Source organism: Tunturiibacter gelidiferens (genome assembly GCF_014201335.1).
Classification (GTDB): Bacteria; Acidobacteriota; Terriglobia; order Terriglobales; family Acidobacteriaceae; genus Edaphobacter; species Edaphobacter lichenicola_E.
Genome location: NZ_JACHEB010000007.1, coordinates 1 through 115,343 on the forward strand (window position 1 = coordinate 1; position 115,343 = coordinate 115,343).

The 115,343-nt window shown below is 57.9% G+C and carries 105 protein-coding genes (1 of these 105 running past the window's edge); 50 read left to right on the plus strand and 55 right to left on the minus strand.

All coding sequences use genetic code 11. The features are described 5' to 3' along the window. Positions 1-226 precede the first annotated feature (226 nt). The 4 genes from HDF14_RS14825 to pheA form a co-directional block, all read right to left on the minus strand. Entirely contained in the window at positions 227-769 is a 543-nt protein-coding gene (locus tag HDF14_RS14825) for a DUF488 family protein (RefSeq protein ID WP_183978089.1), read from the minus strand. Positions 770-796: 27 nt separating this feature from the next. Continuing rightward, the gene (locus HDF14_RS14830) at positions 797-1,003 is read right to left on the minus strand and encodes a hypothetical protein (protein WP_183978092.1); all 207 of its coding nucleotides are present in this window, start codon (positions 1,001-1,003) and stop codon (positions 797-799) included. Between the two features lie 16 nt (positions 1,004-1,019). Continuing rightward, a complete protein-coding gene (lon, locus tag HDF14_RS14835; RefSeq protein WP_183978094.1) occupies positions 1,020-3,470 on the minus strand; it encodes an endopeptidase La in 2,451 nt (816 codons plus the stop codon). A gap of 373 nt (positions 3,471-3,843) precedes the next feature. Beyond that, positions 3,844-4,683, minus strand: coding sequence for a prephenate dehydratase (pheA, locus tag HDF14_RS14840; protein WP_313899592.1), 840 nt, complete (start codon positions 4,681-4,683; stop codon positions 3,844-3,846). A gap of 150 nt (positions 4,684-4,833) precedes the next feature. Here pheA and HDF14_RS14845 point away from each other — a divergent pair, with 150 nt between their 5' ends. Then, positions 4,834-4,983, plus strand: coding sequence for a lmo0937 family membrane protein (locus HDF14_RS14845; RefSeq protein ID WP_183978096.1), 150 nt, complete (start codon positions 4,834-4,836; stop codon positions 4,981-4,983). Positions 4,984-5,037: 54 nt separating this feature from the next. Next, positions 5,038-5,373 (plus strand): CsbD family protein, encoded by a 336-nt coding sequence (locus HDF14_RS14850; RefSeq protein ID WP_183978098.1) that lies wholly within the window; start codon positions 5,038-5,040, stop codon positions 5,371-5,373. Between the two features lie 47 nt (positions 5,374-5,420). On the opposite strand, the gene HDF14_RS14855 is transcribed toward HDF14_RS14850, so the two are convergent. The 5 genes from HDF14_RS14855 to HDF14_RS14875 all read right to left on the minus strand — a co-directional run bounded on the left by HDF14_RS14855 (position 5,421) and on the right by HDF14_RS14875 (position 15,677). After that, on the minus strand, positions 5,421-6,287 hold the full coding sequence (locus HDF14_RS14855; protein WP_183978100.1) for a UbiA-like polyprenyltransferase: 867 nt from the start codon (positions 6,285-6,287) through the stop codon (positions 5,421-5,423). 67 nt (positions 6,288-6,354) lie between these two features. Then, positions 6,355-7,161 (minus strand): BON domain-containing protein, encoded by an 807-nt coding sequence (locus HDF14_RS14860; RefSeq protein ID WP_260698300.1) that lies wholly within the window; start codon positions 7,159-7,161, stop codon positions 6,355-6,357. Positions 7,162-7,245: 84 nt separating this feature from the next. Further along, a complete protein-coding gene (locus tag HDF14_RS14865) occupies positions 7,246-11,643 on the minus strand; it encodes a translocation/assembly module TamB domain-containing protein (protein WP_183978109.1) in 4,398 nt (1,465 codons plus the stop codon). After that, positions 11,640-12,443, minus strand: coding sequence for a SurA N-terminal domain-containing protein (locus tag HDF14_RS14870; RefSeq protein ID WP_183978111.1), 804 nt, complete (start codon positions 12,441-12,443; stop codon positions 11,640-11,642). The genes HDF14_RS14865 and HDF14_RS14870 overlap by 4 nt, the downstream gene beginning before the upstream one ends. After that, a complete protein-coding gene (locus HDF14_RS14875) occupies positions 12,444-15,677 on the minus strand; it encodes an outer membrane protein assembly factor (RefSeq protein ID WP_260698301.1) in 3,234 nt (1,077 codons plus the stop codon). A 248-nt stretch (positions 15,678-15,925) separates the two neighbouring features. On the opposite strand from HDF14_RS14875, the gene HDF14_RS14880 reads away from it, so the two are divergent. From HDF14_RS14880 to HDF14_RS14890, 3 genes are all read left to right on the plus strand, one after another. Continuing rightward, complete coding sequence (locus HDF14_RS14880) at positions 15,926-17,104, plus strand: ThiF family adenylyltransferase (protein WP_406707230.1); 1,179 nt, start codon at positions 15,926-15,928, stop codon at positions 17,102-17,104. Between the two features lie 150 nt (positions 17,105-17,254). After that, complete coding sequence (locus HDF14_RS14885) at positions 17,255-17,920, plus strand: RNA polymerase sigma factor (RefSeq protein ID WP_183978115.1); 666 nt, start codon at positions 17,255-17,257, stop codon at positions 17,918-17,920. Beyond that, the gene (locus HDF14_RS14890) at positions 17,917-18,231 is read left to right on the plus strand and encodes a hypothetical protein (protein WP_183978117.1); all 315 of its coding nucleotides are present in this window, start codon (positions 17,917-17,919) and stop codon (positions 18,229-18,231) included. The genes HDF14_RS14885 and HDF14_RS14890 overlap by 4 nt, the downstream gene beginning before the upstream one ends. Positions 18,232-18,300: 69 nt before the next feature. Here HDF14_RS14890 and HDF14_RS14895 read toward each other — a convergent pair whose 3' ends face one another. Then, complete coding sequence (locus tag HDF14_RS14895) at positions 18,301-19,311, minus strand: VWA domain-containing protein (RefSeq protein ID WP_183978119.1); 1,011 nt, start codon at positions 19,309-19,311, stop codon at positions 18,301-18,303. Positions 19,312-19,434: 123 nt separating this feature from the next. Next, entirely contained in the window at positions 19,435-19,911 is a 477-nt protein-coding gene (locus HDF14_RS14900; RefSeq protein WP_183978121.1) for a carboxymuconolactone decarboxylase family protein, read from the minus strand. 217 nt (positions 19,912-20,128) lie between these two features. Here HDF14_RS14900 and HDF14_RS14905 point away from each other — a divergent pair, with 217 nt between their 5' ends. From HDF14_RS14905 to HDF14_RS14920, 4 genes are all read left to right on the plus strand, one after another. Further along, on the plus strand, positions 20,129-21,454 hold the full coding sequence (locus tag HDF14_RS14905) for an APC family permease (protein ID WP_183978123.1): 1,326 nt from the start codon (positions 20,129-20,131) through the stop codon (positions 21,452-21,454). A 14-nt stretch (positions 21,455-21,468) separates the two neighbouring features. Further along, positions 21,469-22,038 (plus strand): carboxymuconolactone decarboxylase family protein, encoded by a 570-nt coding sequence (locus HDF14_RS14910; protein ID WP_183978125.1) that lies wholly within the window; start codon positions 21,469-21,471, stop codon positions 22,036-22,038. Positions 22,039-22,056: 18 nt separating this feature from the next. Beyond that, positions 22,057-22,605: a carboxymuconolactone decarboxylase family protein gene (locus HDF14_RS14915; RefSeq protein WP_183978127.1), complete on the plus strand. Its 549-nt coding sequence runs from the start codon at positions 22,057-22,059 to the stop codon at positions 22,603-22,605. 205 nt (positions 22,606-22,810) lie between these two features. After that, positions 22,811-25,246, plus strand: coding sequence for an ADOP family duplicated permease (locus HDF14_RS14920; RefSeq protein ID WP_183978129.1), 2,436 nt, complete (start codon positions 22,811-22,813; stop codon positions 25,244-25,246). Between the two features lie 132 nt (positions 25,247-25,378). On the opposite strand, the gene HDF14_RS14925 is transcribed toward HDF14_RS14920, so the two are convergent. The 4 genes from HDF14_RS14925 to HDF14_RS14940 form a co-directional block, all read right to left on the minus strand. Beyond that, a complete protein-coding gene (locus HDF14_RS14925) occupies positions 25,379-25,606 on the minus strand; it encodes a hypothetical protein (RefSeq protein ID WP_183978131.1) in 228 nt (75 codons plus the stop codon). 11 nt (positions 25,607-25,617) lie between these two features. Continuing rightward, positions 25,618-25,902 (minus strand): hypothetical protein, encoded by a 285-nt coding sequence (locus HDF14_RS14930; RefSeq protein WP_183978133.1) that lies wholly within the window; start codon positions 25,900-25,902, stop codon positions 25,618-25,620. A gap of 316 nt (positions 25,903-26,218) precedes the next feature. Further along, on the minus strand, positions 26,219-26,866 hold the full coding sequence (locus tag HDF14_RS14935; RefSeq protein WP_313899593.1) for a CatA-like O-acetyltransferase: 648 nt from the start codon (positions 26,864-26,866) through the stop codon (positions 26,219-26,221). Between the two features lie 159 nt (positions 26,867-27,025). Then, on the minus strand, positions 27,026-28,288 hold the full coding sequence (locus HDF14_RS14940; RefSeq protein WP_183978137.1) for an MFS transporter: 1,263 nt from the start codon (positions 28,286-28,288) through the stop codon (positions 27,026-27,028). Between the two features lie 565 nt (positions 28,289-28,853). Here HDF14_RS14940 and HDF14_RS14945 point away from each other — a divergent pair. The 4 genes from HDF14_RS14945 to HDF14_RS14960 all read left to right on the plus strand — a co-directional run bounded on the left by HDF14_RS14945 (position 28,854) and on the right by HDF14_RS14960 (position 32,264). Beyond that, positions 28,854-29,459, plus strand: coding sequence for a shikimate kinase (locus tag HDF14_RS14945; protein WP_183978139.1), 606 nt, complete (start codon positions 28,854-28,856; stop codon positions 29,457-29,459). Positions 29,460-29,583: 124 nt separating this feature from the next. Next, entirely contained in the window at positions 29,584-30,567 is a 984-nt protein-coding gene (locus tag HDF14_RS14950) for an AI-2E family transporter (protein WP_313899602.1), read from the plus strand. 202 nt (positions 30,568-30,769) lie between these two features. Beyond that, positions 30,770-31,315: a hypothetical protein gene (locus HDF14_RS14955; RefSeq protein WP_183978141.1), complete on the plus strand. Its 546-nt coding sequence runs from the start codon at positions 30,770-30,772 to the stop codon at positions 31,313-31,315. Positions 31,316-31,457: 142 nt separating this feature from the next. Beyond that, positions 31,458-32,264 (plus strand): RsmE family RNA methyltransferase, encoded by an 807-nt coding sequence (locus HDF14_RS14960; RefSeq protein WP_183978143.1) that lies wholly within the window; start codon positions 31,458-31,460, stop codon positions 32,262-32,264. Positions 32,265-32,294: 30 nt separating this feature from the next. Here HDF14_RS14960 and HDF14_RS14965 read toward each other — a convergent pair whose 3' ends face one another. The 6 genes from HDF14_RS14965 to HDF14_RS14990 form a co-directional block, all read right to left on the minus strand. Further along, positions 32,295-33,470, minus strand: coding sequence for a permease (locus HDF14_RS14965; RefSeq protein ID WP_260698302.1), 1,176 nt, complete (start codon positions 33,468-33,470; stop codon positions 32,295-32,297). 132 nt (positions 33,471-33,602) lie between these two features. Continuing rightward, positions 33,603-34,739: a molecular chaperone DnaJ gene (dnaJ, locus tag HDF14_RS14970; protein ID WP_406707231.1), complete on the minus strand. Its 1,137-nt coding sequence runs from the start codon at positions 34,737-34,739 to the stop codon at positions 33,603-33,605. Positions 34,740-35,034: 295 nt separating this feature from the next. Beyond that, entirely contained in the window at positions 35,035-35,604 is a 570-nt protein-coding gene (locus HDF14_RS14975) for a nucleotide exchange factor GrpE (RefSeq protein WP_183978147.1), read from the minus strand. 331 nt (positions 35,605-35,935) lie between these two features. Next, positions 35,936-37,012 carry a heat-inducible transcriptional repressor HrcA gene (gene hrcA / locus HDF14_RS14980; protein WP_183978149.1) on the minus strand — a complete coding sequence of 359 codons (1,077 nt, stop codon included), beginning with the start codon at positions 37,010-37,012 and terminating at the stop codon, positions 35,936-35,938. A 158-nt stretch (positions 37,013-37,170) separates the two neighbouring features. Continuing rightward, the gene (locus tag HDF14_RS14985) at positions 37,171-38,004 is read right to left on the minus strand and encodes an Mrp/NBP35 family ATP-binding protein (RefSeq protein ID WP_183978151.1); all 834 of its coding nucleotides are present in this window, start codon (positions 38,002-38,004) and stop codon (positions 37,171-37,173) included. Positions 38,005-38,082: 78 nt separating this feature from the next. Further along, positions 38,083-38,604 (minus strand): acyl-CoA thioesterase, encoded by a 522-nt coding sequence (locus tag HDF14_RS14990; protein WP_179581726.1) that lies wholly within the window; start codon positions 38,602-38,604, stop codon positions 38,083-38,085. A gap of 123 nt (positions 38,605-38,727) precedes the next feature. Between HDF14_RS14990 and HDF14_RS14995 the strand changes: the two genes are divergently transcribed. The 4 genes from HDF14_RS14995 (at position 38,728) to HDF14_RS15010 (ending at position 42,414) form a co-directional block, all read left to right on the plus strand. Continuing rightward, positions 38,728-39,039, plus strand: coding sequence for a tetratricopeptide repeat protein (locus tag HDF14_RS14995; RefSeq protein WP_183978153.1), 312 nt, complete (start codon positions 38,728-38,730; stop codon positions 39,037-39,039). Positions 39,040-39,141: 102 nt separating this feature from the next. Next, complete coding sequence (locus HDF14_RS15000; RefSeq protein ID WP_183978155.1) at positions 39,142-40,677, plus strand: sigma 54-interacting transcriptional regulator; 1,536 nt, start codon at positions 39,142-39,144, stop codon at positions 40,675-40,677. A 63-nt stretch (positions 40,678-40,740) separates the two neighbouring features. Next, the gene (locus tag HDF14_RS15005; protein ID WP_183978157.1) at positions 40,741-41,160 is read left to right on the plus strand and encodes a hypothetical protein; all 420 of its coding nucleotides are present in this window, start codon (positions 40,741-40,743) and stop codon (positions 41,158-41,160) included. A gap of 9 nt (positions 41,161-41,169) precedes the next feature. After that, positions 41,170-42,414 carry a vWA domain-containing protein gene (locus HDF14_RS15010; RefSeq protein ID WP_183978159.1) on the plus strand — a complete coding sequence of 415 codons (1,245 nt, stop codon included), beginning with the start codon at positions 41,170-41,172 and terminating at the stop codon, positions 42,412-42,414. 27 nt (positions 42,415-42,441) lie between these two features. Here the strand turns inward: HDF14_RS15010 and HDF14_RS15015 are convergent, their stop codons facing one another. Then, a complete protein-coding gene (locus tag HDF14_RS15015; protein WP_183978161.1) occupies positions 42,442-44,055 on the minus strand; it encodes an AsmA-like C-terminal region-containing protein in 1,614 nt (537 codons plus the stop codon). Between the two features lie 242 nt (positions 44,056-44,297). On the opposite strand from HDF14_RS15015, the gene HDF14_RS15020 reads away from it, so the two are divergent. Next, positions 44,298-45,332, plus strand: a complete 1,035-nt coding sequence (locus HDF14_RS15020; RefSeq protein WP_183978163.1) for an alpha/beta hydrolase family protein — start codon at positions 44,298-44,300, stop codon at positions 45,330-45,332. 15 nt (positions 45,333-45,347) lie between these two features. Here HDF14_RS15020 and HDF14_RS15025 read toward each other — a convergent pair whose 3' ends face one another. The 8 genes from HDF14_RS15025 to HDF14_RS15060 all read right to left on the minus strand — a co-directional run bounded on the left by HDF14_RS15025 (position 45,348) and on the right by HDF14_RS15060 (position 54,240). Then, positions 45,348-46,739, minus strand: a complete 1,392-nt coding sequence (locus HDF14_RS15025; RefSeq protein WP_183978165.1) for an amidohydrolase family protein — start codon at positions 46,737-46,739, stop codon at positions 45,348-45,350. 81 nt (positions 46,740-46,820) lie between these two features. After that, the gene (locus HDF14_RS15030; protein ID WP_183978167.1) at positions 46,821-47,372 is read right to left on the minus strand and encodes an NUDIX domain-containing protein; all 552 of its coding nucleotides are present in this window, start codon (positions 47,370-47,372) and stop codon (positions 46,821-46,823) included. A gap of 29 nt (positions 47,373-47,401) precedes the next feature. Further along, positions 47,402-49,582 (minus strand): CocE/NonD family hydrolase, encoded by a 2,181-nt coding sequence (locus HDF14_RS15035; protein ID WP_260698303.1) that lies wholly within the window; start codon positions 49,580-49,582, stop codon positions 47,402-47,404. A gap of 117 nt (positions 49,583-49,699) precedes the next feature. Next, positions 49,700-49,924 carry a CDGSH iron-sulfur domain-containing protein gene (locus HDF14_RS15040; RefSeq protein ID WP_183978169.1) on the minus strand — a complete coding sequence of 75 codons (225 nt, stop codon included), beginning with the start codon at positions 49,922-49,924 and terminating at the stop codon, positions 49,700-49,702. Between the two features lie 123 nt (positions 49,925-50,047). After that, positions 50,048-51,190, minus strand: a complete 1,143-nt coding sequence (locus HDF14_RS15045; protein WP_260698318.1) for an acyltransferase family protein — start codon at positions 51,188-51,190, stop codon at positions 50,048-50,050. A 92-nt stretch (positions 51,191-51,282) separates the two neighbouring features. Continuing rightward, positions 51,283-51,543: a UBP-type zinc finger domain-containing protein gene (locus HDF14_RS15050; RefSeq protein WP_183978171.1), complete on the minus strand. Its 261-nt coding sequence runs from the start codon at positions 51,541-51,543 to the stop codon at positions 51,283-51,285. Between the two features lie 136 nt (positions 51,544-51,679). Then, positions 51,680-53,293, minus strand: a complete 1,614-nt coding sequence (locus HDF14_RS15055) for a sigma-54-dependent transcriptional regulator (protein ID WP_313899603.1) — start codon at positions 53,291-53,293, stop codon at positions 51,680-51,682. Further along, complete coding sequence (locus tag HDF14_RS15060) at positions 53,287-54,240, minus strand: sensor histidine kinase (RefSeq protein ID WP_183978173.1); 954 nt, start codon at positions 54,238-54,240, stop codon at positions 53,287-53,289. The genes HDF14_RS15055 and HDF14_RS15060 overlap by 7 nt, the downstream gene beginning before the upstream one ends. 319 nt (positions 54,241-54,559) lie before the next feature. Between HDF14_RS15060 and rph the strand changes: the two genes are divergently transcribed. Then, entirely contained in the window at positions 54,560-55,318 is a 759-nt protein-coding gene (rph, locus tag HDF14_RS15065; protein ID WP_183978175.1) for a ribonuclease PH, read from the plus strand. 8 nt (positions 55,319-55,326) lie between these two features. Here rph and HDF14_RS15070 read toward each other — a convergent pair whose 3' ends face one another. Beyond that, positions 55,327-56,403 carry a hypothetical protein gene (locus tag HDF14_RS15070; protein WP_183978177.1) on the minus strand — a complete coding sequence of 359 codons (1,077 nt, stop codon included), beginning with the start codon at positions 56,401-56,403 and terminating at the stop codon, positions 55,327-55,329. A gap of 212 nt (positions 56,404-56,615) precedes the next feature. Here HDF14_RS15070 and HDF14_RS15075 point away from each other — a divergent pair, with 212 nt between their 5' ends. From HDF14_RS15075 to HDF14_RS15090, 4 genes are all read left to right on the plus strand, one after another. Beyond that, on the plus strand, positions 56,616-57,947 hold the full coding sequence (locus tag HDF14_RS15075; RefSeq protein ID WP_260698304.1) for a sugar MFS transporter: 1,332 nt from the start codon (positions 56,616-56,618) through the stop codon (positions 57,945-57,947). A gap of 153 nt (positions 57,948-58,100) precedes the next feature. After that, positions 58,101-59,045 (plus strand): aldo/keto reductase, encoded by a 945-nt coding sequence (locus HDF14_RS15080; RefSeq protein WP_183978179.1) that lies wholly within the window; start codon positions 58,101-58,103, stop codon positions 59,043-59,045. A 23-nt stretch (positions 59,046-59,068) separates the two neighbouring features. Further along, positions 59,069-59,452, plus strand: a complete 384-nt coding sequence (locus tag HDF14_RS15085) for a nuclear transport factor 2 family protein (RefSeq protein ID WP_183978181.1) — start codon at positions 59,069-59,071, stop codon at positions 59,450-59,452. 142 nt (positions 59,453-59,594) lie between these two features. Next, positions 59,595-60,539, plus strand: coding sequence for an aldo/keto reductase (locus tag HDF14_RS15090; protein WP_183978183.1), 945 nt, complete (start codon positions 59,595-59,597; stop codon positions 60,537-60,539). A gap of 126 nt (positions 60,540-60,665) precedes the next feature. Here HDF14_RS15090 and HDF14_RS15095 read toward each other — a convergent pair whose 3' ends face one another. Both HDF14_RS15095 and HDF14_RS15100 read right to left on the minus strand, forming a co-directional pair. Then, positions 60,666-61,232, minus strand: a complete 567-nt coding sequence (locus tag HDF14_RS15095; RefSeq protein WP_183978185.1) for a cytochrome b — start codon at positions 61,230-61,232, stop codon at positions 60,666-60,668. Then, complete coding sequence (locus tag HDF14_RS15100) at positions 61,229-62,287, minus strand: catalase family peroxidase (protein ID WP_183978187.1); 1,059 nt, start codon at positions 62,285-62,287, stop codon at positions 61,229-61,231. The genes HDF14_RS15095 and HDF14_RS15100 overlap by 4 nt, the downstream gene beginning before the upstream one ends. Positions 62,288-63,248: 961 nt before the next feature. On the opposite strand from HDF14_RS15100, the gene HDF14_RS15105 reads away from it, so the two are divergent. Both HDF14_RS15105 and HDF14_RS15110 read left to right on the plus strand, forming a co-directional pair. Next, positions 63,249-64,238, plus strand: coding sequence for a tagatose 1,6-diphosphate aldolase (locus HDF14_RS15105; protein ID WP_183978635.1), 990 nt, complete (start codon positions 63,249-63,251; stop codon positions 64,236-64,238). A 181-nt stretch (positions 64,239-64,419) separates the two neighbouring features. Further along, positions 64,420-64,899 (plus strand): DUF1440 domain-containing protein, encoded by a 480-nt coding sequence (locus HDF14_RS15110; RefSeq protein WP_183978189.1) that lies wholly within the window; start codon positions 64,420-64,422, stop codon positions 64,897-64,899. Between the two features lie 56 nt (positions 64,900-64,955). Here HDF14_RS15110 and HDF14_RS15115 read toward each other — a convergent pair whose 3' ends face one another. Together HDF14_RS15115 and HDF14_RS15120 are read right to left on the minus strand one after the other, a co-directional pair. Further along, positions 64,956-65,681 carry a hypothetical protein gene (locus HDF14_RS15115; RefSeq protein WP_183978191.1) on the minus strand — a complete coding sequence of 242 codons (726 nt, stop codon included), beginning with the start codon at positions 65,679-65,681 and terminating at the stop codon, positions 64,956-64,958. A gap of 76 nt (positions 65,682-65,757) precedes the next feature. Then, on the minus strand, positions 65,758-66,897 hold the full coding sequence (locus HDF14_RS15120) for a purine nucleoside permease (RefSeq protein WP_260698305.1): 1,140 nt from the start codon (positions 66,895-66,897) through the stop codon (positions 65,758-65,760). A gap of 42 nt (positions 66,898-66,939) precedes the next feature. Here HDF14_RS15120 and HDF14_RS15125 point away from each other — a divergent pair, with 42 nt between their 5' ends. Then, positions 66,940-67,185 (plus strand): hypothetical protein, encoded by a 246-nt coding sequence (locus HDF14_RS15125; protein WP_183978193.1) that lies wholly within the window; start codon positions 66,940-66,942, stop codon positions 67,183-67,185. 6 nt (positions 67,186-67,191) lie between these two features. On the opposite strand, the gene HDF14_RS15130 is transcribed toward HDF14_RS15125, so the two are convergent. From HDF14_RS15130 to HDF14_RS15150, 5 genes are all read right to left on the minus strand, one after another. Next, complete coding sequence (locus HDF14_RS15130; protein ID WP_183978195.1) at positions 67,192-67,875, minus strand: 7-carboxy-7-deazaguanine synthase QueE; 684 nt, start codon at positions 67,873-67,875, stop codon at positions 67,192-67,194. A 26-nt stretch (positions 67,876-67,901) separates the two neighbouring features. Continuing rightward, on the minus strand, positions 67,902-68,282 hold the full coding sequence (queD, locus tag HDF14_RS15135) for a 6-carboxytetrahydropterin synthase QueD (RefSeq protein WP_183978197.1): 381 nt from the start codon (positions 68,280-68,282) through the stop codon (positions 67,902-67,904). Positions 68,283-68,394: 112 nt separating this feature from the next. Beyond that, complete coding sequence (locus tag HDF14_RS15140) at positions 68,395-68,640, minus strand: hypothetical protein (RefSeq protein WP_183978199.1); 246 nt, start codon at positions 68,638-68,640, stop codon at positions 68,395-68,397. Positions 68,641-68,727: 87 nt separating this feature from the next. Beyond that, complete coding sequence (locus HDF14_RS15145; RefSeq protein WP_313899594.1) at positions 68,728-70,536, minus strand: glycoside hydrolase family 13 protein; 1,809 nt, start codon at positions 70,534-70,536, stop codon at positions 68,728-68,730. A 42-nt stretch (positions 70,537-70,578) separates the two neighbouring features. Beyond that, positions 70,579-72,627 (minus strand): ATP-dependent DNA helicase, encoded by a 2,049-nt coding sequence (locus HDF14_RS15150; protein WP_183978201.1) that lies wholly within the window; start codon positions 72,625-72,627, stop codon positions 70,579-70,581. A gap of 105 nt (positions 72,628-72,732) precedes the next feature. On the opposite strand from HDF14_RS15150, the gene der reads away from it, so the two are divergent. Then, positions 72,733-74,649, plus strand: coding sequence for a ribosome biogenesis GTPase Der (der, locus tag HDF14_RS15155; protein WP_183978203.1), 1,917 nt, complete (start codon positions 72,733-72,735; stop codon positions 74,647-74,649). Positions 74,650-74,811: 162 nt separating this feature from the next. Here der and HDF14_RS15160 read toward each other — a convergent pair whose 3' ends face one another. The 4 genes from HDF14_RS15160 to trmFO form a co-directional block, all read right to left on the minus strand. After that, complete coding sequence (locus tag HDF14_RS15160) at positions 74,812-75,009, minus strand: hypothetical protein (protein ID WP_183978205.1); 198 nt, start codon at positions 75,007-75,009, stop codon at positions 74,812-74,814. A gap of 250 nt (positions 75,010-75,259) precedes the next feature. Next, positions 75,260-76,888, minus strand: coding sequence for a chloride channel protein (locus tag HDF14_RS15165; protein ID WP_183978207.1), 1,629 nt, complete (start codon positions 76,886-76,888; stop codon positions 75,260-75,262). After that, positions 76,885-77,364: a MarR family winged helix-turn-helix transcriptional regulator gene (locus HDF14_RS15170; RefSeq protein ID WP_183978210.1), complete on the minus strand. Its 480-nt coding sequence runs from the start codon at positions 77,362-77,364 to the stop codon at positions 76,885-76,887. Before HDF14_RS15170 ends, HDF14_RS15165 begins: the two co-directional genes overlap by 4 nt. Positions 77,365-77,433: 69 nt before the next feature. Further along, positions 77,434-78,795 (minus strand): methylenetetrahydrofolate--tRNA-(uracil(54)-C(5))-methyltransferase (FADH(2)-oxidizing) TrmFO, encoded by a 1,362-nt coding sequence (trmFO, locus tag HDF14_RS15175; RefSeq protein ID WP_183978212.1) that lies wholly within the window; start codon positions 78,793-78,795, stop codon positions 77,434-77,436. A gap of 338 nt (positions 78,796-79,133) precedes the next feature. Between trmFO and HDF14_RS15180 the strand changes: the two genes are divergently transcribed. Then, the gene (locus HDF14_RS15180) at positions 79,134-79,712 is read left to right on the plus strand and encodes a hypothetical protein (RefSeq protein WP_183978214.1); all 579 of its coding nucleotides are present in this window, start codon (positions 79,134-79,136) and stop codon (positions 79,710-79,712) included. Between the two features lie 25 nt (positions 79,713-79,737). Here the strand turns inward: HDF14_RS15180 and HDF14_RS15185 are convergent, their stop codons facing one another. Beyond that, complete coding sequence (locus HDF14_RS15185; protein ID WP_183978216.1) at positions 79,738-80,262, minus strand: GNAT family N-acetyltransferase; 525 nt, start codon at positions 80,260-80,262, stop codon at positions 79,738-79,740. A gap of 16 nt (positions 80,263-80,278) precedes the next feature. Further along, positions 80,279-80,977, minus strand: a complete 699-nt coding sequence (locus HDF14_RS15190) for a hypothetical protein (RefSeq protein WP_183978218.1) — start codon at positions 80,975-80,977, stop codon at positions 80,279-80,281. Positions 80,978-81,038: 61 nt separating this feature from the next. Here HDF14_RS15190 and HDF14_RS15195 point away from each other — a divergent pair, with 61 nt between their 5' ends. The 10 genes from HDF14_RS15195 to moaC all read left to right on the plus strand — a co-directional run bounded on the left by HDF14_RS15195 (position 81,039) and on the right by moaC (position 90,225). Next, complete coding sequence (locus tag HDF14_RS15195; protein WP_313899595.1) at positions 81,039-82,334, plus strand: 3-deoxy-D-manno-octulosonic acid transferase; 1,296 nt, start codon at positions 81,039-81,041, stop codon at positions 82,332-82,334. Beyond that, entirely contained in the window at positions 82,331-83,359 is a 1,029-nt protein-coding gene (lpxK, locus tag HDF14_RS15200; protein ID WP_183978220.1) for a tetraacyldisaccharide 4'-kinase, read from the plus strand. Before HDF14_RS15195 ends, lpxK begins: the two co-directional genes overlap by 4 nt. 39 nt (positions 83,360-83,398) lie before the next feature. Further along, on the plus strand, positions 83,399-84,550 hold the full coding sequence (locus HDF14_RS15205; RefSeq protein ID WP_183978222.1) for a glycosyltransferase family 9 protein: 1,152 nt from the start codon (positions 83,399-83,401) through the stop codon (positions 84,548-84,550). Then, a complete protein-coding gene (locus tag HDF14_RS15210; RefSeq protein WP_183978224.1) occupies positions 84,547-85,140 on the plus strand; it encodes a methyltransferase family protein in 594 nt (197 codons plus the stop codon). Before HDF14_RS15205 ends, HDF14_RS15210 begins: the two co-directional genes overlap by 4 nt. A gap of 58 nt (positions 85,141-85,198) precedes the next feature. Next, on the plus strand, positions 85,199-86,020 hold the full coding sequence (locus HDF14_RS15215) for a DUF3108 domain-containing protein (protein WP_406707225.1): 822 nt from the start codon (positions 85,199-85,201) through the stop codon (positions 86,018-86,020). A gap of 18 nt (positions 86,021-86,038) precedes the next feature. Continuing rightward, complete coding sequence (locus HDF14_RS15220; RefSeq protein ID WP_183978226.1) at positions 86,039-86,344, plus strand: DUF2007 domain-containing protein; 306 nt, start codon at positions 86,039-86,041, stop codon at positions 86,342-86,344. Then, positions 86,331-87,026: a 7-cyano-7-deazaguanine synthase QueC gene (gene queC, locus HDF14_RS15225; protein WP_183978228.1), complete on the plus strand. Its 696-nt coding sequence runs from the start codon at positions 86,331-86,333 to the stop codon at positions 87,024-87,026. The genes HDF14_RS15220 and queC overlap by 14 nt, the downstream gene beginning before the upstream one ends. 102 nt (positions 87,027-87,128) lie before the next feature. Beyond that, positions 87,129-88,322: a tetratricopeptide repeat protein gene (locus HDF14_RS15230; protein WP_183978230.1), complete on the plus strand. Its 1,194-nt coding sequence runs from the start codon at positions 87,129-87,131 to the stop codon at positions 88,320-88,322. A gap of 81 nt (positions 88,323-88,403) precedes the next feature. Then, a complete protein-coding gene (gene glp / locus HDF14_RS15235) occupies positions 88,404-89,639 on the plus strand; it encodes a gephyrin-like molybdotransferase Glp (protein WP_183978232.1) in 1,236 nt (411 codons plus the stop codon). Positions 89,640-89,748: 109 nt separating this feature from the next. Next, positions 89,749-90,225, plus strand: coding sequence for a cyclic pyranopterin monophosphate synthase MoaC (gene moaC, locus HDF14_RS15240; protein WP_183978645.1), 477 nt, complete (start codon positions 89,749-89,751; stop codon positions 90,223-90,225). Position 90,226: 1 nt separating this feature from the next. Here the strand turns inward: moaC and egtD are convergent, their stop codons facing one another. Continuing rightward, positions 90,227-91,261, minus strand: coding sequence for an L-histidine N(alpha)-methyltransferase (gene egtD / locus HDF14_RS15245; protein WP_183978234.1), 1,035 nt, complete (start codon positions 91,259-91,261; stop codon positions 90,227-90,229). 208 nt (positions 91,262-91,469) lie between these two features. Further along, the gene (locus tag HDF14_RS15250) at positions 91,470-93,032 is read right to left on the minus strand and encodes a hypothetical protein (protein ID WP_260698306.1); all 1,563 of its coding nucleotides are present in this window, start codon (positions 93,030-93,032) and stop codon (positions 91,470-91,472) included. A 334-nt stretch (positions 93,033-93,366) separates the two neighbouring features. On the opposite strand from HDF14_RS15250, the gene HDF14_RS15255 reads away from it, so the two are divergent. Continuing rightward, positions 93,367-96,207 carry a M16 family metallopeptidase gene (locus HDF14_RS15255; RefSeq protein ID WP_183978238.1) on the plus strand — a complete coding sequence of 947 codons (2,841 nt, stop codon included), beginning with the start codon at positions 93,367-93,369 and terminating at the stop codon, positions 96,205-96,207. Positions 96,208-96,344: 137 nt separating this feature from the next. On the opposite strand, the gene sucD is transcribed toward HDF14_RS15255, so the two are convergent. The 3 genes from sucD to HDF14_RS15270 form a co-directional block, all read right to left on the minus strand. After that, positions 96,345-97,220: a succinate--CoA ligase subunit alpha gene (gene sucD / locus HDF14_RS15260; RefSeq protein WP_183978240.1), complete on the minus strand. Its 876-nt coding sequence runs from the start codon at positions 97,218-97,220 to the stop codon at positions 96,345-96,347. Further along, entirely contained in the window at positions 97,220-98,398 is a 1,179-nt protein-coding gene (gene sucC / locus HDF14_RS15265; protein ID WP_183978242.1) for an ADP-forming succinate--CoA ligase subunit beta, read from the minus strand. The genes sucD and sucC overlap by 1 nt, the downstream gene beginning before the upstream one ends. A 121-nt stretch (positions 98,399-98,519) precedes the next feature. Continuing rightward, the gene (locus HDF14_RS15270; protein WP_260698320.1) at positions 98,520-99,458 is read right to left on the minus strand and encodes a VWA domain-containing protein; all 939 of its coding nucleotides are present in this window, start codon (positions 99,456-99,458) and stop codon (positions 98,520-98,522) included. A gap of 111 nt (positions 99,459-99,569) precedes the next feature. Here HDF14_RS15270 and trpD point away from each other — a divergent pair, with 111 nt between their 5' ends. The 3 genes from trpD (at position 99,570) to HDF14_RS15285 (ending at position 101,413) form a co-directional block, all read left to right on the plus strand. Beyond that, a complete protein-coding gene (trpD, locus tag HDF14_RS15275) occupies positions 99,570-100,619 on the plus strand; it encodes an anthranilate phosphoribosyltransferase (RefSeq protein WP_183978246.1) in 1,050 nt (349 codons plus the stop codon). A gap of 18 nt (positions 100,620-100,637) precedes the next feature. Then, positions 100,638-100,979, plus strand: a complete 342-nt coding sequence (locus tag HDF14_RS15280) for an L-rhamnose mutarotase (RefSeq protein WP_183978248.1) — start codon at positions 100,638-100,640, stop codon at positions 100,977-100,979. A gap of 74 nt (positions 100,980-101,053) precedes the next feature. Beyond that, positions 101,054-101,413 (plus strand): YbjQ family protein, encoded by a 360-nt coding sequence (locus tag HDF14_RS15285; protein ID WP_183978250.1) that lies wholly within the window; start codon positions 101,054-101,056, stop codon positions 101,411-101,413. A 17-nt stretch (positions 101,414-101,430) separates the two neighbouring features. On the opposite strand, the gene HDF14_RS15290 is transcribed toward HDF14_RS15285, so the two are convergent. Further along, positions 101,431-102,522: a class I SAM-dependent methyltransferase gene (locus tag HDF14_RS15290; protein ID WP_183978252.1), complete on the minus strand. Its 1,092-nt coding sequence runs from the start codon at positions 102,520-102,522 to the stop codon at positions 101,431-101,433. A gap of 239 nt (positions 102,523-102,761) precedes the next feature. On the opposite strand from HDF14_RS15290, the gene HDF14_RS15295 reads away from it, so the two are divergent. Continuing rightward, the gene (locus HDF14_RS15295) at positions 102,762-103,154 is read left to right on the plus strand and encodes a VOC family protein (protein ID WP_183978254.1); all 393 of its coding nucleotides are present in this window, start codon (positions 102,762-102,764) and stop codon (positions 103,152-103,154) included. A 23-nt stretch (positions 103,155-103,177) separates the two neighbouring features. Beyond that, complete coding sequence (locus tag HDF14_RS15300) at positions 103,178-103,636, plus strand: VOC family protein (RefSeq protein WP_183978256.1); 459 nt, start codon at positions 103,178-103,180, stop codon at positions 103,634-103,636. A gap of 59 nt (positions 103,637-103,695) precedes the next feature. On the opposite strand, the gene HDF14_RS15305 is transcribed toward HDF14_RS15300, so the two are convergent. Next, positions 103,696-105,576 carry a S53 family peptidase gene (locus HDF14_RS15305; protein WP_183978258.1) on the minus strand — a complete coding sequence of 627 codons (1,881 nt, stop codon included), beginning with the start codon at positions 105,574-105,576 and terminating at the stop codon, positions 103,696-103,698. Between the two features lie 291 nt (positions 105,577-105,867). Next, the gene (locus HDF14_RS15310; protein WP_183978260.1) at positions 105,868-107,955 is read right to left on the minus strand and encodes a S53 family peptidase; all 2,088 of its coding nucleotides are present in this window, start codon (positions 107,953-107,955) and stop codon (positions 105,868-105,870) included. 394 nt (positions 107,956-108,349) lie between these two features. On the opposite strand from HDF14_RS15310, the gene HDF14_RS15315 reads away from it, so the two are divergent. Then, entirely contained in the window at positions 108,350-108,982 is a 633-nt protein-coding gene (locus tag HDF14_RS15315; RefSeq protein ID WP_406707226.1) for a thymidine kinase, read from the plus strand. 81 nt (positions 108,983-109,063) lie between these two features. Here the strand turns inward: HDF14_RS15315 and HDF14_RS15320 are convergent, their stop codons facing one another. Further along, positions 109,064-110,632, minus strand: a complete 1,569-nt coding sequence (locus HDF14_RS15320) for a S10 family peptidase (protein ID WP_221304712.1) — start codon at positions 110,630-110,632, stop codon at positions 109,064-109,066. A gap of 92 nt (positions 110,633-110,724) precedes the next feature. Between HDF14_RS15320 and HDF14_RS15325 the strand changes: the two genes are divergently transcribed. The 5 genes from HDF14_RS15325 to HDF14_RS15345 all read left to right on the plus strand — a co-directional run. Beyond that, positions 110,725-111,255: a superoxide dismutase family protein gene (locus HDF14_RS15325; RefSeq protein WP_183978262.1), complete on the plus strand. Its 531-nt coding sequence runs from the start codon at positions 110,725-110,727 to the stop codon at positions 111,253-111,255. A 263-nt stretch (positions 111,256-111,518) separates the two neighbouring features. Then, positions 111,519-112,139, plus strand: a complete 621-nt coding sequence (locus HDF14_RS15330; RefSeq protein ID WP_260698307.1) for an RNA polymerase sigma factor — start codon at positions 111,519-111,521, stop codon at positions 112,137-112,139. 1 nt (position 112,140) lies between these two features. Further along, complete coding sequence (locus HDF14_RS15335) at positions 112,141-113,148, plus strand: anti-sigma factor family protein (RefSeq protein ID WP_183978266.1); 1,008 nt, start codon at positions 112,141-112,143, stop codon at positions 113,146-113,148. Further along, complete coding sequence (locus HDF14_RS15340) at positions 113,145-114,410, plus strand: B-box zinc finger protein (protein WP_183978268.1); 1,266 nt, start codon at positions 113,145-113,147, stop codon at positions 114,408-114,410. The genes HDF14_RS15335 and HDF14_RS15340 overlap by 4 nt, the downstream gene beginning before the upstream one ends. Positions 114,411-114,413: 3 nt before the next feature. Further along, positions 114,414-115,343 carry the 5' portion of a DUF4097 family beta strand repeat-containing protein gene (locus HDF14_RS15345; RefSeq protein WP_183978270.1) on the plus strand. The gene runs 906 nt beyond the window's last position, so 930 of the gene's 1,836 nt are visible here — the first part of the coding sequence; its start codon is at positions 114,414-114,416; the stop codon falls past the right edge of the window.

Sequence of the window (115,343 nt, forward strand, 5' to 3'; positions counted from 1 at the left end):
AGGACCAGATTCGCGAAAGGCGAAAATAGTATGACTTGCCCAACTACATGCCCTTGACACGGACCGGCCTTCTCATGGAAGGCCAATGCACTCATCGAAAACTGCTTAAGCGCCCCTCCAGGATTAGTCCTTTGAAACGCCCTTCTCATCCTTCGGACGATAGGTTGGCATCTCGGACCGTGGAAACTGAGCCCCTTTTCGCACCCACCGGCACAAGGTCCAAAACTCAATCGAACAGTCTTCCCTCCTGAACGCCCGGATACCAAACCCTTTCGCCCTCCACCCGCGCGAACTCCGTTATCCCGTGCGGCCTCCGCGAACTCCCACCCTCCATCGTCACGAAGATGTCCTCCACCGGGCCCCCGCGAGCCAGCACGGCATCGCCAATCAACGACCGATGGCACCTCCAGGGCACAGCCTCCGCACACATCACCACCGTCTGATCTAACTCCGGCAGCCCCATCAACCAATCGATCTCCGCAACAAACTCCGGCGTCTGCATATAGTCCGCATATCCCCGAAAGCTCTCATTCCGCCACCCCGTATTCACGCTGTCCTTCCGCGCTGCTCTCTTCCCACCCAGCCCCACCCGCCAAACCCCGCGAATCCCAACCTCCTCCAGCGAAGCAAACAACCTCTCCTGCCCAAACTGCGGATACCTCTTCGACCCCGGATACCTCCTCACATCCACCAACGTGTGACACCCGTTCTCCCGCAGTGCCCGCAGAAACGCCTCCAGCTCCAGCGTCGAGTGTCCAATCGTCATCATCCCTTCACCACCGAAAAATAAAGTTCATCAACGTGTCACATTTTTAGACGCCAAAAACATCCACTGCAAAAACACCACATCAGCCACGCAAATCACCACAACACCACCACAAAAACACCACACCAAAACACGCATTCGGCGCAAAACCCCTGCAAAAACGCCACTCCACCACAAAACAAAAAAACTTGCACCAAAACAAAAAAAGAGCGGTCCGGCAACCGCCGAACCGCCCATTTTTTCTCAATCCGAATTACACGGAAGCGTGAATAACCTCTTCGCGAACCACTTCATCCCGGACCTTCTCGACCTGCGTCTTCGGCAACGCTACCGCCAGCACGTCCTCAATACGAGTTGCGTAATGAAGCGTCACGCCCTCAATCTGATCCGGCGTTAAGTCCTCATCCACCTGCTGTTTGCAGTCCGTCGGCAGAATCACATCCCGCACACCGGCGCGCTTTGCAGCGAGAAACTTCTCCTTGATTCCGCCAACCGGCAGCACATTGCCGCTCAGCGTAATTTCGCCCGTCATCGCCGTCAGCGGATGCACCGGAGTGTCCGTCAACAAACTCACCAGCGCAGTCGCCATCGTCACGCCAGCCGAAGGACCATCCTTCGGAATCGCACCGGCAGGCACGTGAATGTGCAGGTCGGTGTCCTTCGTAAAGTCTTCATCGAGCCCTAACGACGCGGCATTCGAGCGCACCCAGGTCAACGCGGCCTGCATGCTCTCCTTCATCACATCACCAATCTGACCAGTGATCGTGAAGCCGCCTTTGCCCTTCATCCGGTTCGCTTCGATAAACAAAACATCGCCGCCCGCCGGTGTCCACGCCAGTCCAACCGCAACGCCAGCCCGTTTGGTGCGTTCTGCAATCTCCGTATCCACGCGTACTTTAATACCACCAAGAAACTCGTGAACAACCTCCGGGGTAATCACAACCTTCTCCGTCTGACCCTCCGCGATCTTGCGCGCAACCTTGCGGCACACCGTTCCGATCTGCTGTTCGAGCTTACGAACACCAGCCTCACGCGTGTAGTGCCGCGCGATCAGATGAACGCTGTCCTTCGGAAATTCGATCTGCTCTTCCGTAATGCCGTTCTCTTTAATCTGCCGCGGAATAAGGTATTTGATGGCGATATTCACCTTCTCCTCTTCCGTATAACCGGTCAGCTCAATAATCTCCATACGGTCCAGCAGCGGCCCCGGAATCGTATCCAGCTGGTTCGCCGTGCAGATGAACAACACCTTGCTCAGGTCGAATGGCTGATCGAGATAGTTATCCCGGAACGTATTGTTCTGCTCCGGATCCAGCGTCTCAAGCAACGCACTCGCAGGATCTCCCCTGAAGTCGCGTCCCAGCTTGTCGATCTCATCCAGCATGAACACGGGATCCTTCACCTCGACCCGCTTCAGATGCTGAATGATCTGCCCTGGCAGCGCGCCGATGTACGTTCTCCTGTGCCCGCGAATCTCCGCCTCATCATGCATGCCGCCCAGCGAAATACGCGAAAACTTCCGATCCAGCGCCTTCGCAATCGACCGCCCCAGCGACGTCTTACCCACGCCCGGAGGCCCAACGAAGCACAGAATCGGCCCCTTCATATCCGGCTTCAAGCGCCGCACAGAAAGGTAGTCGAGAATACGATCCTTCACTTTCTTCAGGCCGTAGTGATCCTCATCGAGAATCGCCTTCGCCTTCAGAATGTCCACCTCGCCCGAAGAGGTCTTCGACCACGGCAGCACCGCCAGCCACTCCACATAATTACGCGTGAGCGAGTAATCCGCAGCAGCAGGATTCATCCGGCTCAGACGCCCAAGCTCTTTCAGAGCGTCCTTCTTCACGTCCTCCGGCATTCCCGCCGTCTCGATCTTCTCCTTCAACTCAGCGATGTCCTTCTGCGTGTCATCCACATCGCCCAATTCCTTCTGAATCGCTTTCAACTGCTCGCGCAGATAATAGTCCCGCTGCGAAGACTGCACCGAATCCTGAACCTCGGTCTGAATCTTATTGCGCAGCTGCTGCACCTCCAGTTCCTTCGCGAGATGCTTATTAATGCGCTCCAGACGAGCCGACACATCCGGCGTCTCAAGCAGCTCCTGCTTGTCAGTCGTCGTCAAAAACGGCAGCGACGAAGCAATAAAGTCCGCGAGCCGTCCAGGCTCATCGATGTTGATTGCGATCGTCTGCAGATCGTCGCTCAAAGTGGGAGACGATGTCACAATCTGCTGAAACTGGCTCACCACATTCCGTTGCAGAGCTTCCGCCTCGGGCGTCTGCTGCGGCTCTACATCGACAATCGACTCATACTCTGCGGTCATAAACGGCGTAAGTTGCACAAATTCGCCAAGATGGACCCGCTCATTGCCTTCAGTAAACACAAACAGGCTCTGGTTCGGCATCTTGACAACCTTATGAACCGTCGCCCGTGTACCGGTAGCGAACAGATCCGCAGCCACTGGAGAATCCTGCCGCGCGTCCCGCTGCGCCACCACCAAAATGGTCTTCTCCTCGCCCAGCGACTGAATCAGCTGGATCGAGCTATCGCGTCCTACCGTCAGAGGCAGAACCGCATGGGGAAATAAAACGGTATCCCGTACTGGCAACACCGGAACAGGACGTTTTCCGACCGCTTCCGCGCCTGCCCCTTCACCGCTTTTCGTCGCCGTAGGTTGAATCACACTTACAAAGTCGCTTGGCATTGAGTGTACCTCTATCAGATTATCCACTATTCGATGCAGCAGGTCTTCATCTGGTCGCAAAGTATCGCCCTCACTCCGGAGATCGTGTCTCGTCACATTCCGTCATCGGCCATAACCCTATTCCCATCTGTGGTTAACTGGATTTAGAGAGACTTCTCCGGTCTCATCCCCAAATAAAACAAAAGGGCCTGTCCTAGTCCTGCCAATATCGGCCTAACCGGCGAGCAACGGGAGCTGAAATAGGAGACCGTCGCCGTACATCGTTCACCATCAACTCACGGTAATGGGGATGCTACGCTTCCACCTGCCGTCGCGCCACTATCGGCCAAAGCCCAAGATTCACCAAGTCTGAACCAGCTGGCTCCTGCCCCTTCTAGGCCGCCCGGTACCGCCCCAGTACCTTCACCATTCGGGAGTGCTCGCGCAGCGCACCCAAAGCGGCTTCGGCCTTCGCCGTCGAATCAAACCGCACGTCGACGTAGAAAACGTACTCCCACGGGCTCCCCGGCACCGGCCTGGACTCAATCTTCGTCAGGTCCACCCCGGCCTCCGCCAGTCGCTGCAAAGCAGTCACCAGCGTTCCCGGACGATTTTCAATGGCGAACGCCAAACTCATCTTGTTCTCGGCCATTATGCCGGCTTCGTCCAAAGTCGCGCCGTCAGCCCGCACCAGATAAAACCTGGTGTAGTTCTCGGCGTGATCCTCGACGCCAGCTACGACCACTTCGGCGCCGTACTCCGTTGCCGCCAGCATCGGAGCGATTCCCGCCACATCACGCAGACCCGCCTCCATAACGTGCTTCACACTTCCCGCAGTGTCATAAAAGGGAATTACCTCCAACTCAGGATGCGAAGCCAAAAATCGCCGGCACTGCGACAACGCGACCGGATGTGACATCACCCTTCTCACGTCCTCCGACTTCACGCCGGGCATTGCAATCACATTGTGCCGAATCCGCAGTAAGCTCTCTCTTACAATCTGCACCGGCGAATCCAGTAGCAGATCGTAGTGTTCGGCAACCGACCCATGCAAACTGTTTTCGATCGGCAGCACCGCCGCATCGACCTCCCCCGCGGCCACCTTCGCCAGCACCTGAACCGATAGGGTGCACGCGATGATCTCTAAATGCCCAAGGTTGCCCAGCATCTCGACGGTCGCCATGTGGCTATTCGAGCCCAACTCCCCCTGAATCGCCACCTTCAATCCAACCACCTCGCGTATCCGTATGTGCTCGATCCATATTTTATTCCCTTTGGCAACCCCCTCGACGAACCCGGCAACTTACCACAAGAAGGATCTGAATTCTTGAATGCCATCACGGCGAACCGGGAAGTAAATCCGGCAATCGTCTAGGAGAACGACATGCTTTGGACTATCACCATCATTCTTTTCATTCTCTGGGTCGTCGGGCTTGTGAGCAGCTATACCCTCGGCGGTTGGATTCACATCCTTCTGGTCCTTGCCATCATCGTTCTCATCTTCAACTTGATGTCAGGAAGACGAGCCCTCTAACCACGGCCGTAGGTGAACAGCCCTCCCTCTCACCACAAGCGTAAGGAGTAAACCATGAACACAGAAAAAGTAGAAGGTAAGTTCGACCAGGTAGCAGGCAAAATCAAGCAGAGCGTAGGCGAAGCAGTAGGTAATCAAAAACTCGCCAACTCCGGCGTAGCAGATCAGGTGAAAGGTGCCGCCAAGGAAACATGGGGCAATGCCAAAGATGCTGCTGCGGTAGCAAGCGATGACGCCCGCGCTCACACCGACGTTGGAACCGAAGACTACAAAGAACGCGCTGAGGATACCGCTCACAACACACGCGAAAAAATAGCGGCGACGGCCCAGCACGTCAAAGATAGCGTCAATGAAAAATTAGACAACTTCAAACGCGAACATCGCAGCTAAGCAAAGTCGAAATGCTCTCCCCAAAAGGCCCGCGACATGCGGGCCTTCTATTTGCGCATTAGGACATCTGCCGCGACAAACACAAAGAACACTACCGAAATCACGCCGTTCAGCGTAAAGAAAGCCGCATTCATTCGGCGCAGGTCCTTCGGCGAAATAATCGAGTGCTCATACAACAGCAGCCCCGTAACGAGCGCCACGCCAAACATCGCGATCCGTCCCAACCCGAACAATTCCATCAGCCAGCAGAGCATCAGCAGCATCCCCACGTGCATCAAGCGCGCAATCCAGAACGCGGCCGTAATGCCAAACGCCTGAGGCACACTGTTCAATCCAACGCTACGATCATGCTCGAAATCCTGACATGCGTAGAGCACATCAAATCCCCCGACCCACAGCAACACTGCAGCCGTCAACACGATGATTCTTATGTCCAGCGATCCCCTCACCGCGATCCAAGCTGCCGAAGGCGCGATTCCCAGCGCCAATCCCAACACAAGGTGTGACCACCGAGTAACACGCTTCATGTAGCTGTAGACCAGCACCACCAGCAGCGCAACAGGAGCAAGTTCCAAGGTCAACCGGTTCAGCATCGCAGCACCCAGTACGAAGAGCGCAATCGACACCACCACAAATCCCGCAACGAACCCATTGCTCAATGTGCCCGCAGGCAAAGCCCTCATCGCTGTACGCGGATTGGCCGAATCCAGCTGCGCATCCGCCAGCCGATTGAACGCCATCGCCGCAGACCTGGCAGCCACCATGCAAACAATAATCCAGCCCAGGACTCGCAGTGTCGGCCAGCCACCCGCTGCCAGTATTGCTCCTGTCAGCGCAAACGGCAGCGCAAACACCGAATGCTCCCACTTGATCATCTCAAGCGTTACAACCGTACTCTTCCACAACGATGCCATCTCTCCATCGTAAAAGAGTCATGCCACACCCACCTAATCGACGAGGCGCAAACGCCGGTAAACCGATCTATTTGTCCGATTTCTCCGCCTCACCACCAACCACTTCCAGATTGTTCACCACCTTGAACACACCAGGGACGCCATTCGCCCGTATATTCGCCACATCCTTATCCGATTGGCTATCCACCACTCCCGACAGAGTCACATTCCCATTCACCACCGTAATCCGAATCGGCTTCGCCGGATCGATAGCATATTTGTTCAACTGCGGAAAACCATAAATCGCCCGTGCCTCTGCCAATCGAATCCGATCATCCATCGGCGACACAGGTGCCACCTCCACGTTGTCGATCACGTCCTTCACCCCCGGATAGTTCTCGACCAGGCTAAGCGCAGAATCCTTATCCGTAGGCCCATACGCAATACCGCCCAGTGTCACAACGCCCTTGTCGACCCCGATCGTAAGCGCATTGAACGCCGTCGTGTTATATCCCACCCGGTCATACGCGAGCTTCTCCGCCAACTTATTCCGCAGAGTTACATCGTCAACCTCTGGCCCCGCAACCTCAATCAGGTTTTCGACACCCTTCACATTCTTGCGATGGTGTGCGCGATCGTCCGCATCCATCTTTGCGCTGTAAAGCTCCACCGTTCCCGTCAACGTCACGACGCCGTTCTGCACTGAACTCTTCACATCTTTGAACCGCTTGCTATCCAGCGACTTCGTTACATCCGCCTGAATCTGCGCATCGTTCGGCCCTGTGCTAACACTACTGGCCGCGCTTTGCGCCACGCCAATCGATGACCCGCCCAGCATAGCCAGACCGGCAAATCCCAGCGCACAGACGCATGCAAAATTCTTCACGCTCTTCATACCCTCCTCCGGAACTCTTAGCGCCGCGATAACGACGTGAAGCCTTATCGGTACACACATACGATGCAGCATCCGCTCAGCGCGCTAACGATACCTTTTCCGCAGCTTGTAAACAATACTGAATACGCCTGATTCATCACGCCCCACGACAATCGAGTTGTCGTGATTCAGGTCATACTGCACCTGAATCAACTGCTGCGCCGAAGTATTTACATTGGTCGCAAACGTAGCGGTAATCTGCCGCGACAGCTGCTGCTGCACAGTAATCCTCGCTGACGACCCGCCCAGCGTTCCCACAAACGCCGGATCGATCTTCACGCTACCCACACCGAACAGTTTCTCTACGCGATTGCTCACCGTAGCGTTCAACGCACCACCCAGCAGCGCACTCGTCGTCGGATCGGTCCCCTGCTGAGCCTGCCGCTCCTGATAAAGCTGAGCCTCCTCCTGCGTCCTGCCCAACGCCAACAACGCAAATACATCCGACTCGCTCAGCGGTGGCTCCGACCGATACGTTGGCTTCAGGTTCGTCGCCGTCCCATGCAGCCCGATCGTAATATCGTAGTTTTCCACCTGAGCCGTCGCGTCCAGATCAATAATCGGATCGATCCGTACCGGGTTCGTAAAATAGATCTCTCCGCGCTGTAGCTGATACTTCGTGCCCGCAAACGTCGCACTCCCTTCATTGATCTCAATACGCCCCAGCACAGAAGGCACCGCTGCTGTTCCGCGAATCTGCAGATCCACGATCCCGGCCAGTTTGGCGTATGAATTCTGAAAGTCCAGCTGCGGCGCACTCGTCACATGCACGTCGAGCCGAATCTTGTTTGCCGGCGTGTTCGGATCAGGCGGCGGAGCCACACCACCCGCGGAACCGAACGCCGCAAAATCCACGTCCGCTCCCACGCCAAACCGTGTAATCAAAATCGTTCCACTCAACAACGCGCTATCCGGCGCGCCCTGCAGCTTCAGATTCGCGTTCGCCGTCGCGCTCAACCCATACAACCGCACCCGAACGACATCGCCCGTCGCCGAAAGATCAGCGTACAAACCCTTCTTGTAGCGAATGAATCCACCGAGTTTCAGCGTGCCCCCGCCGGTCGTCGCGGTCAGGCTCTGTACCTGCAGCCGGTCGTCGTTGAACACCAGTGTGCCGTTCATATTACTCAACCCATTCGGTACACCATCGACCGCAACATTCACGTTGTCGAACTGCACCTTCCCCCCCAGTTGCGGATTCATCACGTACCCGCCGGCACTCACGGTGAACTCCACCTTGCCAGTCGAAATAATGTCCGAATCGAAGGTGTGAAGCAGCGTCATGCTCACATTTCCGGTCGCGCTCACATCCAACTTGCCCCCCTTCGGATCCGTCGACCCAAACAGCTGCCCCGTCCCCTTCGCCCGCATATCCGTATCCTGCCCGGTAATATGAACCTGATCGAGGGTCGCCAAACCATCGCGCAGCCCCACGCGCAGCGGCTCAGCCGCCTTCAGCTCTATTCCCTGCAGCTTTACATCCACCTGGCTGAACTCTGCTTCCCCACTTAGCGCCTTCGGTGTCTTCAACGGCCCACTCACTGTAGCTGTTCCATTGATCAAGGATTGCGCCTTCATCGTCCCCGGTCCAAACATCGCCAACGGCCTTCCGATATCCAGTCCCGACAGCGTCATCTTCGCCTGCATGTGGTAATCACCATCCAGTCGCGTCTGCCCCAAAGCTTCCAGTTTCGCCCCCACCAGGGTCGAATTCGCCGTGAAGTACACGATGTCTCCCTGGCTATGCGCCTCCACCGCGGCCTCGCCAATCCCCTGTCCCCGATAAGTCACGCCACGCAGCGTTACATTCGCCTTCAACCCGGGCTGCGTCAGGGTTCCATTCGCATCTGCAACCAGGTTCACCGTACCGTCCACCTCGCTCTCGGTCTTCTTCACCGTCTCGAACTTCGACAGCAAAATATCGTGCCCCTCCACATGCCCATGCAGACGATCCGTGCCCATGTCGTATCCGCCATCACCTGCAATCTGCATACCATGCAGCCGCAAGACCACATTCTTGGCTTCCAGATCTCTCCCCTGCACCGACACATCCGCCACAGCCGACTCATAGGGCTCTCCATAAGAGACACCATTCATCAACGAGAGGTGGCCCTCCCCACTCAAACTCCTCAGCGTTCCCACTGCATGGCCATTCAACGCAACCAATCCCGTCAGCGGTACCTTCTCCTGCTGCCCCGCGATCTGCAAAACGTCGACAACCTGCGCATTCGCCAGCTGCGCCTTCGCATCCAAAGACATCCCGTCATCCCACAGATAGGTCGCAACCCCGCGCGGCGACACAACCTTACGTGGCGCGATCTTACCCTCCAGATTCAACACTGCAGTCCCACGCTTGATCGTCGAACTCGCCACGATCACTCCACTGTTCGGCGAGTACTCTGCATCCGTCACCACCGAATCAATCAGCACATCCGTCGTTCCCAAGGCGAACTCCGCGTTCGTCGCCTGTAGATGCCCCTTCACATCCAGATTCGCAATCTTCCCTTGCGCCGTTCCATTGAACTGCATCGCGCCATGCAGCAGTACCGGAATCGCCGCCGTACCCCGCTTTCCATTTCCCTCCAGGTCCAGCGTAGTCAGCAACTGGTTGTACTCCGACAGATCCCGCACCGTCATATCTACTCGCAGATCAGTCAGCGGGTCACCCTCATTCACCCCCAATATTCCCGACGCCTCAAAGTTCGTCTCTGGCATCTGCAGCGTGATCCGTTGAATCCGTACCGTCTCATTCTTCCCTGAGTAATGCGCAAGCGCCAGCCCCGTCACGGGCACATCATTCAACGCTCCCCGCCGTTTCACCCCCGTCGGCGCAAACGTCAAATTCCCATCCACCTCCACCGTCTCGTCGATGTTCTTCGCCGGCCCACCCCATTCCACCTTCACCGGTCCGCTCACAGCCGTGTCGAATCCCAGATCGCCATAGTTCACAGGCGCCGTCACATCCATGATCGTTCTCAGCGGAATCTTGTTCACCGTTGCATTCAAGTAAGCATGCGCAGCCTGCACCGGAGGTACTTTCACCGGCTCAGTGATCGGCTCCTTTGCCCCTATCGTCTTGGCTGTCGTATTCGCTGTCGTCACGGCGGCCTTCGTCGTCGAGGAGCTGACCGCAACATCCTGCGGCGGCACCTCGCCCAACCAGTTCGCAATCCGCAATTCACCCGCCGCACTTCCACCGCCGGGCAGATATCCCGTAAGTGCCGTCAGCAGCAACTCGGTTGGCGTAACGTGCAGTGTCCCGCCGCCATCGATATCGTGCAATCGCACATTTTGATCCTTGTAGGCAGCCTTATGGACCTTTGCCGTTCCCGCCAGCAGATACCCCGCCACGCAATCCGGGTCAGGCGGCAATGGCCGCGGCGGAACTCGCGTCTCCTTCGGATGGCTTCGCTCCCAAAAAGGAGGATGTTTCTGCGCAACCGAAGGCGAGGTCGCACAGTTATGCCCGTTCAAATCCAGATCGATCGTGCCCGCATTCAAACCATCCACATCCGCGAGCACAGAAATCTGCTTCACTTCGATCGTGCCCTTCACCTTCGCCTGCCACTCCGGGTTGGCAAAGTGTTTGAAACTCCCAGTAGCATCCAGCTTCGAACTCTTACCGGTCGTGAAATCCAGTCGCTGCAACTCAATCGCATCTCTTCCCAACTCCACCGCTACGCTCAACGCTGACTGCGCCTCCACCTGCTTACCCATCTTCGTCCGCAGATCCTTCAAATCCACCGTCGCGCCGTAGCGATCCGTCGAAGCGATGTAGTGCACCTCCGCACTCAGATCCCGAGCTGCAAGATTGAACGGAATGGCCCGGTTATTCAGTAGCACCAATCCATTCGACAGCGTCACCTCATCCGCCTTCAGATCCAGGAGAGTGTCCATGACCGGCTTCTTACTCGTGTTCGGATGCTTTGGCACTGGCTGGTTCGTCTTTCCATCCTTATCCACGATCAAATGAAACTGCGGATGCTCCACGCCGAGATAGTTCAATTGCACATGCGACGAAATCCCACTCCCCGCTACATGCGTGAAGAAGTCGAAGATCTGCACTCGAAGCAGAATCTTGTCCGCCGCAAGATAAGGAGCCTCACCCGGACCCTCCAACCCATGAATCACCAGCCCATCGGCCTCGACCGCAAGATGCCACAGATCGAAGCTGACCTTTCCCAGCTCGACCCTTCCACCCGTGGCGTCCTCGAGAACTTTGACGACCTCTTTCCCAACTCGCCGATTGAAATCGTCCGTCTTCGAGTACCAGGCAAACAACCCAAACAACACCAGCACCACCACCAGCAGCGCCGCCACCGTCCAACCAATCCAGAGCAACATCCGCTTCGCCAGCGATCGCTTCACCTTCGTAATCTCGCCGGCAACAGCCGCCTCAAGCTCCTCCTTCTTTTCTTCAAATTTTTTCTCCAGATCGCTCATGGCGCCACCTCACCTGGAGTCATAATCTTCACGCTGCCCTGCGCCCGCAGCGACTTCAACCAATCCACCAGCAGAGCGCCCACCTGCTGCTGCAACTCCACCTCTTCGATCCTCTTTCGGATCGTATCCAGCTCCGGCGGGGTCACATTCCGTTTCGCATACTCCGGCAGCATCCTCTTCTCATAAAATTCCTTGATCTCCGCATCCGAAACCTTGATCCCATTCCGAAAGCGCACTTCGATAAACTTCAGCAGCTCCATCCGCAGCCGCCACCGCTCCCGAAACTCCTCCTCTGTAAAACCGTGAGCGCTCAGGAACTTCTTCCACCCGTCGTCGGTTTCGCAGTGATACTGCAGCTTGCAATCGGGAATATCCTTTCGCAACGTCGTTAACTGCTCGTCGAGGTCTTTATCAGAGATCTTATCTTCCGGCTCCAGTGCTGCCTGCTGCAAAATCAACGCCCGGTCCACCAGTCGCTCAAGAACTCTCTCCCTGGTGTTATCTCCCGTAACCCGGCGGTAAGGCTGAATCTCCTCAAACCGCCGCTCCTCATCGACATCACTCTCTAGAATCACATCGTCGTTCACCACCGCAACCACGCGATCCAGCACCACTCCCTGCTGCCCGGCCGAACCGCTCGCAGCATTTGGCGTCGAACTCGTGGCCCCAGTCTGCGATGTCACGGTCTGCCCGGAGGTCGCTCGCAATGAAGCCCGGACCGGCACACTCATCCACACAGGTGTCATCACAAGCGCCACCAGCAACAACCGCTCCATCGTATTTTGCGTCATCCAACGCATCTAGAAGCTCTCTCCAATGCTGAAGAAAAAGTTGAAGTGCGAAGCCTGGCCCTCATGCGGAGGGTTATTGTTGAAGTCATAAATAACCGGATACACCGGTGGATTTAGGTTATAGCTGAAGTCCACACGCACCGGTCCAACCGGCGTCTTGTAGCGCGCCCCCAAACCCACCGCATGTGAAAAATAATTGAAGTCGCATGTCCCAATGCTTCCCGACACATTCGCGCAAGTCTCCTTGTTCGGCTGATGGAATCGCGTAAAGCTCGGAAACATCTCATTCGCTTCTTGAAACACGTTGCCCATATCGTGAAAGATCACGAAGTTCACGCTATTGCCCACCAGTGGCAACGTCTGCGCCGGCAAACGCAACTCAAGCGAATTCACAAATGCTGCCGACCCACCCACCGGAAAGCCAGTCTGCAAATCCCTTGGCCCCGCCCCATTGATCGGAAACCCTCGATGGGAGTTCGCGCCGCCGGCATACAACCGCTCCGGCAACGGAATCGAATTGCAGCTCGGATTCGTCGTCAGCAGTACTCCCACGCACGCATCGCTTCCCGCGTTCGGATTTATCCCCGACGCCCGCTCATACCCAATCCTTGTCGAACGTGCAAGCACGTACTTCAGCTTGCCAAACTGGTAGTACGTCGAGTTCGTTCCATCCAGCTTCCAGAAGTCCGTCTGCGACCCAAACTTCGACGACGCCACAAACCCCTGTATCGTCGAGTACTCTCCCTTCACTGCGTCCAGCGGCCCCGGCGACCGCGTATCGTGAAACCACGTGACTCCCGGCCCACCTACGCGAACTGGCTGCGACAGCAACGGAATCAAATCTGCCGACACCTGCAGGCTGTTCGGGTCAACCTTTACGCGGCGATACAGGAAGTCGTAAATAAACGTATGCGTCCGCCGCCACTTCTCCGTGATTCGAAAATCACCCTGTAGAGTCGACGCCGCAAACGTCGTAATGTCCTGCACATTCGAGTATCCGCCCGAAAGCGCTGCACTGAAGTTCTTGCTGCCATAGAGATGCGGATTCTGCAGTGTCAAAATCGCCACTTGTTCCAGCAACCCATACGACGTGTGCAGAGTCAGCGAATCCTCAGTTCCCCGCAGATTGATCCTCGACACATCCAGCGAAACCCGTGGGCTCACGCCGGGCTTGCCCTCCGGAGACAGTTGGTTACAGGGATAGGTCAGTCCAAGCTGGATGCACGACGCCTCCGAGATTGTCCCAGGCTGCGGTGTTCCCGTCTGCGCTTCGAAGCCGAAACCATACGTCACGTTCCACCGCTTCGCCTCGGTCACCTGCAGCACCACGTTCTTCTGCGGAGCGTCTCCCGCGGGATTCTGTACCGCCGCCACCACTTCATTGAACAACGCAATGTTATATAAATTTCTTTGCGTCTGAAGAAGAGCCGTCTGGTCCAGCGGGTCCCCCGCATGCACCAGAATCTGTTGAGCCACAACACTTGGCTTGGTCTTCTCCACTCCCGACAGCAGCACTCGGTTCACAAACACCTGCTGCCCCTCGGTCACATCTAACGCCACGTCCGTTTTGTCCGTGCCCGCTGCTTCCTTCGTCTGCTTGATCTCAACCTTGACCTGGTCGAACCCATGCGCCAGGTAATACTGCAGCACCGTATCGCGATCGCCCGACAGCGTCACCAGCGAAAAAGGCTGGCCCTGCTGAGCATTCATCAATCCCCGCACATCCTGCAGCCGGCTTGCATCCACTCCCACCAGGTCCACCGTACCGAACTTCTGTTGTGGCCCTTCAACGATCGTGAAGGTCACACCAATCTCACCCGCCTTCAACGGCTTTCCGTCTTTACCGACGGTTACATCTTTTACATCCGTTGTGATTTTCGCGTCATCAAAACCATTCGCTCGGTACAACGCCTGAATCGCGCTTACGTCACCGGACACCAGCGCCGGACTATACCGCCCACTCCGCTGATACGCATTCGACTTCTGCACCCGCATCCGCTCATGCAGCAGATCATCCGTGAAGTATTTGTTGCCCTTCAGATTCACGGCCACGACCTTGTGCTTCACCCCACGTTCCACAGTGAATACCACCTGCTCGGTTGTGGTGGCATTCCCCACCACCCTCACCGCTACCTTCGCATCGAAGAAGCCTTGCTGTTGTTCGTAGTCGCGAATGTTGAAGACGCCCTCGTTCAGCAGATCATTGTCAATCGTGCCTTCCTCAAAGATCGGAACCAACAGGTGCAGGCGACCCGTCGAAATCTTCGCCCCCTCCACCGACACCTTCACCTGCGGACCCTGGTTCGCATGGAACTCATAATCAACCTTGTCCCGCACATTGTCATACGTCTGCTTCTGCAGCGAAACCGTCGCCTCCAGTCGATCTTTCTTCTGGTATAGCTTCCGCAGGCGGTCTAGCGCGTTGCTGGTCGAATCGCGCCGCACCTTGCTGTTCTCCTTCAGCTTCGACTGCTTCTGGAACTCCTCCGGCGTCAACCCGGTATCGTCGCCCACCAGCTTGACTTGTCCCACTCTGGCCTGAAGCCCAATTGAAACCGTATAGGTTACATTTATCTGGTGGCCTACTTCATCGGTCTCCGACTTCACTGAGACCGTCGGCTCGTAATACCCCTGCTGCTGCAGAATCTCCTTGATCCCTTCCGTTCCAGCCGGTATCTGTGAGTCGGTGAACGCCGTCCCGGGCGAAAGTTTTGTCGCAAACTCCAATAGCGGAGCCAGCCGGTCGCTCTTCACCCCAGTGATCGTCACTCTCCCCACGTAGTACCGCGCCACGCCAGCGAAGATCAGCGTCACATGATCCCCCTGCCGCACCCCGCGAACCGCGATATCCCGATACCGCCCACTTACAAACAATCGCCGCAGACTGGCCCGTACCTCATCCGGATCCAGCGGCTGACCAACCTTCTGTGGCAGCTCCTTCGGCAGCGTATCGGTCGCATCGAACGTCACGCCCTCGAACAGGATCTTCTCGACGATGAGCCCCTTCCACTGCCACACCGAAGTCGTCAGCCCCGCATCTTGAGACGTATCTGTTTTCTTCTCCTCAACGGGCTTCGTCTGCTGCCCCTGCGCAGGCGTCGCTCCTGTGCCGGCCAAACCTGGAGTGGCACTCTGCGAGCCAGAAGGAGTCGGAGTCTGCGGAACCTCCTGTCCCGCGGCCACACCCACCATCACCCACAATCCGAGCCACACTGCCGCCGCCGCGCCACAACCGCACCTCATCCACCGTGGTATTCGCGCACGACCTCGAAGCAGCTGACCCAAAAAACCACCCATCATTCCTTATCTAATTTGAGGAGCCCAGCAAGTCTTTCATGATGCACAGCGAGTCCGCATCCGAGCCTGCGCAATCGCGGCAACTCTCCTTCTCCCTAGGATGCCGAAAGCCTTCGGGCAGCAGCCGGGTTCCCCTGCACATCCGTCCTTCCCTATACTACGAAACAGCCGTCTTTTTAGACGGTGCGATCTTCATCATGTCAAAGCATCCCGCAACCACCTTTGAAGAACGGCCCCCGAGCATCCACATCGGCACCCCCGCCGACGCGCAATCCTCCGAAACGCCTCCGCCCAACCCTACCGGCCCCGCCATCCCCGACTCAGACCGCTACTCCCGCCAGATTCTCTTCCCGGGCATTGGAGCCACCGGCCAGCATCTGCTCGCCTCCGCCCACGTCGCCATCATCGGCGTCGGAGCCACCGGAGCCGCCACCGCCTCCCTCCTTGCCCGTGCCGGCGTCGGCACCCTCACCCTCATCGACCGCGACTTCGTCGAACCCTCCAACCTCCAGCGCCAGATCCTCTTCGACGAGGCAGACGCTCGCGAATCCCTCCCCAAGGCCGAAGCCGCCCGCCGCAAGATCGCCCTCTTCAATTCAGCCGTCTCGGTCCACGCTCACATCGCGGACCTCGTCCCAGCCAACATCCACGAGCTCCTCGCCCCCGCCCATCTCATCCTCGACGCCACCGACAACTTCGAGACCCGCTATCTCCTCAACGACTACTGCGTCCAGCAATCCAAACCCTGGATCTACGCCGCAGCCATCGGCGCCTACGCCGCCACCATGAACATCCTTCCACTACCGGAGGAGCAAGCCCACGAACCCGCACCCTACCCCCCCACTGCATGCCTCGCCTGCATCTTCCCCAAGCCGCCCACCGGCCCGGTAGAAACCTGCGACACCGCCGGCATCCTCTCCACCGCCGTCAACCTCGCAGCCTCCATCCAAACCACCGAAGCCCTCAAGCTCCTCACCAACCAGCCCAACCTCATGCGCCGCACGCTGATCTCCCACAATCTTTGGTCGAATGAGCAAAGCGAAATCACCACCGCCAAACCCAATCCCGCCTGCACCGTCTGCGGTCAGCGCATCTTCACTCACCTCGCCGGTGTCGGCCGCCCTCACATCACTCTCTGCGGCCGCAACTCCGTCCAGATCCACGAGCACCACCGCCCCGTCGACTTCACCGCTATGCGCAACCGCCTCGCACCTCACGCCGACATCCACGATCTCCGCTTCAACGAACTCCTTCTCCGCTTCAAACGCGGTCCCCACACCTTCACCCTCTTCCCCGACGGACGCGCCCTCATCCAGGGCACCACCGACATCACCCTCGCACGCTCCCTCTACGCCCGTTTCATCGGCTCCTAACCCCTGCGGCTCTTAGTGCTTGCCCTGAAACAACCCTTCCCTTCTGTCCTCCATCAAAACTACGTGCACAGAAACTCAATCTCCGTTTGCGGTAGGCTCGATGCAGGCGAAAACTCAACCGTGAATGACTACTAAGTCCGGAGTCTAGCTATGGACGTCCAAGGCCTACAAATGACCCAACAAACACCACCCACTCCTGGCGTCTTCAAGCGCAATCCACCCATCGCGGGTGAAGCCGAAGCCATCGAAGCGGCAAAGAATGGCGATGCAGAAGCATTCTCCCGCCTCTACGCCCTCCACAAACGCCGCGTCTACACCCTCTGCCTCCGCATGCTCGGCAACGTCTCCGAGGCCGAAGATATGACACAGGAGGCCTTCCTCCACCTCTTCCGCAAAATCGGCAGCTTCCGCGGAGAGTCCGCCTTCTCCACCTGGCTTCATCGGCTTACAGTAAACCTGGTCCTCATGCATCTCCGCAAAAAAGGCCTCAACCTGGTCTCGCTTGAGGAGACCATCAACCCATCCGAAGAAGACGCACCCAAGCGCGACTTCGGCAGCCGCGATCTAGCTCTTACCGGTTCAGTCGACCGCGTAGCCCTCGAGCGCGCCGTCGCTTCCTTGCCCCCCGGTTACCGCATGGTGTTTGTCCTGCACGATGTCGAGGGCTTCGAGCACAACGAGATCGCCACCATGCTCGAGTGCTCCACCGGAAACAGCAAATCGCAGCTACACAAGGCCCGCCTCAAGCTCCGTGAACTCCTCCGCCAGCCTGAACCAGCTGCCCAGCCAAACGGCCTCAAGGAGGTAGCGGTATGACAGAATTCCAATCGCTCGACTTCGACAAGATGACCCCTGCCGACTTCGAGCAATATCTCCCAGAGTTCTTCGCCAATGGCGACGGTCACGTCAGCACCGACCCACGCCTCCAAACTTTCCTCAAAAACAATCCTGACTGCGCCGCCCTCGTCCGCGACCTCGAAGCCATCGCCGACCAGGCCCGCAGCCTCTTCGAACCTAGCGAAGACCAGGACCCCAGCGATGCCGTCTGGAGCAACATTCAGAACAAGCTGAAACAGGGCGTCAGCGTCAGTGGCGAAGACGACTCCCCAGTTCCCCAAACCGTTTAGGCCGCTTTAAACCGTATCTGCCCATCCAGTCTCAAATGGATGGGCAGATCTCTTTAATACCCTCGGAAACTATCGAAAGTAGCCAGTCCTCGTACGCACAACAACGTCCTGTTTATCCGGAAGACCTCCATAAACATCCGGTTTAAGCCGAAGCTCAAGTTTGCAAAACGTCCCGTCCGGCTTCACGTTCGTAGGTTTGTACCCAAGCGTGTATCGCCCGCGAAGCTGATCAATCAACTCAGCCAGCCGATCGGCAACCTCCTTCTTGCTCGTGTTCAAAACAGGTCCTCCAGTCAGATCCGCATATTTGCGGATGTCCCCCATATGCGCGACAAAGAAAAAAGCAACCATCACAGCATCCGTCTCCGCAGTTCGGTCGATCAGCGCCGAAACCACCACCCCTGACCGTAGAAGGCTCGCCGTCGCCTCTTCCTTTGTATGCAAATATGTCGGGGCTTCCTTCCCCATGATCTTCCGCGTATGCGAATTTTCCTGGTTCGCGGTTCCGTCCGTGAGCCACACCAGCACCTTCCTGCCCCCCGGAGCAGTCGATTTCATCGCCTCGTCTACGGCTTCATACATGCTCTCGTGAATAAACGTCCCCTCGCTGCTCTTCATACTCGAAGCTTTCCCAATAGCATCAGCAGCAAGCGAACGGTCCGTAGTAAAACCTTGCAGCAGCTTCGCATGCGAAGAGAAGACCATCACCGCCACCTCATCCTGCGGTTTCAGATGGTTTAGCACCTCACGCGCTCCCCCAGCCAGTGATGCAAGCGCCGGACGCACCGTCTCCGTCAGATCAAACAGAAAGACCACCGACAGAGGCAGTTGATCGTGACTGAAGTAAGTGATCTGCTGCGGAACCCCATCTTCCGACAACAAAAAATCATCCGGCTTCAACGCCCCAATCAGATTCCCCGTCTTCTTGTTTTCAACCTCAGCATCGAGAACCACGAACTTTGTCGAAACATGAATCGTGGACCCGGCATCGACCTGCGCCGGCGTCGAATCCTGTCCATAGACAGAGCAGCAAAATCCCATCGCCACACAAAGCAAAGCCGAGCGCACAAGTAAACTCATGCCCCCAAATACGTCCACTGACCGATCGAAGTTCCCAGGCACAATTAAAACTCAGTCAACAAATCACTCCAGCCTGCGAGGACGACAACCACACCCGTTGCGACCTCGCATCTCAAGGCTTCTTCACTTATTCTCTGCCTTGCGCACCACCGGCTGGTACTCACCCGGCACCATGCGGAACGAGATCGCAATCCGGTTCCATCCATTGATCGCGATCACAGCCAGCGTCAGGTTCACCAGCTCCTCCTCCGAAAAGTGCTGCTTCGCATGCTCATACACCGCATCCGGAACATGGTCCACACTCACCAGAGTCAGAGCCTCAGCCCACGCCAGAGCCGCCTGTTCCCGATCCGTAAAGAACGGCGTCTCCCGCCACGCATTCAAAGCATAGAGCCGCTGTTCGCTCTCGCCCTTCGCACGCGCATCTTTCGAGTGCATATCCAAACAATATGCACACCCGTTGATCTGCGAAACCCGCATCTTCACCAGTTCCAGCAGCGACGGCTCCAGCTTCGACGACTTACTAACAAACATCTCCAGCCCCATCATCGCCTGATACGCCGAGGGAGAAGCCTTCTGAGGTTCCATTCTTGCTTTCATCGTTATTTCCTCCACACACTCAGACTAGAGCAGCTATGGATCATCGAACAGGTCCACAATCAAATGTCGAACCAGTCCACTTTTCGATCTTGCGATAAACTCGCGGCATCTCCTCTTCGCCACCGTGCTCCGATCATCTAACAACTAAATGCGACAGCCCATCTCCACCCTTTGATGGATGGGCGATCCCATCTCGGACGCGTACGATGGCTCCCTAATGGAACAACGCCGCCAGATGGGTTTAACCGCCGCCCTCTCCGTCGTCACGGGCGAATCAATCGCGCTCGGCATCTTCCTCACTCCCGCAGCAATGGCACGATCGTTAGGCTCGCCTCTCCTCCTGGCGGCCGTATGGTGCGGCATGGGCTTCATGACGCTCTGCGGAGCCATCTGCTACTCCGAACTAGCCATCACCTACCCGCTCACCGGCGGAGAGTATGTCTACCTCCGCCAGGGCTATGGCACCCGCCTCGCATTTCTCTACGGCTGGATGTCCGCCGCCGTCATGGATCCAGGCATCGCCGCCGCGCTCGCCGTGGGCGCAGCCCCCTATGTCCTTTCGCTCTTCGGCCTTTCTCCAAGCACTCAAATTGTCATCCCCGCGCTAATCCTCATCGGCCTTGCTGTGCTCAACTACGTCGGCACCCGCCTTAGCCGTCGTGTCATGACAACCGCCAACTTGTTGAAGATCGCAGTTCTCATATGCCTCGTCCTCTGGGCATCGATCTCCAAACACGCTACCGTCGCAAACCTCCTGCCCTTGACCGAGCGCCGCCCAGGCTCCGAACCTTTCTTCGCCGCCATCGCCGGCGCCACCGTCAGCGCCTTCTTCAGCTTCGGCGGATGGTGGGAGGCAGCCAAGATTGCTGGCGAAGTCCGCAACCCACGCCGCAACATGCCACTCGCCTTCACCTGCGGCGTACTACTGGTCACAGCGGTCTATCTCCTCGTCAGCGCCTCGTTCCTGATGGTCGTCCCGCTCGAAAAGATCGTCTCCAACACAGCCTTCGTCGCCCAGTTCGGCGAAGCGCTCTTCGGCACAACCGGAGGCAAAGTCCTCTCCGCCTGCGTCCTGCTCTCTGTCCTTGGAGGACTCATGGCACTCACCATGGCCGCCCCACGCGTCTACTACGCCATGGCAAAAGACGGCGCCTTCTTCGCCCCATTCGGCAAGCTCCACCCACGCTTCGGAACTCCCGCCAACGCCGTCCTCCTGCAAACCAGTCTCGCCCTGCTGGTCCTCTGCTTCGGAGCCTTCAACCGCATCCTCTCCTTCATCATCTTTTCGGCAGTCTGCTTTCTCGCGCTTTCCGTCACCACCCTCTTCCGCATGCCGCAACCTGTGCGCCGATGGTGGTTCCCCGCCGCACCTATGGTCTTCCTCCTCGGCTGCACCATCATCAATCTCATGATCCTCATGCACGATCCCATCCCGGCACTCGTAGGTCTGGTCATCGTCCTCTGCGGCGACCCCGTCCGCCGCTTCTTCTTCGCAAAGTCAACTCCCACCACCAACCCGCTCCCCGAACAAATCACATCCTGAAAGGAACACCGCTTATGGCACACATCAAACTTCCCGAAGGTCTCCCCGGCATACGCGGCGCAATGGCCTTCCGCCCCGAAACCGCTCGGCCGCTCAACGATCTCGTAGAAGTCCTCCTCCACTCCCCCAACTCCCTCACCCCCGGCGAGCGCGAACTCATTGCAACCTACGTCTCCTCCGAAAACGACTGCTACTACTGTCAAACCATCCACGGAGCCATCGCCGCCGCAAGCCTCAACGGCGACGAAGCCGTCGTCAAGCAGGTGAAGCACGACTTCCACAACGCCGCCATCTCCGAAAAACTAAAAGCTCTCCTCGTCATCGCGGGCAAAGTACAGCGCGGCGGCAAGCACGTCACCACCGAAGACGTCGCAGCCGCCCGCGCCCAGGGCGCAACCGACATCGAGATCCACGACACCGTCCTCATCGCCGCCGCCTTTTGCATGTTCAACCGCTACGTCGACGGCCTCGCCACCATCCAGCCACGCGACGAAGCGATGTATCGCGAGCGCGGCAAGTGGATCGCGCGCGAAGGATACGTCAACGTCAGCAAGGAATATCTACCAGCCGAAGCCGCACGCTAACAGACGAAGGAGAGACTCATGCCACACATCAAACTACCCGAAGGCTTCGCCGGAATCAGCAGCGGCTTCGTCTATCGCCCCGAAACCGCCAAGCCCATGCGCGAACTTGCCCACATCCTCCTCCACGAGCCCAGCACCCTCACCCCCGGTGAGCGGGAACTCATTGCAACCTACGTCTCCAGCCAGAACGACTGCTACTTCTGCCAGACCAGTCACGCCTCAGCTGCCGCCGCGCACCTCGGCAACGATTGGGGTCTAACCGAACAGGTAAGACAGAACTACGAACAAGCACCAGTCTCAGACAAACTAAAAGCCCTCCTCACCATCGCAGGCAAAGTCCAACAAGGCGGAAAGCACGTCACCTCAGAGGACGTCGCAAAAGCCCGCGAACAAGGCGCAACCGACCTTGAAATCCACGACACCGTCCTGATCGCCGCAGCCTTCTGCATGTTCAACCGCTACGTCGACGGCCTGGCCACCTGGCAGCCCGAAGACCCAGAAATGTACGCCAAAATGGGCCAACACCTGGCCACCGAAGGTTACCTCGCCCCCTCCATTAAAGCCTGAATGCAAGCCACCACGCAGGGACCGTGAGTGTCTGCTTATGGACTCCCACGTCCATAAGCGGACACCATTTCACCCACTGTTCCCTCCGAACCCCTCCGAAAGTACGGCAAAATACTGAGAAACAAGCATCCCTTCGCCCATCAGCTTCGGTCACTCACATGCTCCAACTCTCTCCAGATCCAATCGGCTGCGACCTGGAGTCTGCATGAGCTCTCTCATTCAAGACATACGCTACGCAATCCGCCAGCTACTCAAAAGTCCCGGATTCGCAATCACAGCGATTCTCTCTCTCGTCTGTGGAATCGCCGCAACCTCCGCCGTCTTCAGCGTGGTCTGGGGAGTTGTGATGAACCCCTATCCCTACGCCGCACCCGACCGCATGGTGCACTTTGCCCTCGGCGGAGCCACAGCCGGTGGCTACCAGAACGTGCAGCTAACCGCCCCTCAGTGGCAACAACTTCGACAGCTCCCCGCAATCGAGGACTCGATCCTACTAGCCTTCAAACGCTTTACCATCACAGGAAGCGATCTACCCGAAGACGTCCAGGGCACCCAAATGACCTCGAACGCCTCTAACTTCTTCGGCGTACCCGCACTGATCGGCCGAGGTCTTCTCCCGTCCGACGCAAGCGACGACCGCGATCCGCAGCCCATCGTTGTGCTCGGCTACAAGTTCTGGCAGCGTCGGTTCAACGGCGACCCCGCCATCCTCGGCAAGACCATTCAGTTGGATCACCAGCCGTATAACGTAGTCGGCGTTGCCGCAAAGCGGTTCGTGTGGAACGATGCAGACGTCTATCTCCCCCTCAAGACAACCGCAGGCGCCGACGCCTACACGGTAGAAGCACGCCTGAAGCCCGGAGTCAGCCACCACCTCGCCGAACAGCAGATGCAACCGCTCCTCACTCAGTTTGAAAAAGACACTCCTCGAAACTTCGGACCAAAGCCGGGACCGCTGACCATCATCGGCCTCAACGATCAGTTCATGAAAGCGATCGGCCCCTCCCTCGCTCTACTCTTCGGCGCCGTACTCCTGCTCCTCGCCATCGGTTGCGGCAACGTGTCCATCCTTCTCCTCGCCCGTGGTGTAGCACGCGAGCATGAGTTTGCCGTACGTGCCGCCATCGGAGCCTCGCGCGCGCGCATCGTCCGCCAGCTACTCACAGAAGCCCTTCTGCTGTCAGTCACCGGCGCCGCGCTGGGAGTGCTCCTCGCCTATAGGCTCCTCGCAGGCATTATCGCGCTCCTGCCCGAGTATTCTTTTCCCCACGAGGCAGCCTTCGCCATCAACCTCCCTGTCCTGTCATTCTCCGTCGCAGTGGCTCTCCTTACCGGCATCTTCTTCGGACTCTGGCCTGCGCTCCGTCTCTCGCGCCCCGACGTTCGCGAGGCCATGCAGACCGGCACTCGCAAAGTCGCAGGCACAGTCAGCGGACGCGCGCTCCATAGCGCCCTCATCGCAGGCCAGATCGCACTTACCCTCTTGCTCCTGTCGGCCGCCGGCGCAGCCGTTCAAAGTTTTCTCAAACTCGCCCACACCCATCTCGGATACGACCCGCACAACACCATGTCCCTCGGCATTCCACTGCGGGACTCCTACTCCACCCTTACCGCACGCTCTGCCTACGTGGAACTCCTCCGCAACAAAGTCGCGGAGATCCCCGGCATCAACATGGTAGCCGTTTCCGCCAACGCTACTCCTCCGAACAACGGTCTCGAAACGCCGATGGAACTCCTTGGCCAACCCTCCTCGGAGGACCAAAAGGTGCGGCTTAACTTTGTCAGCGAGGAATACTTTCCACTCCTGAAGATCTCCCTGCTCCAGGGACGGCTCTGGACCGAAGCAGAGAACCATAACGCAAACTTAGTCGCAGTCATCAACGAAACCTTCGCCCACAAATACTTCCCGAAAGGCGACGCCATCGGTCACTCCATCCAGGTAAAGGCTCTCAAAGACCCGCCTTCGTTCGTGACCACTCAAACAGGTGCAAGTGGCTGGCTCCAGATCATCGGGGTAACCGAAGACAAGCTCGATGACGGGATGAGTAATCCGGTCGTGCCCGAGGTCTCCATTCCCTACACGCTGGCAATGTGGGGTTATACCCAGTTTCTGGTACGCACCGACGGCCCGCCCGCCGCAATGATCCACACCATCGGCCTGCAGGTCGCCTCCGTCGACCACGATCAACAGATCGGCTCCACCGTACGCGACCTCGAACACTGGATCAGCACTCAACCCGAGTACGCCCAGGGCCAGCTTCTCTCATGGCTCTTCGCTGGATTCGCCGTGCTCGCTCTTCTTCTCGCTGCAGTCGGCCTCTACAGCGTCGTCTCCTACACCGTCTCGCAACGCACCAACGAGTTCGGCATCCGCATGGCGCTGGGTGCGCCGCGCGGCAGTGTGCTTGAGTTAGTCGTGCGCTCAGCCATCACCAGTGTCGGCACCGGCGTGGCAGTTGGAATCCTTCTCACCATCCTGCTGCAAAAGGGCCTGGCTCACTGGGCAACAGCAACCAACCAGACGTTCGCTCCCCTGCTCTACGCAATCGCCATCCTCGCCTCCGTCGTCCTCATCGCCAGCGGCATCCCAGCCCGTCGCGCCACCCAGATAGAGCCAATGGAAGCCCTACGCTACGAGTAATCACGCGCGCCGGCGCGATCCTTCGTAATGTTTTCGGCTCGATTGTAAGTCGAAAGACCTGAGATGAATTCATAGCGATAATTCGGTTAACTGCAATCGCCGCATCATCGCCACTGAGTGATTCAAGCCGAGTCAATCCTTCGGTTTAAGAGCAGGAGACTTGCTCTTCACATCCACTCTCAGCTTTTGGAATATGCCTGCCAGATCGTACTGGTGGTACTCGGCCGGCACAGATACTTCAACTGCGCGATGGCCTGCCTTTTCATCCGCGTTCGGACGAGCGTGGACCGGAGCAGTAGTATCCAGCCGCGCCGCCGCCACGATATCGCCATTTTTGTCGTATACGACGTGTAGTTTCATACATACCTCCTTTAATGATTCGGCATAACGACGAGCGCAACCCGGAACGCAACGATCCCGCCGAGTTCGCTGTGGGCTCCAATGGTTTCGGTGATAAACGGGTCTTCCTTGTTGTCGGTATCGAATGACTCAGAAACCCGTACGAGTTGCGTGCTAACAAAATCGCTGAAAAAGCTGACCGCGGCAAAGCGGCCTTCGTCAAGCACTCCAGGCCAGGTGATCGTCCACGATACCGTTGATCCGGATGCCTGTCCCACAAAATCCGTTAACCCAAAATCTGCTTGTACGCTCATCATTGGCTCCTTTCGCAGCTCACACGGTAGTGATATTAACGTGACAATCGTTTCTAGGGTGAATGCCGATCTACAGGAGAGGGAGGATATCTTTCGGCATGGCGACGGATTATAGCTCAGCAACAGGACCAAGTGATAGCGGCAGTCTCGCGAGTCAGATCAACAACAATAACCGCGCCTGTAGTGAGCATTTGTTTTCTCGATAAGCGATAAATCGCCGATGCACTCATTGAGCTCGGATTAGCGCTAAATCGGCTTGTCGCCACTAATCAAAGTGGGCGTGCCTAACCATTCTCGCAATCGACTGGCGGACGCATTGCTACGAAGGTTTGGAATCTGGAGCATCCAGGCAACCCTGAAACTTCTCAACGAACTGAGCCACATGCAGACCATCCACTAAAGCGTGGTGCACATGAATCGATACAGGCATTGTGCAGCGGCCACCTGCCTCAGTAATTTTGCCGAACGTGATGCGCGGCGCGGAGTCTTCATGGGAGAAGTCGCGAGCATGCGAAATGGATGTGAAGTCAAACCACGGAAGCACCGAATAACGAATCAGGTTGGCCTCCGGATAGCGCTCGATGTCATCTCTCTGCCGCACTCGGTCGACTTCGATAGCCGCCTCTCGCACGAACTCATCGATTCGCGGTAGGAACTGATAGTGTCCTAGGCCAATGGTGCCATTCTCACGTCCCACTGCACTTCCGCCATTGATCAGTTCATAGCTCCAGACGGTGCCGTCAACAATACGCGTCTTGAAGTTCTCAACTTGGTGTGCAGCGACGAGTGAGCGATGCAGCAGTGACAAAAACACTGACAGATGATGCTCCTTGGCGTAACGGTAAGTCTCCGTACAGTCAACGCGGAGGCAGACGCCGTGATAGGGCTCGCTAAAACTCTGGAAGAAATCAAAACTCGCGCGTCGTTCCCAAGTCTCCAGATTGATCTTCTGTCTATTGCCAATCACGATTTCTCGCATGCTCTCATGTTAAATCGAAAAAGCCTGTCTATCGCTGCCGACGGGAAGCGCGTTTATCATGACCAATCAGCCGCTAACTCCCTCTGCGCTGGACTGTCGTGTTTGAGGTTGGAACCCCATTCTGGTAGCCAATCTTCGCTACGAATGTTATGCCGGAAGCTCCTGGGCAGTAACAGTGTCGTTGTCTGGTCCGTTCCGACTAGGAAGGGTCTCCGGAATGGCTGTCCACAGCAGGGCAAATGCGAGGGTGGCAATCGCCCCTAAAGCCAGGAAAGAGATGCGATAGCTGAAGTGTTGAATCAGCTTGCCGCCGAACGTCGTGCTGAAGGCCGCGCCGAGTCCGACTGCTGTTGCCAGACTTCCTTGGACAAGGTTGAATCGGCCAGTGTTGCGGGTTCGATCAGCGACTACAAGGATCGATACGACACCGAAGATGGCGTTTGCAACGCCATCGAGCAACTGGATTGCGATGAGGCTTCCGCTGGTGTGAGTGAGGGTGTAGAGGAGTGCCCGGATCGGCAGGACGCCAAAGCCTAGAAGCAGCAGCGGCTTTCTCCCGTGTAAATTGGCGAACCGCCCAATAGATGTCGCGAAGAACATGATGACTAGCTGAGTGACGATAATGCACGCTGACATGAAGGGAGCAGCCGTCGCCCGTGAACCGTGCGACAGCATTTCACCGAGTTGCGGCAGCATGGCAGCATTCGCAAAGTGAAATAGGAACGCACAGACAAGGAAGATGAGCAGGACCCGATCCCCCAGCAGCGTTTGCATCACCGATGCTCTCGCAGAAACTTTATCGCCGTCGACTTGCTTCGCTCCGCCTCGGGCCAGGTCGTAGTCGATATCGCTGCTCTTGATAGCGCGAACGGCGATAACGGTGGGAATCGTCAATACTGCAGCGGTAATAAATATTGCGCGATTGTCAAACAGATGACTTACGAGCGCGATCAGAAGTGCGCAAGTCACGTTGCCACCTGAATTGAATGATTGGTTCTTGCCAAACTGGCGGTCGAAGAAGGTCACGCCGACTATCCCCATCGTAATCGCGGCCAACGTCGGTGCCAGGAACGGCCCGGCCCCTCCGACCAAAACCTGGGACGTATATACGGCCCACGGTGCAGCGGTGATACTGAGCAAGATAGCTCCAACAGCGAGTACGGCGGATGCTAGGACGAGAACCAGCTTTTTTTCTCTGATTTGATCGACAATGGCACCTGCAGGCGTCTGCAGCGCGACGGTAATGATGCCGCCGAGCGTCAGAGCCATCCCGACGCGCCCAGGCTCCCACCCCGCTCCAGCCAAGTACGCTGCCAGGAAGGGACCGAGGCCCGTCTGCACGTCGGCGAGAAAGAAGTTTGTTGCTTCCAACGCATGGAGACTTCTCTTCTTTGCGGGATCAATATCCATAGTTAACGCCGTCTATCGTTGCTTCCATGGTTTACGAGTTCGATGCACACAACGGCTCCGGAAAGCTGCAAATAGAACGTCAAATTTCACCGAAAAGACCCGGATCGTTGCGGATATAGGTAAGCTGCATCTGGAAGTCGTGAGTCGGGCTTTTCGAGACCCCACTACCGAAGGGGCATCTGGCACCAGTCTTCTACTTTGCTGGGCTTGTGATCAGGACTGATCTTTAGCTGTGCCTAACCCGAGTCAAAGAGCACATTGACCTTTATCGTTAGTGAGAACGTCAGGGCGCCGTGGAGAGTCCTCCATTCAGCTAGGGACCGCTCCCACCCCTTGCAATCCCCCAAACCACCGGTGTATCGTCTTACCAGAATGTCGAGCCGCTTCCAGTCCGCTTTTTTTGCCTGCTCCTATTGGCGCCATCCAGCGGCCAGTGGAGTCCTCGCATGCATCTCTGAAAAAACCTAGAAAACTTCAGAGTCTTCGACCTTCCCGAGCCGCAACCCACACCAGGTTGCGGCTCTTTCGTTTTCTGCAACGTTTACAGGCACACTAAGGAGAGGCAATGACGTCCACCCAACCCGAAATCCAACCCAAGCCCCAAACCGAAACCATGACCCAAGCCCCGACCCACCTCAAACGCCTGATCCTCACCGGCTTCATGGGAGCAGGCAAGTCCACCATCGGCCGCCTCCTCGCCGCGCGCATCGGCTGGAACTTCCTCGACCTCGACGCCCACCTCGAGTCCCGCACCAACGCCACCATCCCCCAGCTCTTCGAGCAGCACGGCGAAGCCCGCTTCCGCCGCCTCGAATCCACTGCCCTCGCCTCGGCCCTCGGCTACAGCAACATCGTCCTCGCCCTCGGCGGCGGAACCCCCGAAGACCTCACCAACCGCCTCCTCCTCGAGCAAACCCCCGCCACCTTCACCATCTTCCTCGACGCCCCCTTCCCCACCCTCTTCGACCGCTGCATGCTTCAGGAGATCGCGCGCCCCGTCCTCACAGACCCCGCCGCCGCCCAACTCCGCTTCGAGCGCCGCCATCCCCTCTACCGCCGCATGGCAGGCCTAACCATCGCCACCTCCGACCAGACCCCAACCCAAACCGTAGAAGCGCTCCTCCTGGGCCTACCCAAACCCCAGACTCAAACTCCGCACTCCCGCACCTGACACTGGAAGCGCACACTATCTGCATCTCAACGTCAGCACCTCCAGGAGAACCCGGCTGACCAACCCCGTCCCCGACGACCTAACCCCGTACGAGAAAAAGACCCGCGCCCAGGTCCGCGGCAACATCCTCTTCTTCTTCGCCGTCATCCTCCTCCTCGCCCTCGCATGGACACTCCAGAAAGAGTTGCTGATCCTCTACGTCAGCGCTCTCTTCGCCGTCGTCCTCATGCCCGCAGTCACGCGCATCCGGAAGCTGAAGATCCGCAACTATCACCCCTCCCGCGCCGTCGCCATTGTTCTCCTCATCGCCATCGTCGCGCTCGTCCTGGCCGTCTTCTTCACCACTGGCCTCCCGCCGGTCATGCGTGACCTTCGCAACTTCTCCGACGATCTGCCCCAGCGCATCCCAGACATCGTCGCCCGCACCAAGAAGTTCCCCTTGGCCGACAAGCTCGGCATCGACACCGTCGCCCAGCGCGCCGCCGGAGCCTTCGACGCCACCGCCAGCTATCTCTTCACCTCACTCCCCCTCTGGCTCTCTCACGTCTTCGACATCCTCACCGCCGCCTTCCTCTGCATCTACTTCATGCTCGAAGGCGAACACGCTTACGACTTCTTTCTCTCTCTCTTCCCCACCACCGAACGCCAGCGCCTCGACAAGACCCTAAAAAAAGCCGAGCGCAAAGTCAGCAAGTGGCTCCTCGGTCAGGGCCTCCTCATGCTCGTCCTCGGAGTCTCAAGCACCATCGTCTTCGGCCTCCTGCACGTCCGCTACTTTCTCCTCCTCGGCTTCCTCATGGGTCTCTTCAACATCATCCCCATCGCCGGCGGAGTCATCACCATCGTCATCGCCGCCGGTGTCGCCGCCCTCGACTCCTGGACCAAGATGGCCGGCGTCCTCACCTTCTATGCCATTTACATCAACGTTGAAAACGCCTTCCTCACCCCTCGCATCATGCGCTCCAGCGTCAATCTCATGGGCCTCACCGTACTCGTCGCGCTGCTCTTAGGAACCGCGCTTGCAGGCATCGTAGGCGCCCTCGTCTCCGTCCCCACCGCCGCTCTCATCACCGTCCTTCTCGAGGAGTACGCCGTCCACAAGGACTGACTCACCCGTCCCTACAACTCTTGTGGTACAAAACCCCGCATTCCCACCTCCATCAGCGCTTACCGAAACCGCATCAAGGTGATTACGTAAATTTCTAATTTTTTTAACCTTCTGAAAACCTATCTCCCTTGCTATTCTCATCGCAGTGTCCGACCTCAAGTTTGCCCAACCCGCTCGAAGCAACCTCCTGGCACCGGTCCTGTTGGCCTTTCTCATCCTAGGCATCACTCTCGCCCTGGCCATACGCTTCACGCCGCACAAAACTGCGGACCTCGACATCGTCCACACCGCCGTCTACCCCGCCCACACCGTCTTCAAAGGTGAATCCATCCTCGTCGGCCACGACCAGGCCCGCGACGACCTCTACGTCCTCACCACCCTTCGCGTCACCGACGGCCTTCGTCTCCCCCTCTTCCTCAAGGACTTCACCGCCACCCTCACCACCGGCGACGGCCAGGAGATCACCACCAGCGCCATCGAAAAAGACGACATCGCCAGCGTCTACTCCGCCTTTCCCGCCCTCAAGCCTCTCGCCTCCGAGCCTCTGCTCCGCGAGACCATGATCACCCCCGGCCAGTCCGCCCAGGGCATGATCCTTCTCCACTTCCTCGTCACCCAGGAAGTCTGGGACCACCGCCGCACCGCCATCCTCAACGTCGACCTCTACCACCAGGGCCAGCAGGGCGTCATGATCAGCCGCGCCAGCGAAGCGATCCCCAACTCCACCTCCAACAAACTCGCCAATTAATTTTCGGCTTACTTCGGGACGCTCAAAAATATCTCGTCATCCCGACCGAAGCGTAGCGGAGTGGAGGGACCCCGCATTTCGCACGAAGCGCCATAACCCTCCGTTAAATCCGCCCCTCGCCCCAAAACCGTAAACTGTACTCATGACCCGCCGTCGCTGGATCGCCGACCGTTGGACCGCCACCACCGCATCCCTCACCGGCGATCAGGCCACCCACCTCGCCCGCGTCCTCCGCGCCGAACCCGGTCAGGTCTACGACGTCGTCTCCAACGGCTTCCTCCACCGCGCCGAGATCGTCAGCGTCTCCGATGCCGAAGTTCTCTTCACCCTCCACGAAGAGCTCGAATCCGACGCCGCCCTCCCGCTCCATCTTCTCCTCGCCGTCTTCAAGTTCGACCACATGGAGTGGGCCATCGAAAAAGCCACTGAGCTAGGCATCGCCCGCATCACTCCCATCCTCGCTCGCCGCACCGAAAAGCACCTCGCCCAGTCCGCGCTCAAGCGTTCCGAACGCTGGCGCCGCATCGCCCTCGAAGCCAGCAAGCAATCCCGCCGCACCGACATCCCAGAAATCCTCGATCCGGCCCTCCTGAAATCCGCATTAGAAATCGAAAGATCCCCAGTCCGCATCCTCCTCAGCGAAACCGAACAATCCCTCACCATCTCCGCCGCCATGGATAACTCAAACCCAAGCGCAAACGACCGGAGGATCTCCACCCACACCACGGAAGCCGACGCGCTTCATTCATCCAACATTCGCTCCACGCTTTCAGACGGAATCAACACGGCTCTCGCCCTGGCCATTGGCCCCGAAGGCGGCTGGACCCCCGAAGAGATGTCGATCTTCACCCAACATCAATGGCAACCCGTAACCCTCGGCCCGCGCATCCTACGCGCCGAAACCGCCGCCATCGCCGCCATCGCCATCGCCTCCACCCATCTCTTCTGATTGACTGAAACAGCGGCAAACAGAAGATGCTCAGCTACCGTGCCTATCCGCCGACTTCTCCCCCGCCATCATCCGCAACATCGCAGGCCCACCCGTCCGCAAAAACCTCACCACCAGCAAAGCCGCAACGATCAGAAACCCAATATTCAACCACGTCGTATAGTTCCACGAGATCGCCTCCTCCATCACCCTCGCGTTCCGCTCCTGCGGAATCAAATGCAGCGCACCGAACACCAACTCCACCACCAGCGCAGCCCCCGCCATCGCAACATAAAACGTGATCAACAAAAACGCGCTCATCTTCCAACCGTAGTATTTGCGATAGATATTCAGGATCGGAAGAATAATCAAATCGGCAAACAGGAACGCGATCACGCCCCCAAAGCTGATCCCACCATTCCACAACACCGCCGCCAGCGGAACATTTCCCACCGAACAAACAAACGAAACCACCGCAACCGCCGGCCCAACCAAAGGCCCCCAGATCTTTGCCAGCAACGGGTGCGCTTCAAAGAAAAACGCCTGCCAGAAATGTTTCGGCACCCAGGCCGCCAGCGCCCCCGCTATCAGCAACCCACCCACAAGATCCATCCACAGCGAAGCCCAATCCATCACGAAGAAGTGACTGATCGCCGTCCGTCCCTCCTGCGAATTAGCCCGCAGCCACAGCGATCCCTCATGCAAGCTCATGTCCATCGCAGCATGGCCTTCCATGCGCCCCTGCACTCCCAACTCCGCCTGCCGCCGCGCCTCCTCCACCAAAGGCCGCGGAAGAAACATCCGAAACAGCACCACCAGGATCCATATCATCAGCGGCCCACCCACAAATTCAGCCACCGTAAATCGCCACCCCATAAGCACCGCGAGCAGTATCCCCAACTCAATCACAAGATTCGTCGAAGCAAATTGAAACGCCATCGAAGACGTAAAATCCGCGCCCTTCCGAAACATCGATCTCGCTAACGCCACCGCAGCATACGAGCACGAAGAACTCGCCGCGCCCAGCCCGCAAGCCTTCACAATCGTCCCCGCCCTGTCATCCGGCAACAGCCGCGACATCTCCTCCTTCGACACCACAGCCTGCACCACCGCCGAAAGAAGAAACCCAAGAATCAGCGCCCACAAAATCTCCCACGCCATCGTCAGCGACATCACCACCGCATGCCAAATCGCCTGGACCATCCCACCCTCCGACGCAAGTGTCATCGCTTTTCATAGATAGTCACAACCGCTGAGTGGGAGTGTAACGCTCGCCCACCATCGTTACATCATCCAAAAGAAAATGCCCAGACCAAAGCCCGGGCACTTCCAACTCTTCGCCAACTGCCGACCTGCTAACTAGCTGAAAATCTCCTTCACCTTATCGAACAGCCCACGCGACGTCGGCGTATTCTCCACCACCATCGTCTCACTCAACTGCTTCAACAAGTCTCGCTGCTGCTTATTCAGCTTGCCCGGCGTCTGAACGCGAATCTCCACGATCAGATCACCCTTCCCATGCGAGTTCAGATGCGGCACGCCCTTGCCCTTCAGCTTGAACGCCTTCCCGCTCTGCGTCCCCTCCGGAATCTTGATCGAAGCCGCACCCTCGAGCGTCTGAATCTCCAACTCCGTCCCCAGCGCAGCCTGCGGAAACGAGATAGGCATCACGCAATGCAGATCATCGCCATCGCGCTCGAAGAACTTATGCGCCTTCACGCTCAGCACAACATACAAGTCACCAGCAGGTCCGGCAAACTTACCCGACTCGCCCTCACCCTGGTAGCGAATCCGCGTATCCTGCTCCACGCCCGCCGGCACCTTCACCAGAATCGTGTGCTCTGTGGTCACGCGCGTCTCGCCCTGGCACGTCTTGCACGGGTCAACGATCAGCGTCCCCGTCCCTCCGCACACCGAGCAGGTCCGCGCCACCGAAAAGAACCCCTGCTGAAATCTCTGCTGCCCGCGCCCGCCGCACTGCGTACAAGTCACCGGAGCCTTACCCTTCGCCGCACCCGACCCCTTGCAATCAATGCAGGTCTCCATCCGCCGAATGGTGATCTCCTTCTCCTTCCCGAAGACCGCCTCCTCAAACTCGAGCTTCATGTCGTACCGCAGATCGCGCCCACGCTGCACCCGCGAAGCCTGCTGACGGCCGTTCCCGCCCATGTTGAACATCTCGCCGAACAGATCGCCGAAGATATCCCCAAGGTCCTGCGCATTGCCGCTAAACCCACCGCCAAACGGACCACCAGCTCCACCGCCGCCGTTCTGAAACGCAGCATGGCCATAACGGTCATACGCCGCGCGCTTATCCGGATCGCTCAACACGGAGTAAGCCTCGCCGCACTCTTTGAACTTCTCTTCCGCAGAAGGATTGTTCGGATTCCGGTCCGGGTGATACTGCATCGCGAGCTTGCGATACGCAGTCTTCAACTCCTGGTCGTTCGCATCTCGCGAAACACTTAGTACTTCGTAGTAGTCAACCTTCGTCACGTTTGCCGTCGCCATGTCCCTGAAATCTCTTTCTAATCTATCTCCAAAAACCTTGCCAAAGTCGTCGCCGTTGCTTCTGTCGTTGCAGTTGCGTTGCTTGTTCTCTTGTTGTCATCCCCGAAGGGGATCTGCTTCTGTCGTTGCCGTTGTCGTTGTTCTCTTGTTGTCATCCCCAGAGGGGATCTGCTTCTGTCGTTGCCGTTGTCTGTTCTCGTCCCGTACGGATCCGCCCTCAACCTCGCTACCAAAAGCAAGACAGGCTTGCCAGCCATCCGACAAGCCCGTCCATCACTCCCTAATCCGCAACCTGATCCGGATTGGCCGCGATCCTCACCAGCGCCGGACGCAAAAGCTTTTCGCGGATCTTGTACCCCCGCCGAATCTCCTCCAGCACCTGGTGGTCCGGAAACTCCTTCGTTTCGATGCTTCCCAAAGCCTCGTGGATTCGGGGGTCAAACTGCGTGCCAACCGTCTCCACAGCCTGCACATTCAGCCCCTTCAGCGCATCTTCCATCTGCTTCAGAATCAGCTCCACGCCGCCGCGCAGCTGCTCCGCGGTCCCATTTGCCTTCAGCGCCAACTGAAAGTTATCCATCACGCCCAGAAACGGCTCAACCGTATTCGAAACCGTATAGTCCCGCGAGTCGGCCCGCTCCTTCGCCTCACGCTTCCGCGCATTGTCGAACTCGGCCTGCAGCCGCGCCAGCCGATCCAGCAACTGATCCCGCTCGCCCTTCACCTGCTCCAACTCCGCCAGGGTGGGGTTCATCTCATTGGCCGGTTCAACCTCAGAACCCACAGCCACCTCCGGGTCAACAACTCCCTGCCCGTTCATCTCATCCTGCATCTCTTTAGAACTCCTCATCGGATTACCTCTTCTATTGTTGCCCATTCGGGCCCATCGCGCGAACTGGTCCTTGGCGTTCATCGCGAAAATCCTCTGCCAACCGTTCCAACATCGAACGTCCCCACCTCAAACCTTTTCAAAACCCACCCCACTCACAACCGGCTAAAAATAAATCTCCAAAACGTGGCACTTTTTTCGAGGCCCAAAAAGTGGCGTCCTAAACACCACATCCACCACGCAAAACACCACGCCTACACCACAAATTCACCACGTCCAAACACCCTATTCTCTCAAAAACCCCAGCAAAAACCACTCCCCACCACGCCCAGAAAAAAATCACCATCAAAATTTAATCAACAGGATGCAGCATCCTGTCGAAGACCTGCGCAATATAACTCACCGCATTCATCGTGTTTTCGTAGTGCATCCGCTTCGGCCCAATCACACCAACGGTCCCGCGACTCTCCCCACCCATCCGCGCCGGCGCCGCAATCAGCACAAGTCCTGCCATTTCAGGAGCTTGCTCCTCCAGATCGAACACCACCCTCACGCTCTCCTGCCGCGCATCGATATAAGCATTCAACAACTCCACCAACCGCTGCTTCGCCTCAAGCGCCGTCAACACCTCCCGTAGCCTCTCCCTATCCTCTTGAGAACCAACGAGATTCGCCACACCGTCCACATAAACCGTCTGTACCGGCACATCCATCTCCGGCACCGCCCTCGCCCAAAGCTGCTGCACCGAGTTCAGCAACCGCTGATACTCGCTCTTCTCCCGCTCCACCAACCGGGCAATCTCCGCCCGCACCCGCTCCACGCTCCACCCACGAAAGTTCTCATTCAGAAAATTCGCCGCGACCTCTAACTCCCTCACTGTCAAGTCTTTATCGAGCGCTAGCACACGATCCCGCACCAGCCCGCTCCGCGTCACAACCACCGCCAGTACTCGAGCCGGAGCCAACCGCGAAAAATGCACATGCTCCAGCATGTCCCCATCCGCCGCCGCCGCAATCGCCACACCCACCCCACTCGACAGCGTAGCCAGGACATGCGACGTCCGTTCTAGCACCGCCTGCGTCCCCGCGACTCCAACAAAACTCGAGTCAATCTGCGACCGTGACCGCGCCGACAGCCGCGCCGCATCAATCCGCGGATTCAACCCACCACTCAACTGCTCCACAAACATTCGAAATGCTCGAGCCGTCGGCACCCGCCCCGCCGACGTATGAGGCTGTTCCAGCAGTCCTGCATCCGAAAGCTCCGCCATCTCATTCCGCACGGTGGCCGGACTAAGCCCAGCACTTTCACCGCTCTGCAACCGAGCAATCGTGCCCGACCCCACAGGTTCGCCCGTCTCGATATAGCTTTCGATAATGGCGGTCAGAATAGCTCTCTGCCGCGCCGTAACCCGCTCCGCATCCGCCATTCTTCCCTCCGCCTATAACTTTACGCCAGCCGTCAAGCCTGCAAATGACCTTCTACCGACCAAGGGAGGACCGATACCGATCAAATAGCTTTGAAAGGCATACGAGTCACATGTGACCGTCCCGCGCGCAGCGCGGCCCGTCCGGCAGGGACAAGCTCTTACGAGATCTCCAGCACGTCCTCATCTTTCGCTGCAATCTCCTTCGCCTTTTCCGCGACTTTCGCCGCTATCCGATAGAAATCCTTCGCAAGCTTCGAATCCGGCCCCGCCAACGCAACTGGCATACCCTTATCTCCGCCTTCCCGAATCTGCGGGTCGAGCTCCACGGCCCCAAGAAATTCCAGCCCAAACTGCGCCGCAGTCCGCTCCGTCCCGCCCGCGCCAAACACGTCAATCACCTGACCATCCGGCAGCGTCATCTGCGACATATTTTCCACCAGGCCAATCACCTCCACCTTCACCTGATGAAACATCTCGAGCGCCTTCCGCGCATCCTGCAACGCAACACCCGATCCAGTCGAAACCACCACCGCTCCAGTTAGCGGCACTGTCTGCACCAACGAAATCACGACATCGCCCGTCCCCGGAGGCAGATCGACGATCAAATAATCCAGTTCCCCCCACTCCACCTGCTGCAGAAACTGCCTAATAATCTGGTGCAGCATCGGCCCGCGCATCACCATGGGCTTATCGCCAGGCGATATCAGCCCAACGGAAATAAACTTCACCCCATACGACAGAATCGGCTCAATCCGGTTCTCGCCCACAATATTCGGCTGCCGCGTCACGCCCAGCATCATTGGCACATTCGGCCCATAGATGTCGGCATCGATCAACCCAACCCGATACCCCAGCTTGCCCAGCGAAACCGCCAGGTTCACTGCAACCGTGGTCTTTCCCACTCCACCCTTGCCACTGCCAATCGCCACAACATGCGCCACTCCCGGCAAAGGCTGCGGTCCCTGCGGTGCACCTGCTCCCATATGTCCCATAATGTCTCCTAAAAATTCACTAATAGTCTTGCAACCGCTTCTGCTGGGGCTGCTTGCAGACCTTTTTTTAGCAACCAATCAAACATGCCAGCCCGCCCCTAGAGCGGCCCGCATCTCTTTTTTCCTCTGAGTCTCTCCCGCCCGCATCTCTCTTCGACGGCCCGCATCTTCAAACCTGCGCTTCTGATGTTCTGTCTCGGGCACCACTTGCGGCACAACCAGCCGGTTCCCCTCGCGGTCCACGGCTACAAACGTCAGATAAGCCGAAGAGACGTGCCGCAACCTCTGTTCGCGCACGTCCTCCACCATCACCCGCACCCCAATCTCCATCGATGTTCGAAACGCCCGATTCACACTCGCCTTCAAGATCAGCAGTTCCCCAACCCGTACGGGAGCAACAAAGTCCAGATGATCCATGCTCGCCGTCACCGTGAACGCTCGTGCGTGTCGGCTAGCAGCCATAGCGCCAACCAGATCGATGTACTGCATCAAACGCCCGCCAAACAGGCTTCCCAGCGCATTTGAGTCCGCCGGTAACACAATCTCACTACGTTCCGACTGCGACTCAGCCACTGTCCGTTCTAAAACCAAATCACTCATTCCTACAAGTCTAAATCGCCCCAACGCTATCTGCCGAAGACAAGCTACCTCCTCCCGAACGCAACAACACAATCCAGATCGCAAAACTTGCCAACCCTACCTCCAACACAGCACCATCGATTCATGGACAAGATCGCCGCTCTCACCGAAATTCTCACCGCCGACCCTACCAACGCCTTCGCCCGCTACGGCCTCGCCATGGAGCACATCACCCAGGGCAACTCCGACACCGCTCTCGCCGAATTCACCACCCTCATTCAGCACAACCCTGACTACGTCCCCGCCTACCAGATGTCCGCCCAAACGCTCGCGAAACTAGGCCGCACCGAAGATGCCCTCGACCGTCTGCATCACGGCATCGCGACCGCCAACCGCACGAACAATCAGCACGCCCTGGCCGAGATGGAAGCCCTCCGCGACGATCTCACCACCTGATCCCGCAGAAACGCATCTGCTTTCCCATCGAAATTTCCAGCGCATTTGTTCATACGCAGAGCCTCTGAACCCTTGATCCCCGCCAAACATCTATACTTAGACATGGCGACCTCACTCCCTACCACTCTAGGCTCCCTCCGCGCCAGCGAATTCACTCCAGCCCGCCTTGCTCGCAGCGTAAAAGACGAGCTCCGCGAGAATCTCATCGCGAAACTTCGCGCCTCCGCGAAAACCAAAGCCACCCTCTTCCCCGGCATCGTCGGGTACGAAGACACAGTCGTCCCCCAGATCGTCAACGCAGTCCTCAGCAAACACAACTTCATCCTCCTCGGCCTTCGCGGTCAGGCCAAATCCCGCATCCTCCGCTCGCTAACCACGCTGCTCGATTCCCACTGCCCCTACATCGCCGGCTCCGAGATCCGCGACAACCCGTACGCACCAATCTCCAAGTTCAGCCGCGACCTCATCGCCAAAATGGGCGACCAAACCCCCATCGCCTGGATGACGCCCAACGACCGCTTCGTCGAAAAGCTTGCCACGCCCGACGTCACCGTAGCCGATCTTGTCGGAGACATCGACCCTATCAAGGCCGCACGCAGCAACCAGGATCTAGGCAGCGAGCTCACCATGCACTACGGCCTGCTTCCCCGCGCCAACCGCGGCATCTTCGCTATCAACGAAATCCCCGACCTCGCCGGAAAGATTCAAGTAGCCCTCTTCAACATCATGCAAGAGGGCGACGTACAGATTAAGGGCTACCCCGTTCGCCTCCCTCTCGATGTAGCCATCGTCTTCTCCGCTAACCCCGAGGACTACACCGCTCGCGGCAAAATCGTCACACCACTCAAAGACCGCATCGGCAGCGAGATCCGCACTCACTACCCCGAGGACGTCGAAGAGGGCATCACGATCACCGCTCAGGAAGCCTGGTCCACACGTCCTGCCTCCAAGATCGAGATCCCCCACTACATCCGCCAGATCGTCGAGCAGATCGCCTTCACTGCACGCGAGGACAAGAAGGTAGACAAGCGCAGCGGTGTCTCTCAGCGACTCCCCATCAGCACCATGGAGCTCGTCATCTCAAACGCCGAGCGTCGCGCCCTACTCCACGACGAGACCATCGCAGTCCCACGCGTAGGCGACATCTACACCGCGCTCCCCGGCATCAGCGGCAAGATCGAACTCGAGTACGAGGGCGAGATGCGCGGCGCCGACACGGTCATCCGCGAGATCATCCGTCAGTCCGTCGCCACTGTCTTCGACAAATACTTCTCCAATACCAACACCCAACAGATCGAGCAGTGGTTCAACCTCGGCGGCACCGTCCAACTCAACGACGAGCAACCCGCCAGCGGCTCCCTCGAAGAGCTCAAACAGATTCAGGGCCTCCTAGAAAAACTCTCACCGCTCGAGATCAACTCAAAATCCAAACCTGAGATCGCCGTAAGCGCCGCCGAGTTTCTCCTCGAAGGAATGTACGCTCACAAACGTCTCAGCCGCACCGAAGAGCGCGCATTCAGCGCCGCAGAAAAGAAGTCTCGCAACGATCAGGCCTCGCAATACGCAGAGCGCATGCGCGAACGCGAGATCGACCGCGAAGAAGCCGCCCGCAGCCGCACCCGCCGCGGCTTCAACTAACCAAAGCCGCTGGGGAGGCCCGCGTAAACTCGGGTCTTCCTCAATCGGCTGTACAGGGATCCCATGCTCCTGACCTCCACACTCGCGCTCATCGCACTTGCCGTCCCGCCGGAGAAGCCGCGCCCCCACATCTCCGCCACCCAGCTCAACGACATCGCCACCATCCTTGCCCACGACGAAGGCTGGCCCCTGGGCGACCCGGACTACACGCTCGACCCCATGCGTCCCGACACAGACGACGGCTTCGACAGCATCGGCATATACAAAAAAGCTCACCTCGTCCGCATGTACTCCGTCGAGCGGTCTACCGGCGAAATAGTCGACTTCCTCCGCGGCTGCGAAGTCTTTCGCTTCGAAGACATCAAATCCTTCCAATCAAAGATCAGGCAGCAATCACAAGCGCCCGCTCTCACCGACCAGCAACTCGCAGCGAAGGCAGGCTGCCCGAAACTCACCGTCGTCAACACTCGCTGGGTCCACTAGGTCCAAACTATGAAGCGCGTCCGATACACAAAGTTCACCGGCGACCTCGCCTCCTCCTTCGGCCTCGAAGACCTCATGCAGGCTCTCTCCGACTTCCTGCTCGACTCCGGCTTCAACGACCCCATGTCGCGCTTCCAGGAGTTCGACGGCGATCAGACCATGGAGAACCTCCGCGAAGCCATTCGCCAGGCCCTCGATTCCGGCGAACTCTTCGACGACGAAGCCCAGGAAAAATACGAAGCCCTCTCCGAAGATCAAGTAGAAGAACTCATCGACCAGATCATCCAGAAGATGCAGGAACAAAACTTCATCAACGCCGAGATGCCCCAGCAAGGACAGGGGGAGCAAGGCGACGGGAACGGCGAAGCCCGCTTCGAAGTCACCGATAAGGGCATGGACTTCCTCGGCTACAAAGCCCTCCGGGAACTCCTCGGGCCCCTCGGCAAATCCAACCTCGGCCGTCACGACACTCGCCACGAAGCCGCGGGCGTCGAAACCAACGGCAGCAGCAAGCTCTACGAATTCGGCGACACTCTCAACCTCGACATCACCGCCACCCTCTCCAGCGTCTTCGCCCGCGAGGGTCTAGCCACTGCGATCGAGGGAGAAGAGCACTCCCCACTCAACATCTACCACTCCGACGTCCACGTCCACCAGTCCGACTACCAGTCCTCCTGCGCCACCGTCGTCCTGCTCGACTGCTCCCACTCCATGATCCTCTACGGCGAAGACCGTTTCACTCCCGCCAAGCGCGTCGCGATGGCCCTCTCGCACCTCATCCGCACGCAGTTCCCCGGCGACACCCTCAATCTAGTGCTCTTCCACGACACCGCCGAAGAAATCCCCGTCTCGCAACTCTCCCGCGTCAAGGTCGGCCCGCACTACACCAACACTCGCGAAGGCCTCCGCATGGCGCAGCGCATCCTCGCCCGCCAGAATAAAGATATGAAGCAGATCGTCATGATCACGGACGGAAAACCCTCAGCACTCACCCTCCCCGACGGCCGCATCTACAAGAATGCCTTCGGCCTCGACCCCCTCGTCATCTCCGAAACCCTCGAAGAAGTCTCACGCTGCAAGCGCGCCAACATAATGATCAACACTTTCATGCTCGCCAGCGACTTCTCTCTCATGCAGTTTGTCCAGCAAGTCAGCGCCATGTGCCGTGGTAAGGCCTACTTCACCACTCCACAAAACCTCGGCAACTATCTCCTGATGGACTTTATGTCACGCCGAATGAAAACCGTCCACTAAACCAGGCAAGGCTGCCGCAGACCAAACCTACTTGCCACCTTGCTCTCCCTTGTCCTTCTTCCCCTTGTGCCCGAGGTCCAACCCAAACTTAGGCGCAGACCTAGTCCCACTCACCTTCACAGGAATCACCGCGCCCGCTCCATCCTTCTTGAAGAACGGATCCACCGGCTTCAGCAGAATCGACTTCCACTTCGAAGCCACCATCTGAGACACCTTCGCTTTAGTCCGCACCTTCCCATCAAACTCGAATCGCTCTCCATCAAGCGTGTACTCTCCCGCAAGTGACACATCAGCTCCCGGCAGCGTGTAGTCCAGCTTGCTAAAACTAAGCTTTCCATCGGCCATCACAAACTGCCCCACCATCTGCGAGTGCACATCTTCCGCACCCGGCTTAGCAGCCTTCGGATCGCCCTGCGCCCGCAGACTCAGCATATCCACCTTGTCCTCCAACTCAGGATTGGTGAAGTGAATCTGCCGCAGCGTAAACCCGCCCTTCAATCCAATTTTCTTCGAAACACTCTGCGGCCCCGGTCGAATATGCAGCTTCGTCTTCATCTGCAACCCTCCAGTCATCACGGCCGGTGATGTCTTCACCGCGAGCTGCAAAAAATCCTGAATCTGTCCCGCAGGAATATTCACATCCAAATCGATGATGTGCCCCTTTCCCTTCACATTCACCACGGCTCCGTTGCACGTAAAATCCGATCCACCCAACCGCGCATCCACCGGCTGCAAATAAGTGTCGCCGCTGGTTCCATCCACAATCGCATGAAACTTCGTATGCAACGGCACACCATGATTCGCCGTATCGAGCGAAAAATTCGGCGTCTCCGTCGTCCCGTCCACAATGATCTTGTTTAACTGCCCACTGAATTCGCCAACCGAGGACAGCATCCCGCCGATCCCTCTGATCGTATTCAGATCGACATGATCAAACGTGTACTTCCCCGTCACACTCGAATCTCCGGGACTCTCGTTGTTCCACGGCCCAAAGGTTCCCGTCGCATGAATATCGCCCTTCGGAATCGCGTTGACGAGTGTTGCGTCATACCTCCACGGCGCATCAGGTCCCACGTTCCGCATCACGATGCGGCTCATCTCGAACTCCTTCGGCTCCTTGTCCGGCTTGATCGTTCCAATGATCAGTCTTGAATCGTCAAACACTATCTCATCTACCAAAATCTTGATCTTCCCCATATGTCGTTGCCCCTTCGGGGCCTGCTGCCGCATCTCCCGCGGCGGAATATGTATCACCATCCCTGCGACATGCACCGTCCTAACATGCATCGGCTTCACAAAAAGCCCCAACAGATTCGCATGAAACGAGAAATGCCCAAGCGCAATCAACGGATCCGTCGCGCCCGCAGCGACCACTTCGTCTTGCGCATAAATACGCAGCCCCTCGCCAGATACCTCCAATCCCTTCAGCACTGAAACCGAAAAGCCATCAATCTCCACCCGGCTGTCAAAACGACTGCTCAGCGTCTCAATTACGCGTCCCTTCAAAATCGGCATGGCCCGATGCACCGCAATTTCGCCGATCACCGCGAGAACAATCACCGCAATCAGCAGCGAAATCAAAATCCAGCCCCACACGCTGCGGCGCTTTACAGTCTTCGTGTCGTTCAAAATTTCATTCATGCTTTTCTTTCATCAAAACGTACGTGATATTTTTTGATGCCGAAAAGCTATGGAACGTTCCAAGGCCAAGCATTTGATGTGAGGCAACATCGCCGGAAAATCAGCATCAAAAAGCACTCCACACAATAAAAAACCTCCTCCCGCAACAGATTAAGTTACGTTTATCCGTGCCGCCAAAGCCCTGCATCGCCGTTCCCACCCTCGTACTCCTCCTGCTGACGCCCCCTGCAAGAGCAGTACAGATGCACGAAGAGCTGACCCGCATCCCATGGACTCAGGCCGCGCCGAACGGTCTGAGCGCACTTCTCGTCTACGCCGACCTTCCCGGCAAGCATCCTCTCGTCATCATCACCCACGGAACCTCCCGCGGGCTCGAACCGCGCAACAACATCACTCCCTGGCTCTTCCTTCCCCAGGCTCGCTGGTTTGCTCGCCGCGGCTTCGTCGCCCTCGTCGTCATACGCCGTGGCTACGGCTCTTCCAGCGGTAAACCCGACTACCTCGGCAACGGCCGTTGCCCCCAGATCGACTATGAGGGCGCCGCCCGCAAATCCGCCGAAGATCTCCGCATCGCCATCGACTTCGGCAGCAAGCTTCCTCAGGTCGACGCCACGCGCGTCCTCGTCGTCGGCATCTCCACCGGCGGCATGGCCACCGTTGCGCTCACCGCCAACGCTCCCAAAAATTTAGTCGCAGCCATCAACTTCGCCGGAGGCCGCGGCTCCAGCGCCGATCACGAAATTTGCAATTCCGATGCTCTCGTTGCCGCCTATCGCAACTTTGGCCGACACTCACGCACGCCGATGCTTTGGATCTACGCCGACAACGACAAGTACTTCTGGCCCCAGATTGCGCAGCAGTTCGACGCTGCCTTCCGCTCCACCGGCGGACAGGACCAATTCCTTCACGTTCCAGCCTTCGGCGAAGACGGTCACACCCTCTTCAGCCATGGCATTTCCATCTGGTCCCCCATGGTCGACGACTTCCTCCAAGCCCACAATCTTGTTCTCCTCCCGCAGCCGCTCCCCGAGATCACTCCCCCCAACATTCCACCACCGGCAGGCCTCTCCGACCGAGGCCAGCTGGCCTTTCGCGGCTATCTCACCCTCGGCCCGCACAAAGCCTTCGCCCTCTCTGCCCATCACTACGCCTCATCGGTGGCACAGATGACCTCCGACGACGCACGCAAAGACGCCCTCAAAAACTGCAACCGGCTCGCCGCACCGGACAAAGAAACCTGCAGCATCGCTTTCGAAGAGAACTCACCTGCAAATTAATTACGAATCAACCTGCTACTTCGCCCGCGATGGAAGATCAATGATGTTGTGTCCATCGTGGTACACCGCAAAGATCCTCTGCGTATTTCCGATATCGACCAGCGGATCAGCATCCAGCACCAACAGATCCGCGCGCTCTCCGACCGCGATAGTCCCACGATCACTCGCATGCAGCAGCTTCGCATTCTCTCCCGTGGCCGCCGTAATCGCCTGCAACGGACTAAGCCCCGCTCTCACCATCAACACAAGCTCATGATGCTCAGCGAAGCCAGGAATGCGCCCAGGCAACGCGCCTGAATCTGTTCCAAACCCAACCCTCACTCCCGCATCAAATAGCTTCTTCAAATTTTGTTGCGCAATCTCAAAGTCTTTCTGATGCTGCGCCGTCTGCGGATCCTGCTTGATCTTCTCCGCATACCCAGGCACGCCAAACTTCGCCATCAGCTTCGGTCCCGCAGCCTGTTGAAAGAAAGGCGTCTTCATAAACGCCGGATTCTCCGCATAGATATACGCCGACTCATCCACAGTAAACGTCGGAACATACCAGACGTTGTGCTGTTTCATCGATCGCACAAACGCATCATCCACCAACTGGTCTCGCACCGAATGCGCCAGCACATCCACGCCATCGGCCACCAGTTGTTTCGCATCATCCAGCGAATACACATGAGCGGCCACCCGTACATGCCGCTTATGCGCTTCATCGATCACAGCTTTATAGATCCCCGGCGCCATCTCCGGAACGTTGCCATGCAGCTTATCAACCCAGATCTTGATAATGTCCACACGTTGCGCCGCCATCTCATCGACATCACTCCGCGCCTCCTTCACCGACGCCGGCCGAAAGATCTGGTCCGTCGCCGCAGGCAGCGGAGGCGCCCCCTCCGGCACTCCAATCCCCCTCCCCGCAGTAAAGATCGACGCCCCACCCAGCCTTCCCGCCTGCTGCTCATCCCGCAACACAAACACCAGATCGCGATTCAGCCCAAGCGACAAAATCGCAGTCACCCCATATCGCTCATACTGCTTCAACTGCGCGGTCACATTCTCGCGCGTATATCCGCTCGCAGACGACTCGGCATCATCCACAATCAACCCAAGGTGCGAGTGCGCACTGATCAACCCCGGCAACACCGTCTTCCCTATCAGATCGCGAACCTGCGCTCCCGCCGGCGCCACCATCTCCGCTCCACCGATCTGTTCGATCTTTCCATCACGCAGCAAAAGCGAAACATGCTCCCGCGGCGCGGCGCCGGTACCATCAATAACCCGCGCATTTCGCAGCAACACCACTTTTTGCTCAGGCATCTGCCGTCCCGGGGCCTGCGTCGTTGTAACGATCTGCGCCAGCCCTGAAAACCCACTAACGAAAATCGCAATGAAGAGGCAGATCGATCGCAGCATCATGATGGCTTTATTAGATGCAAATACGGCACGCGAAGCCCCGGCGGCTGACCAAACTCCGTCAACAAGCCGTTAACAACAAGCCTACTGTCGTCGCTCTCGCCACAGCCGGTACAACCCCCACGCCGCAACCGAGCAGTTGTCCACGATTGTCCCGTCCAGAATCATCTCCTCGAAAGCCCGCACTCCGAACCGCTTCACCACCAGATCGCTCTCCTCCGCATCCGGATCAGGCTCCCCCATCGTCAGCCCCTCAGCCAGAAAAACATAATGCTTCTGATTCATCACTCCATACGCAATCTGCAGTGTCGACAGTAGTGTCATCCGCTCGGCCGCCAAACCTGTCTCCTCCCGCAACTCCCCTCGGGCCAGATCCTCCGGCTCCACCTCCGCCACCTCCCACCCACCCTGCGGAAGTTCCCAGTGCCGCGCTCCCACCGTATAGCGGAACTGCTCAATCAAATAAACAAACTCACCCTCCACCGTCAGCTCCAGCGGAATCACAATGCAAGCCGGATCTTTATCCACCACTCCGTAGATCCCGCGCTTGCCATTCGCCCGTTCAATCACATCTTCCCGCACGCTAGTCCAAGGGTTTCGGTAAACCTCACGGCTACTAATCGTCTTAATTGTCACAGCACCCCCATCCGTCCCCACGCAACAACCTATTCCGGAGTCGAAAATTCAAGATGCGACGGATACTTCTCCGACCCATAAATGGAAATCGTCTGCCCTGCATAAGCTCCCTTAGGAGCCGTCATGATGTTCGGCACAAACGTCTGTGGATTCCGGTCATACAGCGGAAACCAACTAGACTGCACCTCCACCATCATCCTGTGCCCTTTCAAAAAAGTATGATCCGCACCGTGCAGGCTCCACCTGTATTCGGTCACTTTTCCGGGCGTCACCGCCTCGGGCGTCTCAAAGCTCTTCTGATATCGCCCGCGAAATATCTCATCCACAATCATCAGTTGATACCCCGTCATCGGCGGCGGCGCGTCGTCCGGATAAACATCGATCAGCTTCACTACAAAATCCCCATCCGTCCCGGTCGTCGAGGCAAACAGATCCGCGACAACATCCCCCGTTACCGTGACATCCTTCTCGAGCACCGGAGATGAAAAGTTCACTAAATCCTTCCGCCCGCTCACAAACTTCTGGTCCTCAACGAGCCACGTACGCCACTTCGACCCGTCCCCATACGTCGACTGGATCGGGCGATTGCGATAAGGCACCGGCTTCGCAGGATTAGCAACGTAGCTAACCGCAGCCTTGCCACTAACTCCACCTGCCGCAGGAGGCGCCTGCATCTCCAGCCCACCATCCGCCGTCAAATAGAGCTTCGCCTCTTTGAACCCTTGCTTCGGCGGCCACGCCTCATACCGCTCCCACGTGTTCACACCAGTCCTGAAGCTGGCCACACCGGTCAAATCAAATCCCGCCCGACCCTTCAAATACTTCTCAAAGAAGGGTGCCTCAATCGTCTTCCTATATTGATCTCCCGTCGCCGCCCCAAAGTCCAACACCCCAAGATGCCGCGTCGTCGGCCCCCACCCACCGTGATTCCAGGGTCCTAGCACCATGAACACCTCATCCTTCGTATCGTGCGGCTTCAACGCAGCATACTCAGCTTGCGTCCCCCACATATCTTCCTGGTCCCACCATCCACCCACCTCGAGCGTCGGCACCTCAACCTTCGTCAGGTGTTTCTCCACTGCCATATCCTGCCAGAACTTCGTATAAGTCGGTTGCGTCAAGAACACCTTCGCTGTCGGCAGTTTCTCCATCTTTGCGGCATCCGCAGCACCAGCGAAGTTCACATTATGCAGAAAGAAATCAAACGTATCTTCCTTGCTATCCACGCGCGCATCCGTCTTTTGTGCCTCCAACTGTTGCACATAATCGAATCCATACGTCTCACGGAACGCGCCATTATGAAAAAAATCATCCCCCATCCACACATTCGTCATCGGAGCCTGCGGCGAGATCGCCTTCACCGCCGGATGCGCATCGATCCCCGCCGACATCGCCAGAAACCCCGGATAGGAAACCCCAAGCACTCCCACCTTGCCGTTGTTATTCCGCACATTCTGCAACAGCCAGTCAATCGTGTCCCGCGTATCCGTCGTCTCATCCACATCGTTCTTTGTCGTGTGGGCAACAATCGCGCGGTTCATCACAAACTTGCCCTCGGACTCATACCGTCCGCGAATATCCCCGAACACAAAGATGTATCCACTCGTCGCCAACTCCGGCTTGCTGCCATTCACCGCAGCCGACGAAACCCACGAAGTGCCATAAGGCGTCCTCTGCATCAAAAACGGCAACACCTCCCCGCTCGTCTCCGACCCCACCGGCCGCAGAATCACCACATGCAGTTTCACCCCGTCCCGCACCGGAATCATCGCCTCACTGCGTGCATACTCGCGAAACTGATTCAGCCGCCCCCCTACATCGCTGAAGCGCTCCTCCTTCTTCACAATGTCTTGTTCCCCGCGCTCACTAAACGTGAGGGTCAATCCTGACACCTTACCCGTCGCGTCCCGTGAAAACACCACTCGCAGCCTAGGCGCAAAAAAATGATCCACCGACTCCGCCTGCAACTCAAACCGCGGCTCCCGCGCCCCTTCGATAAATAACTTGTCACCATCCCGATACACCGAACTCACCACATCCGGCTCCGTCGTATCGCGATACTGCCCCACGAACTCATTCACCCGCCCCGCCGGCAGCGCAATCGCCTGCGTCTTCTCGGCTGTCTGAGTCCCTTGCGCCCCGATCACCGCAGCCGAAGCAACCATCCATCCAGTAAGAACCACCGCGCAACCGCCGCCAATCCTCATCATGCCCAGCCTCAAAAATGAAATCAGTACGCGTTACAAAAAGCCGCAGACGCCCAGAAAGAAGCGGCCGAGAGCTACTCTTGGCCTACCCCATTCCATGAAGTCTGCGGTCTTGTTTCTCTAGGTAAGAACTGCGTTAGGACTAGCCGCACACTGAAAGCCCACTCGGTTGTGCGAGCCGTCGCAAAACGGCCTCTTCTCACTCGCCCCGCAGCGACAAAGTGAGATCGCCGGCTTACCCGTCAAATCCCATTCCTTGCCATCGGCGTCCTTCAAAATAATGTGTCCTTCAACCCGCAGCGGACCATTGGGCCGAACCGTAATCTTTACCGCTTCTTCCGACATCGCTCGTTACTCTCTCTCTTACAAAGGATGCGTTCAGCATAGCAAATCCATAGCCGCAAATCGTCACGACACTCCTTCACCAATCCGATCACCTCATCACAACGACGAAACAGCGGTACCGCTCTAAACGCTCATCGCCTCTTCTTGAGGAATCGAGCCCAGCCTTGTCGTATCTTTCACCCACCTCTCTCGGAGCCACCGATTCATCGGCTCAGAGTAACTTCGCGAGACAACGGCCCCCAATAACCCCGAAAGCAAGAGAACCACAAGGAACATTCCCGGAACAGCCCGGACTGGCTTGTGCATAGTCAGAAAAAGATGAAACACACTCAAAACAACAAAGATGTGTGTCAGATAAACCTCGTAGCTCAGTCTTCCCAGACGCACCAGAGGCCCCGCAAATCCTGGGGCTCTCCATCGCGTCTGCGCAACCGCAGCAAGCACCAGACAAGTGCCTAAACCGAGAACCGTCATATCCAGTCCACTACGACCGAGCCCCCAGCGGTCGGCACGAATCGAAAAACAAAGAATAAAAACGAGCATCATCGTCCCTGCGGCCCCAGCCACTCGAAGCGTCTTCTCGGAAAGCCGACCCTTCGCAGAGAACAGCGCAGTCAAGCAACCGAGCGCAATACCGTCCATGCCTCCCAGGTAGGAGTACTCTCTCCACACCGGATTATGGTTCAACGCCTCCGAGCGGGCGAAAGGTCCTAAAAACACAAAAACAAAAAGCAGAGCCGACAGAAAACTGGTGCGACGAAACGTTCGGCACACCAACGGAAAACAGAGATAGAACATCTCTTCAACCGATAGCGACCATAGAATGTCCCAACTCGCCGGCAGATATCCTCTTCGGGCCTCAAGCAGATTGACATGGAAGGTAAGCGCAGCGGCCAGAGCCCGCCCCAATCCGCCTGTCTTCTCACCGACCACAAACCCCTTGACGTGCGTCAGGTGAAGGACGCTGAGAATCAAGAGAAGAAGCATCATCAGCGGAGCGATACGAGCAAACCTCAACCGATAGAAATCAAGCACGTTCACCGAGGACGCTGAACCCCAACGCCGCAGAGTTGTCGAGGTTATTAGAAATCCAGAGATGACAAAAAATATCTGAACGCCAAACTGACCATTCCATACCAGCGAAGACACCAACTGGCGCGGCAGCCCTTGCGTGTACGAGACCTTGGCGCCCAACAATTGCATGTTGACGTGATTCATCAACACAAAACAAATCGCAAGCCCGCGAAGAAGATCCACACCATCCATCCGCGGCCAAATCCGCGAAGACTCCGGCTTCAAATTCGACCTCTCTTCAAACGAGCAACCTCCCCGCGTCATCGAAGACAGGAAACCTTCAATCACACCACGTCGACTTCCACCTCATCCACATAGCACCAGCCCCAGCTCTCGCCCGGCTCAATCGACCGCATAATCGGATGCTCTGTCTTATGAAAATGTTTGGTCGCATGCTTATGTTGCGACGAATCACAGCACCCCACATGACCGCACTCCAAACACATCCGCAGATGCACCCAGGTGCTGCCCATCTTCAAACACTCCTCGCAACCCTTCGCCGATGGTTTCACTTTCCGAATCTGGTCCATGTGCTTACATTCCATCCCGTCCACCTTCCTTCGCCCTGATTCTACCCTTCAGTGCACAGACGAACGCAAACCGCCAAGGATCTTCCTCTACGTCGTACACTCCTTTCCGCGCACCAACGCCGCAGACGGTAAAGCTGCCCAGAGACCTCCCTCAATCCCCCAACCCTTCATTAATCCCGTACTCCTTCAGCTTCCGGTAAAGCGTCGTCTTACCAATCCCTAGCAACTTCGCCGCCATCAACTTATCGCCGTTCAGCTGCCGGATCGTCCCCAGAATGGCTTGCTTCTCCATCTCGGCGATCGACACAATTCCACCCTCCGCCGCACCCATCGACCCACTCTGCTCCAGCCCATTCTCCTCCATCACATGAATCGCGGGCCCTTGCTGCATGCGGAAGTTTTGCAACTGCGTCGGCAAATCGCCAAGGTGAAGCACGGGCCCCGACGAGAGCGCACAGGCCCGTTCGATCGCATTCTCAAGCTCCCGCACATTGCCCGGCCAGTCATACTCTGCCATCGTCCGCAGCATCGAGTCCGAGAAGCTCCGCTCCACTCCCGTCTCCTTCTCCATCTGCTTCAGAAAGTGCGTCGCCAGCACCGCGATATCCTCCCGCCGATCCCGTAGCGGAGGAATCCGCAGGTTCACCACGTTCAACCGGAAGTAAAGGTCCTTCCGAAACCGCCCCTGCTCCACCATCGTCGCAAGATCACGATTGGTTGCCGCCAGCACTCGTGCCGAGATAGGCCTCGCCTGTGTCGCACCAACCGGCCGAACCTCTTTCTCCTGGAGCGCGCGCAACAGCTTCGCCTGAAGATCGAGCGGCAGCTCTCCAATCTCATCCAGAAACACCGTCCCGCCCTCTGCCGAGGCCAGCAGCCCCTCCTTCGCGCGATCCGCCCCGGTAAAGGCCCCCTTCACATGCCCAAACAACTCGCTCTCAATCAGCGTTGGCACCAGCGACCCGCAGTCCACCGGCACAAAAGGCTTCGCCGCATTCGGTCCATTGAAGTGAATCGACCGCGCCACGAGCTCCTTGCCCGTCCCACTTTCGCCGAGGATCAAAACCGGATGCGTCGAGTAAGCCACCTTCGACAAAATCCTATAAAGCTTCTCCATCTCCGGAGAGCGCCCAACCAGACCGCCCATTCCCTGTTGAGTTCTCAGTCTCTCGCGCAGTTGACGGCTCTGCACATCCATGTGCAGTTGCTGTCCCGTCCGCTCGAGCACCGCCGTCAACTCCTCCAGCGCAAATGGCTTCGTCAGATAATCCCCAGCACCAATCCGCATCGCCTCCACTGCGGACGACACCGTCGCGAACGCTGTCATCACAATCACCGCCGTATCCGGGTGCAGCGCCTTCACCTGCTCCAGCAGTGGCAACCCACCTCCGCCCGGCAGCTTCAGATCCAGGAGCAGCAGATCGATCCGCCGCTGCTTCAAAATGTCACGTGCCGCCGTCGCGCTCTCAGCGCCCACAACTTCAAACCCCATCCCCGCGGCAATCTGGCAGCAGGCCTTCCGCACCGCCTCGTCGTCGTCGACCACCAGCACGTGCAGCAACCCCAGGTGCTCCGCAGAGCTCACCGCGTGCGCTCTCGCATCCGGCATCGCAACCGGCGAAAGTCCCACCAACATACCCGAAGGCGAATTCGTACCCGCATCCTCTCTCATCTGCTCCTCGCCCGTCCTCTCACTCAACACCGAAACATCTCCCGCGCCAATCGTTCTCGCTACTGCCGCCCCAAAACCCGTCGTCCTTAGCATGCGATCCACCCAGCCTCTCCCCGTACAACCGTCTTCACTCCAGAGTCATTCATTTTCATTGCCTCCCTCTCCAAATCCTTCCGCTGTTGTGCCACTGCCTCAGTCTGTTTCATCGCACTCCACTCCACAGAGATGCTTGTTCCCACCTCCGGCTGGCTCTCGATCGTCAGAGCCCCACCCGAGATGGCTACTAACTCCCGCACCACTCGAAAACCAAGCCCACGCCCATTCGCCGAAGAGATCCCGCCAGTCTGCATCAATCGCCGCACCGCTGCCTGATCCATTCCGCAGCCACGATCTCTCACCGTCATCACGACCTGGCGCAACGGCTCCTCGCCTTCGTCCTCCGCCTGTCTCCGCACTCCCTCCACATGAATCGAGATCGCCCCCACCCACGGCGTCGCCTCCGCAGCATTCTTCACCAGGTTCGTCAAAATTCTCTCCACCGACTCCACCGGCACCCTCACCGGCTGAAACGCCCCCACGCCAAACGAGATCTCCACCGTGCGCCCCGCCACGCGGCTCAATAGCCCTCGCAGCCGGTCCACCACATCCGGCAACACGGAAAACTCCCCCTGCACCTTCACCGGCCGGCCCGCACGCGCATGGTTCACCAGCCGGTCAATCATCGCCCAACTGCGATCGCTCAACATCCTCAACTCGTTTGCATATTCCTTGTGCTCTTCATGCAGCACGCCAGGCAGAGCCAGCAAGTCAGAGTAAAGACTTAAAGCCCCCAACAGATTTCCGGCGTCATGCGCCAACCCTGCACCCTCGGCCACGCCTGCGATTGCAGCCACCTCTGCCGCTGGCGCATCCGGCGTCTTCCGTGCCGTCGGCATCGCCGAACCACTAAGGTTCATCTGGCGTGTCACATGGCGAAGCGCCGCAAACTTCCCCGAACAAATCTCTGGCCCCAAGGCAGTACTGCTCTGCGTTGCCTGCATTCCGTAAATCCACCATTCCTCCGCTTCGATATTGGTTACCGCGGATACACTTCTGTAATCACTTTAAGTGCCAAACTGGAACTTACTTCCTAAGTGATTACACATCAAACGAAAACGCCTCCCATCCACCTGCCTCGCTCACGGCGGCCACTTCCCAAATCGGAACCACAAACAACATCCCCCAGCCAAATCCCCAACAAACTCCACTCCAACTAAGTCCTCCCATTATGGAACCAGTCCCATTTCGGAACACTCCCACAAAGGGCTCACACTCAACCCCGTCCCATCGCGCAAAAAACCTCCCAACTATAATTCCATCATGTCTGTAACCTCCGTAACCCCCTCCCCCCAACTCTTCCGCCCCGACAACCGCCCCGCCGATGCCCTCCGCCCCATCCGCATCACTCCGCACTACGTCGCCATGGCCGAAGGTTCCGTTCTCATGGAGTCCGGCAACACCCGTGTCCTCTGCAACGCCACCATCGAGCAGGGCGTCCCCGGCTGGCTCCGCAACTCCGGTCGCGGCTGGGTCACCGCCGAATACGGTATGCTCCCTCGCGCCACCCTCACCCGCACCGCCCGCGAGAGCGAGCGCGGCAAAGTCGGCGGCCGCACCCATGAGATCCAGCGCCTCATCGGCCGCAGCCTCCGCAGCGTCGTCGACATGAAGGCCCTCGGCGAGCGCACCATCATCCTCGACTGCGACGTCCTCCAGGCCGACGGCGGCACTCGCACCGCTGCCATCACAGGAGCCTGCGTAGCCCTCGCCCTCGCTCTCGGCAAGCTGGTCAAAGCCGGCACCCTCAAAACATCCCCGCTCAAGCAAATGGTCGCCGCCACATCCGTCGGCATCGTCGATGGCAACGTCCTGCTCGACCTGGCCTATGAAGAAGACTCCCGTGCCGCCGTCGACATGAACGTCGTCATGCTCGCCAACGGCGGCCTCGTCGAGACCCAGGCCACCGCCGAGCACGATTCCTACACTCGCGTCCAGCTTGGCCAGATGCTCGACTACGCCGAAAAGGGTATCCACGAACTCCTCGCCACCCAGCTAGCCGTTCTCAAAGAAGCCGTCTAGCGACAACCTCAAGCGGCCTCGCGAGCCTCCCTGGAACTTCCCGGCCCCGAGGCCATCTCCAGTGCTGGCACCCGGGCTGGCTTCGTCATCCGCGCCAACAGCCCATCTTCCACAATCAGCATCGTCGAACAGACGATCAGCGGAATCAGTTCGCCAAACACCCTGGTCTCAATCAGAATCCCGTACACGAACATGAAGCCGAACCAGATCGGCAGCAGCCAAAGCCACGCCTCCAACTGAGGGTCACGAATCTTCCGGCGCATCACCACCACAAACATCAGCAGATAGCCGCACGCGCTCAACATCTGCGGCCACGCCTGCGGAAACAGTAGCGACTTCACGTTCCAGTCGATCCGCGGATAGAACTCCGACGCATTTCCCGCAAACACGTGCCGAACGAAGATCTGCCACACCGCCCAGAACATCGCGAGCGGCATCACCACGGCAAAGCTCCTCAAACGCACCATTCGCCGCCATCGCACCCGCCCGCCCACCACCGCGCCGTTCAGCAAAAACAAAGGAAGCAACAGCAGCGTCGTCTCGCGATTCATCGTCGCAACCACAAATAGTCCTGCGAAATAAATCCAATGCCATCGAAAATAGAGCAGATACATCGCCGCCGCAAAGAACGCGAGGCTCGGCAGATCGTAGACAAACCGGAAATTCTGCACCGTATGCATCACATACGTCGCGCCACAGGCCACCAGCAGCAGCGGGTACACCATCGGCGTCAGCAGCCGGCGGCTTGAGCTTGCCTGATAGATCTTCGTCGTCAAGTACCCTGCCGCAAGCAGACAAAAGACATCGATCGCCGCCTGCACCACAACCTCCGGAGCTACCGGCTTCGGAAACCAGAACTGAGACTTCGAAAACGGTGTCACCAACGACGCCAGCAAACCACTCCCATGCGCCCATCGCAACGGGAGCATCATCAGGCTGCGTCCCTGAAAGGGCATCCGTTCCAGTCCTTGTTCGTATAACAGCGTATTGACATACGGTCTCGTCAGCCACAGATAGCACCACACAAACTGCACCGTAGCTATGACGTAAACCAAAATCAAAATGATCTTTTTGCGCTCGGACATAAGCCAACCCCGTCAAAGACCCTGTGCCCCTTGGGCTTTCGGCAAGGATTTTGTTAGTCAGAACGAGCACCGACTAATTTCTAGGATGGCTTCCTCTTTCAAGGGGTTGCAATATCCTGAGTCACCCTTGCGCCCGAATGCTGATAATCCCGCTCTAACCCTGTAGAATCTTTCACGCCGTCATAACTAGACCGAAGAGGCAGGGAAAAACATTGAATATAGCCACTCCACAGCAGACCACCTACACCCGCGACCCTCAGGCCACCGACGTCCGCGCCATGAGCATCGCCACGGTCCTCTTCTTCATGTGGGGCTTCCTCACCTGTCTCAACGACATCCTCATCCCGCACCTCAAAGGCATCTTCAGCCTCAACTATGGTCAAGCTCTGCTCGTCCAATTCGCCTTCTTCTCGTCCTACTTCATCTTCGCTCTGCCCTCCGGAAAACTCGTCGACTGGCGCGGCTATAAACAGTCCATGGTCATCGGCCTTATCGTCATGGCTGCCGGAGCGCTGCTCTTTCTGCCCGCTGCCAGCACCGCATCCTTTCCTCTCTTCCTCTCCGCACTCGTCATTCTCGCCGCCGGCATCACCTGCCTCCAGGTCTCAGCCAACCCCTACGTCACGAACCTCGGCCCACAAGCCACCGCCGCAAGTCGCCTCAATCTCGCCCAGGCCTTCAACTCCTTTGGCACCACTATCGCTCCCTTCTTCGGCGGAGCCCTCATCCTCGGCGCCATCCAGGCATCTCCCGAGACGCTCAAATCCTTCTCCACCGCAGCGCTCCAGACCTACCGCGAACAGCAGGCATCGTCCGTCCGCATGCCGTATCTGGTCATCGCTGTTACTCTTCTCGTTCTCGCCGTTGCCATCGGCCTCATCAAGCTCCCCACCACCGACTTCACCCGCGACTTCCGCCCCGGAGAACTCGCCAGCCGCCCAGCCGGCAGCATCTGGAAAGAGCCCTACCTCCTCATGGCCACCCTCGGAATCTTCGTCTACGTCGGCGCCGAGGTCTCCATCGGCAGCTTCCTCATCAACTACCTCGGTCTGCCCCACATCATGAACTTCCCCGAGCGTACCGCCGCCCATTATGTCTCCTTCTACTGGGGCGGAGCCATGGTCGGCCGTTTCATCGGCTCCTACGTTCTGCGCTACATCAGCACTGGCAAAGCCCTGGCAGCAGCAGCCTTCATCGCCTTCTGCCTCGTCCTCACCACCATGGCCACTGGAGGGCCAGTCGCCCTCTACACCGTCCTCGCCATTGGCTTCTTCAACTCCATCATGTTCCCCAGCATCTTCAGCCTCGGCCTCGCCGGTCTCGGCGAACTCACCAGCAAAGGATCCAGCCTGTTGGTTCAGGCAATCGTAGGCGGTGCCCTCCTTCCCCTCGCCGAAGGCCACCTCGCCGACCGCATCGGCGTCCAGCACGCTTTCATCATCCCCGCCGTCTGCTACGTCTATATAGCGTTCTTCGGCTTCATCGCCTCCCGCCGCAAAGACATAGATCAGGATCCCAGACACGCCGCAGCCGCCGCACACTAGAGCAAGTTTCCTGTAGGTCTACTTGTCCGGTAGCAGATTATCCGGACAAGTAGCAATGACTAGTAATATGAAGTCGCGCGCCCCTGTCTGCCGAAAAAATAATTGCCTATCAAGACAGCAATCCTGAATCCAAGGTAGTGCCGAGGCCTCACTATGATCGAGTCTTCTGATTTTCGGTTTACGAGAATCCCACTCAACCACGGAGCCGGCCGTATCCCGGCACTCGGGTTTGGCACCTTGATTCCGGACCCAGCCGTGACGCTAAGCGCTACCAGAGAGGCGCTCGAAGCCGGATTTCGGCACTTCGATTGTGCAGAGCGATACCTGAACGAGCCGCAGGTCGGCGAGGCGTTGCAGGCGGGTTCTGCCGCAGCAGGGATTGCGCGCGAAGACATCTTTGTTACGACAAAGTTATGGAACACCAATCATCGACCCGAACGCGTCGAGCAGGCTTTTGAGGCGAGTCTGAAAAGACTCAAGCTCAACTATCTGGATCTCTACCTCATCCACACTCCATTCGCATTTCAATCCGGAGACAACCCGGATCCGCGAGATCAAAACGGCAACGTGATCTACGACGACGGCGTGACTCTGCTTGACACCTGGGGGGCGCTGGAGACTCTTGTGGACCACGGCAAATGCCGGGCCATCGGACTGTCTGACATCAGCCTGGAAAAACTGTTACCCATCTACGAATCGGCGCGAATCAAACCATCTGTGGTCCAGGTCGAATCACACCCCTATTTGCCGGAGACGGAACTGCTGGACTTCTGTAAGGAGAAAAACATTGTGCTCCTGGCCTTCGCGCCATTGGGTCACGGAATGAAGCCGGGGCTACTCGAAGATCCGGTCATATCGTCAATCGCCGCACGAGTTGGAAAGACGCCGGGGCAGGTGCTGCTGGCATGGGCAGTGCAGCGAGGCACGGCTTTGCTCACCACCCCCAAAAGGGCGGGTCGCGCGAAAGAAAATTTCGACATATCTCCCCTGCCGCAAGACGAGTTCGACGAAATCAATCGCATTCAGACGAGGCTGAGGCTCAACGATGTAGTGAATACCGGCAGCCCGGGCTTCATTCCACGAGGTTCATCAACATAAGCCAAGTAACACCTGGAGCGGCCATGCAAGAGGAACAAATACGTGAAGCCCTCAACGCACATTGGAAAGCGTCGGCAGACGGCGATGTAAACACAGAACACGATATTTACCACGATGACGCCATCTGTGATTATCCGCAGTCGGGCGAACGCATCTTCGGGCGTAACAACTTGCAGGCCCTGCGGAGTCATCATCCCGGCAAACCATCGGGCTTCAGCGTCAAACGAATTCTCGGAAAAGGCGACCTCTGGATCACGGAGTACACCATCGTCTACCAGGGACGTCCCGCGTACACAGTGAGCATCATGGAGTTCCGCGACGGTAAGGTCGCGCACGAGACACAGTATTTCGCGGACCCCTTCGAGGCGCCGGCTTGGCGAAGCCAGTGGGTTCAGCGGATCGCATGACATCGCACCAAGGAGAAATTGCTCATGTCAGCTGTCTATCTGACATGAGTAGTAACATCAAGACGCGCGTCGCCCGTCTGCCCAGAAAAGAATTGCCTGTCTACGGAGCGATGCTGGATGCGAGATAGTGCCGAGGCTCACTATGATCGATTCTTCTGATTTTCGGTTTGCGAAAATCACCCTCACCCACGGAAGCGGCCAGATGCCTGCAATCGGCTTTGGCACGCTGATTCCCGATCCGGCCGTGACGAGAATTGTGACCGGAGACGCACTGGAAATCGGATATCGGCACTTCGATTGTGCGGAACGATATCGGAACGAGCGTGAGGTAGGCGAAGCGTTGCAGGCGGGATGTGTCGCTGGGGGAATTGCGCGCGAAGACATCTTTGTTACGACGAAGTTGTGGAACAACAATCATCGGCCCGAGCGCGTCGAGCCGGCTTTCGAGGCGAGTCGGGACAGACTCCGGCTCGATTATCTGGATCTCTATTTAATTCACACTCCGTTTGCGTTTCAACCCGGGGACGACCTCGATTCTTTGGATCAAAACGGAAATATTATTTACGACCATGGCGTGACTTTGCTTGACACCTGGAGAGCGATGGAAAGTCTTGTGGACCACGGCAGGTGCCGGGCCATCGGGCTGTCTGACATCGGCTTGAACGAACTGGCGCCCCTCTTCGAATCTGCGCGAATCAAGCCAGCCGTAATCCAGGTCGAAGCACATCCGTATCTTCCGGAGCCCGAGCTTCTCGAGTTCTGCACGGAAAAGGGCATTGTGTTTTTGGCGGGTGCGCCATTGGGCCATGGAATGAAGTCGGGACCACTTGAAGATCCAGTCATTTCATCAATCGCCTCACGACTTGGAAGGACGCCGGCACAAGTGCTGCTGGCATGGGCGTTGCAGCGCGGCACGACTTTGCTTGTCAAGACCACAACGGCGGCTCGCGCGAAAGAAAATTTCAACATATCCGCCCTTCCGCAAGACGCGTTCGACGAAATCAACCGCATTCAGACCAGGCAGAGACTCAACGAAGTGATGAAGACCGGTGTCCCGGGCTTCATTCCACGAGTTCGATCAACATGAAAGCCAACTAACACCTCAAGCGGCACACGCAAGAAAAAAATAAATATGTGAGGCCCTGAACGCAGCAGACACACCACCGCTATGGAGTGCAAGACCGTGCGCGAAAACGCAGTCTTGCGGGCCCGGTCAGTGGGTGGGTCGTTCTGGTTGGTCGTCTGTGGATACTGAGGCCATTGCTTCAAACACGCCGTCATTTCTCACCAGCTTATGAAAGAGAATTGCGGAGACGTGCATCAGGATGAGTCCAAAAAACGCAAAGGCCAGGTAGTAATGTGCATGCCACAGCAGCGTATGCAGGCTGGGGCTTACGGGCAGGATCGACGGCAGATGCACACTGCCGAAAAGCACCACCGGGTACTCCGCAGCAGACAACATCGCCCAGCCGATCAGCGGCATGGCGATCATCAGCGCGTAAAAAATGTACTGCGACAGCTCCGCGGCCAGCTTCATCGGCGTCGGTAGGTCCGCGGGCAAGGCAGGCGCACCGTAGTAGAGACGCAGCGCCAGACGGATAAGCGCCAGCACCAGGATGGCTATTCCCAGCGGCTTGTGAATCTGGACCAATGTCAGGTACTTGGTGGTAATGGTCGAAACCATACCCACCCCGATAAACAGCATGGACAGGATGCAGATTGCCATCAGCCAGTGAAGTATTCGCTGCGGAACGGCAAAGCGTGTGCGGGTCGTTGTCATTGCTTGGCTCCTGTCGCGGTACGCGGGTAGTCTGCCTCTTCCGCTGTACGGCTGTTGTACGACCGGGAATACGCTGCCGAGCGTGCAGCGGGGAATGGGTCATCCGACGTGGTGATTCCGGCCGGCAGCACGGTCGGATCGTAGTTGATGTCGCGGCACGGACCGTCGCGCTCTGGTTCAATCTGCTGTACCGTCATTGTTCCAACGTCGATCGTACGACGATCAGCAGGCCATGCCTTATTGGGGTCTGCTGTTGGGTCGCCGGGGTTCGCAACGGTGACCATGAGCTTCCAGTGCTGAGGACCCGCAGCCACACGCTGCGTGATCTCCTGCTCGAGATAATCGGGACCACGCTTGCCCAGCTCCGCTGGCGAAATAGAAACAGGTTGTGCTGCCGGTATCAACGACCAGCGGACTGGATGCTTCGTGCCCGACTCATCGACGAACAGAAACGAGTTGAGACTGTTGTAGGGCTCCTCCGCATAGCTCTCGGTCCATTGATCACTCTTGGCCCACGGGAGAAACGTAAGGAACCCCGGATTTGCGCCAATGAAGTTCTTCATCGCATTAGGGTCCTTGCTCGCGGAGGCAGTCAGGAGGTCGTAAAAGGCCTGCGGATTCGATACGGGAAAGATCGGCGCATTGATCATCGCACTGCGCCACTCCTGCCCGTCCGGCGTAGTGATGAGGATGCCCAGGCCGCGCGTACGCACCATTGCGTCCTCAGCATTCGGATTCGGAGTGCCAAGGTTAAACCGCCCCACAATCGGATATTGGCCGCGAACGAAAACCGGTGCCTTCGACAATGCCGAACCTTCGCCGTTCGCCTCAAACGTTCCGGTGAAGCAGATACCTTTGGAATGGTTACGGCGATGCCCCAATGCCGGGCCGCCGGGAGGAGCCAACCCCGCTACCAACTTTTTGGGGGTCAGCCTGTTTGGTGACAGCCATCCAGCCGTATATGCAAAACAAATCGCGGCGATGCCCACCACAGCAGCAATCACTACGAATGGCCAAAGCCGAAAATCTTTCGGTGATGCAGAAGACTGAGCCATTCAAACCTCGTTTCTTTCAGCTATGGGCTCGGATCGATACCATAATCAGATAGAGCGCATCTCTGCCGCTGCGGTCGCTTAAAACTTCGAGAGTGACCGAAATTTTGTAGGAAGAACGTCCGCGTGGGTGCACTGAAGTTTCTCTCGCTACGTGGGAGACGAATCTGCCGTTGTCTTTGTGATTATCTCTGCTTCTCTCGCCCGTTCGCGCCCGAACCGAAAGAACCGTCATGTGGCTATATCTGCTTCTCTCGCCCAAACCAAAAGGACCGTCATTTCGACCGAAGCGGCCACAGTCTCACCGTGGACGCGCAGCAGAGAAACCCCGTATTTGTTTTTTCCCAACCATCCGAATTCCCACCCGCCGCAAAAAACTTTGTCAAGACCCGAAATCCTCTAACCTGCTTCCCCACAACCACTTACACGTGGCGTATCAGTTACCCTCATTCCGCTAAACTAGAGGTTGAGTGGGGTTGAAGGAAACAAAAAGGGCCTCGCCGGGCTCGCGCTGAGGAACTAAACGCTCTAAGTCCTTTCCTGAGAAGAATTTGGACGTAACCCCTTTGCCTGCACGAATTTAGCAGCCATCATTGCCGCTATCTCGCTGCATTCATGAGACTTACACCAGGGCAACCCGGGGGGGTACCCCCACTCAGCGGCAGCTGAACAGCTGACACGCGGGTTCACCGCAGGCCCGTGATGAAGCGAAAAATAGATAAGGCCAGCCCAACCCCCTTGACCGCTCAAGCCACCTGACCGTCCCAACCTGTGGTGACACCGAATGAGCCGACGCCGCATCTCATCTCCAACAAACGACGTCGTCACACATCGAAAATCACGTAACATCCGCAGCAAAGCAACATCACCTCGCCCTTCACGCAGAACATACACTCCGCTGTGTAAAATGACCCTTCGTAGTCCTTCCATCACTCGAACCGTCTCAGGAGACATGCACCCCATGATCAAGTTGACTCCAGGAAAGCTAGCCGGCCTCAAGGCCGTCTCCGACCATCGTGGCGTGATCGCCGCCGCCGCCATGGACCAGCGCGGATCCCTCCAGAAGTCCCTCGCCAAGGAGCGCGGAGCCGCCGCCGACGCCCATGACCTCGAGGAGTTCAAGACCCTGGTCACCTCCGTCCTCACCAAGCACGCCTCGGCCATCCTCCTCGACCCCGAGTTCGGCCTCCCAGCCTCCAAGCACCGCAACGGCAAGGGCCTCCTGCTCGCCTACGAGAAGACCGGTTACGACGCCACCACCCCCGGCCGCCTGCCCGACCTCCTCGACGTCTGGAGCGTCCGCCGGCTGAAAGAAGCCGGAGCAGACTGCATCAAAATTCTCCTCTACTACACGCCCTACGAGAAGACATCGGTCAATGACCTCAAGCAGGCATGGATCGAACGAATCGGTGCCGAGTGCATCGCGCACGACATCCCCTTCTTCCTCGAGTTCGTCGGCTACGACGCCGAAGGCGGCGATGAAAAGTCCGTAGCCTACGCCAAGAAGAAGCCCGAGATCGTCTCCGGCTCCATGGCTGAATTCGGCAAGGCTCACTACAACGTGGACGTCCTCAAGGTCGAGGTTCCTGTCGAGATGGCCTTTGTCGAAGGCACAAAGTCCTTCAAGGGCGAGAAGGCGTACACCCGCAAGGAAGCCCTGCAACACTTCCGCGACGCCGCCACCATGACCCACAAGCCCTTCATCTATCTCTCTGCCGGCGTCTCCAACCCCGTCTTCATCGAGACCTTGGAACTGGCCGTCGAATCCGGAACCACCTTCAACGGTGTCCTCTGCGGCCGCGCCACGTGGAAAGACGGCATCGCCATCTACGCCAAGCAGGGTGCCAAGGCCTTTGAAGATTGGCTCAACACCACCGGCGTAGAAAACATCACCAACGTCAACAACGCACTAAAGTCAGCGCACTCCTGGCACAGCAAAGTCGAATCCAAATAATCATCAAGCATCAATACAAAGGCGCTGCATTCCTGCAGCGCCTTTGTATTGTGTCGAGACGCCGTTCTCCCCCTCAGCACCACCTGACAAGAGATCGAGAAAAAAACGATGTTTGATACGACACACCCTAAAGAAGCCTGGGACGCATCGTAGGCTAGATGAATTGATTTGAGGTCGAGCGATGAAGAAGTTGAAAGAGAAGACAGTTGCGAGGTCGTTAGCGAAAGGTATGCTGGCAGGCTTGATCGGCGGGTTGGTTGCGACCGCAGCGAAAGCGCTTACGGAGAAGATCTACCGCCCGCGAACTCATGGAGAACCCGACCCACTCGCAATATTGGCGGAGAAGCTCGTCGGGCACGAACTTGTGGGCACGCAGAAGACAACTGCGGTGGAGACGCTTCACTGGGGATTCGGGGCTCTAACCGGCGCCGCATACGGAGCGCTGGCAGAATATTATCCGCAAGCTACAGCGAAGGACGGTGCAGCCTTTGGAATGGCGCTGACTTCTCTGACTCATGGAACGGGGCTACCTGCACTGGGTCTTCCAGTCGATTCGCACGACCAAACAACGCGCGAACGCACCAGCGAGATGGCCACCCACGTTGTGTACGGAGTGGTGACCGAGACAGTTCGTCGGAAAGCAAGAAAGATGTTGGGGTAGAGTCTCAACGCACGGAATGTCAGGAACCGTGGCACTCCTCGCTCGCCTGTGAATGACTAGGCGAAGGACGAGTGCCACAGTTTGTTGGCCCACAACCGTTCTCCACCGTCGTAGCGGGCAGCAAAGTTGCTCATGATGTCGCCAACTTCATCGTCAATCTGCGATGCGTAGTTGAGAACCAGCTTTCGCTTGCGAGCTATGGCATCGGTTGGGGACTCGCCGGTGTGGTAAATGATCTCGGTGAGGGGATCGTTACGTTCCTTAGCTGGCGAGTTCAGAGTCTCTAGGTCGCTAGTAGAGGAAGGGTAAGTAGCCAGATAAGGAAGATCTTCGTAAAAGGCAGCCGGAAGCGATGCAACAAAGGGCATAGCAGCTTCGCGGACCGTGAGGTGGTCGACATCATTGCCCAGGCCAGCAGGAAGAACAACTGCTTCCATCGTTCCCAGTTCCGATTGACGCGCGAGAGCTCTGCGGATCTTTTCGAGTGAAGGGTCGGCTGAGTTGACTGGAGTGTTACAGATCTGATCGACCGGCACTCTAAGCCGAATAGGCGCATCTTTGAGGTTCAAATCATGCATGTTAAGGGTGTTCTTTAGCCCTTTGGGAAGGGACTCCTTGATGCGGCGAAGGAAGAGTTCGTCTTCGCGAAGGCGCATTGCTGAGACGTAGGAGAGTTCGTCGTTTTCGTGGACGAACGCAGCATCGGAGTAAGGAGCATAGCGACTGCGAGTAAAGACATTTAGCAACGTAACTGTGTGGCGTGAAGTAAGCCAGTGAATCATCGCAAGCGAAAGCGAGAACGCTGCATCATCGCGGTGCGGGGAGAGAATGAGGATCTTCAGTGTGCGGCTCCAGACATTATTTTAGCGAGGTGGCGCCAGTAGGGATGTGGTCTCGAGTCTGCTCCCAGTTGGCAATCAGATTGTCTACGACAACGTGCCCAACGCGGTAAGCAGCGTCGAGCGCCGGCAGGTATGCGCTGTATTGCCGGACTTTGGTTTCGCCGAGGCTCTCGGCAGCCGTGGCGCCCGGACGCTGTTGATCAAAGTTGGAAGCGGTACGGAGGACCAAAACACGGTTGATATCCAGCTTATGCGCGTGGCTGAGCCAAGTAAGCGATTGCATCGTGCCGGTATCCTCCATGCCGCAAATGGCATAAGTGCCATGCCCATCGGTCTGATACTTTACCCAGTCGCGAGCCCACTGATTGAGGAGCTTGCCGTGCCAGAAAGTCGAAGCGGAGAGATTATCACCTCGCAGAACGAAGGGAGGCCGGTGAGCCGCCTCTTCGGTGTACTGCTGGCGGCGAGTAGCCATCGCTGTTGTGTCAGGCAGCGCCGTGTCCTTAGTGAGCGCGAAGGCCCAATCAACTAGCGAGGTATTGAGGTGATAGACGTTGCCATCGTCGCCGAACCGGGCAGTACGTGGTTGCTCATATGGGGTGGACTTACCAAGCGGAACGTATCCCGTCGACCAGTCTTTTGGAATTTCTCGAGCGTCAATCTCGTGGGCGAGGTCCCCATCGACGATGTAATCAGACCAAATTGCAGAGCCAAGCGAGCCCATACGAGGATCCATCCCGCCGATACCGGCAACAAGGAAATAGGCATGAGTGAGGTCGAAGCGTGGGTCGAGACCAAGAGCCATGATCGTGGCGGCGGTGCGAGCAGTTCCGACACCCGTTAGGATCCCCAGTATTCCGCTTTTCTCGTTGAGGCGCAGGTCGTGGTAGCCCGCAGGAAACGGAAGCACCGTGTCCAAGTGCTCTCGTTCCACCCAGTATTGATATTCACCTGGCGCATCGCCAGTGTCGGCTCCGACCTCGAACATGTTGATAACGACCACTTTGATTTCAAGGGGCTTCCGTGGAGACGGAGGATCGTTTTGTGCAGTAACTCTGACGGCCGCGGAGGCAATGGTCGCGAGCAGAAAAAGAGCAGAAAGAATGCGCATAGGTAATGGTAGCGTAGCGGCTGTCTTCCCCTGTAACGAAGGCATGGATGAACGCACTATTCCGGCAAGAGTAGGAAGGAGACTGCAATGCCTGAAGATACAACTGCTGTCGTGGTGACCGTCGCTTTTTTTGTCGTGATGGCCGCTTGGATTCCCTTGGTCACGTGTTGTGAAAGAGCAATGCGAAAGCTACCTGAACGCGAGCGACAAAACGAAAGAGGTCGGGTTGTCAAAATGAAGCGTCCAAGCCCCACTAAGAAAGGAAGTGGATATGAAACAGCCGTCCTGATCACGATGGCAGCTACGGTGTGTTCACTCGGCCTGTTCAACTAATTCGAGCTAAACACCCTTCTTAATAGGTTCCCAGATGAATTTATGTATCTGGAGCGACAAGCGTGCGTCGATGCCGTCAGCCATCATCCATTCGACAAGGACGCGGGGGTCCAACGTGGCATTGTCGGTTGTGCGAAGGAGGCTCGGAGCCTTACTAAAGGCTGGACTCAGAAGTATCTGGCCTGCCTTTTCATGAAGCCCATGGGTACGAATGAAGTCGCGAGCGAAGTCGTAGTCTTCGCGGTGGGAGATAACGAATTTTACCTCGTCATTTTTTGTGAGGGCTTCGAGGTTCTCCATGCGGAAGCTATTGGCTGCACTACCTGATCCCGGACATTTGACGTCGACAATTTTATGAACGGCTTTAGGAACATCAACCAACGGGCGCTCGCCACTGGTCTCGATCATGAGCGTATAGTTCTGCGCCAGCAGACGTTCCATGAGAGGAAGTAGCTCCCTGGACTGAAGCATAGGCTCGCCGCCGGTGAACTCGATGAGGCGGCATGGTGCGAAACCCTCGATCTGCGCGACGATTTCATCGGCACTGTAGGGTTTACCGCCAGTGAAAGTGTATTCGGAGTCGCACCAGGCACAGCGGAGGTTGCAGCCCGCAAGACGCACGAAAATACAAGGGAGACCAGCGAAGGAGGACTCGCCCTGAACGGATTTGTAGAGTTCGATTAAATGCATTTTTGTGTCTCGCTACCGTGATTCCACTATTCGTAGTAACGAGCGAAGCTTGTGTCGGTCTCGTATAGAGTGCAGTCTTTCACGCGAACGCGTCCGCCGGTCATCTCATGAAGTTGGCTGCTGGTCTGTTCGTAAAAATACTTTGCAAGATTCTCGGCGCTTGGGTTTATCTCTTTGTCGAAGGGCGGCAGGTCGTTGATCATGAAGTGGTCAAGATAGTCGACAGTGGGCCGCATTACCTGCTTAAGGAGCTTGAAGTCGAGGAGCATACCGGCTTCATCGAGTTCTTCGCCGATCAGGGTGACGAAAACCTTGTAGTTGTGGCCATGCGGATTTTCGCACTTGCCTCTGTAGTTGCGGAGGTAGTGGCCGGAAGAGAAACCGGCTTCTACGGTTATTTCAAACATCAGTATGGGAATCCCTTCGATCTTTCAGTGGCCGCGTCTGGAGGGGTGAGAGTGGGCTAAAGACGTGGCGGTAGCCTCACTTCGATTGTACCGTTTTGCGCGGCGACACGGGCTAGCGACGGCGTTTCGCACGCCGGTCTTCTTCGGCACGTCGCTCAGCCTGTTCGAAGAGTGAAGAGAGGATGCCAGCAAGCGCGACGGCCAGGCCGATAACGAAGAGGGCGAGGCCCATAGTACGCCAGAGAGAGGCGTCGCCAGGCGAACCGGGCTGCTGGGCAATATTTGTGTACGCAACTCCACAAGAGATGAAGGCGAATAAGATCAGGCTGCCAGCGAGAATGAAGAGGTTACGTCCCATCAGATAAATTTATTTTACGGCGAGACAAGCATCGGGGCATTTAGTGCAAGGCGAGTCATATATTCGGCGGACCGAAGACCATCGCCTCTATTGCACTTTATAGATGCGGGCTTCCCAGCCAGCAAGATGGAGCGTGCTCGTATTTTGCTCGCTGGCCGCGAGGTTCGAAAGGACAAGAGTCCCGGCTTTGAGGGCGACGGGCAACACGTAGGCGACCGGAACTTTGGAGAAGTTGAGGACAACGAGGTAACGCTCCGCGCCCAGGGTACGAGTGTAGGCAAAGATGGATTTGTTATCCGGATCAAGGTCCTTGTAGTCGCCGTACACGAAGACCTGATGAGCCCGACGGATAGCGATAAGCTTGCTGGTGTAGTTGTAAACCGAGTTTGGATCAGCGACTTCGGCAGCTGCGTTGATCTGTGTGTAGTTGGGATTTTCGGCGAGCCAGGGTTTGTGTGCGGTGGTGAAGCCTCCGCTGGCGGAAGAGTCCCACTGCATGGGGGTGCGGGAGTTGTCACGGCTCGTGTGACGGAGGTTTGCGATGAAGACATCTTCGGGAATCTTGCCGGTGACGACGTTGGCCTTGTAGGCGTTCTTTACTTCGATGTCGTCGAAGTCTCCGATGGCTTTGAAGGGATAATTGGTCATGCCCAGCTCGTCGCCCTGATAAAGGAAGGGCGTACCGCGCAATGTGAGGAGCATGGTCTCAAGAAGCTTGGCGGAGGGAATGCGGAACTCGGGCGAGTCGTCGCCGAAGGTAGAGACGATACGCGGATTGTCGTGATTGGAAAGAAAGACTGTGTCCCAGCTGTGAGCGTCTAGTTGTTCAGCGTGACGGGTGTAGATAGCTTTGAGAGTTGGAAGGTCTGTCGGCTTAAAGGCGTCGCGTCCTACGCGGTTAGAGCGGATCGCGTCGAAATTGAAGATCATATTGAGTTCGTGGCGGTCGTCGCCAACGATAAGTGGAGTCTGTTCGAGGGAGATACCGAGGGCTTCGCCTACGGTCATGACGTCATACTTCGCCATAACGTTACGATTCATCTCCTGAAGGTACTCGTGCATGTGGGGACCGTTGGCGTAGGCATTGCCATAGTTATGGAGCTGGTCGGGAGTGAGGTCAGGGAAGGCCGGATTCTTCGAGATGAGCGGTATGACGTCCATGCGGAAGCCGTCAACGCCCTTGTCAAGCCAGAAGCGCATCAGACTGTAAACCTCTTCGCGAACTTTGGTATTGTCCCAGTTCAGATCGGGTTGTTTTACTGCGAAGTAGTGAAGGTAGTACTGACTGGTGGAGGGATCGAACTGCCAGGCGGAGCCAGAGAAGAAAGACGGATCATTGTTCGGTGGGAGCAGCGTGGGCTTCCCGTCGGGTCCTGCCGGACCGGGTTTGCCGTCACGCCAGAAGTAGAAATCGCGGTAAGGATTGTCCTGGGACTTGCGGCTTTCGACGAACCAGTGATGCTCGTCGGAGGTGTGATTGACGACGAGGTCGATGATGAGGCGCATGTGGCGCTGTTTGATGCCTGCGAGCATCGTGTCAAAGTCAGACATGGTTCCAAACTCGGCCATGACCTTTCGGTAATCGCGGATGTCGTAGCCGTTGTCGGCGTTGGGCGAGTCGTAGTGGGGGCTGAGCCAGATGACGTTGACGCCGAGATGTTGGAGGTAGTCGAGCTTGGAGGTAATTCCCGGGATGTCTCCGATGCCATCGCCGTTCGAGTCCTTGAAAGACCGCGGATAAATCTGATAGACAACCGCTTCTTTCCACCACGTTGGCTGGTAGCCATTGACGAGGGCGGGCGCAGAAGCAGGGACAGCGGTCTCTGACTGGATCATGGGCACAGGCGCGAGGACGGCGAAAGCAAGCAGGAAGGCGGCGAGAGAGGGAGTCTTCACCGGACTATGGTCTACGCAAGTTTCTGGCGAGTCAAGCTCGTGTCAAGTGGGACGCTCAAAGAACTGTTCAACGTCGGTGATGTCTTGTGTGAGGCGGTAGGGTGGAAGGGACTCGAGGAAGATCCGGCCATAGCGCTGGCGCTGGATGCGTGGATCGAGGAGCACGAGTACACCGCGATCGTTGAGCGAGCGGATCAGTCGGCCAAACCCTTGTTTGAGCGTGATGACGGCGTTAGGGATTTGGTAGTCAAAAAAAGGTTTGCCGCCGAGAGCTTCGATAGCTTCCATGCGAGCTTCGACGATGGGGTCGGAGGGAACAGCAAAGGGGAGGCGGTCAATGATGACACAGGAAAGTTGTTCACCCTGCACATCGACCCCCTGCCAGAAGCTCGAGGTGCCGAAGAGGACGGCATTGGGCGTATCGCGAAACTGTTGCAAAAGGACTTGGCGAGGAGCCGAGCCATGCAACAGCAATGGATACGGAAGCTCGGCAAGCAGTCTCTCGTAGGTGTTCCGCATCTGCGAGTAGCTGGTGAAGAGGCAGAAAGCCCGCCCCTTGGTGATCTCGAGGACGCGACGAATGCGCTCTGCGGCGCGCTCTGGAAAATCTGGCTCGCGTGGATCAGGCATATTGGGCGGCAGATAGAGAAGGGCTTGCTGCTCATAATTGAAGTGCGAAGGAACGATGAGTTCGCGGGTGGTATGAAGACCCAGGCGTTTGCGGATGTGATCGAAGCCACCTGATACCGTAAGCGTCGCAGAGGTGAGAATGACCGAGTTGTAGGTGTCAAAGAGTGTCGCGGTAAGCAGTTCTGAGACGTCGATGGGCGTGGCCTGGAGATGGGTGTGGAAGCTCGCGTAGGCCGCACCCCGAGCCACGTTACGAACACCACCCGCAGCACGTCGCTCGATCCAAAAGACCGTGTTGCGGTCGGGAGACTCGAGAAGAAAGGTGAGGTGGGCGCGAATGTCGGCGGTGCGTTTGCGAAGGCCAGAGGACTCTTCGACGTTCTTGAGGAAATCGAGTTCGCCTTCTAGACGGGTGAGAGCATTCTTGGTCGCGATGTAAGTGTCGCCACTTTCTTCCAGAAAGGCTTCGCGGTGCAGAAATGGCATGCGACCCCCGCCGTTGAAATTTCCACCAGAGTCAGCCGGAAGCACCGAGAAGAACATGCGAGACCGGTCTTTGAGGGTGGCACAAGCACTTTCGATAGCGCTGCTGCTGGCCTGCTTCGCTTTAAGGAGGATTTCTACATCGCGGGTAAGTTCGTCGATACGCTGGGTCGAAAGTCCAATGCCGAAGTAATTGGAGGCGACCTCTTCGAGTTCGTGCGCCTCGTCGAAGATTACGCAGGCAGCTTCCGGAAGGATGCCAGCGTCCGGTGCACGCGCGGCTTGCTGTTTGATGTTAAGGTCAGCGAAAAATAAATGATGGTTGACGATGACAATGTCTGACTCGAGGGCCTTGCGACGCATGGCGGTAACGAAGCAGCGCTCCCAGTCCGGGCAGGTCTGACCGAGACAGACTTCGGTGCGGGCGTCCAGCTTATGCCAAAGAGCGGACGACTCGGGAAGGTGGTCAAGCTCTACGCGGTCGCCCGTGTCCGTGACCTTCTCCCATGTGGCGATCTGGTGGAACTGGTCGATCTCTTCCAAGCCGTTGAGCAGCGGATTGTCGCGAAGAGCGTAGAGCTTGTGGCGACAAAGATAGTTGGCGCGCCCCTTCATATAGCAAACTTTCAGCGGGCCGAGAAGAGACTCAAGGAACGGGACATCCTTGAAATAAAGCTGTTCCTGCAGGTTTTTCGTGCCCGTGGAGATAATGACGCGCTGGTTCCGTTCGCGCGCAAGACGGAGGGCCGGCAATAGGTAAGCGAGGGTTTTACCAGTGCCAGTACCGGCTTCGACGATGAGATGGCGCTTTTCCTTGAATGCTGATTCGATGGCCTTTGCCATGTCATACTGGCCGCGACGATATTCAAACGACAAGGTAGAACGGGAAAGTATGCCGCCTTGGGCGAAAAAGTCGTGAAGGTTTGGCGGATTCTCCGGTGAGGCCGGTGTGATCGAGATGGGGGCAATTGTAGACATCAGGATGGGCTACCCCATGATAGTCGGGACGAGCCGCGTCGGGGGTGAGTAGCTTAGCTCCCTATAATAGGAAAGGCGCTACGGTGCCGAGAGAAGGCACGATCAATGGCGCAGCGAGACGACAGGAAGCGGTTAGGCAAGAAGCACAGGCAGGCATCTACCCGACCGAAGAAGGGGCGCGCCCCTAAGGCTACGCCCACGACCGGGGCGGTAGATCCCCGGAAGCGGAAGGTGCTGTCGACCAAGCGGGCAGCGGCAGATAAAGCCTCGCGGATAACAAAGCAGTCTCCGGAGCGGGAAAAGCGGAAGACCATTCGTACGGATGGGGCGGGTTCAGCTAAAACCCCGAAGGGAACGGCTCCCCGGGTGAAGCAGGTGAGACCGGCCGATAGGATCGTGGGGCGCCAGACGCCACGGTCGTCGAATATGGACGGGCGTGAAGAGGACTGGCGCGATATTGAGCTGTTGGCTTCGCAGATGGTCACGGAGACCGAGAGCGCAGATGCTCGTGATCTGCCGCTCATAGCGGTTTGTGGCCGGCCAAATGTTGGCAAGAGCACCCTGTTCAACCGTCTGACGGGCTCGCGACGGTCGATTGTGGGCGATGAGCCAGGCATTACGCGCGACCGCATCTACGGCGAGATCGAATGGATGGGCCGCGACGCGAGGATCGTTGATACGGGCGGAGTTGTGCCCGATGACGAAGCGCTGATTCCTGCGGAGATCTTCCGGCAGGCAAAGGTTGGGCTCGAAGAGGCGGACGCCATTGTGATGGTGGTCGATGGGCGGACGGAGCTGGCTTCGCCCGATCTCGAACTTGCTCGTCTGCTTCTCCGCGGGGGTAAGCCGGTATTTCTCGCGGTCAACAAGATGGATACCGATGCGATGCAGTCGCAGGCGGAGAACTTTCGACGGCTTGGGTTCCGCAACGTGCTGCCGATCTCGGCTGAGCATGGCTCGGGCATCGGAGATCTTCTGGATGCGGTGTTTGAGGTTCTTCCGGAGCCGGCAGCGGTGATCGAAGAGCCGGAGGTGATGCTCACGGAGAGCGACGAGGCGGAGGAGGATGAAACAGGCCCGGACTATTCGATTGCTCCCGGCGCTGCGCTTGTCTCCGAAGACGCTGATGTTGTCGCGCCGAAGCGTCCGAGAATGCTGCGGTCGCACGGCGAGTATGAGAGTCGCGAGACGAAGGTTGCCATCATTGGGCGCCCGAATGTAGGCAAGAGCACCTTGCTGAATGCTCTGACTGGTAAGCAGCGGGCGATCGTTTCGCCGATTGCTGGAACAACTCGCGATGCGGTGGATGAAGTCGTCGAGAGGGACGGGCACAGCTTCAGATTTGTCGATACTGCGGGAATCCGCAGGAAGGGTAAGACGAAGCTGATGGCCGAGAAACTGTCGGTCATCATGGCCCGGAAGCATCTTGAGGCGGCGGATGTTTCTTTGTTAATCATCGATGCGGCCGAGGGGGTCGCGGCGCTCGACGCGAACATCGGCGGATACGCGCATGAGAGCGGTCGCAGCGTGATTATCGTCGTGAACAAGTGGGACCTGATGACCCGCACCGGGAAGGATGGGATGCGTCTGTTTGATGGCAAACCTCCTGCGGATCAAAAGCTCTATGAGCAGGACGTTCGAGATAAGTTGAAGTACCTCGACTACGCTCCACTCTTGTTTATTTCTGCGGCGGATGGAAAAAACATCGAGCAGGTCTTCAAGAAGGTGGAACTGGTCGCGCGCGAGCGACGCAAACGCGTGACTACTGGGCAGATGAATCGGTTTCTGGAGAAGGTGGACTTCCAGAAGGCGAGTGTGCCGATGAACAAGCGCGTGCGGATCTACTACATGACGCAGGCCGCGGTCGCTCCTCCGACGTTTGTGCTGTTCACCGACAAAGATGTGAAGATGCACTTCTCGTTCGAGCGATTTCTGGCCAACCAGATTCGCGAGAACTTCGGGTTCATCGGAAGCCCGATCTGGTTCAAGATCAAGGCGCGAAACAAGAAGAAGGCGGAGTAGCTATTTGCCCAAATGCCCCCTCCCCCCCGAGGGGTAATTTGCGTCTAAGTCTCATGCTCCCATTGACATACAGAGTGCTACCGGCTGCAAAATATTGCATCTAAACGACTTGCGCCTAAAATACTTATTTTCAATAAGTTGGCTCGGCAATAAATACGTTGGCTAACCCAAATGTTTGATGAGTTGATTTCCAGCCCCGAGTGCCGCCGCAAGAACGAACATCAGAACGATGAGAACTGCCCATCCAAGCGCTGTACTGACCGCCCATAACTTATTCGCCAGTCTCACGATGCCTATAACGCCACAAATAAAAACTGCCATCATTGCCAGCCAAAGAATTAAATGGATCATGCCAGCCATGCTAGCGCACTCCTGGCTTGCATGAAGGCGACCAGCGCCTAGGCCGCTTGGGCTAACCCACGTATTTATTGTCGTTGACTCTTGGTCTTTCCTCTAAACGACAGAACCCGGCTTTTTGAGCCTGGGCTTGCTTGAATCCATACTTTAATTTTAGCAGTTTGCACCGAACTAATACGCCACGCGAATCTTCCTGATTGGCGCAGGTTTCATGCGTTTTGGGTCTTGACACAATTTGCTGATACTCATCGGGTCAATTGTGGCCACCGCGCTCTGGTGGCACATGGTCAAACAGTCTCAGGCGTTCGTTTTCGCGCTCTACCGTTCGTACTCGTCCGCGTAACAGGTCGCTGAGCGAGATCGTTCCGCAGGCCTGCCTGGTACCGCGATCGATGACCATCAAAGTTTCGAGGCCTTCCATTGCCATGATCTCTGCCGCGCCGCGTGCAGTTCCGTCCGCATAGGCGTAAAACTCGGGGAGTTTGGCATTCGCTCCCGGAACCGACGCGGGAATGCTCAAGGGAGACATCAGCTCTCGAACGATGACCAACTCCAGCGGGTCCACGCCATATTCGCGGGTCAGATGGTATCCACGCCGGCTGAGTTTTTCGGTGAGGATCGATCGCGGCATGAGCAGCGAGGTCACAAGGTACGAAGCGATGCAAGCCATGGTGAGCGGCAGGAGAGCGGGCAGGCAATGCGTGACCTCCAGGCTGAAGAGAATGGCCGTAAGAGGAACGCCGAGGGCGCCTGCGAGCATTGCCCCCATCCCAATCAGCGCCCAGAATGCCTGCGCTTCGACCGATGAGTGGGCCAGATGTCCGGCCATCGCACCGACTGCTCCACCAATCATCAACAAGGGCGCCAGCACACCGCCTGATGTCCCTGATCCGAGGGAGAAGGCCCACATCAGCGATTTTGCGATGAGGATTCCAACGATGAGACCGATGGTGGCGTTGCCATGCAACAGCACCGCAATGTTGTCGTACCCCACGCCGAGTCCGCGCGGGAAGAACAGTCCTCCAACTCCAATCCCTACTCCTCCGATGGCGGGCCACCACATCCAGTGAACATGAAGGTGTTCGAAGAGATCTTCAAACGCATACATCAGACGGCTCATCCCGGCTGATACCAGACCCAGCAAACCACCCAGCATCAAAGCACCCATGGCAAAGGCGATGCGATGAGTTCCACTGAGAGCGGGCATCTGGAACAATGGTCCAGCGCCGAGCCAGTAAACACGGAGGAGGCCTGCGGTGGCACTCGCTATGGCAACCGGAACGAGGCTGCGCGGCCGCCATTCAAAGAGAAGGAGCTCAACCGCGAGAAGGATCGCCGCGACGGGAGTCGCGAAGGTCGCCGACATTCCGGCTGCCGCTCCGGCGACCAGCAGGGTCGTCCGTTCCGCGTCGGTGACGTGCATCCATTGCGCGATGAGCGACCCGACGGCACCGCCGGTCATGATGATGGGACCCTCGGCGCCAAACGGTCCGCCGGATCCGATTGCGATTGCCGCGGAGACCGGCTTCAGCACTGCGATCTTCGGATCTACCTTTGCGCGATGAAGGAGAATCGCTTCGATGGCCTCGGGTATTCCGTGGCCACGAATCTTGTCCGAACCGAACCGTGCCATCAGTCCGACGATAAGTCCGCCGACTACGGGCACGACGACCATCCAGTGTCCGAGCGGACTGCCAGCGGGTGAGACCGCGGCAGCACTGAACCGATGGTAGTAGAACAGATTGGTAGAGAGAGCAATTAGGCGCAACAGTAGAACAGCCAGCCCTGTTGCGCAGACGCCGATTCCGATCGAGACACCAGAGAGCAGCCAGACCCTCCGATCGACGGTGAAATCGCGTAGAGCAGATGGTTCCGACTTCATTTGGAGTTTCCTTTAGTCGCGGGAGGGCTTGCGTGTTCGCGTGCGCTGAGCTTGTGAGAGTTACGAATCGTCGTCAGTGCGCGGACCATCCTGGGGACCAGTTCGTACAACTCACGCTCGTGATCGTCGGATAGAGTCTGCAGTATCCGCTGACCTTTCGGCGTAACCTGCAGGACCACGCGACGACGATCGGTCGCAGCGTTTTTGCGAAGGATCAAGCCCGCGTCCACGCAACGATTGCTGAGCTCGACGACGGTGTGATGTCGTAGTCCCAGCCTCTCAGCGGCATATGATACCGTGGTCTCGACTCCGTCGGGGGCTCCGGCGAGGTGTAGAAGCAGCTGATGTTGCTGGGGATGAAGACCCGCCTGCTCGGCGCACTTTTCACTGAACTGAAGAAACTGCCGGAGCGTGTATCGAAACTCTGCCAGGGTCTGCAGCTGTTGGCGATCTTCAGTTGGAAGAGATTTCGTCATATCGAAATTATATCGTATTACGATATATATAGATTCAAAAAATGAGGCATGAGATTCATAAAAGATTCGTTAGCGCGAGGAGCCGAGCCACTCGTTCCATGCGGCGAGGGCGCGGTCGCATTGGATTTTGTGGCGTTCTTTTTTGTCGCGGATTTTTTTGCGGAGATCTTCTTCGAGTGGCGGGAGGAGGTCGAAGGTGATGTTGGCAGGTTGGAACTTTTTTGTTTCAGCGTGGGTGATGTAGTGGGTGAGCGAGCCGTTGGCGCTGAGGCGTGGGGCTGGTTGCGGCGCGTTGCCGTTCGCGATGGCGGCGGCGTAGATGCCTGCCAACATGCCTGACGCGATGGATTCGGTGTAGCCTTCGACGCCGCTGAGTTGACCGGCGATCATGATGCGCGGGTGGGCCTTGAGCTGAAGGGTTTCGGTGAGCAGCGATGGGGCGTGGATGTAGGTGTTGCGGTGGATCTGGCCGTAGCGCAGGAACGTTGCGTTTTCGAGGCCGGGGATGAGTTTGAGGACGCGATTCTGCTCGCCGTACTTGAGGTGGTTCTGAAAGCCGACGAGGTTGTAGCTGTCGGCGCGAAGATTTTCCTGACGAAGTTGCACCGCGGCGTAGGGCCAGCGACCAGTCTTCGGGTCGGTGAGGCCCACCGGCTTCATGGGGCCGAAGCGTAGGGTGTCGCGGCCGCGGCGGGCGGTCTCTTCGATGGGGAGGCAACCTTCGAAGTACTGCAGTTTTTCGGGTGTGCCGGTGACGGGAAACTTCTCCCAGTCTTTCGATTCGACGGCTTCGGCTGTGGTCAGAGCGTCCATGAAGCGGTCGTACTCTTCTTTGGTGAAGGGGCAGTTGATGTAGTCGGCGGTGCCTTTGTCGTAGCGGGCGGCGAAGTAGACCTTGGACATGTCGATGGAGGTGGCGTCGACGATGGGGGAGATGGAGTCGTAGAAGGCGAGATGGTCGGAGCCGGTGAGACGCTGGAGCTCGGCGGCGAGGGCCGGCGAGGTGAGAGGCCCTGAGGCGAGGATCGTGAGAGTGTCGGTGGCTTGCTCGTCGAGGCTGGTGACTTCTTCGCGGTGAACGCGGATGCGGGGCTCGGCGGCGATGCGTTCAGCGACGCGTTTGGAGAATTCGACGCGGTCAACCGCTAGCGCGTGGCCGGCGGGAACGGCGGTGGCGTCGGCTTCGGCAAGGAGAATGCTGCCCGCTTGGCGCATCTCCTGCTTGAGCAGCCAGGGTGCGGTGTTTTCGGACTCGGACTTGAGGGAGTTGGAGCAGACTAGTTCGGCGAAGTCGGAGGTCTGGTGTGCTTCGGTGGAGCGGGTGGGGCGCATCTCGTAGAGGTCGACCTCGCAGCCGCGCTTGGCGGCTTGGAGCGCCGCTTCGGGGCCAGCGAGACCACCGCCGATGATTCTGATTCGTTTGGCTGTCATGCCTCCCCCTCTCCCCTTTGTTCGGTCAAAGTCTTCCAATGAAACAACTTACGTCTGGACTTAGTGCGTCAGCCGGTGAATACCAAGACCAACTCCGGGCAAAGTCTTCCATCCACAGGAGTTACCTGCGGTGTTGCAGGATGATGTGGCTTGGATTTGGTCTTGCCCCCTGCCTCTTATTATAACGGCTGCGTCAAGCACCAGGGTGCGAGAGGGAGTCATGCAGACACTGTCGTCAGGGATTTACATACAAGATCTCGTCGCTGGGTATAACCCATTTGTGTAGTTGGGGGCTGGCGGTGTCTCGATCATAATGACCTTAACTCAAGAGGTTCCCCATGGAACAGACGCTAGTAGATGTGTTTGAAGAGGCTCGCATAGTTGTTGCAGCTGCCGATCGTAAGGTCGCAGAAGAAGAGGAACGGCGCAGAGAGGGCGAGCGGGCAGGTCTGCTGCAGCAGCTCGGCGTCCGGATCGAAGAAGCTTTCGACTTCACCAGCAGGGAAAAGCTCGAGCTGGAACCGCGTCTTGATGTGCAGCGCGGCGTGGCGGTCATCGAGTTTGTGGTCAGGAGTTTGCGGGCCATCTTTCTTCTGTCTCCAAATGAAGGCAATACCTGGACTCTTCAGGTGATCGCAGACGGCCATGAGATGGAGGTACTGAACGTATTTCAAGGAGGGACGAAGGACGAAACAGGCTCGCAGCGTCTGGCGGCGGCACGCATCGTGACGATGATCGGCAACTGGATTCAAAACGCCAGGCGCCCCCCTCAAGCGGTTCCCGTTGCTGTGGCTCCCGTTGCCGTGGTTCCGACTGAGATTCCGACCATACGAGCGGCGTCCTCGAGATTGCAGCTGCGTGATGACCCAAGGCCCGAGCGCACCTACGGCACCATGGGCAAATTCCTCGGCGCGTAGATCATTTTCTAACAGGATCGTTTTTCTAGCGGGATAGTGCGGCGAGGGCGGCCAAGGCATTGCCAGAGACTTGCATACCCTTCCAATCGGACTTCATCACAGCTCCCAGCTGATGATAGAAGTCGATCGACGGCGTGTTCCAATCGAGCACAGCCCATTCGTAGCGAGGACAACCTTCAGCTACGGCGATCGCGGCGACGCGAGTGAGGAGGGCTTTGCCAATTCCCTTTCCGCGATGCTCAGGGCTGACGTAGAGGTCTTCCAGATAGATGCCCGCGTGACCGCGCCAGGTGGAGTAGTTGTAGAAGTAGAGAGCGAAGCCCGCGGCGGTGGTCGTGTCTGTGCTCGTCAGCTCGGCGATGATGCAGTCGAAGCGTTTGTTGGGCCCGAAGCCATCACGAAGGAGGTCGGCTTCCGTGGCGAGAACCGCGTCCGGTTCGCGCTCAAACGTGGCTAGATCGCGAATGAAGGTGAGAATCTGCGGAACGTCGGCTGCGGTCGCAGGGCGGAGATTGAGCGCATCGTCTGTGCGTGATTGGCGGTCGGTCATCGCTGATTTCCTGTGTTCATGGTTTGGACGAGTCGTCGGCAGACTTCGCACCCGGCTGAGCGGCGAGCCACTTGTCGAAGGGGATGTTGAAGTCGAAGAGCTGTTTTTTGCCGTCGAGAGTGTGGACCATCTTGACGTAGAGCTCGGCGCCCTTCAGGGGGCGGTCAGGGAGTTGGCGAACGTCGTAGAAGAGATAGCCGGCGAGAGTGCTGTGCGGGTCGACGGTGGTTCCATTGAAGCCAAAATCGTTGTCGTCTTTGGTGATCGATTTGTCGACCGGCTTGTCGTGGAGGGTGATCGGCGGCAGGGGCATCGGCAGGGGGACTTTGCGGCCGGCTGTCCCCTTGGTGGAGAAGAGGCGGCGCTGGAGGTCGTCGTCGGTGGCAGCGGGAATCTTGTCGTTGTTGATGGAGATGAACTGGATGCGGGCGTCAGCGAGAGAGAGTGGCGTGTCGCTGTCGTTCGTGAAGACGACGCGAATCGCAACAAAGCCGTGCTGGATGTAGGGGAGGCGGAAGAAGTCGCAGTCTTTAGGGTCGTCGCAGGGGTCGGCGGCGACAGTGACTTTCTCGTTGGCGTGCGTCTCGAAGGCGACGTACTGATTGGCAGGTTTCGCGGGGGGCGCTTTCTTGTCGGCTGCCTGGGTAGTAGCTGCAAAGATGCAGAAACTTATTACTAGTAGGATCGAAATCGTGGGGAACCTATAGGACATCATGGCCAGGGTTGATTATCATCTGCGCTGGCGTACAAGGTAAAGCGAGGGCACGGCGACGGTGATGATGGTGATGTATAGCTCGTTGCTGCTGGCCGTGCTGGTGGTGGGCGCCCCATATTGGCTGGTGCGGATGGCAACCAGCGGGCGATACAGAGCCGGGCTGAGGGGACGCCTGGGGATGGTACCAAAGGAGCTGCCTGCGGCGGTGAACGGGCAAAGTGTGGTGTGGGTCCATGCGGTGAGCGTGGGCGAAGTGATGGCCGCAACCCGGTTGATTCGCGAACTGAAGGAAAGATTACCGGGTTGGGTGGTAGCGGTTTCGACGACGACGGAGACGGGGCAGCGGCTGGCAAAGGAAAGACTGCCGGATTCGCCGGTGTTTTATCTTCCACTGGACCTCAAATTCTCCGTGAGGAGGTATTTGCGGGTGCTGCAGCCGCGGATGCTGGTGCTGATGGAGAGCGAGTTCTGGCCGCGATTGATCAAAGAGTGCGCGAAGGATGGCGTTCCAATTGCAGTAGTCAACGCGAGGATCTCAGATCGGTCATTTCCCAGGTACATGCGGCTGCGGCAGATGTGGCGACCATTTCTTGAGATGATTTCACTGTTTCTTGCGCAGAGTCGAGAGACCGCAGAGAGGCTGGCGAAGATTGGTGCTCCGACGGCGCGGGTGCGAGTGATGGGAAATCTGAAGTATGACGTTCAGTCGAGAAGCGACACCGAGATGGCCAGAAGGATCGCGTCCATGGTCTCCGGAACGAAACTCGCCGTCGCGGGGAGTACGCTGGCGGGCGAAGAAGAGGCGCTATTGGCTGCGTGGCCGACGATTTTGAAGAGTATTCCCGATGCGTCGTTGCTGATCGCTCCGAGACATCCGGATCGCTTCGAAGAGGTTTGGCAGTTGATTCGGAGGAGTGGATCACCGGTTTACCGGTGTAGCCAGCTGGGACAGAGTAACGACCCTGTGGCCGGCGGCACGATTCTTCTGCTGGACACGATTGGGGATCTGGCATCGGTGTATGGAGTGGCGACGGTGGCCTTCGTTGGTGGAAGTCTGGTTTCGAAGGGTGGCCATAATCCGCTGGAGCCCGCTCAATTTGCAGTGCCGGTGGTGATCGGGCCTTCGTTCGAGAACTTTCGTGAGATCGTGAAGGCCATGCGAGAGGCGGAGGCGATTCGTATCGTTACCACGGATGAACTGGCGGCGACTTTCGCTGGCCTCCTGCAGGGCAAGGACGACGCGCGGGCGCTTGGGCAACGTGGCCGAGCAGTGTTTGAAGCTGAGGCGGGAGCGACGGCGCGAACGGCGCAAGCTCTGGTTTCGTTATTGGAGCAGAGGGCTGGCGCAGCGCTATGAAGATACGACGACCATGGCTGCTGCCGCTGACTCCGCTGTACGGGGCTGGGCTTGCGTTCAAGAGGCAGTTGTTCGCGTGGGGATGGTTGAAGCAAGGTCGTCTGGAGAGCACTGTGATCAGCGTGGGCAGCGTGTCTGCGGGAGGTGCGGGCAAGACACCTGTGGTTCTTATGCTGGCTGAGATTTTGCGGCACCGTGGTTATGCAGTGCGGATCCTGACGCGAGGGTATAAACGCGACTCTGAGACGATTGCAAGGGTCGAGCCGTTCGACGACGCGAGATGGCATGGAGATGAGCCAGTGTTGCTGGCGCAGCGATCAGGAGTGCCGGTGTACGTGGGAGCAGACCGCTACCAGGCTGGCGTGATGGCAGAACAGAGCGAGCCGTCGCAAAAACTAGTCGTCCATCTGCTGGACGATGGATTTCAACACCGGAGGTTGGCTCGTGATGTCGATATCGTGCTGCTGACGCGGGAGGATGTCGAGGACACGCTGCTGCCGGCGGGTAATCTGCGGGAGCCGCTCGAGGCCGTGGCGGCGGCGGATATCGTGATTCTGCGCGAGGAGGAGGCGGATTCGCTGAGGAGTGTGGTCCGTGGATTGAGTGGATCAAACGGCAAGCCGGCGATCTGGGTGACGCGGCGGCAACTGAGCCTGGGTGAGGCTGGAGAGGTGGCTCTGCCGACGATGCCGTTTGCTTTTTGCGGAATTGCGCGGCCTGAAGGCTTTACGCGAATGCTCGCCGGGCAAGGCTATGAAGCGGTGAAGACGGTGACCTTCGAAGACCATCACGCCTATACCGAGGCGGATATTACGCGTCTGTTGTACGAGGCCCGGGCGGTCGAAGCGAATGGATTTGTGACGACAGAGAAGGATGCCGTAAAGTTGACGCCGATGATGCGGGACAGACTGGAGACCATCGGGCCAATTGTTGTGGCGCGGCTGCAGGTGGAGCTGTTGGACGAGAAAGAGTCGCTGGAGCAATTGGTGAACCTGGTGGGCAGGCTGGATCGACGCAAGCGCTAGAGATGTTGAAGCGTTAGTATTGCATGAGAAAATCTAGCCTTGGCCACTGAACGCACGCTCTTTTCGTCGCACGACGTCGCGAGCCACTCGGCGGATCGAACGAAGCGTGTGTTGATAGTGCGGATCGGCGCGATGGGGGATGTTCTGCACGCGATGCCGGCAGTGGCTGCACTTCGCGATCTGCATCCGGATTGGTTTATCGGATGGGCGATTGAGCCTGCCTGGAGTGTTCTGCTGCAGGCTTCGACGGATCACCATCGGATCATCCACAAAGCGGGGCGCAGTGAGAGCAGGCCGCTGGTCGATCGGTGGCACCCGTTTCCTGCGAGAGGATGGCAGAAACAACCTTTTGCGTTATCCACTCGGAAGGAGATTTACGCGACGCGCCGTGAGTTGCGAGCGTGCGAGTACGACCTCTGCGTCGACATGCAGGGATCGCTTAAGTCTGCGACAGCGGGGCGAATGGCCGGGGCGCAGGTGTTTGTGGGACCGGCGAAAGCACGGGAGACGGCGGCTCGCTGGCTTTATGGGAAACGGGTAACGACAACCGCGACCCATGTGGTGGAGCAGGGATGCGAGCTGCTGGGTGCGGCGGTTGGCGAGACTCTGAAGCCGGCGGCGGTCACCCTTCCCATCAATCCGCAGGCGGAAGCATGGTGTGACAGACTTCTGACCCAGACCACGTCGATCAGAAACAAGTTTGCCTATCTCGCACCTACGGCGGGATGGGGCGCGAAGCAATGGCCGGCGGAGAGATACGGCGCCGTCGCGGCAGCTTTGGGTCGGGCGGGATATCACGTACTGGTGAATGAGTCTCCCGGACATCGGTTCGCCGATGCAGTCGTCGAGGCGAGTGACGACGTGGCGATCTCGGTACCCTGCTCGGTCGAGCAGATGATCGCGCTGGTACGGAGAGCTGGGGTCGTGATCGCCGGGGATACGGGACCGCTGCATCTGGCTGCTGCGCTGGAGCGGCCGGTGGTTGGCTTGTATGGGCCGACCGATCCGGCGCGGAATGGCCCCTATATGGCCGACGGTACGAAGGCGCGAGTGCTGCGGCATGAGTCCAGCCGTACCGACCACTCGCGACATTCACGCACTGAATCGGGGTTGATGCAGATAACCGTGGACGAGGTCGTGGAGGCTGCGCTCGAGTTACTACGTACCGGACAGGATAAAGTGAAGGGGTGAGCGAACGAACGAGTTGGCAGAGAATCGCGCGGCGAATTCGCGTGCCGTTGGGATTTGTCTTTGCTGCGGTATTTCTGTGGCTGGCGCGACCAACCGGAAAGACCATGCTGCTGAGCCTTCTGCTGGTGGTACCGGGTGTGTGGCTGCGCGCCTATGCGGCTGGGTACGTTCGCAAGAATGCTGAGCTGACGTTCACTGGGCCTTATGCGTACACGCGGAATCCGCTCTATTTAGGATCGATGCTGATCGCTTTTGGGTTCGCGGCCGCAGCGGGCAGCTGGGTGATTCTGATTGCGTTGGCGGCGCTGTTTGCGGTGATCTATATTCCCACCATTCAAAGTGAGGAAGGCTATCTGCGGCAGCAGTTTGCGGGCTTCGAAGAATATGCTGCGAAGGTACCGCGCCTGCTGCCACGGCTCACCCCGGCGTCGTTTCCGGCCGATCAAAACGCGAGCCTGGGCAGGTTCTCCTGGGGACAGTGGCAACACCACCGCGAGTACAATGCTCTTATGGGTGCTGGCGCGATTTATCTTGCGCTGGCGGTCCGGCTTTTTCTCAATCACCACGGGGTGACGGGGGTTCCACGCTGAAGGCGGGGAGGCTGGGGCGGAATGGCCCACAAACTTCAACTCGTGAGAGTGCTGCCCTTTGCTGAAGCCGGAACGGATCTTTCTTGCGTTTGCCTTCTTGATGTCGTGTTCCATCGGCTCGCTCACCGCGAGGGCGCAACTTCTGGGGCTGGGACCGAAGCCGGCACCAACACCAGTGGTCATTCCTACCCTGCAGCCGCCGCAACCGAGTTTTGTCTTCCCTGAGAAACAGACGCTGACCTTTACCGTTGACTGGCGAGTCTTCACAGCTGGGACAGCCGTGTTTCAAATAGAGCAGCAAGGGACCGTACAAAAGATCACGGCTACGGCCGACACTACCGGCGCGGTGACGATGTTGTTTCCCGTAGTGGATAAGTTTCAGGCCGGATTCGACACCAAAACAGGCTGCTCGACCGGTTTCAGCAAGCAGGTGCAGGAGGGGCGGCGGAAGGTCTCGAGCGAGCTGAGCTTCGATTATTCGCAGGGTAAGCAGAAGCAGGTTGAGAAGAATCTCGTAAAGGGAACCTCGAAGGAGCAGGTAGCGTCGATTCCAGCCTGCGTGACCGACTCGCTTTCCGCCATGTTTTATGCGGCATCGCAGCCAATGGCCGTGGGCCAGAGTATCCGGCTTCCGCTCGCCGACTCCATGCGTACCGTGACGGTAGCAATGAAGGTGGAGTCCAAGGAAGAGATCAAGACGCCAGCGGGGACCTTCCAGACGCTCAAGGTCGAGCCCACTGCTGACGAGGGAATAGTGAAGAACCGCGGGCATATCTGGGTTTGGTATACCGACGATGCGCGGCATATGCCGGTGCAGATTCAGGCGCGCCTGTTTTGGGGAACGATCACCTTCCACCTGCAGTCGTACGAAACGAAGTAAGACGAAAGACGGCTTTTGATGACAGATTCAACGCAGGATTCAGGACTGGATCCGGATAAGTTCGTAACGGTGGGCAAGTTTCTTGAGCCCGTAAATGCGCAGATGGCGAAGGGGATGCTCGAGTCGGCAGGGATTGAATGTTTTCTTCAGGGCGAAAACGCCAACAGCCTGCTGGCGCTGGCGTTTCGCGCACGCCTGCTGGTGCACAAGCAGGATGAAGAGACTGCACGGGAGATTCTGGGCGAGGCAGTCGGAGAGCTGACCGGGGATGAACTAACCGATCAGGAGCGGCACGAACTGGAGGCAGGCGATGACAAAGGCTGACGGGAGTCGTCCGCGTGCCGTGCTCTGCCTATCTGGCGGAATGGACTCCTGTGTCTGTGCGGCGCTCGCGGCTCGGGACTACGACGTCTTCGCGGTCCACTTCAGCTATGGGCAGAGGACAGAGGCGCGAGAGTTGCTCTCCGCCCAGGAAGTAGCCCGCATTGTTGGAGTAAAAGAGCTGATGCATTTGAAGATCGATCTATTTCGGCGTATCGGTGGGTCGGCGTTGACCGATACCGCCATCGCGGTGCCTGTGGCAGGGGATGAGGCGGCCATCGGAAACGAAGTGCCGGTTACCTATGTTCCCTTCCGAAATGCGCATTTTCTCTCGGCGGCGGTGAGCTGGGCAGAGGTCTTAGGCGCAGAGACGGTCTTTATCGGAGCAGTCGAACAGGACAGCTCCGGCTATCCCGACTGCCGTCCCGCTTACTATGATGCGTTCAATCAACTCATCAAGATGGGCACCAAAGACGGGCAGATTCGGGTTGCGACACCGTTGATCGAGATGCGCAAGAGCGAGATCGTCCGGCTGGGAGTTGAATTGGGTGCACCGTTCCATGTAAGTTGGTCATGCTATTCCGGTGAAACCAAGGCCTGCGGCGTGTGCGAGAGCTGCGTTCTGCGACTGCGGGCATTTCGTGAAGCCGGCGCGGTCGATCCCATACCGTATGCGGTCCTGTGACCGCTGCATTTTGCATCAAATTGAGTGAGTCAAACTAGAGGAAGTACAATCCGCTTTGCAGGAAACACTTACGCCCGCACCGATGGGCCAGGAGAAAAGAGCATGAAACGTATTGGATTCAAGGTAAGCAGCACCCTGGCAGCCGCTCTGCTGGTGATCGTGGCGATGGCACAGCCCACTCGCTTGACAGCACAGGCAGCAGCAGCGGGAACGGCAAGTATTCACGGACATGTTCTCAATCCTGCAGGCATCGCGCTTACAAAAGGCGAGGTCAGGCTGACGACGGATCGTTCGTCCGAGGCAAAGGACCGCAAGTACCCCTATAAATTTCCCATCGATCAAAACGGAGACTACAAGGGCACCGGGATCGTTGCGGGAAACTATGTCGTATTCGTCTTCCAGGATGACAAGAGCCTGGACTTTAACGAGAACGTTCCAATCGCCAAAGATGAAGACAAGCTGGTGAACTTCGACATGTCTCGTCCGGAGTACATCAGCAAGATGAGCCCGGAAGATCGGAAGGCGCTTGAAGAGTACAAGAAGAAGAACGCGGAAGTAGTCGCTGGCAATGCGAAGATTGCGAACTTGAATGCTCTGCTCACCCAAGCCCGCGCAGACAATAAGGCAGGCAACTACGACTCCGCGATCACTGCCATGAAGCAGGCCACCGAGAGCAAGCCCGATGAGGGAATTCTCTGGGTGACACTTGGAGATGCGCAGCTCGGTAGCGGAGAGACTGCGGCTAAAGCTGCCAAGTCGGCAGGTACCTCGGCGACTGATCCAGCAATCCTGCAGAAGTACACCGATGCCGCTACCTCCTATAAGAAGGCCGCGGATTTAAATGCAGCTTCCAAAAAGCCGAGCCCTGAGACCGCCGGCGTGGCCTACAACCAGTTAGGAAAGGCAGAGGCAGATCTTGGTGACGCCAAGGCATCCTCAGACGCTTACGATCAAGCGGCCAAAGCCCAGCCGGATAAAGCGGGCATGTATTACTACAACGAGGCAGCCGTCCTCTACAACGCAGGCAAACTGACCGAGGCAGGTGCCGCTGCGGACAAAGCAATCGCAGCAGATCCGAAGAAGGCAGATGCTTATTACATCAAGGGACAGGCGCTGATTCCGCAGGCTACCGTCGATCCCAAGACACAGAAGATTGTGGCGCCGCCCGGCTGCGTCGAGGCTTACCAGGAGTATCTCGAACTGGCTCCAGATGGTGCGCACGCCGCAGATGTGAAGGGTATCCTCGAGGGTATCGGCGCACCAGTGAAGTCGACCTTCAAGGCTGGAAAGAAGTAATTCTGCAAGAAGTAAGAGGCCCCGGGCGACACTGCTCGGGGCCTTTCGTTTTTGGGACTAATGGCTGATAAGGAGAAGAGAATGCAGGCTGCGGCTGGGGTTTTGGGCTTCGATGAAGCTCTGGCAAAAGTGCTGGAGCACGCAGCCACCGTTCCGCGGCCGCAGAGCGAGACACTTGCATTGCTGGCTTGCGCAGACCGCGTGCTGGCGGAGGCCATCCTCGCAGATCGTGACCAGCCGCCGTTCGACCGGTCGACCCGCGACGGATTTGCGCTGCGGGCCGCCGATATTACAACCCCATTGAAGGTCGTGGGCCAGATAAGGGCTGGCGAGCAGTGGCAGGGCGGCGCACTGGAGCATGGCACTGCCGTTGAAATCATGACGGGTGCACCTATTCCGCTCGCCTACGACGCCGTCGTCATGATCGAGCATATCGAACGCGACAAAGACTCGATTCGTCTGACCGCCGGGCGAACGATTCGAAGCGGAGAGAATATCGTTCCTCAGGGATCGGAGGCCAAGGCGGGGCAGTCGGTGTTACCCGTCGGAACTGTAATCGAAGGCGCCGAAATCGCGCTTGCGGCGGCCTGTGGGCGCTCCGAGCTGCAGGTGTTTCGCAGACCGAGAGTGGCAATCGTCGCTACAGGCGATGAATTGGTGACCTTGAATGCAACGCCTGGACCTCAGCAGATTCGAAACTCCAACAGCTATGGGCTGGCGGCGCTGGTGGCGCGCGCGGGGGGAGAGCCGGTACAGCTGCCCATCGCGCCCGATCGACGCGCAGAGCTTGAACGGACCATCCGCTCAGCGCGCGACTCTGACCTCATTCTTTTGTCCGGCGGCGTTTCCATGGGCAAGTATGACCTGGTGGAGGAGGTACTGGAAGGTCTCGGCGCGGAGTTCTTTTTCACTGGAGTGAAGATGCAACCGGGAAAGCCTCTCGTCTTTGGACGATTGCCGGCCACTGACGAGTTCCCCACACAATTCTTCTTCGGTCTGCCCGGAAATCCAATTTCGACGCAGGTGACGTTTCATTGTTTTGTTGAGCCGATGCTGCGAAGGATGAGCGGAGCCGCGGTCCAGGGGCCGCGCTTCGTGCAGGCAACGCTGGTAGAGGATGTAGCCGGAAGAGCTGATCTGATGAGGCTTTTGCCTGCGTGGTGGACAGCCGACCGCGTAAGGCCGGAGGTGCGGCTGGTGGGATGGCAGGGATCAGGAGATCTGGCGGCAAATGCGCGAGCAAATTGCTATGCCGTACTGCCGCCTGAGAGAGAGCGGTTCGCGGCCGGCGACGTCATTACGGTGCTCTTGCGCTAGATCAGGGCTGCTGCGGTAGGCTTGTGACATGGACGACGTGGACTACACCTCCGAACTTCTGAACGACGACCACCCGGAGCCTCTCGGCAATGACGCGGACTTTCCGCCCATGGCCCCGGTCCCCTTGCATCTCTCGCACTACGACCAGGCCGGCAAGGCTCACATGGTGGATGTGAGCGAGAAAGCGTTGACACGGCGCGAGGCTGTGGCGGCCGCATTTGTGGAGCTGTCCGATGCGGTGCTCAAGGCGCTGCCGCAGAACCCCAAAGGCAATCCGTTGGAGGTCGCGCGGTTCGCAGGAATTCAGGCCGCGAAACAGACCTCCAGCCTGATCCCGATGTGTCATCAACTGGCGCTCAGCTACGTGGACGTGCAGGCAAAAGTGGTAGACGGCGGTGTAGCGATAGAGGCAACAGCAGCTACAGTCGCTGGTACAGGCGTAGAGATGGAGGCAATGGTGGCGGCCTCAATTGCAGCGCTGACGGTCTATGACATGACCAAGGCGCTGGACAAAGGGATTCGAATCCGCGAAGTCGTGCTGGTGCGCAAGAGCGGCGGGAAGAGCGGAGACTACCGGCGTCTTTAGGTCAGACAGCAGCTGCCAGGGTGACCGCGAAGAGATGTTGCGGGTCCTGCCAGGAGTTTGTCCTCTTGAACCCTGCGGAAGCCAAAAGAGTTTCAACTGCAGCCGCGGTAAATTTGTAACTGTTCTCGGTATGAATACTTTCGCCCTGGACAAAATCAACCGTAAACGCAGGACCACTGGAGTTTGCTGGGATATGAACACGCTGATCGGTGAGTGACTCCAGATGCATCTCGATTCGGGACTGCGTCTGATTCCAACAGGCCCGGTGGCGGAAGTTTTGAAGCACAAAGTCTGAGCCAAGGTCGCGATTTAGACGAGTCAGTACGTTCAGGTTGAAGGCATCAGTTACTCCGGCGGCGTCGTTGTAGGCGGCAAGTAACGTGGCTGGAGTTTTGTTGGCATTGCGGCCGCCGCTGGGCGCGAGATCTGTACCAAGCAACAGAGTATCGCCGGGAAGGAGCTGAGCCCGCAGATTACGAAGGACATCTTTCGCGTCTTCCGGCATGAAATTCCCGATACTTGAACCGATGTAAAGAGCCAGGGTCCTCGTCTCAACCAGTCGATTGAGCGGGAGAGCCTCACGGGTGTAATCGGCAACCTGGGAGCGAACTGTAACACCGGGAATGTTAGCGAGGATATTTTCGCTGGCCTCGGCGAGAGCAGTCTCCGAGACATCGACGGGCTGGTAGACCACGCTTCCCTGCTGACGAACAGCCTCAGCCAGCAGTATGCCGGTTTTGGTTGCAGTGCCAGCGCCTAATTCGATAAGGGTAAGCTTTCCGCTCGGCCCCTGTCCCAGGGCAGCCTCACGAAGAATCTCACCAGCGTGAGCGGCGAAGATGCTGCGCTCCGTACGGGTCAAATAATATTCCGGAAGCTCCGTAATCTGTTCGAAGAGATGTGAGCCTTCTTCGTCATAGAAGAGCCATGGGGAGAGGGTTTTAGGATCACTGGTCAAGCCGACGCGGGCTTCATTTGCGACGGCATCAAGAGTACTTATCAGCGGTTCGTCTAGAGCGAAGGTCGTTGATGGCACGTCAAATCCCCTAACGATTCATAGATGAGTGGAAGGCGCGCCTCAGAATTGATCTCCACTGTCACCATTGGATGCTCGTCCGAGGAATTCTGTTCAACCTTATTCTTGGATTTTCCGACTTTTCGGGGCCAAATAATTGATTTGGATACAAGAAAGATCAATTTATTTGCCCAAATCGAGGTCAGGCCTTACAGCTCCCCTCGAACCCTTAGTACCGCCAGCTCGTCAGGTCCGCTCCGGCCGGCGCCGTCTTGGCGATTCGATCCATGATCTTCGGCAGGTACATCGTGTTGTAGTGGAGCCGCGAAAAAGCGTTCGGCAGCGTCGGATCTCCATTCCAGCAGTGCTCCGCCCGCGGCCCATATAACACCTCGCCGTCGTACGGCACGCCATGCCCCGGGGTCCCCGTGGTCTTCAGAAAATCCTCCATCAGGTAGACCGCGTCGTTCAAAAAATACGTATCATCGCTGCCGACAAACAGATGAATCTTCCCTTGCAACTTCGGCCCCAGCGTCTCCCAGTCTCGCTGCAGCTTCGCATTCAGGTCGTAGTGCTCTTTCCAGTACTCTGCGACTTTGTGATCGATCGCTCCAGTCTCCTTATCGAAGATCGGCTCGGGATATCCATCTTTGCCTTGCTGAGAATAGACCGCCTGCCAGATATCGAACTGCTCGCCCGACCGCCCGTGGTCGCCGAGTGCCGCCTCATACGCGATGTTGTCCCTCATCGAGATCAGCGTGTGTCCCAGATAGTCGCGCATCGCCGGCTGCTCCACCCGCTTGTTCGCGCCCTGCAGGTAAAACATGTTTTCGTCTTTATAAAGATCCCGAGTCATGTACGCATGAAAGTCCACCGGGTCCGGGCAGGCGACAAACGCTCCGTTGTAGTGGTCCGGATAGAAGATCTGCACCGCGAGCGACTCCCACCCACCCGTCGATCCACCATACATGAACCGCGCCCAGCCCTGTCCAATCCCGCGAAACTGCTTCTCTACTGCGGGAATCAACTCAGTCTCAATCGCATCGCCGTACGGCCCCAGGTTCGCGGAGTTCACCGCATACGAATCGTCATAGTAGGGATTCGCATGTTGAATCTTCATCACCAGAACGCGTGGAAATTTAGGACTGATCCACTGCTGATACTCCTTATAAGCCTCCTCCTGCTGAATCCGGTTGTATCCCTCAAGATGAAACCGCTCCGAGTAGTTCGGCTTCAAATTCGGGTCAGGTGGAGTCGTCCGGAAATCATCGAACCCCGTGACGAAGTGATCGTGAAAGATCATCAACGGATAGTGCGCCTCCGCATGCTCATCAAACCCCTCCGGCACCAACACCACTGCGCTTAAGAATGTTGGGGTTCCCCAGAACTTCGTCAGCAGCGCACTCTGAATACGGATATGCCGGACATATTTTGTATCCGCTTCAGGCACAATTGGCGGGATTACCTGGTCCAGCGAGAGCGCAATCGGCGCACCACCCGGCCCGACGTGCACCTTCACCGGCTTGCTGTACAAATTCCCCGGCGCCAGATTCCAGTGCTTCCCTTCACCGCGGTCCGGCGACAGTTTGATCGTCTTACCATCCGCACGATGAAACGTCTGATACACATCCAGAACTGCCTGCGCCGTGTAGTCGCCCGCAGGAACATCCTTCAAGCTCCTGATCGGATATCCCGCTGCCTTATCGTCCACCACGACGCTCTGTCCCGGCTTCAACCCGTCGACCGTCACACCAAAGACGACCTGGCTCCGCGGCGTATCGTCAATCTGCATCCGCGGCTCCTCCGACGGATCATTCGACAACAGGAACAGCACCCGTCCGTCCAGCGGCTTCGCCGATTGCGCAGCAGGAAAAGAGACCGAAACCGTCTGAACACCGGTCTGAGCACTCCCTGTCTCAGCACACAAAGACACACAGACAGCGGCGAACGTTATCACGCAAGGGATCGAAAGGAGGCGCATTGGGGCAGTATACAAAGTAGCGGTCCCGCAAGCGGCGATATCTTCAGGCCATCTGTCCTGTCGGATTGGTATCATCCTCTCACCGTTCCTATTCGAGTAAGCAGGCACTCTCTCAAAGACCTGGCTGGGCCTCCCTGGAGAAAAGATGAAAGCACCCCAGTTCGCATTCAAGAAGATTGCCGCGGCAGCGTTCGCTTGCGGCCTCGCAACCGCGTCGGTGGCGATGGCCGCAGACAATCTGCCGGCCGCCAAGCCGCTGAAGCTCCCCGAACTCCAGTACGAAAAGTACACTCTGCCGAACGGCCTGGTCATCCTCACTCACGAAGACCATCGCCTGCCGCTCGTCGCAATCGATCTCTGGTACCACGTCGGTCCTCTCAATGAGCGTGCAGGCCGCACCGGCTTTGCTCACCTCTTCGAACACATGATGTTCGAAGGTTCCGAGCACGTCGGCGAAAAAGCCCACATCAAATATCTCGAAGGCGCAGGCGCGACCGACATCAACGGCACCACTGACTTCGACCGCACCAACTACTTTGAAACCCTCCCCAGCAATCAGCTTGAGCTGGGCCTCTGGCTCGAAAGCGACCGCATGGGCTTCCTCCTTGAGGGCCTCGACCGGACAAAGCTCACCAACCAGCGTGACGTCGTCCGCAACGAGCGCCGCCAGGGCGAAGGCACTCCCTACGCGCTGGCCGACGAGCAGGCCTACCACATGCTCTTCCCGCAGGATCATCCCTACTACGCCTCCGTCATCGGCTCCCACGCCGACATCGAAGCCGCGCGCATCAACGACATCCGCGATTTCCACCAGCACTTCTACACGCCCAACAACGCCAGCATCGCCATCGCCGGTGACTTCGACGCAGCAAAGCTAAAAGCGCTCCTCACAAAATACTTCGGCCCCATCCCACACGGCCCTGCCGTCGAGCCAGTCACTATAAAAACCCCACCGATCACTGCTCAGAAGCGCGCCACTGTCACGGACACCGTCCAACTCCCGCGCCTCACCGTCGCGTGGCTTACCCCTCCGGTTTTCACACCAGGCGACGCCGACACCGACATCCTCGTTCACATCCTGGGCGGTGGCAAAGCCAGCCGGCTCTATCGCAAGCTCGTCTACGAGCAGCAGATCGCACAAACCGTCACCTGCGGTCTCAACGCCCTCAAGTTAGGCTCCATCGCCAACTGTGACATCACCGCCAAACCTGGCGTCTCGCTCGATTCCCTGGAAGCAGCGCTTTGGAAGGAAGTAGCCAGTCTTCAAACAGACGGCCCGACCCAGGCCGAACTCGATCGTGCCCGCACCGTCGACGTCACCGCGAAGATTACCGGCCTTCAGCGCCTCGGCGGCTTTGGCGGCGTAGCCGACACGCTCGACCGATACAACCAGTTCCTCGACGACCCCGGCTATCTTCCGAAAGACATCGCCCGCTACCAGGCTGCCACCATCGCCTCGGTCAAGCAAGCCGCCGCGCAATACTTTGGCAAAGATCAAAGCGTCGTCGTCAGCTGCGTCGCGGGCAAGAAGGTGGTAGACGACGTTCCCCGCAGCCCCGACAACACCGACGCCGACGTCAAGCTCACCGCACCTTACGACGCGCAGTTTGAGGATCAGCAGAACTGGCGCAAAACCGCACCCGCACCCGGCCCAACCACGGCCTTCCATCTTCCTGTTCCAAAAACCTTCACTCTCGCCAACGGACTGCAGGTCTATCTGCTCGAAGACCACTCGCTCCCGGTCTTCAGCGCTGCGGTCGTAGCCCGCGCAGGCAGCGAGTCTGACACGCCCGCCAAAGCTGGCCTCGCCGGCTTTACCGCCCGCCTGCTTACCGAAGGAACAACGCAACGCTCCGCCACCCAACTTGCCGACGACGCCGAGCAGATCGGCACCACTCTCACCTCGGTCGCCGACGTAGACAGCGCAAACGCCAGCCTCAACGCGCTCAGCAACAACACCGAAGCGGGCCTCGATCTTCTCTCCGATGTCATCGAGCATCCCACCTTCGCCCCTGAAGAGGTCGAGCGCATTCGCAAACAGCGCCTCGTCGCCATTCTGCAGGAGAGCGACCAGCCCGTAGCCTCAGTCCTTCGCGTAGGCTTCCGCACCCTCTATGGAGACCATCCCTACGGCATCCGGCCCATCGGAAACACCGACGGAATCAAGTCCATCACACGAGACGACATCGCGAGCTTCTGGCAGGCTCACTACGGCCCGAAAGACTCCGCGCTCGTCCTCGCGGGAGACCTCAGCGAATCCGAGGTCAAACACCTCTCCGAAAAGTATTTCAAATCCTGGACAGGTGCAGCCTCCACGGCAGTCACCGTTCCTGCTGCGCCCACCCCACCCGGCCTCAAGATCGTGATCGTAGACAAGCCCGGCGCGCCGCAGACTGCACTGTACGCCATTGGCCTGGGCCTTCCCCGAACTACGCCTGACTACCCCGCCGTCATGATCATGAACAACGTGCTCGGCGGCCTCTTCGCCAGCCGCATCAACATGAATCTCCGCGAGGAACACGGCTACACCTACGGCGCGGGCTCCGGTTTCCTGATGTACCGCACCGGAGGCCCCTTCTACAGCGGAGCTCAGGTCCGCACCGACGTCACTGCTCCCGCCGCCAAGCAACTCATGCTGGAGCTCAACCGCATCCGCACCGATCCCCCCACCGAGGCCGAACTCAAGCTCGCAAAGGACTCTCTCCTCCATTCACTCCCCGGCGACTTTGAAACCACTAAGGCCTCCATCGGCGGCTTGCGTCAATTGTTCGTCTATGGCCTCCCGCTTGACTACTTCGCCAAGCTACCCGCAAGATACGAAGCCGTCACGCCAGCCGAGGTCTCGAAGGCCGCCCAAACCGATGTCCATCCCGACCAGCTCATCCTGATGGCCGTGGGCGATCGCGCAAAGATCGAACCGAGCCTGAAGGAACTCAACCTCGGCCCAATCGAGTACCGCGACACCACCGGCAACCTGCTCAAATAACCGCACACATAAGGAGGAGGCCGGAGAGCAATCACTCTCCGGCCTCTTCTTTGTTTCTATCTAATCCTTCAAAAACATGAGCGCAGCGAAGTCGAAGGGGAAGGATCCCTTATTTCGCTCAGATCATCTGCAACCGTCTAGGCCTTCCCCAGCACCTTCGCCATCGCCTCGCCAATCTCCGCCGGCGACTTAACTACAGTAATTCCCGCTTCGGTCATCGCCTTCATCTTCTCCGCAGCCGTACCTTCGCCGCCAGAGATGATTGCGCCAGCATGCCCCATTCGTCGTCCCGGAGGAGCCGTCTGCCCCGCGATAAATCCAACCACGGGCTTCTTCACATGCTCCTTGATGTACTTCGCCGCAGCCTCTTCCGCCGAGCCGCCGATCTCACCGATCATGATGATCGCCTCGGTCTCCGGATCCTCATTCAGCAGCTTCAACGCATCAATGTGAGTCGTCCCAATAATCGGATCGCCACCAATTCCAATCGCCGTAGACTGTCCGATCCCACGCGTCGTCAACTGGTACACCGCCTCATACGTCAGCGTTCCCGACTTCGAAACAATCCCCACCGAGCCTTCCTTATGAATTCGCCCCGGCATAATCCCAACCTTAGCCTTACCCGGAGAGATCACACCCGGACAGTTCGGCCCAATCAGCCGCGTCTTCGTTCCCTTCACAAACTCCCACGTCTTCACCATGTCGAGCACAGGAATCCCCTCGGTAATACAGATCACAAGAGGCACTCCCGCAGCAGCAGCCTCCAGAATCCCATCCGCAGCAAACGGCGGCGGCACAAAGATCACCGACACATTCGCGCCAGTCTCTTTCACCGCCTCTTCCACGGTGTTGAACACCGGCCAACCTTCGTGCGTGGTCCCACCCTTACCCGGCGTCACACCACCAACAACCTTCGTGCCGTACTCCGCGCAGCCCTTCGCGTGAAAAGTCCCCTCACGTCCCGTAATTCCCTGCACAATCAGCCGCGTATTCTTATCAACCAAAACCGCCATTACTTGCCACCTTTCGCAGCAGCCACAGCAAGATCCGCCGCTTCCTTCATCGTCGTTCCCACCTGAAAGTTCAACCCCGAATCAGCCAGAATCTTCCGGCCCTCTTCAACATTCGTTCCTTCGAGTCGCAGAATGATCGGTATCTTCACGCCCAGCTTTTTCGCGGCATTCACTACGCCCTGAGCCAGCACATCCACGCGCAAGATTCCGCCAAAGATGTTGATGAAGATCGCCTTCACATTCGGATCGCTCAGCAAGATCCCAAATGCATTCTCAATCTGTTCCTGATTCGCACCACCACCGACGTCGAGGAAGTTCGCCGCACTGCCACCCGCGTACTGAATGATGTCCATCGTCGCCATGGCAAGGCCCGCGCCGTTCACCATGCAGGCAATCGTTCCATCCAGCTTGATGTAATTCAGCGCAAACTTCGACGCCTCAACCTCCAGCGGATCTTCTTCCGCCAGATCACGAAGCTCCTTCAGATCCTTATGTCGGAACATCGCGTTATCGTCGAAGTTGATCTTGCAGTCGAGCGCCAGCAGCTTGTCGTCCTTCGTCGTAATAAAGGGATTGATCTCCATCAGCGTCGAATCCGTATCGATGAACGCCTTGTAGAGGCCCGTCATAAACTTCACGGCGTCGTTGATCTGCGTCGTCTTCAGCCCCAGCTTGAACGCCAGCTTCCTCGCCTGATACGGCGCGAACCCAACGGCCGGATCGATGTACTCCTTGTAGATCAGCTCCGGCGTAGCATGTGCGACCTCTTCAATCTCCATCCCACCCGACTGCGAGGCCATAAACACGACCTTCGCCGAAGCCCGGTCGAGCACCAACCCAAGATAAAGTTCGCGCTCAATCGCCGATCCTTCTTCAATCAGTAGCCGCTGAACCTTCTGCCCCGCAGGCCCCGTCTGATGCGTCACCAACTGCATCCCCAGGATTGCCTTCGCCGCCGCATTCGCCTCTTCAAGAGTCTTCGCAAGCTTCACGCCGCCGCCCTTGCCGCGTCCACCAGCATGGATCTGCGCCTTCACCACGACAACCTTATTCCCCGCGCCAAACAGGCTCTTCGCAGCAGTATCGGCCTGCTCCAGGGTTGTTGCCATCTCGCCGCCCGGAACCGGCACACTGTACTTCCGCAGAATCTCTTTAGCCTGATACTCGTGAATTTTCATAAGTTGTCTTCGGAATTTCGCCCTGCGCGAGAAGTGTAGCGGACTCCATCAACCACTCGCAATCCAAACTCGCACAACAGTGCGTTTACCGCACGGCGTTCAACGTTGGGACGCAACGACTCTACCGCGCCGCATAGTATCCCGAACGAGTAGTAATCACCCCTCCACGAGTCGGACTATCCAACTTGATGCGATGGAACGATCCATCTGCCTTCAGAGAGGAAGGCTTGTAAACAATGCGATATTGGCTCCGCTGGTCGCTCTCCATAATCCGAAGGTCATTCCATACCTCAGGCCCCGTCGCATCGAAGAAGATGCGCCCTCCGCTCTTCTTCACTAGCTCGTTCAGCGTCTTCTGCCCCTCCGCATGAAACGACTTCGCTTCATCGCTGAAGACATAAATCGCCGTTCGCGCCTGTTGGCATATATCGATCACGTCCTCGAGTCGCGCATGGCTGGCGTTGTCTAATCCATCCGTGAAAAGAAGAATAAAATTGCCCGTAATCGCATCACGATCGCTCGTCCACTGATCTCTGCAAGCCTTGTAAAGAGAATCGAACAGCACCGTGCCTCCCAACCTGCTCTCGCGGTCAAACGCAATCGTCCACAGGCTCTCGGCCAGCAAAGCCGCATCGTTCGTCCAGCTCTGCTTCACCTTCGTTGCCGAATCAAAACGCATCACGAAGGCCTGATCGGTCTCCTTCCTCAATAATCTCGTTGCATACATCGCCGCAATGTCTTGATTGCGCCACAGCCCCTCCATCGATCTGCTTGTATCGAACAGAATGCCCGCCCGGATCGGCAGGTTTCGGAACGCCTGGAAAGATAGAATGCGATCCTGTCGCTTTCCATCATCCAACAGCCGCAGATCTTTCTCGGTCAGGTCCTCCATCGGCATCCCATGAAAATCAGAGGCGTGAAACGTCAGGTTCACCTCGTCTACCGGAACCGACAGCGTATAACGACCAGCTTCATCCTGCGGCTTCTCCGCGCTCTGTGGCACACGACTCCCCAGCGGCAGCAAAAGCAACAAGCCGAGTCTCAGAAGGCTGCTGAACATCGCCAAGTCAGAATAACTCTTGCACCTTCCCAAAACCTCAACCAGTAAAACCATGCTAGGCCGATAACAACCCGTTCTATCCCACCACGCCACCTGCTACGCTTTAGAAAGATGCCCCCGCAACCTCATCTCCAACAGATCATCGAAGCCCGTTCCACTCTCACCCGCGAACAAGCCCGCGATTTGATGCGTCAGATCCTCGACGGCAAGCTCACGGACCTCGAGATCGCTGCCCTCCTCGGAGCACTCGCTGCCCGCGGCGAAACTGCCTCCGAGATCGCAGGCTTCGTCGACGCCATGCGCACCGCTGTCACCTCCATTCCGCTCACCGATCCAGAGCGGCGCAATCTGGTAGACACCTGCGGCACTGGTGGTGACGCGAGCGGCACCTTCAACATCTCCACTGCCGCGGCCCTCGTCGCAGCGGCCACAGGAACAAACCCTGGCGCGAATCTCATGGTCGCCAAACACGGCAATCGCGCCGTCACCTCGCAGACCGGCTCAGCCGACGTCCTCGAAGCCCTCGGCATCCCTGTCGACCTCAGCCCCGACGACGCCGCAACGAATCTACGCTCCCACCGCTTCGCCTTCCTTCACGCCCCCAGCCTTCATCCCGCGATGAAGGCCGTCATGCCGGTCCGCCGTGCCCTCGGAGTCCGCACCGTCTTCAACATCCTCGGCCCCCTCACCAACCCTGCTGGAGCCTCTGCGCAGGTGATGGGCGTCTACTCTGCTCACATGGTCCCCATCGTCGCCGAAGCCATGGCTCTCCTCGGCACCCGGCACGCCTTCGTCGTCCACGGCAGCACCTCCTACGAAAAGGGCCTCGACGAGATCTCCATCAGCGGGCCTAGCCAACTCGCCGAAGTTTGTGCCGGAACCGTCACCATCACAACCATCACCCCCGAAGACTTCGGCCTCAAGCGCTCCCCTACGGACTCTCTCAGAGGCGGCGACGCGAAGGCCAACGCCGCCATCCTCACCGCCATCTTCTCCGGCGAACAAGGCCCCCGCCGCGACATAGTCCTGCTCAACGCGGCCGCCGTCCTTGTCGCCGCCGACCTCGCACTCGACCTTCCGAACGGCATAGCCCTGGCCGCCAAAACCATCGACTCCGGAGCCGTCATCAAACTCATCGCCAACCTGAGCACTAAATCCTGAACGCGCAGTGGAGCAGACATGACCAGTAAACAGAATGGAAAGCAGCGAGTCTGTTTCATGCTTCAGGTCAAACCCGACCGCCTCGAAGAGTACCGTCTCCGCCATGCAGCGGTCTGGCCCGACATGATTGAGGCCCTGCAACGCACCGGCTGGCACAACTACTCCCTCTTCCTCACCCCTCGCGGAGAGCTCATCGGCTACCTCGAAACCGACAACTTCCAGCTCGCTCAAAAACAGATGCGCGACGAGCCAGTCAATGCGCGCTGGCAGTCCGAAATGAAGGACTTCTTCGTCGAAACTGACGGCAAAGATCCCGACCAACTCATGTCGCCCCTCGACGAGGTCTTCCACATCGACTAACGGCAGCCGATCAACCGGAACCAAACCCACTCCCGCCTCGTACCTTATCTCAGCAGTCAGGAGCTCTCTTCACCATGTCGACCTACCCGCCGCCTTCCTCTTCCATCAACCCCGCCTTCGTCACCTCGGCGCTCGAACTTCCCGGCTTCCGCATCGTCCAGAACGTCGGCATCGTCCGCGGCATCGTCGTCCGATCGCGCAACGTCCTTGCCACTATCGGCGCAGGCCTCCAGACCATCGTCGGCGGCGACATCACTCTGTTCACCGAGCTCTGCGAAAAGACTCGTCAGGACTCATTCGCCATGATGACGCTCCACGCCGCACAGCTCGGCGCCAACGCCGTCATCGCCTTCCGCTACGATGCCAACGAGCTCATGAACGGAGTCACCGAGGTGCTCGCTTACGGCACCGCGGTCGTCGTCGAAAAGCAGTAACGCAATCAAAGCCTCCCCTAAGCACGCGTTTCGAAAACCATATTGAACGGCGTCTCTGCAGCTTTGCGGAAGTGCGTGAACCCGCCCTTTCGCACCACGTCCTCAATCCTCGCCGGACCCGCCTGCGCACCCAGGCCAAGCCCAACCTCCTGCGAAAGCGAACAAGGCACACAGATCGTCGAAGAAGCAGAATAATAGATCCGGCCCACGGGATTATGGTTTGCCGCAGTATCGTCATTGGCAAACGGCTCAACAATCATCCACGTCCCGCCCTCTGCCAGAGTTGTCTTCACATACTTCGCGGCTCCCACTGGGTCTCCCATATCGTGCAGGCAATCGAAGAAGGCCACAAAATCGTAGTTCTTTCCTGAAAACGCCTTCGCTGGCGCCACTTGAAACGTCACGCGATCCTCGACTCCAGCAGCCTTCGCCTTCTCGCGTGCCTTTTCAATCGAGGGACTGTGATAGTCGAACCCAAAGAACTTCGACGCCGGATACGACTTCGCCATCAGCAGCGTCGACGCTCCATGTCCGCAGCCGATATCTGCAACACGGGCACCGGCCATCAGCTTCGCCTCCACTCCTTCGAGTGCCGGAATCCAGTTTGAGACGAGGTTCGCAAGATAGGTCGGTCGAAAAAACCGCTCACACCCTTCAAACAGCCCCTTCTCATGTTCATGCCAGCCCATTCCGTTACCGGTCCGGTAGATCTCCGTCAGCTTCTCTTCATCCTTCATCACCGAAGCCAGCAGATGATAGAACCCCGGCAGATGCACCGGCGTATCATCAAGCGCCATCACCATCGCCTGCTCCGGAGTTAGAAAAAACGCTCCCTTCGCCGCGTCATACTCCACCAGGCGCCCGGCTGCATTTGCATTCAGCCACTCGCGCACATAGCGTTCCGCGGTCCCGGTCTTCTTCGCCAACTCCGCCGGAGTCACCGGAACTCCATCCCCCATCGCACGATAGAGGCCAAGCCTGTCGCCGATCACGATCAGAGGTGCCTGCATCGCCGCACCCATATCCTGAACGACACGACCCAACAACGCATTCAGCGCATCGGGATTGATGGTCCGCCCCTGTGGAGCGGCCTGTGGTGTTGTAGACATCGCAAATCTCCTCGGAAAAAAGTGATCCGGGATCGCGGTAACGTCCTTGAATGTGTAGGATCTCTTGATTAGCCACACGTACCGGCACGTTACGTCGCGCAGATCCTCGGGGCCCATCAACTGCCGACGAGCATACGCGCCGCAAACTCCAAAGGTCAACGCGCAAACCCTCCCGCTCCCTAGCACCCCTGTAATCAATCTCTTGTGTATATACTCGACTTCAAATTCAAGGAGGCTTCATGGCCCGAGTCACCGGCATTGGCGGCGTCTTCCTTCGCGCACGCGACCCTAAATCCCTCTCAGCCTGGTACGTCAAACACCTGGGCATCACCCTATCCGAATACGGCGGAGCCACCTTTCTCTGGTCCGACGAGGTCCCCGCCACCACCGGCATGACCACCTGGTCCCTCTTCCCCGAAAACACCAAAAACTTCGGCCCGGGCAATGAAAAAGGCTCGCAGCAAGCCATGATCAACTACCGCGTCGACAACCTCGACGAGCTCCTCGCCCAGCTTGCAGCCGGAAACATCCCCATCGACCCCGACCGCCAAAGCGCCGACTACGGCCACTTCGCCTGGATCACCGATCCCGAAGGCAACCGCATCGAACTCTGGCAGCCCCTCGCTGACTAGTCATCTCTCCGAAAGGAAATCTCATGCCAACTCTCGAGTCAGAAGCCGAAAAGAGCACCCTCAACATCAAGCAGGCCGTCCCTTTCTTCCGGGTCTGGGACATCGAGGCATCCCTCCGCTTCTACGTCGACGGCCTCGGCTACACCAAGACCAAAGAGTGGATCGACAACGGAAAGCTTCGCTGGTGCTGGCTCGAACTGGACGGCGCCGCCCACATGCTCCAGGAATACGAGCCAGGCAAAGCCCCTTCAACCACACGCGGCGAAGGCGTCTCCATCTGCTTCCAGTGCAACGACGCTCTAGCCATCTATCACCATGCCATCGCCCGAGGCCTTCACCCTCAACGCCCCTTCGTCGGCAACGCCATGTGGGTCGTCATCCTCACGGACCCCGACGGTTACAAATTAGACTTCGAGAGCTCCACCGACGCCCCCGAAGAATCCATCTACCAAGATCAGCACGCATCAGCCGTATCCAGATAAAAAAGAGGCTGGCGCCCATGGAGAACGCCAGCCTTTGCACCTCGTCACAACTTCGCAGTTTAGTGTTTGAGGCCGTTCAGCAGCTTGTTTGCGTCGAGCACTCCCAATCCCGCCGCATTGTCATAGCCAAAGTCGGCTTTGTAGCCCCAGTTGTCGCCGCCCCTGATATCCGTCGTAGCGCTCTCGCCAAGACGGTAAAGAGCCGGATTGAGCTGCCCAACGCGATGGCCCAAACCCTCGACGAACAGCGCCGTAACGCCGTTCAGCTGCGGTGCCACAAAGCTGGTGCCGCCTTCGAAGTCAGTGAGCTCGTCCTCCTCGATAAACTGATAGCCGCTCTCGGGGTCTGCGTTGGCTGAAAGATCAGGCATGTTGCGACCCAGGAAAAACGGCGGCAGCACGGTCTGCAGCACCAACCCCGAACCGGTGTTCTCTTTGAATGTCTGCCCTGGCTTGGTCAAGGTAATGCCAGGGGTGAACTGGTACGTAGGCAGCGGCCAGTAGGAGCTGACCCCACCGCCATCACCCACAGAGAACACATCCGCCACAGAAATGTCCGCCGCATGTCCCTGCTCAGCGGCCTGGGTTGAGATGTAGTCCCATCCCCACGCCTGCTCATGTTTCACAGTCAACACAACGCCGTCACTCAGCGAGAACGAGAAAGGAAGCGTGGTGCCTCCCGCCGCCGTTACCAGCGGATCGCTTGCCGGATGGTCGACAGCGTAAGGTGAGTTGCAGAGAGGATCTTCCTCCGTAGCAGGAGGACCCGTCACCGGGCACCCGCGAACCGTATCAAAGGCGCCCGAGTCGCCGGTGGCTACAAAGAGAGTCTGCCCCTGCAAGGCCATCTCCAGGAAGGCTGCGTGAAAAGCCTGCAGCATCCAGGTCTCTGATGCGGTATGGGTCGCGATGTCGTAGAAGTAGTCCAGCTCCGGTTGGCCCCAGCTGGTCGAAACGGTATCTGCAATGTTCTCAGAAGCCGCTGCCTCGAACCCATTGATGAAGTTCGCGTTGGTGATGTTCGGAGCGATATAGACGCGGACATTTGCGTTAGGCGCAAGAGCTCCAGACTCCTCTACATCGATGTCGGTCTCACCCTCACCATCCAGATTGTTGGTCGAAGCGGTCACGCCGCCGTCAACGTTCACCTTGGTAATTCGCGACTGCGAGACCTTAAGCCCAATCAGTTTCCAGAAGAGATACGCATCGGCAGGTTTGAAGTCGTTGAGCGTCACGATTCCGATCGTGGTCCCACGTCCGCTGATGCCGCGCGCATAGATTGGGTTGACGTTGTAAAAGTTTGCGAAGTCTGCAGGGAGGTAATCGCCGGGCGAGCCACCGGTGAGCGCGCTAGGTACAGCCTGTGGCTTTACGCTATGTCCAACCGCCGGAGTGAGGTGCATCGGATGCGCATGAGACACCGTATTGATGCCACCGACGCCGAGGATCAAGCCCTGCAAGGAAGAAGGCAGCGTCACCGGAGTCGTCGAAGCCGTTCCTGTGCGGCCTTTGACCGTGAAGGTCTTCAGGTTCAGACCCAACACACTCGCGGCGTTCGTGGTCGGGCTTATGGCCTCAATCGCGAGATGGTTTGGATAGACATATTGAATTGTGAATCCCATGCCTTTGAGAGCCCGCTCTACCTTTTCGATCTGCGCATCGCTCGGAGCATATCGGTTCACAAACTGCGAAACACTGAGAAACTGGTGATAGCTCCGGCTGGAGGGATTCTGTAACTCAGCAGCAGCCTCCTCCGCCTCGCGCGCATTGTTGAGGGGCAGGTAAAAGGTCACCGCAAGCTCGTTGCCGATCGAGACATCCGATGTCTTGACGGTATTACTGGTTGTTTGTCCGCTTGCCGATAGGGGCAGCAGAGAAATTCCTACCGCCGTAAGGCAGAAAGATTGCACCATCGCGGTGCGAAGAGAACGTAGCGTCATTGAAATAGCCTCACTAAATTGGTTTGCGTGTCTGAATCGTTTGCATGAGACGAGAAGACGTACAACGATCGTGGGATTGCTAGAGCTGGCTCTTGATGCAAGGTTCCGTCGGTGGATGGATACTACGGTCGTCCCGGCGTTCAGGTCAAGCGTCAAGATGATTTTTGCGTGAAGCAACAATAAAGTTCCGTGATTTGCACATTTTCTGTCTCTGTCAGGCCCCATATAAAAAGGGCAGGCGCTCTAATGAACGCCTGCCCCTAATGCAACCGCAGTAGCTTTCAGAATCCCCTACTGCACAGCCTTGACGACTTGATTGATGAACGTCGTACCATTCGGCGTGCCCAGTCCAGTCACGTTGTCCCATCCAGGGCCTGTGACCAGCGACGAGTCCGTACCGAACGTGAACAGGTCCCAGCGAGTCGAACTGACGCTGTTGTACAGCGCGCTGACAAACAGCTTCGTGTTTTGCAGCGGCTGCGCCAAATCAGTCTGGCTTTCAAAGATCGGAGCCTTCGGCGGATCGATGATAAGGCCGGACACATTCAGCAGCGTATCAACGGGCGACAGATTGACGTCGATGATCGCCTTGTCAGGCAGTTCATACAGGATCGGCGCGGCTTCTCCGATTGGCCCTCCCCCTGCCGCCTGGTTCGCAATCGCCCAGAGCCCCGAGAACATCGGGCAAGCCAGGCTGGTCCCGCCGAACACCTCAACCGTCACGTTTGCAGGATTGCCATCAGGGGAAACGACGATCTCGCTGCCGGTCTGCGGGTCTGCGTTCATGGAGATATCGGGCACCTGGCGGAACTTACCCTTCAGGCTCTTCTGGAACTTCGGCTTCGCATAAACAACGCTTGTGCCGCCTCCGGACCCATCCTGGAAGCCCAGAAACGTCGGGGGAACAAGGGGCGCGTTGGGAGCTGGAGTGGTCAGGAAGGCAACGTTCAAGCCCCATCCCGTCTGCAGTTTGATGTCATTCTTGGAGTCCAGAAACGTACTGGTGCCGCCAATTCCTGTCGCAAACGGAGTGTCGGCATTTGCATTGACAGACACCGCGTTGATCCCGAAATCAGCATTATTCGATATCAGTTGATCTCCGTCGTCGCCGCTGGAGACGTTGAGCGAGATCCCTAACGCAGCGGCAATCTGCGCAATACCGTTCTCGACCACGAGCTCAGCTGGATCCAACTCCTTCAGTGCTATCTCCGAAAGCCCGAAGCTGTTCGAGATCACGTTGCCATATTGGTTCCCGATCGCAGCCAGATCTCCAAGATCAAGATTGGTCAGCAAGTCGTCGACAGTCAACACCAGGACGATGTTCGCGTTGGGAGCTATCGCGTGCGCCCACTCTACATCGAGCGTCGTTTCGAACTGCCAGTTACCTGAGATGCACCCGTTGGTCGCGGTGCAGGTTACCGGGCCAGTCGGAGTCACGATCTGGAAGTTCTGAGGAGTCAGAGCGGGCAATCCGTTAAGTTGAGAAAACAAGTTGGCATCGTGAAGAATGCTGTTCGAGCCAAAAGCATCCACGATGACGATGGTCTGGCCCGTGCCATCCAGCCCCTTTTTATAAAGCTGCTTCAGACCGTACGCGGTTTGGATCTCATTCGCGTCATAGCCGCACGGCGGTTTATTGGGCGCGGTATTGGTGATGTCGGCTCCATAGCGATTGCCCGCATAGAACGCCTCCGGGAAACTCCCATCTGTCTTGAAGGTATGCGATTCCGGCGGACGAAGACAATCCGCGCTGAAGAAGAGTCCATCCGGGCCAGCAGAGGAGATAGAAACTCCCGCGTAAGGCACACGGGTTTCAGGATTAACAGCAGGCTTCGCCATTGACTTATACCGGAGATCGCTCAACCCCTGCACCGTAGCCACCAATGCACTCGCAGCTCCGGTAACCGTGGCTGGAGTCGCGTTGGTATGGTGCATCACTCCATTCACCATCACCTTGTTGATCTTGGTATTGAACGCCGTTTGCGCGGCCGCGACATTACCTTGCGCCACCACGAAGCGATTGTTCTTCTCAGTCGAGGTCACCTTCATGTTGTGAGCCGTCAGATAATCGCGAACTGTGCCGGCTTCCTTGTCTGTCGGAGCATACTGCTCATTGAACTGCTTCAGCGTCAGGAATCGATGGTAGCTCGGAGAGCTCGAGTCATACATCTGCTCGACAGCCGTATCCAATGCTGCCTTGTTATGCGGGTTGAGCCAAACCGTCACTGAGATCGGTTTGGATGCGTCTTCCGGCCCTACCACGTTCGCCGTCTGGCCGGCTGGGGCAGCGAATGCCGAACCTGCCGTCAGCGCCATGACACCAAGCGCTGCGAAGGTAAGGCGAGGAGAGACACGATTACGAAAGGAGTGCTGCGTCATAGCAATATCCTCGTTAAATTGGTTTGTCTGTCCGAATCGATTGTGGGAGAAGCACGGGCGTGCAACGAAAACAGGTCTGTGAAGTTTCCTCTTCGGGGGCCCGGAGGATCGGTGGACGAATACTACGGTCGCCCTGTCCCTGCGGTCAAGCGTCGGAATCAATTTTGCGTGACGTAAAAATAAAGTTCACAAGTGTGTCACATTTTTCAGAGCGGAAAAACACGCTGCCAATTCACCACGTCTACCACGCAATTCACCACGTTCTCACCAGCAAAAAACCACACTCAAAACGCAGTTTTCCGTAAAACCCCCAGCAAAAACCACGTTTTCTCCCCAAAGAAAAAATTGCGTACCGGAAATCCACCGAGCCCCCCGTTTAGGATAGCCAGATACCGTGAACGAAGGCCTTCGCACAATGACCCACCCCATCCCAGGCAGAATCGAAGCCATCGTAGGACCCATGTTCTCCGGCAAATCCGAGGAACTCATTCGCCGCCTGAAGCGCGCCCGCATCGCCCGCCAACGCGTCGCCTGCTACAAGCCCGACATCGATCTCCGCTATCACCGCACCTCGATCGCCAGCCACAGCTCGCAAACCCACGAAGCCACCACCGTCACCAACGTTGAGCACTTAAAAGCCACGCTATTCCCGCAGTTAGACGACATCGATGTCATTGGCATCGATGAGGCGCAGTTCTTCGACAACGCCATCATCCCGCTCACCGTAGAGCTGGTTCATCTGGGCAAACGCATCCTCCTCGCCGGCCTCGACACGACCTTCAACGCCGAGCCGTTCGGCCCCATTCCCGCGCTGATGGCCATCGCCGACGAGGTCACCAAACTCTCAGCCGTCTGCATGGTTTGTGGCGCTCCCGCCATCCACACCCAACGCCTCGGCCAAAGCCAGGAGCTCGTCTTGGTTGGCGCCGCCGGCCTTTACGAAGCACGCTGCCGCACCCACTTCGAACCACTGCTCGACGAGCACCACTCCGAGCAGCTTGAACTTCCCGCAATCGTCTCCGCCTAGCCGAATTGCACGAAACCCAGCAAAAACGCCAGAGAGAGCGAATCTCGCTGACGTTTTCATTCTAGTTTTACGCAACGAAGATCAGTGCTTCGACACCATCTCCATCACATCCTTGCGCAGCGCCAACGAACTGGCCGGGCGCGCATAGTACATGTGGCCGCCGGGATACTCGTGCACCTGCACCCGCGTTGGATCGCCCATCGTCGGGATCTGGCTCACCGTCAGCACTGACCCCATGAACGGGCAGGATAGATCCGCCCATCCATGCGCAATCACAACACGCAGCTTGGGATCGGTCGCCACCGCCACTCTCAGATCTGTCGCAGAGGCAGACCCAGCAAAGGCGCCAGCAGGCGAGCTCTGATCCCACAATTTGTTGACCTCGAACGACAACGCGTTATAGCTCGCATCCGTCTTCCAGCCAACCGTTCGCGTGACGAAGTCCACCATTGCCGTTGTCGTTGGCGCAATAATACTCAACAAAATCGGATCTTGCGTCTCCTGCGTCGGGTTGTACGGGAACGGGTCATATGCCGTCACATTCGGGTCATATCTGCTGCCCAGCTTACCCGTCTCACGAAACTCCTCACGCAGAAACGCCTGCGTCTCCAGCCGTCCACCCGACTGCTTCACGAATGTCGGATCGAGACCCGTCAGCTCTGTCACCTTCTTCACCAGCCGAGGTGTCGCAGCCGGATCGCTGTTGCCCTTCATCAGATCCACCGCGTACTCTCCACGCGTGTAGCCGATCACCTCGGCCATATTCTCGTTCGTCAGCTTGCCCTGCCGTTCATAATTTGCTGCGACGATCGACGGCAGCGTCGTCATCCATGGAATCGGCGAAAGATCCTGAGAACCGGCCTCCGGGGAGAGCGCCGGAGACACTAGCACGAGTCCATTCACTGCGACACCGGTCTGCGATTGCAGATGAGCAGTCAGCCTCGGTCCGCGATACCCGCCATAACTCTCTCCCACGATGTACTTGCGAGACTGCAGGCGCCCGTTCTTCACCAGCCAGTCGTAGATGTTCCGCGATAAGTAGGCAATATCCTGGTCCGGGCCATAGAACTGCTTCTTTGACTCCTCCTCCGACACGAGCGAACGCGAAAAACCGGTCCCGATCGGATCGATGAACACCAGATCCGTGAAGTCGAGCCACGTCCCCGGGTTGTCGGTGAGCGTTGCCGGATCTGACGGGCTCTGTCCCTCCGCACCAAAAGCTACTCTCTTCGGTCCGATCGCGCCAAGGTTCAGATACACCGAAGCAGCGCCCGGTCCACCGTTGAACGCAAACGTTACGGGCCGATCCTTCCCCTCAGCCACGTAGGAGGTGTAGACGACTTCGCCGCTCAACGCGCCTTTACTGTCACGTACAGGCAGCGTTCCGACCGTTACGGTGTAGTGAAGCGTCTTGCCCTCAAACTGCATGCTTTGCTCCACATGAGCGTCTGTCGGTAGCGGTGGCAACGTGAGGGACATCCCCGGCGTGGCGGCAGACTTCGCATCGGAGGCCTTCGCGTCACTGGGCTTCGCATCTTTCGCATCTGGGGCAGCTTGGGCAACTGCGGATGGAAGAGCTGGAGAGAAACTTGTAAGAAGCAAGAGGAAAAGGAGGAACTTCGACTGAAACGCGGACCGTGCTGAAATCATCTCCAAATTTTACATAGATGTTGCGAAGCGTCACGCAACCTAAACAAATACTTCGGTATTCTCAACATGTAGTCGATCTGGAGAATATGCCAATGCGCAAGATGCTCACCGCCGCTATGACCCTCAGCCTTGTTGTCGTTCCCGCCTTCGCTAAGCCGAAGAACGCCGTCGTCGTTCCCATCAAGACCGGCACTGGCGAGGACGCAGGCACCGCAACCATCACTCCTTCCAAGAAGGGTGTCCATATCAAGCTGGATCTTAAGAACCTCCCTGTCGGGGAGCACGGTGTCCACATCCACGCCAAGCCGCTCTGCGACGCGCCTGACTTCAAGACCGCCGGTGGCCACTTCAATCCGACCGACAAACAGCACGGCTTCCAGAACCCGATGGGCCATCATGCGGGCGACCTCCCGACCAATGTCACCATCGGCGAAGGCCATCTCGGCCAGGCCACCTTCAACGCGGACTATCTTTCGATGGACCCCACCGCAGCGAACAGCATCCTCGCCAATGGCGGGACCTCGATCGTCATCCACGAAAAGGCGGATGACATGAAAACCGACCCGGCAGGTAACTCCGGCAACCGGATCGCTTGTGGCGTGATCTCTTCTCCGACCCCCTAACCTCCGCGCATTCTCTGTCTTTGAACCAACCCGAACGCCTGTGCGTATAGTCACGCATGGGCGTTTTGCACATGGCGATTCCGACGGCGAGCCTGCACATAGGGCTGAAGTCTGCACCTCGCCGCCTGCCCCGAGTTGCCACGCAGCACCTTAATCAACCGGCTCCCGGGGTTGTCGAGAGGCTACTGGTCCACCAACAAATCAATCCGGCTCCCGTTCCACGCGGTACACTGCTCCCACCGACAAAATCACTTGAGGCGAAGTTGGAGCGTACCCCGGAACAGGAAGCCGCGCAGGAAGCAGTTGCCAAGCTGGTGCGCCAGTGCATGGCAGGCGACTCGCAGGCCTGGCAGCAGTTGGTTGCGTCGCAGCACCGCCGCATCTACGCCATCTGCTATCGCTTCACCGGCTCGGGTACCGACGCCGAGGATCTCACGCAAGAGGTCTTTCTCAAGCTTTACAAGAACCTTTCCAGCTTTGACACCCAAAAGGGCAGCTTTCAGACCTGGATTACCACGCTGGCCCGCAATCTTCTGGTCGACCATTTCCGCCGTACCCGCCTCGAGCGTGCCTCTGACTCTCTGGACGCTACCTTTGAAGGCGAGGAAGATGGCCCCACCATGGGCGACCGGCTTGCTGACCCGCGGCCATCTCAAGAGCATCATGTCGCGGGTCTGGAGCTCAAGGTTCGTGTTCAGAACGCGCTCAAACAACTCTCCCCCGAGCTTCGCGAAGCTGTTATTCTGCGCGATCTCGAGGATATGGATTACAAAGAGATATCACAGGTTCTGCGCATACCAGAAGGTACGGTAAAAAGCCGCATCAGTCGCGGTCGCGGGGAACTTGCAAGGCTTTTGCAACGTATAGAAGGGCAGGTGGTTTAAAGTGGCAGACTTCAACAAATTCGGCAGTGGCGGACCCGGTGGACCGGGCGATCCACAGCACTGCGCGCAATGCGAAGCAATGCTCGTGGATGCACTCGACGGAACTCTGTCAAAGGCAGATCAGACGACCTTCGACACCCACATGATCGGCTGCCCCAGTTGTGCATCACTGCTGGCCGACGCACAGCGTGGAGCTGCCTGGCTAGAGATGCTCAAGTCTCCCCGTCCTGAGCCACCCGCCTCGCTTTTTGAGAGCATCCTGGCTCAGACCAGCGGCAAATCCGCGCTTGGTCCTGTCAAAGAAGATCAGCCTCCCATCATCCTTGGTAGAACTGACTACCTTCGTACACCAGCCCCTGTTCCTGGCCATTCTTCCCTGCTCCCTCCCTTGGGCGCGCCCCTCGCAACCAATCCTTTCGCCTCTGGCAAGGTTCTTCCCTTCCGTACTCGCGTCACCCATGGGCTTCGTTCCTTCGGCCAGACCATGCTACAGCCTCGTCTTGCGATGACTGCTGCCATGGCGTTCTTTTCGATTGCTCTCACGATGAATCTCACCGGGGTTCGCCTCAGTCAGCTTCACGCCAGCGACCTCAAGCCCTCCAGCATCCTGCGCAGTTGCTACGAGGCCAAAGCAAAGGTCGTGCGCTACTCCGACAACCTTCGGGTCGTCTACGAGCTCGAGTCCCGCGTCCGCGATTTGCAACGCTCCTCGGATGATGAGGGATCGGCTGGAACTAACACACCGCCCACCCGGAACGACCCCGCCCAGCAGAACCGCAAACCTGCGGGGCAGCAGCCGGATGATCCAAAGGATCAAAAGCCCGGCGAGAAGAACGACCAGAAGCAGAACAGCCCCAAACCCAACCCTGGCTCCAGCCGTCGCGAAACTCCCGGCGGAAATGTCCAGCTCGTAGCGTCTGTTCGTACCCGGGCCCCTCTCCCCTTCCAGTCCCAGAATTTCGTTGTTTTTACTCCCAGTGTCATTAAGTCGGAAGGGGGATTGGTATGAACTGCGCAAACCATCCTGATCGTGAACGTGTTGCTTTTTGCCAGAACTGCGGCAAGCCACTCTGCCAGGAGTGCACCCGCACTGTCGGCTCTGCTGTCTTCTGCGAACTCTGCCTTGCTGCCAGACTCGCCGGTGCCGGATCTCCCCATCCCGCTGGCGGAAGCTATACTGCTGGTCCCACAGGCGGCACTTACACCTATAGCGGAAACGAAGCTGGCGTGCACTACTCCGCTAGTGGCGTTATCCCGCCCCCGACTCCTCCCGGAGCACCCAATCCCGGCTTAGCCGCGCTGTTGGGCTTCATCCCCGGCGTCGGCGCCATGTACAACGGCCAGTACGCCAAGGGTGTTGTGCACCTGGTAGTTTTCGCGATTCTTGTCAGCCTCGCCGACGAGCACGGCATCTTCGGGCTCTTCATTGCCGGTTGGATGTGCTACCAAGTGATCGAGGCCTACCACACTGCTAAAGCTCGTCGAGATGGCACTCCTCTCCCGAATCCTTTTGGCCTGAACGATCTTGGCGAGCGTCTTGGCTTCGGGAAGTCCTGGCCTGGCACCAGCCATTCGGTTCCCCCTGCTCCGTTCGTTCCACGGGACACCGCAACGACCGCCGCCTCAGATTCCGCCGCGAGCAGCTCTTACACCCCGCCTGCGACAGGTTATCCGCCCCAACAACCCTCCGCTGCCTGGGGATCCCCGTGGGAGAGCTACGCCGCACCACCCGTAGCTCCGATCCCGCCCTACGGCACAGCTGCCTACCCAGTCGATCCCAATGTGAATCTCCCTCGTAATCGCTTTCCCGCGGGCGCTCTCTGGCTCATCGGCCTGGGCTGCGTCTTTCTGGTCGGAAATGCTGGCCTCTTTCATCACTTTCCCATCCACCGAATCATCCCCTTCTTCCTCATCGGACTCGGCGTTTGGCTCTTCGTTCACAAGATGACTGGTACAGGCAATGGCATAGCGGACGACGGCACGGCAGCATACCAATACCGCTTATTTAGCGCGCTTCGAGGCTCCATATGGGTCATTCTCGTAGGCGTCATGTTCCTGCTCGATTCCTTCGGCATCCTTTCCTGGTCCCATAGTTGGCCACTCTTTATTATCGTCGCCGGTCTTATGGCAGTCTTTCAGCGGACCAGCTTCAACTCGGCCGCCGCAGTTGCTTATCCCTACGGAGTCCCGACCGCTCCCCCGGCCGCACCGCCCTCCCCGGCTAGCACGAGCATCGTTCCTTCCAGCCAGCACGACCAGGAAGGGAGCTAAGCCATGGGAAGTTATCCACCCCCACCCTATCCGCCTCCACCCGGCCCTCCCTACGGAGGAGATTGGAAGTATCAGCGCCGAGTTCTCAAGGAGCAAGCCCGCGCACAGCGCGACATGGCCCGCGCTCAGCGTGACGCCTACCGATACCAAGCTCGCAGTCTCCGGCGTAGCTCTATTCTTGGGCCCCTGCTACTTATCACGATCGGCATCCTCTTTCTGCTCGTGCAGACTGGACGGATCGGAGCTCATAGCCTGTGGGATTGGTACGGGCGCTTTTGGCCGCTCCTGCTGGTCGGTGCCGGAGTCATCATGCTTTTGGAGTGGGCGTACGACCAGTACATGCAGTCGGACTCCAGCCAACCCCGATATCGTCGCCGTCTTGGTGGTGGAGTCTTCACTCTGCTGCTGATCCTGGGGATCACCGGCATCGTGTTCAGCAGCGTACGAAACGGCAACGGTCACAGCTACGTCCTCAACGGCCTGAATCTCAACCAGGACAACATTGACGAATTCCTTGGCGATAAACATGAGAGCGATCAGACGCTTTCTCAGTCCTTCCCTGCCGGTTCCGGCTTTACCGTCGACAATCCTCGCGGCGACATCTCCATCTCCGGTACCAGCGACGACAACCAGATTCACGTCTCCGTTCACAAAGAGGTCTACACTCGCTCTGACTCCGACGCCGACAGCAAAGCCCAACGCCTCAATCCAAGCCTCAGCAGTTCGGGCGACAGTCTAAATCTTTCCATACCGGCAATTGACGGTACCCGCGCTGACCTCACCATCACGCTGCCGGCAACAGCTCCTACCATCGTCACCGCCAACCATGGCGACGTCCATGTCAGCGCGCTCAAGGCACCGCTCCAAGTAACCGCCAATCACGGCAACATCGAACTCACCGCTATCACCGGCCCAGTCATCGCGCACGTCAAC

Bases quoted from the DNA above. Each gene is read 5' to 3' on its own strand.
- HDF14_RS14905 (WP_183978123.1), top strand. From the start codon at position 20,129: ATGGAACAACGCCGCCAGATGGGTTTAACCGCCGCCCTCTCCGTCGTC.
- lpxK (WP_183978220.1), top strand. From the start codon at position 82,331: ATGAAGATACGACGACCATGGCTGCTGCCGCTGACTCCGCTGTACGGG.
- HDF14_RS14910 (WP_183978125.1), top strand. From the start codon at position 21,469: ATGGCACACATCAAACTTCCCGAAGGTCTCCCCGGCATACGCGGCGCA.
- HDF14_RS15295 (WP_183978254.1), top strand. From the start codon at position 102,762: ATGGCCCGAGTCACCGGCATTGGCGGCGTCTTCCTTCGCGCACGCGAC.
- HDF14_RS14995 (WP_183978153.1), top strand. From the start codon at position 38,728: ATGGACAAGATCGCCGCTCTCACCGAAATTCTCACCGCCGACCCTACC.
- HDF14_RS15010 (WP_183978159.1), top strand. From the start codon at position 41,170: ATGAAGCGCGTCCGATACACAAAGTTCACCGGCGACCTCGCCTCCTCC.
- HDF14_RS15090 (WP_183978183.1), top strand. From the start codon at position 59,595: ATGATCGATTCTTCTGATTTTCGGTTTGCGAAAATCACCCTCACCCAC.
- HDF14_RS14925 (WP_183978131.1), bottom strand. From the start codon at position 25,606: ATGAAACTACACGTCGTATACGACAAAAATGGCGATATCGTGGCGGCG.
- HDF14_RS15100 (WP_183978187.1), bottom strand. From the start codon at position 62,287: ATGGCTCAGTCTTCTGCATCACCGAAAGATTTTCGGCTTTGGCCATTC.
- glp (WP_183978232.1), top strand. From the start codon at position 88,404: ATGCAGGCTGCGGCTGGGGTTTTGGGCTTCGATGAAGCTCTGGCAAAA.
- HDF14_RS15025 (WP_183978165.1), bottom strand. From the start codon at position 46,739: ATGATGCTGCGATCGATCTGCCTCTTCATTGCGATTTTCGTTAGTGGG.
- HDF14_RS14860 (WP_260698300.1), bottom strand. From the start codon at position 7,161: ATGAAGAGCGTGAAGAATTTTGCATGCGTCTGTGCGCTGGGATTTGCC.
- HDF14_RS14930 (WP_183978133.1), bottom strand. From the start codon at position 25,902: ATGATGAGCGTACAAGCAGATTTTGGGTTAACGGATTTTGTGGGACAG.
- HDF14_RS15300 (WP_183978256.1), top strand. From the start codon at position 103,178: ATGCCAACTCTCGAGTCAGAAGCCGAAAAGAGCACCCTCAACATCAAG.
- HDF14_RS14875 (WP_260698301.1), bottom strand. From the start codon at position 15,677: ATGAGGTGCGGTTGTGGCGCGGCGGCGGCAGTGTGGCTCGGATTGTGG.
- HDF14_RS15290 (WP_183978252.1), bottom strand. From the start codon at position 102,522: ATGTCTACAACACCACAGGCCGCTCCACAGGGGCGGACCATCAATCCC.
- HDF14_RS15035 (WP_260698303.1), bottom strand. From the start codon at position 49,582: ATGATGAGGATTGGCGGCGGTTGCGCGGTGGTTCTTACTGGATGGATG.
- HDF14_RS15280 (WP_183978248.1), top strand. From the start codon at position 100,638: ATGACCAGTAAACAGAATGGAAAGCAGCGAGTCTGTTTCATGCTTCAG.
- HDF14_RS15120 (WP_260698305.1), bottom strand. From the start codon at position 66,897: ATGCCTTCGTTACAGGGGAAGACAGCCGCTACGCTACCATTACCTATG.
- HDF14_RS14940 (WP_183978137.1), bottom strand. From the start codon at position 28,288: ATGGATATTGATCCCGCAAAGAAGAGAAGTCTCCATGCGTTGGAAGCA.
- HDF14_RS15320 (WP_221304712.1), bottom strand. From the start codon at position 110,632: ATGATTTCAGCACGGTCCGCGTTTCAGTCGAAGTTCCTCCTTTTCCTC.
- HDF14_RS14850 (WP_183978098.1), top strand. From the start codon at position 5,038: ATGAACACAGAAAAAGTAGAAGGTAAGTTCGACCAGGTAGCAGGCAAA.
- trpD (WP_183978246.1), top strand. From the start codon at position 99,570: ATGCCCCCGCAACCTCATCTCCAACAGATCATCGAAGCCCGTTCCACT.
- HDF14_RS14915 (WP_183978127.1), top strand. From the start codon at position 22,057: ATGCCACACATCAAACTACCCGAAGGCTTCGCCGGAATCAGCAGCGGC.
- HDF14_RS15045 (WP_260698318.1), bottom strand. From the start codon at position 51,190: ATGGATGGTGTGGATCTTCTTCGCGGGCTTGCGATTTGTTTTGTGTTG.
- HDF14_RS15020 (WP_183978163.1), top strand. From the start codon at position 44,298: ATGCACGAAGAGCTGACCCGCATCCCATGGACTCAGGCCGCGCCGAAC.
- HDF14_RS15060 (WP_183978173.1), bottom strand. From the start codon at position 54,240: ATGCAGGCAACGCAGAGCAGTACTGCCTTGGGGCCAGAGATTTGTTCG.
- HDF14_RS14965 (WP_260698302.1), bottom strand. From the start codon at position 33,470: ATGACACTTGCGTCGGAGGGTGGGATGGTCCAGGCGATTTGGCATGCG.
- HDF14_RS14845 (WP_183978096.1), top strand. From the start codon at position 4,834: ATGCTTTGGACTATCACCATCATTCTTTTCATTCTCTGGGTCGTCGGG.
- HDF14_RS15110 (WP_183978189.1), top strand. From the start codon at position 64,420: ATGAAGAAGTTGAAAGAGAAGACAGTTGCGAGGTCGTTAGCGAAAGGT.
- HDF14_RS15340 (WP_183978268.1), top strand. From the start codon at position 113,145: ATGAACTGCGCAAACCATCCTGATCGTGAACGTGTTGCTTTTTGCCAG.
- HDF14_RS15230 (WP_183978230.1), top strand. From the start codon at position 87,129: ATGAAACGTATTGGATTCAAGGTAAGCAGCACCCTGGCAGCCGCTCTG.
- HDF14_RS15165 (WP_183978207.1), bottom strand. From the start codon at position 76,888: ATGAAGTCGGAACCATCTGCTCTACGCGATTTCACCGTCGATCGGAGG.
- HDF14_RS14900 (WP_183978121.1), bottom strand. From the start codon at position 19,911: ATGAAAGCAAGAATGGAACCTCAGAAGGCTTCTCCCTCGGCGTATCAG.
- sucC (WP_183978242.1), bottom strand. From the start codon at position 98,398: ATGAAAATTCACGAGTATCAGGCTAAAGAGATTCTGCGGAAGTACAGT.
- der (WP_183978203.1), top strand. From the start codon at position 72,733: ATGGCGCAGCGAGACGACAGGAAGCGGTTAGGCAAGAAGCACAGGCAG.
- HDF14_RS14890 (WP_183978117.1), top strand. From the start codon at position 17,917: ATGACAGAATTCCAATCGCTCGACTTCGACAAGATGACCCCTGCCGAC.
- HDF14_RS14825 (WP_183978089.1), bottom strand. From the start codon at position 769: ATGATGACGATTGGACACTCGACGCTGGAGCTGGAGGCGTTTCTGCGG.
- HDF14_RS15250 (WP_260698306.1), bottom strand. From the start codon at position 93,032: ATGCAGATTGACGATACGCCGCGGAGCCAGGTCGTCTTTGGTGTGACG.
- trmFO (WP_183978212.1), bottom strand. From the start codon at position 78,795: ATGACAGCCAAACGAATCAGAATCATCGGCGGTGGTCTCGCTGGCCCC.
- lon (WP_183978094.1), bottom strand. From the start codon at position 3,470: ATGCCAAGCGACTTTGTAAGTGTGATTCAACCTACGGCGACGAAAAGC.
- HDF14_RS15040 (WP_183978169.1), bottom strand. From the start codon at position 49,924: ATGTCGGAAGAAGCGGTAAAGATTACGGTTCGGCCCAATGGTCCGCTG.
- HDF14_RS14870 (WP_183978111.1), bottom strand. From the start codon at position 12,443: ATGCGTTGGATGACGCAAAATACGATGGAGCGGTTGTTGCTGGTGGCG.
- HDF14_RS15115 (WP_183978191.1), bottom strand. From the start codon at position 65,681: ATGATTCACTGGCTTACTTCACGCCACACAGTTACGTTGCTAAATGTC.
- HDF14_RS14960 (WP_183978143.1), top strand. From the start codon at position 31,458: ATGACCCGCCGTCGCTGGATCGCCGACCGTTGGACCGCCACCACCGCA.
- queD (WP_183978197.1), bottom strand. From the start codon at position 68,282: ATGTTTGAAATAACCGTAGAAGCCGGTTTCTCTTCCGGCCACTACCTC.
- HDF14_RS15160 (WP_183978205.1), bottom strand. From the start codon at position 75,009: ATGGCTGGCATGATCCATTTAATTCTTTGGCTGGCAATGATGGCAGTT.
- HDF14_RS14985 (WP_183978151.1), bottom strand. From the start codon at position 38,004: ATGGGACATATGGGAGCAGGTGCACCGCAGGGACCGCAGCCTTTGCCG.
- HDF14_RS15325 (WP_183978262.1), top strand. From the start codon at position 110,725: ATGCGCAAGATGCTCACCGCCGCTATGACCCTCAGCCTTGTTGTCGTT.
- HDF14_RS14885 (WP_183978115.1), top strand. From the start codon at position 17,255: ATGGACGTCCAAGGCCTACAAATGACCCAACAAACACCACCCACTCCT.
- HDF14_RS15095 (WP_183978185.1), bottom strand. From the start codon at position 61,232: ATGACAACGACCCGCACACGCTTTGCCGTTCCGCAGCGAATACTTCAC.
- HDF14_RS15050 (WP_183978171.1), bottom strand. From the start codon at position 51,543: ATGGAATGTAAGCACATGGACCAGATTCGGAAAGTGAAACCATCGGCG.
- HDF14_RS15055 (WP_313899603.1), bottom strand. From the start codon at position 53,293: ATGCTAAGGACGACGGGTTTTGGGGCGGCAGTAGCGAGAACGATTGGC.
- HDF14_RS14865 (WP_183978109.1), bottom strand. From the start codon at position 11,643: ATGAGCGATCTGGAGAAAAAATTTGAAGAAAAGAAGGAGGAGCTTGAG.
- HDF14_RS14920 (WP_183978129.1), top strand. From the start codon at position 22,811: ATGAGCTCTCTCATTCAAGACATACGCTACGCAATCCGCCAGCTACTC.
- HDF14_RS15185 (WP_183978216.1), bottom strand. From the start codon at position 80,262: ATGACCGACCGCCAATCACGCACAGACGATGCGCTCAATCTCCGCCCT.
- HDF14_RS15085 (WP_183978181.1), top strand. From the start codon at position 59,069: ATGCAAGAGGAACAAATACGTGAAGCCCTCAACGCACATTGGAAAGCG.
- HDF14_RS15270 (WP_260698320.1), bottom strand. From the start codon at position 99,458: ATGTTCAGCAGCCTTCTGAGACTCGGCTTGTTGCTTTTGCTGCCGCTG.
- sucD (WP_183978240.1), bottom strand. From the start codon at position 97,220: ATGGCGGTTTTGGTTGATAAGAATACGCGGCTGATTGTGCAGGGAATT.
- HDF14_RS14975 (WP_183978147.1), bottom strand. From the start codon at position 35,604: ATGAGGAGTTCTAAAGAGATGCAGGATGAGATGAACGGGCAGGGAGTT.
- moaC (WP_183978645.1), top strand. From the start codon at position 89,749: ATGGCCCCGGTCCCCTTGCATCTCTCGCACTACGACCAGGCCGGCAAG.
- HDF14_RS15255 (WP_183978238.1), top strand. From the start codon at position 93,367: ATGAAAGCACCCCAGTTCGCATTCAAGAAGATTGCCGCGGCAGCGTTC.
- HDF14_RS15125 (WP_183978193.1), top strand. From the start codon at position 66,940: ATGCCTGAAGATACAACTGCTGTCGTGGTGACCGTCGCTTTTTTTGTC.
- HDF14_RS15130 (WP_183978195.1), bottom strand. From the start codon at position 67,875: ATGCATTTAATCGAACTCTACAAATCCGTTCAGGGCGAGTCCTCCTTC.
- HDF14_RS15180 (WP_183978214.1), top strand. From the start codon at position 79,134: ATGGAACAGACGCTAGTAGATGTGTTTGAAGAGGCTCGCATAGTTGTT.
- HDF14_RS15305 (WP_183978258.1), bottom strand. From the start codon at position 105,576: ATGACGCTACGTTCTCTTCGCACCGCGATGGTGCAATCTTTCTGCCTT.
- HDF14_RS15220 (WP_183978226.1), top strand. From the start codon at position 86,039: ATGACAGATTCAACGCAGGATTCAGGACTGGATCCGGATAAGTTCGTA.
- HDF14_RS15195 (WP_313899595.1), top strand. From the start codon at position 81,039: ATGATGGTGATGTATAGCTCGTTGCTGCTGGCCGTGCTGGTGGTGGGC.
- HDF14_RS15005 (WP_183978157.1), top strand. From the start codon at position 40,741: ATGCTCCTGACCTCCACACTCGCGCTCATCGCACTTGCCGTCCCGCCG.
- HDF14_RS14945 (WP_183978139.1), top strand. From the start codon at position 28,854: ATGACGTCCACCCAACCCGAAATCCAACCCAAGCCCCAAACCGAAACC.
- rph (WP_183978175.1), top strand. From the start codon at position 54,560: ATGTCTGTAACCTCCGTAACCCCCTCCCCCCAACTCTTCCGCCCCGAC.
- HDF14_RS14895 (WP_183978119.1), bottom strand. From the start codon at position 19,311: ATGAGTTTACTTGTGCGCTCGGCTTTGCTTTGTGTGGCGATGGGATTT.
- HDF14_RS14990 (WP_179581726.1), bottom strand. From the start codon at position 38,604: ATGAGTGATTTGGTTTTAGAACGGACAGTGGCTGAGTCGCAGTCGGAA.
- HDF14_RS15170 (WP_183978210.1), bottom strand. From the start codon at position 77,364: ATGACGAAATCTCTTCCAACTGAAGATCGCCAACAGCTGCAGACCCTG.
- HDF14_RS14855 (WP_183978100.1), bottom strand. From the start codon at position 6,287: ATGGCATCGTTGTGGAAGAGTACGGTTGTAACGCTTGAGATGATCAAG.
- HDF14_RS15190 (WP_183978218.1), bottom strand. From the start codon at position 80,977: ATGATGTCCTATAGGTTCCCCACGATTTCGATCCTACTAGTAATAAGT.
- HDF14_RS15015 (WP_183978161.1), bottom strand. From the start codon at position 44,055: ATGAATGAAATTTTGAACGACACGAAGACTGTAAAGCGCCGCAGCGTG.
- queC (WP_183978228.1), top strand. From the start codon at position 86,331: ATGACAAAGGCTGACGGGAGTCGTCCGCGTGCCGTGCTCTGCCTATCT.
- HDF14_RS15080 (WP_183978179.1), top strand. From the start codon at position 58,101: ATGATCGAGTCTTCTGATTTTCGGTTTACGAGAATCCCACTCAACCAC.
- HDF14_RS15070 (WP_183978177.1), bottom strand. From the start codon at position 56,403: ATGTCCGAGCGCAAAAAGATCATTTTGATTTTGGTTTACGTCATAGCT.
- HDF14_RS15150 (WP_183978201.1), bottom strand. From the start codon at position 72,627: ATGTCTACAATTGCCCCCATCTCGATCACACCGGCCTCACCGGAGAAT.
- HDF14_RS14830 (WP_183978092.1), bottom strand. From the start codon at position 1,003: ATGGGCGGTTCGGCGGTTGCCGGACCGCTCTTTTTTTGTTTTGGTGCA.
- hrcA (WP_183978149.1), bottom strand. From the start codon at position 37,012: ATGGCGGATGCGGAGCGGGTTACGGCGCGGCAGAGAGCTATTCTGACC.
- HDF14_RS15140 (WP_183978199.1), bottom strand. From the start codon at position 68,640: ATGGGACGTAACCTCTTCATTCTCGCTGGCAGCCTGATCTTATTCGCC.
- HDF14_RS15000 (WP_183978155.1), top strand. From the start codon at position 39,142: ATGGCGACCTCACTCCCTACCACTCTAGGCTCCCTCCGCGCCAGCGAA.
- HDF14_RS15310 (WP_183978260.1), bottom strand. From the start codon at position 107,955: ATGACGCAGCACTCCTTTCGTAATCGTGTCTCTCCTCGCCTTACCTTC.
- HDF14_RS15285 (WP_183978250.1), top strand. From the start codon at position 101,054: ATGTCGACCTACCCGCCGCCTTCCTCTTCCATCAACCCCGCCTTCGTC.